Origin of the sequence: Arthrobacter sp. NPDC056691 (genome assembly GCF_042791415.1) — a bacterium.
GTDB lineage: Bacteria > Actinomycetota > Actinomycetes > Actinomycetales > Micrococcaceae > Arthrobacter.
In genome coordinates, this window is sequence record NZ_JBHTXX010000005.1 from 1 (window position 1) to 112,155 (window position 112,155).

General features: G+C 64.7%; 117 protein-coding genes, 1 tRNA gene and 1 pseudogene (1 of these 119 only partly in view). 70 read left to right on the forward strand and 49 right to left on the reverse strand.

Annotation, left to right across the window (positions count from 1 at the left end):
* Positions 1-446: 446 nt before the first annotated feature.
* From asd to ACFRAU_RS06075, 13 genes are all read right to left on the reverse strand, one after another.
* Positions 447-1,577 carry an aspartate-semialdehyde dehydrogenase gene (asd, locus tag ACFRAU_RS06015; RefSeq protein ID WP_377999194.1) on the reverse strand — a complete coding sequence of 377 codons (1,131 nt, stop codon included), beginning with the start codon at positions 1,575-1,577 and terminating at the stop codon, positions 447-449.
* Positions 1,578-1,653: 76 nt separating this feature from the next.
* Positions 1,654-1,983, reverse strand: a complete 330-nt coding sequence (locus ACFRAU_RS06020; protein WP_377999195.1) for a hypothetical protein — start codon at positions 1,981-1,983, stop codon at positions 1,654-1,656.
* A 58-nt stretch (positions 1,984-2,041) separates the two neighbouring features.
* On the reverse strand, positions 2,042-2,695 hold the full coding sequence (locus ACFRAU_RS06025) for a hypothetical protein (protein ID WP_377996639.1): 654 nt from the start codon (positions 2,693-2,695) through the stop codon (positions 2,042-2,044).
* Positions 2,696-2,704: 9 nt separating this feature from the next.
* Positions 2,705-3,784 (reverse strand): WXG100 family type VII secretion target, encoded by a 1,080-nt coding sequence (locus tag ACFRAU_RS06030; protein WP_377999196.1) that lies wholly within the window; start codon positions 3,782-3,784, stop codon positions 2,705-2,707.
* Between the two features lie 118 nt (positions 3,785-3,902).
* Complete coding sequence (locus ACFRAU_RS06035; RefSeq protein ID WP_377999197.1) at positions 3,903-4,121, reverse strand: NF038396 family protein; 219 nt, start codon at positions 4,119-4,121, stop codon at positions 3,903-3,905.
* Positions 4,122-4,124: 3 nt separating this feature from the next.
* Entirely contained in the window at positions 4,125-4,709 is a 585-nt protein-coding gene (locus ACFRAU_RS06040; protein WP_377996636.1) for a dihydrofolate reductase, read from the reverse strand.
* Positions 4,706-5,509 carry a thymidylate synthase gene (locus ACFRAU_RS06045; protein ID WP_377996635.1) on the reverse strand — a complete coding sequence of 268 codons (804 nt, stop codon included), beginning with the start codon at positions 5,507-5,509 and terminating at the stop codon, positions 4,706-4,708. Before ACFRAU_RS06045 ends, ACFRAU_RS06040 begins: the two co-directional genes overlap by 4 nt.
* Positions 5,510-5,518: 9 nt before the next feature.
* Complete coding sequence (locus ACFRAU_RS06050) at positions 5,519-5,953, reverse strand: GntR family transcriptional regulator (RefSeq protein WP_377999198.1); 435 nt, start codon at positions 5,951-5,953, stop codon at positions 5,519-5,521.
* Positions 5,950-7,614, reverse strand: coding sequence for a hypothetical protein (locus ACFRAU_RS06055; protein ID WP_377999199.1), 1,665 nt, complete (start codon positions 7,612-7,614; stop codon positions 5,950-5,952). The genes ACFRAU_RS06050 and ACFRAU_RS06055 overlap by 4 nt, the downstream gene beginning before the upstream one ends.
* 111 nt (positions 7,615-7,725) lie before the next feature.
* Complete coding sequence (locus tag ACFRAU_RS06060) at positions 7,726-8,697, reverse strand: NUDIX domain-containing protein (protein ID WP_377999200.1); 972 nt, start codon at positions 8,695-8,697, stop codon at positions 7,726-7,728.
* 11 nt (positions 8,698-8,708) lie between these two features.
* Positions 8,709-10,958, reverse strand: coding sequence for an RNA degradosome polyphosphate kinase (locus ACFRAU_RS06065; RefSeq protein WP_377996631.1), 2,250 nt, complete (start codon positions 10,956-10,958; stop codon positions 8,709-8,711).
* Between the two features lie 105 nt (positions 10,959-11,063).
* Positions 11,064-12,035, reverse strand: coding sequence for a mycothiol synthase (gene mshD, locus ACFRAU_RS06070; RefSeq protein ID WP_377999201.1), 972 nt, complete (start codon positions 12,033-12,035; stop codon positions 11,064-11,066).
* A 275-nt stretch (positions 12,036-12,310) separates the two neighbouring features.
* The gene (locus ACFRAU_RS06075) at positions 12,311-13,009 is read right to left on the reverse strand and encodes a winged-helix domain-containing protein (protein ID WP_377949382.1); all 699 of its coding nucleotides are present in this window, start codon (positions 13,007-13,009) and stop codon (positions 12,311-12,313) included.
* 221 nt (positions 13,010-13,230) lie between these two features.
* On the opposite strand from ACFRAU_RS06075, the gene ACFRAU_RS06080 reads away from it, so the two are divergent.
* From ACFRAU_RS06080 to ACFRAU_RS06105, 6 genes are all read left to right on the forward strand, one after another.
* On the forward strand, positions 13,231-14,022 hold the full coding sequence (locus tag ACFRAU_RS06080) for a permease (RefSeq protein WP_377999202.1): 792 nt from the start codon (positions 13,231-13,233) through the stop codon (positions 14,020-14,022).
* 165 nt (positions 14,023-14,187) lie between these two features.
* On the forward strand, positions 14,188-14,844 hold the full coding sequence (locus ACFRAU_RS06085; protein ID WP_377996628.1) for an FABP family protein: 657 nt from the start codon (positions 14,188-14,190) through the stop codon (positions 14,842-14,844).
* Positions 14,845-14,988: 144 nt separating this feature from the next.
* Complete coding sequence (locus ACFRAU_RS06090; RefSeq protein ID WP_377991543.1) at positions 14,989-15,711, forward strand: flavodoxin family protein; 723 nt, start codon at positions 14,989-14,991, stop codon at positions 15,709-15,711.
* 41 nt (positions 15,712-15,752) lie between these two features.
* Positions 15,753-16,838: a YgfZ/GcvT domain-containing protein gene (locus ACFRAU_RS06095; RefSeq protein ID WP_377996627.1), complete on the forward strand. Its 1,086-nt coding sequence runs from the start codon at positions 15,753-15,755 to the stop codon at positions 16,836-16,838.
* A complete protein-coding gene (locus ACFRAU_RS06100; protein ID WP_377999203.1) occupies positions 16,835-17,281 on the forward strand; it encodes an ankyrin repeat domain-containing protein in 447 nt (148 codons plus the stop codon). The genes ACFRAU_RS06095 and ACFRAU_RS06100 overlap by 4 nt, the downstream gene beginning before the upstream one ends.
* A 4-nt stretch (positions 17,282-17,285) precedes the next feature.
* Positions 17,286-18,803, forward strand: a complete 1,518-nt coding sequence (locus ACFRAU_RS06105; protein WP_377999204.1) for a DHA2 family efflux MFS transporter permease subunit — start codon at positions 17,286-17,288, stop codon at positions 18,801-18,803.
* Here ACFRAU_RS06105 and ACFRAU_RS06110 read toward each other — a convergent pair.
* The 5 genes from ACFRAU_RS06110 to ACFRAU_RS06130 all read right to left on the reverse strand — a co-directional run bounded on the left by ACFRAU_RS06110 (position 18,800) and on the right by ACFRAU_RS06130 (position 23,165).
* A complete protein-coding gene (locus ACFRAU_RS06110; protein WP_377996624.1) occupies positions 18,800-19,525 on the reverse strand; it encodes a GNAT family N-acetyltransferase in 726 nt (241 codons plus the stop codon). The genes ACFRAU_RS06105 and ACFRAU_RS06110 overlap by 4 nt on opposite strands.
* Before the next feature lie 201 nt (positions 19,526-19,726).
* Positions 19,727-20,752 (reverse strand): 6-phosphofructokinase, encoded by a 1,026-nt coding sequence (locus ACFRAU_RS06115; RefSeq protein ID WP_377996623.1) that lies wholly within the window; start codon positions 20,750-20,752, stop codon positions 19,727-19,729.
* A gap of 228 nt (positions 20,753-20,980) precedes the next feature.
* The gene (locus ACFRAU_RS06120) at positions 20,981-21,238 is read right to left on the reverse strand and encodes a PspC domain-containing protein (protein ID WP_377996622.1); all 258 of its coding nucleotides are present in this window, start codon (positions 21,236-21,238) and stop codon (positions 20,981-20,983) included.
* A 3-nt stretch (positions 21,239-21,241) separates the two neighbouring features.
* Positions 21,242-21,526 carry a hypothetical protein gene (locus ACFRAU_RS06125; RefSeq protein WP_377999205.1) on the reverse strand — a complete coding sequence of 95 codons (285 nt, stop codon included), beginning with the start codon at positions 21,524-21,526 and terminating at the stop codon, positions 21,242-21,244.
* A 1-nt stretch (position 21,527) separates the two neighbouring features.
* The gene (locus tag ACFRAU_RS06130; protein WP_377999206.1) at positions 21,528-23,165 is read right to left on the reverse strand and encodes a PspC domain-containing protein; all 1,638 of its coding nucleotides are present in this window, start codon (positions 23,163-23,165) and stop codon (positions 21,528-21,530) included.
* 125 nt (positions 23,166-23,290) lie between these two features.
* Between ACFRAU_RS06130 and ACFRAU_RS06135 the strand changes: the two genes are divergently transcribed.
* Together ACFRAU_RS06135 and ACFRAU_RS06140 are read left to right on the forward strand one after the other, a co-directional pair.
* On the forward strand, positions 23,291-24,691 hold the full coding sequence (locus ACFRAU_RS06135; protein ID WP_377999207.1) for a PspC domain-containing protein: 1,401 nt from the start codon (positions 23,291-23,293) through the stop codon (positions 24,689-24,691).
* Positions 24,688-25,365, forward strand: coding sequence for a LuxR C-terminal-related transcriptional regulator (locus ACFRAU_RS06140; protein ID WP_377996618.1), 678 nt, complete (start codon positions 24,688-24,690; stop codon positions 25,363-25,365). Before ACFRAU_RS06135 ends, ACFRAU_RS06140 begins: the two co-directional genes overlap by 4 nt.
* Before the next feature lie 274 nt (positions 25,366-25,639).
* On the opposite strand, the gene ACFRAU_RS06145 is transcribed toward ACFRAU_RS06140, so the two are convergent.
* Entirely contained in the window at positions 25,640-26,857 is a 1,218-nt protein-coding gene (locus ACFRAU_RS06145) for a pyridoxal phosphate-dependent aminotransferase (RefSeq protein WP_377999208.1), read from the reverse strand.
* A 272-nt stretch (positions 26,858-27,129) separates the two neighbouring features.
* Between ACFRAU_RS06145 and ACFRAU_RS06150 the strand changes: the two genes are divergently transcribed.
* The 9 genes from ACFRAU_RS06150 to rplL all read left to right on the forward strand — a co-directional run bounded on the left by ACFRAU_RS06150 (position 27,130) and on the right by rplL (position 33,822).
* Positions 27,130-27,202: transfer RNA gene (locus ACFRAU_RS06150), tRNA-Trp, on the forward strand.
* A gap of 82 nt (positions 27,203-27,284) precedes the next feature.
* Positions 27,285-27,569 (forward strand): preprotein translocase subunit SecE, encoded by a 285-nt coding sequence (secE, locus tag ACFRAU_RS06155; protein WP_377996616.1) that lies wholly within the window; start codon positions 27,285-27,287, stop codon positions 27,567-27,569.
* Positions 27,570-27,684: 115 nt separating this feature from the next.
* Complete coding sequence (gene nusG, locus ACFRAU_RS06160; protein ID WP_377999209.1) at positions 27,685-28,551, forward strand: transcription termination/antitermination protein NusG; 867 nt, start codon at positions 27,685-27,687, stop codon at positions 28,549-28,551.
* 132 nt (positions 28,552-28,683) lie between these two features.
* Entirely contained in the window at positions 28,684-29,115 is a 432-nt protein-coding gene (gene rplK / locus ACFRAU_RS06165) for a 50S ribosomal protein L11 (RefSeq protein WP_018773647.1), read from the forward strand.
* A gap of 190 nt (positions 29,116-29,305) precedes the next feature.
* The gene (gene rplA, locus ACFRAU_RS06170; RefSeq protein ID WP_331572376.1) at positions 29,306-30,013 is read left to right on the forward strand and encodes a 50S ribosomal protein L1; all 708 of its coding nucleotides are present in this window, start codon (positions 29,306-29,308) and stop codon (positions 30,011-30,013) included.
* Between the two features lie 191 nt (positions 30,014-30,204).
* On the forward strand, positions 30,205-31,296 hold the full coding sequence (locus ACFRAU_RS06175) for a GNAT family N-acetyltransferase (protein WP_377999210.1): 1,092 nt from the start codon (positions 30,205-30,207) through the stop codon (positions 31,294-31,296).
* Between the two features lie 81 nt (positions 31,297-31,377).
* Positions 31,378-32,487: a GNAT family N-acetyltransferase gene (locus ACFRAU_RS06180; protein ID WP_377999211.1), complete on the forward strand. Its 1,110-nt coding sequence runs from the start codon at positions 31,378-31,380 to the stop codon at positions 32,485-32,487.
* Positions 32,488-32,785: 298 nt separating this feature from the next.
* Positions 32,786-33,370, forward strand: a complete 585-nt coding sequence (rplJ, locus tag ACFRAU_RS06185) for a 50S ribosomal protein L10 (RefSeq protein ID WP_377999212.1) — start codon at positions 32,786-32,788, stop codon at positions 33,368-33,370.
* 74 nt (positions 33,371-33,444) lie between these two features.
* Positions 33,445-33,822, forward strand: a complete 378-nt coding sequence (gene rplL / locus ACFRAU_RS06190) for a 50S ribosomal protein L7/L12 (protein WP_003803837.1) — start codon at positions 33,445-33,447, stop codon at positions 33,820-33,822.
* A 113-nt stretch (positions 33,823-33,935) separates the two neighbouring features.
* Here the strand turns inward: rplL and ACFRAU_RS06195 are convergent, their stop codons facing one another.
* Complete coding sequence (locus ACFRAU_RS06195; protein WP_377999213.1) at positions 33,936-34,442, reverse strand: aminoacyl-tRNA deacylase; 507 nt, start codon at positions 34,440-34,442, stop codon at positions 33,936-33,938.
* A gap of 33 nt (positions 34,443-34,475) precedes the next feature.
* Positions 34,476-35,675: an acetyl-CoA C-acetyltransferase gene (locus ACFRAU_RS06200; protein WP_377999214.1), complete on the reverse strand. Its 1,200-nt coding sequence runs from the start codon at positions 35,673-35,675 to the stop codon at positions 34,476-34,478.
* 394 nt (positions 35,676-36,069) lie between these two features.
* Between ACFRAU_RS06200 and rpoB the strand changes: the two genes are divergently transcribed.
* From rpoB to ACFRAU_RS06235, 7 genes are all read left to right on the forward strand, one after another.
* Complete coding sequence (rpoB, locus tag ACFRAU_RS06205; protein WP_377996609.1) at positions 36,070-39,576, forward strand: DNA-directed RNA polymerase subunit beta; 3,507 nt, start codon at positions 36,070-36,072, stop codon at positions 39,574-39,576.
* 102 nt (positions 39,577-39,678) lie between these two features.
* Positions 39,679-43,578 (forward strand): DNA-directed RNA polymerase subunit beta', encoded by a 3,900-nt coding sequence (locus tag ACFRAU_RS06210; RefSeq protein ID WP_377997736.1) that lies wholly within the window; start codon positions 39,679-39,681, stop codon positions 43,576-43,578.
* A gap of 387 nt (positions 43,579-43,965) precedes the next feature.
* The gene (rpsL, locus tag ACFRAU_RS06215) at positions 43,966-44,340 is read left to right on the forward strand and encodes a 30S ribosomal protein S12 (RefSeq protein ID WP_003803830.1); all 375 of its coding nucleotides are present in this window, start codon (positions 43,966-43,968) and stop codon (positions 44,338-44,340) included.
* 1 nt (position 44,341) lies between these two features.
* Positions 44,342-44,812 (forward strand): 30S ribosomal protein S7, encoded by a 471-nt coding sequence (rpsG, locus tag ACFRAU_RS06220; RefSeq protein WP_003803829.1) that lies wholly within the window; start codon positions 44,342-44,344, stop codon positions 44,810-44,812.
* A 69-nt stretch (positions 44,813-44,881) separates the two neighbouring features.
* Positions 44,882-46,996 (forward strand): elongation factor G, encoded by a 2,115-nt coding sequence (gene fusA, locus ACFRAU_RS06225; protein ID WP_377997735.1) that lies wholly within the window; start codon positions 44,882-44,884, stop codon positions 46,994-46,996.
* A 255-nt stretch (positions 46,997-47,251) separates the two neighbouring features.
* A complete protein-coding gene (gene tuf, locus ACFRAU_RS06230) occupies positions 47,252-48,442 on the forward strand; it encodes an elongation factor Tu (RefSeq protein WP_102973690.1) in 1,191 nt (396 codons plus the stop codon).
* Between the two features lie 162 nt (positions 48,443-48,604).
* A complete protein-coding gene (locus ACFRAU_RS06235) occupies positions 48,605-48,730 on the forward strand; it encodes a hypothetical protein (RefSeq protein WP_262982871.1) in 126 nt (41 codons plus the stop codon).
* Between the two features lie 56 nt (positions 48,731-48,786).
* Here ACFRAU_RS06235 and ACFRAU_RS06240 read toward each other — a convergent pair whose 3' ends face one another.
* On the reverse strand, positions 48,787-50,247 hold the full coding sequence (locus ACFRAU_RS06240; protein ID WP_377999215.1) for a GH1 family beta-glucosidase: 1,461 nt from the start codon (positions 50,245-50,247) through the stop codon (positions 48,787-48,789).
* Positions 50,248-50,641: 394 nt separating this feature from the next.
* Between ACFRAU_RS06240 and rpsJ the strand changes: the two genes are divergently transcribed.
* From rpsJ to ACFRAU_RS06410, 34 genes are all read left to right on the forward strand, one after another.
* Positions 50,642-50,950 carry a 30S ribosomal protein S10 gene (rpsJ, locus tag ACFRAU_RS06245; RefSeq protein WP_003803825.1) on the forward strand — a complete coding sequence of 103 codons (309 nt, stop codon included), beginning with the start codon at positions 50,642-50,644 and terminating at the stop codon, positions 50,948-50,950.
* Positions 50,951-50,967: 17 nt separating this feature from the next.
* Entirely contained in the window at positions 50,968-51,618 is a 651-nt protein-coding gene (gene rplC / locus ACFRAU_RS06250; RefSeq protein ID WP_331572353.1) for a 50S ribosomal protein L3, read from the forward strand.
* A gap of 4 nt (positions 51,619-51,622) precedes the next feature.
* On the forward strand, positions 51,623-52,243 hold the full coding sequence (gene rplD, locus ACFRAU_RS06255) for a 50S ribosomal protein L4 (protein WP_377999216.1): 621 nt from the start codon (positions 51,623-51,625) through the stop codon (positions 52,241-52,243).
* A complete protein-coding gene (rplW, locus tag ACFRAU_RS06260) occupies positions 52,240-52,545 on the forward strand; it encodes a 50S ribosomal protein L23 (protein ID WP_011692807.1) in 306 nt (101 codons plus the stop codon). Before rplD ends, rplW begins: the two co-directional genes overlap by 4 nt.
* A gap of 29 nt (positions 52,546-52,574) precedes the next feature.
* Complete coding sequence (gene rplB, locus ACFRAU_RS06265; protein ID WP_003803804.1) at positions 52,575-53,414, forward strand: 50S ribosomal protein L2; 840 nt, start codon at positions 52,575-52,577, stop codon at positions 53,412-53,414.
* Positions 53,415-53,426: 12 nt separating this feature from the next.
* Positions 53,427-53,708 carry a 30S ribosomal protein S19 gene (rpsS, locus tag ACFRAU_RS06270; RefSeq protein WP_003803803.1) on the forward strand — a complete coding sequence of 94 codons (282 nt, stop codon included), beginning with the start codon at positions 53,427-53,429 and terminating at the stop codon, positions 53,706-53,708.
* Positions 53,709-53,746: 38 nt separating this feature from the next.
* On the forward strand, positions 53,747-54,112 hold the full coding sequence (gene rplV / locus ACFRAU_RS06275; RefSeq protein ID WP_003803798.1) for a 50S ribosomal protein L22: 366 nt from the start codon (positions 53,747-53,749) through the stop codon (positions 54,110-54,112).
* Positions 54,113-54,949 (forward strand): 30S ribosomal protein S3, encoded by an 837-nt coding sequence (gene rpsC / locus ACFRAU_RS06280; RefSeq protein ID WP_003803796.1) that lies wholly within the window; start codon positions 54,113-54,115, stop codon positions 54,947-54,949.
* Positions 54,950-55,366 (forward strand): 50S ribosomal protein L16, encoded by a 417-nt coding sequence (rplP, locus tag ACFRAU_RS06285; RefSeq protein WP_102973688.1) that lies wholly within the window; start codon positions 54,950-54,952, stop codon positions 55,364-55,366.
* Between the two features lie 2 nt (positions 55,367-55,368).
* Positions 55,369-55,698 carry a 50S ribosomal protein L29 gene (rpmC, locus tag ACFRAU_RS06290; RefSeq protein ID WP_377997731.1) on the forward strand — a complete coding sequence of 110 codons (330 nt, stop codon included), beginning with the start codon at positions 55,369-55,371 and terminating at the stop codon, positions 55,696-55,698.
* Positions 55,695-56,000 (forward strand): 30S ribosomal protein S17, encoded by a 306-nt coding sequence (gene rpsQ, locus ACFRAU_RS06295; protein ID WP_076801234.1) that lies wholly within the window; start codon positions 55,695-55,697, stop codon positions 55,998-56,000. Before rpmC ends, rpsQ begins: the two co-directional genes overlap by 4 nt.
* A gap of 478 nt (positions 56,001-56,478) precedes the next feature.
* A complete protein-coding gene (rplN, locus tag ACFRAU_RS06300; RefSeq protein WP_003803789.1) occupies positions 56,479-56,847 on the forward strand; it encodes a 50S ribosomal protein L14 in 369 nt (122 codons plus the stop codon).
* Between the two features lie 3 nt (positions 56,848-56,850).
* Positions 56,851-57,210 carry a 50S ribosomal protein L24 gene (gene rplX / locus ACFRAU_RS06305; RefSeq protein ID WP_003803770.1) on the forward strand — a complete coding sequence of 120 codons (360 nt, stop codon included), beginning with the start codon at positions 56,851-56,853 and terminating at the stop codon, positions 57,208-57,210.
* Complete coding sequence (rplE, locus tag ACFRAU_RS06310; protein ID WP_331572343.1) at positions 57,210-57,791, forward strand: 50S ribosomal protein L5; 582 nt, start codon at positions 57,210-57,212, stop codon at positions 57,789-57,791. Before rplX ends, rplE begins: the two co-directional genes overlap by 1 nt.
* An 82-nt stretch (positions 57,792-57,873) precedes the next feature.
* Complete coding sequence (gene rpsH, locus ACFRAU_RS06315) at positions 57,874-58,272, forward strand: 30S ribosomal protein S8 (protein ID WP_003803767.1); 399 nt, start codon at positions 57,874-57,876, stop codon at positions 58,270-58,272.
* A gap of 18 nt (positions 58,273-58,290) precedes the next feature.
* The gene (rplF, locus tag ACFRAU_RS06320) at positions 58,291-58,827 is read left to right on the forward strand and encodes a 50S ribosomal protein L6 (RefSeq protein ID WP_377997730.1); all 537 of its coding nucleotides are present in this window, start codon (positions 58,291-58,293) and stop codon (positions 58,825-58,827) included.
* 2 nt (positions 58,828-58,829) lie between these two features.
* The gene (gene rplR / locus ACFRAU_RS06325) at positions 58,830-59,213 is read left to right on the forward strand and encodes a 50S ribosomal protein L18 (RefSeq protein ID WP_003803763.1); all 384 of its coding nucleotides are present in this window, start codon (positions 58,830-58,832) and stop codon (positions 59,211-59,213) included.
* Complete coding sequence (rpsE, locus tag ACFRAU_RS06330; RefSeq protein ID WP_377999217.1) at positions 59,210-59,917, forward strand: 30S ribosomal protein S5; 708 nt, start codon at positions 59,210-59,212, stop codon at positions 59,915-59,917. The genes rplR and rpsE overlap by 4 nt, the downstream gene beginning before the upstream one ends.
* Before the next feature lie 3 nt (positions 59,918-59,920).
* Positions 59,921-60,127, forward strand: coding sequence for a 50S ribosomal protein L30 (gene rpmD, locus ACFRAU_RS06335; protein ID WP_377949446.1), 207 nt, complete (start codon positions 59,921-59,923; stop codon positions 60,125-60,127).
* On the forward strand, positions 60,127-60,612 hold the full coding sequence (gene rplO / locus ACFRAU_RS06340; RefSeq protein WP_377997729.1) for a 50S ribosomal protein L15: 486 nt from the start codon (positions 60,127-60,129) through the stop codon (positions 60,610-60,612). The genes rpmD and rplO overlap by 1 nt, the downstream gene beginning before the upstream one ends.
* Positions 60,613-60,808: 196 nt before the next feature.
* Positions 60,809-62,119: a preprotein translocase subunit SecY gene (secY, locus tag ACFRAU_RS06345; RefSeq protein ID WP_377997728.1), complete on the forward strand. Its 1,311-nt coding sequence runs from the start codon at positions 60,809-60,811 to the stop codon at positions 62,117-62,119.
* A gap of 5 nt (positions 62,120-62,124) precedes the next feature.
* Positions 62,125-62,694, forward strand: coding sequence for an adenylate kinase (locus tag ACFRAU_RS06350; RefSeq protein WP_175304999.1), 570 nt, complete (start codon positions 62,125-62,127; stop codon positions 62,692-62,694).
* A gap of 113 nt (positions 62,695-62,807) precedes the next feature.
* Complete coding sequence (map, locus tag ACFRAU_RS06355) at positions 62,808-63,635, forward strand: type I methionyl aminopeptidase (RefSeq protein ID WP_377999218.1); 828 nt, start codon at positions 62,808-62,810, stop codon at positions 63,633-63,635.
* 129 nt (positions 63,636-63,764) lie between these two features.
* The gene (locus ACFRAU_RS06360; RefSeq protein ID WP_377999219.1) at positions 63,765-64,718 is read left to right on the forward strand and encodes a P1 family peptidase; all 954 of its coding nucleotides are present in this window, start codon (positions 63,765-63,767) and stop codon (positions 64,716-64,718) included.
* Positions 64,719-64,887: 169 nt separating this feature from the next.
* The gene (gene infA / locus ACFRAU_RS06365; protein ID WP_011775571.1) at positions 64,888-65,109 is read left to right on the forward strand and encodes a translation initiation factor IF-1; all 222 of its coding nucleotides are present in this window, start codon (positions 64,888-64,890) and stop codon (positions 65,107-65,109) included.
* A 69-nt stretch (positions 65,110-65,178) separates the two neighbouring features.
* A complete protein-coding gene (gene rpmJ, locus ACFRAU_RS06370) occupies positions 65,179-65,292 on the forward strand; it encodes a 50S ribosomal protein L36 (protein ID WP_009358722.1) in 114 nt (37 codons plus the stop codon).
* A 181-nt stretch (positions 65,293-65,473) separates the two neighbouring features.
* Complete coding sequence (rpsM, locus tag ACFRAU_RS06375) at positions 65,474-65,848, forward strand: 30S ribosomal protein S13 (protein ID WP_003803743.1); 375 nt, start codon at positions 65,474-65,476, stop codon at positions 65,846-65,848.
* Positions 65,849-65,919: 71 nt separating this feature from the next.
* Entirely contained in the window at positions 65,920-66,321 is a 402-nt protein-coding gene (rpsK, locus tag ACFRAU_RS06380; RefSeq protein ID WP_003803734.1) for a 30S ribosomal protein S11, read from the forward strand.
* A gap of 130 nt (positions 66,322-66,451) precedes the next feature.
* On the forward strand, positions 66,452-67,462 hold the full coding sequence (locus ACFRAU_RS06385) for a DNA-directed RNA polymerase subunit alpha (protein ID WP_003803733.1): 1,011 nt from the start codon (positions 66,452-66,454) through the stop codon (positions 67,460-67,462).
* A 77-nt stretch (positions 67,463-67,539) separates the two neighbouring features.
* Entirely contained in the window at positions 67,540-68,124 is a 585-nt protein-coding gene (gene rplQ, locus ACFRAU_RS06390) for a 50S ribosomal protein L17 (protein WP_377999220.1), read from the forward strand.
* 31 nt (positions 68,125-68,155) lie between these two features.
* Entirely contained in the window at positions 68,156-69,046 is an 891-nt protein-coding gene (truA, locus tag ACFRAU_RS06395) for a tRNA pseudouridine(38-40) synthase TruA (protein WP_377999221.1), read from the forward strand.
* Positions 69,047-69,125: 79 nt separating this feature from the next.
* Positions 69,126-69,977, forward strand: coding sequence for a response regulator transcription factor (locus ACFRAU_RS06400; protein WP_377999222.1), 852 nt, complete (start codon positions 69,126-69,128; stop codon positions 69,975-69,977).
* A gap of 95 nt (positions 69,978-70,072) precedes the next feature.
* Positions 70,073-70,558 (forward strand): sensor histidine kinase, encoded by a 486-nt coding sequence (locus ACFRAU_RS06405; RefSeq protein WP_377999223.1) that lies wholly within the window; start codon positions 70,073-70,075, stop codon positions 70,556-70,558.
* Positions 70,559-70,769: 211 nt separating this feature from the next.
* On the forward strand, positions 70,770-72,209 hold the full coding sequence (locus ACFRAU_RS06410) for an ATP-binding protein (protein WP_377999224.1): 1,440 nt from the start codon (positions 70,770-70,772) through the stop codon (positions 72,207-72,209).
* Positions 72,210-72,236: 27 nt separating this feature from the next.
* Here the strand turns inward: ACFRAU_RS06410 and ACFRAU_RS06415 are convergent, their stop codons facing one another.
* Positions 72,237-72,923, reverse strand: coding sequence for a response regulator transcription factor (locus ACFRAU_RS06415; RefSeq protein ID WP_377994334.1), 687 nt, complete (start codon positions 72,921-72,923; stop codon positions 72,237-72,239).
* 219 nt (positions 72,924-73,142) lie between these two features.
* Between ACFRAU_RS06415 and ACFRAU_RS06420 the strand changes: the two genes are divergently transcribed.
* A complete protein-coding gene (locus tag ACFRAU_RS06420; protein ID WP_377994335.1) occupies positions 73,143-73,595 on the forward strand; it encodes a hypothetical protein in 453 nt (150 codons plus the stop codon).
* Here ACFRAU_RS06420 and ACFRAU_RS06425 read toward each other — a convergent pair.
* The 3 genes from ACFRAU_RS06425 to ACFRAU_RS06435 form a co-directional block, all read right to left on the reverse strand.
* Positions 73,568-74,890 carry a hypothetical protein gene (locus ACFRAU_RS06425; protein ID WP_377994336.1) on the reverse strand — a complete coding sequence of 441 codons (1,323 nt, stop codon included), beginning with the start codon at positions 74,888-74,890 and terminating at the stop codon, positions 73,568-73,570. The two genes, ACFRAU_RS06420 and ACFRAU_RS06425, sit on opposite strands and share 28 nt — an antisense overlap.
* Before the next feature lie 117 nt (positions 74,891-75,007).
* Positions 75,008-76,243, reverse strand: a complete 1,236-nt coding sequence (locus ACFRAU_RS06430; RefSeq protein ID WP_377999225.1) for an alkaline phosphatase family protein — start codon at positions 76,241-76,243, stop codon at positions 75,008-75,010.
* A gap of 216 nt (positions 76,244-76,459) precedes the next feature.
* Positions 76,460-78,115, reverse strand: coding sequence for a sensor histidine kinase (locus tag ACFRAU_RS06435; protein WP_377999226.1), 1,656 nt, complete (start codon positions 78,113-78,115; stop codon positions 76,460-76,462).
* A 264-nt stretch (positions 78,116-78,379) separates the two neighbouring features.
* Here ACFRAU_RS06435 and ACFRAU_RS06440 point away from each other — a divergent pair, with 264 nt between their 5' ends.
* Positions 78,380-79,156, forward strand: coding sequence for a response regulator transcription factor (locus ACFRAU_RS06440; protein ID WP_377999292.1), 777 nt, complete (start codon positions 78,380-78,382; stop codon positions 79,154-79,156).
* Positions 79,157-79,183: 27 nt separating this feature from the next.
* On the opposite strand, the gene ACFRAU_RS06445 is transcribed toward ACFRAU_RS06440, so the two are convergent.
* The 20 genes and pseudogenes from ACFRAU_RS06445 to ACFRAU_RS06540 all read right to left on the reverse strand — a co-directional run bounded on the left by ACFRAU_RS06445 (position 79,184) and on the right by ACFRAU_RS06540 (position 95,767).
* Complete coding sequence (locus ACFRAU_RS06445) at positions 79,184-79,645, reverse strand: Hpt domain-containing protein (protein WP_377999227.1); 462 nt, start codon at positions 79,643-79,645, stop codon at positions 79,184-79,186.
* Between the two features lie 106 nt (positions 79,646-79,751).
* Positions 79,752-80,636, reverse strand: a complete 885-nt coding sequence (locus ACFRAU_RS06450; protein ID WP_377999228.1) for a type II secretion system F family protein — start codon at positions 80,634-80,636, stop codon at positions 79,752-79,754.
* Between the two features lie 7 nt (positions 80,637-80,643).
* Positions 80,644-81,576, reverse strand: a complete 933-nt coding sequence (locus ACFRAU_RS06455; protein WP_377999229.1) for a type II secretion system F family protein — start codon at positions 81,574-81,576, stop codon at positions 80,644-80,646.
* A 4-nt stretch (positions 81,577-81,580) separates the two neighbouring features.
* Positions 81,581-82,870: a CpaF family protein gene (locus ACFRAU_RS06460; protein ID WP_377999293.1), complete on the reverse strand. Its 1,290-nt coding sequence runs from the start codon at positions 82,868-82,870 to the stop codon at positions 81,581-81,583.
* A 459-nt stretch (positions 82,871-83,329) separates the two neighbouring features.
* Complete coding sequence (locus ACFRAU_RS06465; protein ID WP_377999230.1) at positions 83,330-84,523, reverse strand: CpaE family protein; 1,194 nt, start codon at positions 84,521-84,523, stop codon at positions 83,330-83,332.
* A complete protein-coding gene (cpaB, locus tag ACFRAU_RS06470) occupies positions 84,520-85,296 on the reverse strand; it encodes a Flp pilus assembly protein CpaB (protein WP_377999231.1) in 777 nt (258 codons plus the stop codon). The genes ACFRAU_RS06465 and cpaB overlap by 4 nt, the downstream gene beginning before the upstream one ends.
* 55 nt (positions 85,297-85,351) lie before the next feature.
* Positions 85,352-86,371, reverse strand: a complete 1,020-nt coding sequence (locus ACFRAU_RS06475; protein WP_377999232.1) for a TadE/TadG family type IV pilus assembly protein — start codon at positions 86,369-86,371, stop codon at positions 85,352-85,354.
* Positions 86,359-86,580: a hypothetical protein gene (locus tag ACFRAU_RS06480; RefSeq protein ID WP_377999295.1), complete on the reverse strand. Its 222-nt coding sequence runs from the start codon at positions 86,578-86,580 to the stop codon at positions 86,359-86,361. The genes ACFRAU_RS06475 and ACFRAU_RS06480 overlap by 13 nt, the downstream gene beginning before the upstream one ends.
* 15 nt (positions 86,581-86,595) lie before the next feature.
* Positions 86,596-86,733, reverse strand: a pseudogene (locus tag ACFRAU_RS06485) (TadE/TadG family type IV pilus assembly protein); the annotation flags it as partial.
* A gap of 95 nt (positions 86,734-86,828) precedes the next feature.
* Entirely contained in the window at positions 86,829-87,080 is a 252-nt protein-coding gene (locus tag ACFRAU_RS06490) for a Flp family type IVb pilin (protein ID WP_377999233.1), read from the reverse strand.
* A 70-nt stretch (positions 87,081-87,150) separates the two neighbouring features.
* Entirely contained in the window at positions 87,151-87,369 is a 219-nt protein-coding gene (locus tag ACFRAU_RS06495) for a Flp family type IVb pilin (protein ID WP_377999234.1), read from the reverse strand.
* Positions 87,370-87,717: 348 nt separating this feature from the next.
* Positions 87,718-88,596, reverse strand: a complete 879-nt coding sequence (locus ACFRAU_RS06500; protein WP_377999235.1) for a type II secretion system F family protein — start codon at positions 88,594-88,596, stop codon at positions 87,718-87,720.
* A gap of 16 nt (positions 88,597-88,612) precedes the next feature.
* Positions 88,613-89,557, reverse strand: coding sequence for a type II secretion system F family protein (locus tag ACFRAU_RS06505; RefSeq protein WP_377999236.1), 945 nt, complete (start codon positions 89,555-89,557; stop codon positions 88,613-88,615).
* A 2-nt stretch (positions 89,558-89,559) separates the two neighbouring features.
* Positions 89,560-91,080 (reverse strand): CpaF family protein, encoded by a 1,521-nt coding sequence (locus ACFRAU_RS06510; RefSeq protein ID WP_377999237.1) that lies wholly within the window; start codon positions 91,078-91,080, stop codon positions 89,560-89,562.
* On the reverse strand, positions 91,077-92,282 hold the full coding sequence (locus ACFRAU_RS06515; RefSeq protein WP_377994352.1) for a CpaE family protein: 1,206 nt from the start codon (positions 92,280-92,282) through the stop codon (positions 91,077-91,079). Before ACFRAU_RS06515 ends, ACFRAU_RS06510 begins: the two co-directional genes overlap by 4 nt.
* Complete coding sequence (locus ACFRAU_RS06520) at positions 92,279-93,046, reverse strand: Flp pilus assembly protein CpaB (protein WP_377999238.1); 768 nt, start codon at positions 93,044-93,046, stop codon at positions 92,279-92,281. Before ACFRAU_RS06520 ends, ACFRAU_RS06515 begins: the two co-directional genes overlap by 4 nt.
* A 48-nt stretch (positions 93,047-93,094) precedes the next feature.
* The gene (locus ACFRAU_RS06525; protein WP_377994354.1) at positions 93,095-94,114 is read right to left on the reverse strand and encodes a pilus assembly protein TadG-related protein; all 1,020 of its coding nucleotides are present in this window, start codon (positions 94,112-94,114) and stop codon (positions 93,095-93,097) included.
* Positions 94,102-94,497, reverse strand: a complete 396-nt coding sequence (locus tag ACFRAU_RS06530; RefSeq protein WP_377994355.1) for a TadE/TadG family type IV pilus assembly protein — start codon at positions 94,495-94,497, stop codon at positions 94,102-94,104. Before ACFRAU_RS06530 ends, ACFRAU_RS06525 begins: the two co-directional genes overlap by 13 nt.
* Before the next feature lie 102 nt (positions 94,498-94,599).
* Complete coding sequence (locus ACFRAU_RS06535; RefSeq protein ID WP_377994356.1) at positions 94,600-94,806, reverse strand: Flp family type IVb pilin; 207 nt, start codon at positions 94,804-94,806, stop codon at positions 94,600-94,602.
* A gap of 280 nt (positions 94,807-95,086) precedes the next feature.
* Positions 95,087-95,767 carry a prepilin peptidase gene (locus tag ACFRAU_RS06540; protein WP_377999239.1) on the reverse strand — a complete coding sequence of 227 codons (681 nt, stop codon included), beginning with the start codon at positions 95,765-95,767 and terminating at the stop codon, positions 95,087-95,089.
* A gap of 304 nt (positions 95,768-96,071) precedes the next feature.
* Between ACFRAU_RS06540 and rplM the strand changes: the two genes are divergently transcribed.
* From rplM to glmM, 3 genes are all read left to right on the forward strand, one after another.
* Positions 96,072-96,515 carry a 50S ribosomal protein L13 gene (rplM, locus tag ACFRAU_RS06545; RefSeq protein WP_024817563.1) on the forward strand — a complete coding sequence of 148 codons (444 nt, stop codon included), beginning with the start codon at positions 96,072-96,074 and terminating at the stop codon, positions 96,513-96,515.
* Positions 96,516-96,551: 36 nt separating this feature from the next.
* A complete protein-coding gene (rpsI, locus tag ACFRAU_RS06550; RefSeq protein WP_003805350.1) occupies positions 96,552-97,058 on the forward strand; it encodes a 30S ribosomal protein S9 in 507 nt (168 codons plus the stop codon).
* A gap of 197 nt (positions 97,059-97,255) precedes the next feature.
* A complete protein-coding gene (gene glmM, locus ACFRAU_RS06555; RefSeq protein ID WP_377999240.1) occupies positions 97,256-98,614 on the forward strand; it encodes a phosphoglucosamine mutase in 1,359 nt (452 codons plus the stop codon).
* A gap of 79 nt (positions 98,615-98,693) precedes the next feature.
* Here the strand turns inward: glmM and mscL are convergent, their stop codons facing one another.
* From mscL to coaA, 3 genes are all read right to left on the reverse strand, one after another.
* Positions 98,694-99,101 carry a large conductance mechanosensitive channel protein MscL gene (gene mscL, locus ACFRAU_RS06560; protein ID WP_377999241.1) on the reverse strand — a complete coding sequence of 136 codons (408 nt, stop codon included), beginning with the start codon at positions 99,099-99,101 and terminating at the stop codon, positions 98,694-98,696.
* Between the two features lie 66 nt (positions 99,102-99,167).
* A complete protein-coding gene (locus ACFRAU_RS06565) occupies positions 99,168-100,163 on the reverse strand; it encodes a D-alanyl-D-alanine carboxypeptidase family protein (RefSeq protein WP_377999242.1) in 996 nt (331 codons plus the stop codon).
* A gap of 5 nt (positions 100,164-100,168) precedes the next feature.
* Entirely contained in the window at positions 100,169-101,134 is a 966-nt protein-coding gene (gene coaA, locus ACFRAU_RS06570) for a type I pantothenate kinase (RefSeq protein WP_377994361.1), read from the reverse strand.
* A gap of 147 nt (positions 101,135-101,281) precedes the next feature.
* Here coaA and ACFRAU_RS06575 point away from each other — a divergent pair, with 147 nt between their 5' ends.
* The 7 genes from ACFRAU_RS06575 to treZ all read left to right on the forward strand — a co-directional run.
* Positions 101,282-101,908 (forward strand): signal peptidase I, encoded by a 627-nt coding sequence (locus tag ACFRAU_RS06575; protein WP_377999243.1) that lies wholly within the window; start codon positions 101,282-101,284, stop codon positions 101,906-101,908.
* Positions 101,909-101,953: 45 nt separating this feature from the next.
* Positions 101,954-103,846 (forward strand): glutamine--fructose-6-phosphate transaminase (isomerizing), encoded by a 1,893-nt coding sequence (gene glmS, locus ACFRAU_RS06580; protein ID WP_377994363.1) that lies wholly within the window; start codon positions 101,954-101,956, stop codon positions 103,844-103,846.
* A 4-nt stretch (positions 103,847-103,850) separates the two neighbouring features.
* Positions 103,851-104,198: a holo-ACP synthase gene (locus ACFRAU_RS06585; protein WP_104136634.1), complete on the forward strand. Its 348-nt coding sequence runs from the start codon at positions 103,851-103,853 to the stop codon at positions 104,196-104,198.
* A 19-nt stretch (positions 104,199-104,217) separates the two neighbouring features.
* Entirely contained in the window at positions 104,218-105,777 is a 1,560-nt protein-coding gene (locus ACFRAU_RS06590; protein ID WP_377999244.1) for an NAD(P)H-hydrate epimerase, read from the forward strand.
* A 110-nt stretch (positions 105,778-105,887) separates the two neighbouring features.
* Positions 105,888-108,377: a glycogen debranching protein GlgX gene (gene glgX, locus ACFRAU_RS06595; protein ID WP_377999245.1), complete on the forward strand. Its 2,490-nt coding sequence runs from the start codon at positions 105,888-105,890 to the stop codon at positions 108,375-108,377.
* The gene (gene treY / locus ACFRAU_RS06600) at positions 108,374-110,716 is read left to right on the forward strand and encodes a malto-oligosyltrehalose synthase (RefSeq protein WP_377999246.1); all 2,343 of its coding nucleotides are present in this window, start codon (positions 108,374-108,376) and stop codon (positions 110,714-110,716) included. The genes glgX and treY overlap by 4 nt, the downstream gene beginning before the upstream one ends.
* A protein-coding gene (gene treZ / locus ACFRAU_RS06605) for a malto-oligosyltrehalose trehalohydrolase (protein ID WP_377999247.1) crosses the window boundary here: on the forward strand, positions 110,713-112,155 show its 5' portion. Its footprint extends 366 nt past the window's final position; the window shows 1,443 of its 1,809 coding nt (coding positions 1-1,443); the start codon lies at positions 110,713-110,715; its stop codon lies beyond the right edge, outside the window. Before treY ends, treZ begins: the two co-directional genes overlap by 4 nt.

Sequence of the window (112,155 nt, forward strand, 5' to 3'; positions counted from 1 at the left end):
TGAACGCCTTCCAGATCACCTTCGACGGACGCCTGTCCGCCAGCAGCAACTAGAACAAGAAACCACCCCAGTTACACCGAATAATTGACAGACCCGGTTTGGTCGCCTGATTTGGCACGCTTCCTCAGGTTTGGTCGCCTGATTTGGCACGCTTCCTCGTTCTTGGGAGCGTGAACGAGTGTCGCACCTGACGGGAAGTGAGGACGCGTTGGGAAAGACCCGGCGGGAGGTGAGGACGGGTTGGGAAAGACCCGGCGGGAGGTGAGGACGCGTTGGGAAAGACCCGGCGGGAGGTGAGGACGCGTCAGGAAAGACCCGGCGGGAGGTGAGGACGCGTTGGGCTCAAACCGACTGGGCGCCGACGCAAAACCGGCCCCGCTCCGCATGAGCGGCCCGGGGCGGGCCGGTCGTGCGGGGCAGGGCCGGTTGAGTAGGGCGAAGGCTGGTTACAGCGTGCCGGTGGCGATGTTGAGCATGCGGCGCAGCGGCTCGGCAGCGCCCCAGAGCAGCTGGTCGCCGACCGTGAACGCGCTGATGTACTGCGGGCCCATCTCGAGCTTGCGGATGCGTCCCACCGGAATGGTCAGCGTGCCCGAGGCAGCCACCGGGGTCAGATCGGCCATCGAGGCTTCCTTGGAGTTGGGCACCACCTTGGCCCACTCGTTGTCCTCGTCGAGCAGCTTCTCGATCTCGGCAACTGATAGGTCCTCGCGCAGCTTCAGCGTGAGCGCCTGGGAGTGGGAGCGCATGGCCCCGATCCGCACGCAGAGGCCATCCATGATCACGTGGTTTTCATCCGAGGTACCCAGGATCTTGTTGGTCTCGACGCCGGCCTTCCACTCTTCCTTGGACTGGCCGTTGCCGAGGTCAGCATCGATCCAGGGGATGAGGGAGCCGGCCAGCGGCACACCGAACTGGGTGGCGTCGACGCCGTTGCGCTGGTGGGCCAGCACCTTGCGGTCGATGTCCAGAATGGCCGACGCCGGGTCGTTCAGTTCCGTGCTGACCTCGGCGTTGAGGGTACCGAACTGGCTGAGTAGCTCGCGCATGTGGCGCGCGCCGCCGCCGGAGGCTGCCTGGTAGGTCATGGACGTGCCCCACTCGACGAGGCCGTTCTTGAAGAGCCCGCCGAGGCCCATGAGCATGCAGGAGACGGTGCAGTTGCCGCCAATGAAGTCCTTGACGCCGTTGGCGATTCCCTTGTCAATGACGTCGCGGTTGATCGGGTCAAGGACGATGATGGAGTCGTCGTTCATGCGGAGGGTAGAGGCAGCGTCGATCCAGAGGCCGTCCCAGCCGCGGCTGCGCAGCTCGCCGTGGACCTGCTTGGTGTAGTCGCCGCCCTGGGCGGTGACAATAATGGGCAGCTTCGCCAGGGTCTCGACGTCGAACGCGTCCTCGAGCTTGCCGGCGCCTTCGGCGAAGGAAGGCGCGGCACCTCCCGCGTTGGAGGTGGAGAAGAAGACCGGGTTGATGCTGGCGAAGTCGCCCTCGTCCTGCATGCGCTGCATCAGGACGGAGCCGACCATGCCGCGCCATCCGACCAGGCCGACGGAGGGGGTAGCTGCTGTAGTCATTTAGACAGTTTATCTTTGGATTTGGCAGGCCGCAGTCGGTTACGTCACTGCCGGAGGACGGTGGGTAGGCGGGGGTTCAGTCGACGGGCCGCGGGAGGTTCCGTGCTTTGCGCAGTTTCTCGGCGCGGCGCTCCTTGAGGTAGCCCGCCCACGCGGCCAGGAAAGGAAAGAGGCAGGCCGGGAAAACCCACCACACTTCGCCAAGAATGTGCCACTGATCGGTGAGCGCCACCTGGACCACGCCGTAAACAAAGCCTCCAAGGCAAGCGGTGAGGAGGATGGAAAGGAAGAGCAGGCCGCCGGAGCTGTTGACCGGCTTGACCAGGCCGTGGCCGTCATCCTTGCGGACCCCATACTCGGCCGGCGTGTAGCCGACCATCTCGCCGTTCTCAGCCTGCCGGTACATCAGCCGCTCCTCAGAAGGCCGGGAAGGCACATAGCCCGGGTCCTGCGGAACGTCCCTACTACGCCTCGCCACGGGCATCCTCGATCGCCGCCAGCAGCCCGGCGTCGTCCAGGCCTGCCGTTTCCGCCACCTCATCCTTGTCGAAATCCGGGGCGCCGGTGGTCCAGGAAGACTCCTCGCGGCGGATCAGCAGGTGCTGTTCGGAGCCCAAGGTCTTGAAAACGAGGTAGGCGGATCCGCCCTGGTTCTGCTCGACATGCTGGCGGACCACCCGGAGTGTCGCCTCGGCAGAGGAGATGGCGGGATCCTGGGCAAAGACGAACCAGGTGCCCAGCAGCCTGGGCTGGAGCATCAGGGAAACCCCGGGTGCTTCCAGCAGCGCAACGTTGTCCATCGCCTCGCCGGTCAGGAGCGAGATTTCCGTCCACCGGGTGGCCTTGCCCAGGGCGGTAGCGACGGCAGCCGCCACCCCTTTCACCCCCAGATCGCCGTCTTCGTCAACAGCGGCCAGGTCCCGCGCCAGCAGCGACGAGGCGCCGGCAGTGGACAGGGTAACGTCGTCGATCATCTCTTCGGCACGGAAGACGCTGACGGAACGGTCGCGGGCAGGGCCCTCGAAAACATTGAGCAGATAGGCAAACTCGCCCACGCCGAAGCCGATGACGTCGACGCCGAGGCGGGGTTCCTGTTGGGTTGGGTCCTGAACAGTCATGCTTGTCTCCTAATCGCCGAATCCAAAGAACTTGCCCACAGACTTGCCCGCGTCAACGAGCGTATCTTTCGTGTCGCTGACGAACTTTCCGGGGTCCTTCACGGCGTTAACCACTCCTTCGCCGATGTTTTTTCCAACGCTACTGATCGTGTCCCAGTTCTCATACACAGCTATGCCCACGCTGGCGACCTGGCAGACCGTCCCGGCCGGCGGCGGCAGGAAGCATCCCACCCCGAGGGCCGCCTTGCCGGCACCCATGAGCCCGCCCTTGATGTCGCCGTCGGAAAAGCTCTTGACGGAGTCGTAGGCGCTGAAACCGACGCCGGCCCAGCCAAGTCCCCGGGCCAGGCCCGACTTGCCGAGCCATTCCATCTTGGTCCCGGCACCAAGCCAGGGCTTCTCCTCGAGGACCGGGCCGAACTTGGACAGCACGCCGAGGTGCTTGTTCAGGTTCTTCAGCGAGGCAATATCGGTCGCCTTGTCGATCAGCCCGAGCCCGCGTTGGGCGGACGCGGACCCCTTCAGCAGGTCGTCCAGGGCCGAGTTGCCGAGGAGTCGGTGTGCAGCAAACCCGGGACCGCCAACACGGTGGCTTCCCTGCAGGAACGACTTGATGAAGTCTGCCCGCTGGTTTTTCAGTACCCAGCCGTACTGCCCGAGGTGCTTGGCCAGGGTGAGCGGGGCCTTGATGAACTTTTGCAGGGTCAGGCCCGCCTTGAGCGCCCCGACGCCCCCGAGCAGCACGCCGCCCAACGTTCCTGCCAGCGAGCCGCCGGGATCGCCAAGAGTGACGGGACCGCCGCCGGAGCCCGGGGCGGCGTCGCTGGCCTTCTCCTGCTCGTTGGCGTTGTCCAGCAGCTTCCGGGATTCATCCTTGAGGGCGCGTGCCGTCCGCTGGATGAGGGCCCGGTGGTTGCCGTTCCAGTCCGAGCGGAACTCGGTGGCGTCGTTGCCCCTCCACGAAGGGTTGTTGTTGATCTGGTTGGTCAGCTGCGATGACGTCTGCAGCAGGGTATCGGAGACCTTTCCGAACTGCTGCGCAAGTGTGCGAAGCTGCGCGACGTCGGCGCCCCACAAATTACCTGTCACTGCGGCATCATCCCCCAAATTCTGGCCGCCCCGAACGGAGACGGTTGCTGCTAAGTCCAGCCATCACTCTAGTTCGGGGCCATGGCCGCCGCGATGGGCAGCACTCCCCATGTGGACGCTACTGGTGGTCGGGCTCCTGCAGGAGGGCGTTCTTGCGGGCGCGCAGGGCAAAGAAGGAGCCGAAGGCAAAAACCTGCGTCACCACCACCAGGACGATGATGCCGGCGATCTTGTTGCCGCCCAGGATCATGGTCAGGCCAACAATCGCGGACAGCAGTGCCAGCAGCGGCAGCAGCATGTAGCCGAGCACAAAGAGGGTTTCGGGTTTACGCAGCATGTTCTAACCTTCCGGGCGGTTCCACTTGGTGAACCGGTAGCGGGTGCCGTTGGCCCCCGTCAGCCAGCCGTCGGCGGGTGCGGACGTGCCGGCCACCCAGCCGTCGCCGAGCTCCGGGGCGTACGTGTCGCCGTCGGCATCGACATCGATGGTGGTGACCACCGCGACGTTGGCCAGGCCCGTGGACTGCTTGAAAATTTCGCCGCCGCCGAGGATCCAGACTGCTTCGCAGCCCGGGGCGAACTGGGATTCCAGCAAGGCATCATCGAGGGATTTGACGACGACGGCGCCCTCCGCCTCGGGCGTGCTGCCCCAGTTTTCCTGCCGGGTGATGACGATGTTGGTCCGGTTGGGCAGCGGACGGTACTTTTCGGGGAAGGAGAGCCAGGTCTTGCGGCCCATGATGACGGGATGGCCGGTGGTGACCCTGGTGAAGTGCTTCAGGTCCTCGGGCAGGTTCCACGGCATGTCGCCGTCCTTGCCGATGACACCGGCAGGCGTCTGTGCCCACACGAGTCCGATCCCGGACATCCCCGCGGCGATGTCCTCACTGAAAGCCTGCCCGTCCATTGTGCCCTCCGTGCTCATACGGCGATCGGCGCCTTGATCGTGGGGTGGTGCCGGTAGCCCACCACTTCGAAGTCGTCAAGGCTGTAGTCGAAGATCGACGCCGGCTTGCGGGTGATCTTCAGCTGCGGGTACTCGTACGGTTCGCGGTCCAGTTGCTTCAGGACCTGGTCCATGTGGTTGTCGTAGATGTGCACGTCGCCGCCGGTCCAGACGAATTCACCCGGCTCGAGGCCCGTCTGCTGTGCCAGCATGCAGGTCAGCAGCGAGTAGGAGGCGATGTTGAACGGCACGCCCAGGAACATGTCCGCCGAACGCTGGTACAGCTGGCAGGAAAGCTTGCCGTCCGCAACGTAGAACTGGAAGAACGCGTGGCAGGGCGGCAGCGCCATGTCCTTGAGTTCACTCACGTTCCAGGCCGAGACGATGTGCCGGCGCGAGTCCGGGTTCGACTTCAGGCTCTCCACGAGCTCGGCGATCTGGTCGATGTGACCGCCGTCCGGGGTGGGCCAGCTCCGCCACTGGACGCCGTAGACCGGCCCGAGTTCGCCCTCGGCATCGGCCCACTCATTCCAGATGGTCACGCCCTGGTCCTGCATCCACTTCACGTTGGAGTCGCCGCGGAGGAACCAGAGCAGCTCGACGGCGACGGACTTGAAGTGCACCCGCTTGGTGGTGATCAGCGGGAAGCTGTCGCCCAGATCAAAGCGGATTTGGCGGCCGAAAACGCTGCTGGTTCCGGTGCCGGTGCGGTCTGATTTGTGCGTGCCGTTGGCCATGACGTCGCGCAGAAGGTCTTCATAGGGCGTTGGGGTGCTCACCCGTCCAGTCTAGTCGGAGCTGGATGAGGGGCTCGAAGCGCCGTGCCGCCGCTGGAGACTAGCACGCAGCAACGCCAGAAGCTCCTCATCGGACAGTCCAGCCTTGGCCGCCACTTGGATGAGATGTTCGACGGCGGCCCCCAGTTCCGCTGCCGCCTCACCGCCGCCGGACGGCCCGGAGTCCGTCTCCACGTACGCCGGAAGCCCGACGACGACGGTGCCGTTGCGGCGCCGGGTCTCGATCAGCCCGGACTGTTCAAGTTCCTTGTACGCCCTGGCGACCGTTCCGGCGGCAAGGCCCAGGTCTGCGGCGAGGCTGCGGACTGCCGGCAGCCGGGTCCCGGCCGTGAGGCCGCCAGCGGCGATCAGCGCACTGATCTGCAGCCGGATCTGCTCGTATGGGGGAGTGGGCGATCCAACGTCCACCGAAATGCCCGCAGTCATCGCGCAGGTTCCACCGGTGCACGCCGGGCAGCAGGCCCGCCCCTCGGGCCGAAAGCGTTCACGGGAATCACGGAAAGCACCACGGCGACGGCCACCAGCACTGACCCCGCGGCGACCGCCGTGGCTGCCCACATCTCAGCCGAAGCCGTCTGCGCTCCCACCAGGGCGCCCCACGCCCGGTTTGCCGAAATCAGCAGGCCGCCTGCCTGCGCCAGCAGGAATGCGGCCAGAATCCGCATGATCCTGTTGAGCGTGACGGCGCGGAGCGCCGCATCCAGCCCATCATCCGACGTGTCGATGCCGCGGCGGCGGCGCACGGCAAAGATGGCGGGCACAGCCGTGGCGGCGACGGCGGCCGTTGCCACCGCCGTCGGAACCCAGCCGGAAGGTCCCGGTGTCCCCTCAGCGCCAAGCGCCGCGTCCCCCAAGACGGTCATTACAACCACGGCTGCCAGGAGCAGCAAGGCGATTACGGCAGCGGTGAGGAGGGCAGGCGCCACCGGCTGGACGGGCCAGCCGCGCACGGCTGCGGAGGATGAGCCGTAGTTCCGCGCGAGGAGCAGTTCGCCCGCCAGAATGGCCAGCAATACGCACGCGGCCATCACAGCTGAGATGACGGTGGTGCGGACCGGATTCGCAGGCCCTGAGAGGAGCAGGACAGCAATTCCCGGCACCACCGCTGCCAGCCCGAGGAGGGCGCCGAGGGACACGGCGAGCACCGCGGCAGGATGCTTTTCGGTACGGAGGTCCCGGATGCTTTTCCGGCCGGAAGACTGGGCCGGACGGTTGCGCACCTTGCTGGCCAGAAGGCTGTCCAGCTGCGGCGGCTTCCACATCCACATCACGAACAGCACCGCGGCAGCGCCGAGAGCGGTGAGGTTGGTCCATGAGGTGGCAGTTGCGGGCTCCGGACGGGAGGCAAAGTTGCCGGCGATGGCCGCCAGCCCAGCGGCAACGGTGGACACGGTCCGCATCAGCCGGTTCATGGCAATCGCGCGGAGAAGGGCGTTGTCGCCGGCATCCAGTGCTTCCAGCTGACGGCGGCGGGCAATTAGCCACAGCACCAGTATGGTCCCTGCCGCCAGCAGCACCAGGGCGGCGCCAAGGCAGGCTGCCAGCTCCGTGCCGGGAATCCGTCCGTCTTGGAAGAAGGTGGGGCCGGTTGCACCGTCCGCGGGGGTAACGGGCGGCACTGGGCGGTACGCCGGTTGCGTTGCCGCCCACACAATGGTCCCGGCGGAGGCGGCGAAGATGCCGAGCGTGGTCCAGGCGAGCCCTCGGGGAAGAAAGTCCCGGACGCGCCGGACGGACAGTGTTGCCAGTCGCTGCGAACGGCGTGGACCCGGGTAGCTCAGTTGCCCCAGTGCGTGGACACCGAGGCAGCCAACCACCGGCCAGGCCAGCGCCTGCAGGATGTCGGCAGGCTGCTGCAGCGACGGCGTCTGCGGGCTCGAGGGGATGATGCCGGCGTTAGCCGCTCCCTGCAGGGTGCTGGCCAGCCAGCCGATGACGCCGACCCAAAGCGCGTGGTCCGAAACTGACTTCGGCGACGTGCCTCCGCCCGGCGCCCAGACCACCCAGCGCAACAGTACGTAAATGCCCACTGCTGCCAGCAGCGGGCCCAGCAGCGCCATGGGTGGCAGGTCAAACTGTAGTGGCATCAGATCCCCCAATGATCCCCGAAGCGCCCGTCCCCCGGCGCCATCTTTGTACCAAGTATTTGATACAAAGATGGCGGGGTCAAGGTGGGCGTCCGAACAGCCGCCAGGAACTCAGTCGTCGAAGGGCTTGAACTGCTCCACGGACACGATCCTGCTCGAGCTGCCATGCGCCACATGGCAGATGATCATTTCCCCCGGGGCGAGGTACGGGTCGGCCACCGGCAGCAGGCCCCTGAGCCGCGGGGTCATGTAGCCGGCAAGCTGGCCCAGCACGGTGGGGAGGGCCGGCCGGTGGGTGCACAGCACCACCGCGCGCTGCTTGTCGAACAAGGCGTGGACGGCGGCCGCTGTCTTTTTGGGGTTGCGGGCATGCCGGTGCTCCGTCAGCGCATCCACCAGTTTTACCTTGGCGTCCGATGACTTGGCGTAGGGGGCGATCGTCGCCACACAGCGCAGCCACGGGCTGGTGACCACCCGCAGCGGCTGCCACGACTTCAGCAGCCGGTGCACCGCCTGCGCCTGGCGGATACCGGTGGCGGCCAGGGGCCGTTCGCCCTCCGCCTTGGTCCACGACGAGCGCGGCTTGGCCTTGGCGTGGCGCACGACGACGAGCGGCCAGGTCCGCAGCTCTTTGCGGGCATGGGCTGCTGCCAGGTACTCCAGCGGCGCCCGGTCCGAGGGGTTGGACAGCAGCTCGGTGGCACGCTCCGGGGCGCACCACATAACGCTGTCCACCTCTTTGCCGTCGGGGCGCAGGGAATTGCCGGTCACCTCAACCGCCCAGTAGTGCACAACCTTCAGTCCGGCGGAGACGTGGTAGTGGATGGGCGGGAGCGGGATACCCAGGGGCGCCACGAGGCCGATCTCCTCCTCCACCTCGCGGACGGCGCACTCGGGCACCGTTTCGCCGGGGTCAAGCTTGCCCTTGGGCCAGGACCAGTCGTCGTACCGCGGCCGGTGGATCAGGAGGACCTCCAGCTGGTCCTTCTTGACGCGCCAAGGCAGGGCGCCGGCGGCCGTGACGGCGACCGGCTCGCCCGGATGATCGGTCTGATCCGCTATGGGTGAGTCGCTGCTCTTCAAAGGCCGGGTTCCTACCGCCGGACGACGGCGCGCTGCCGGGAGCGTGATGCCAGGAGCCAGGACTGGACGTCGTCAAGCTTGCTGCCGTCCTCGCCGATGTGGTGGCGGGTCCACTCGCCGTCGTTGTCCAGGTGCCAGCTGGACGTCTCGGGGTCCATGTACCGGCGCAGCAGGTCCAGGACGTAGGCGGTGTCCTCGCCGCCGGACAGCTGCACCAGCGCCTCCACCCGGCGGTCCAGGTTGCGGTGCATCATGTCCGCGGAGCCGATGTACACCACGGGGTCGCCGCCGTTGTCGAAGGCGAACACGCGCGAGTGCTCAAGGAAGCGGCCCAGGATGGAGCGGACTGTGATGTTCTCGCTCAGCCCGGGGATGCCGGGGCGCAGCGAGCAGATGCCGCGGACAATGACGTCCACCTGCACGCCGGCCTGCGAGGCGCGGTACAGGGAATCGATGATGGACTCGTCCACCATGGAGTTGACCTTGATCTGCACGCGCGCGGGAATCCCTGCGCGTGCGTTGCGGATTTCGGCCTCGATCCTGTCGATCAGTCCCGAACGCACTGAACGGGGCGCCACCAGGAGCCGCTTGAAGGTGGACTTGGGGGCGTACCCGGACAGCTGGTTGAACAGCTTGGTGAGGTCCTCGCCCACCTGCTCGTTGGCGGTCAGCAGTCCGAGGTCCTCGTAGTAGCGTGCGGTCCGCGGGTGGTAGTTGCCGGTGCCGATGTGGCAGTAGCGGCGGAGCCCGTCCACCTCCTGGCGGACCACCAGGGAGAGCTTGCAGTGGGTCTTCAGGCCCACGATGCCGTAGACCACGTGGACGCCGGCCTGCTCCAGCTTGCGTGCCCAGGAGATGTTGGCCTGCTCGTCGAAGCGGGCCTTGATCTCCACGAGGGCCAGCACCTGCTTGCCAGCCTCGGCGGCGTCGATGAGGGCGTCGACGATGGGGGAGTCGCCGGAAGTGCGGTACAGGGTCTGCTTGATGGCCTGCACCTTGGGGTCGGCGGCCGCCTGTTCCAGGAACGCCTGGACGGAGGTGGAGAACGAATCATAGGGGTGGTGCAGCAGGATGTCCCGGCGGCGCATGGCGGCGAAGACGTTCGCGGCCTTGGACGTCTCGGACTCGTTCAGGTAGCGGGACGTGTGGGGCACGTGCTTGGGGTAGTGCAGGTCCGCGCGGTCGATGCCGCCGATCACGGATAGGCCGCGCAGGTCCAGGGGGGCCGGGACGGAGTAGACCTCCGACTCGTCCACGCCGAGCTCACGGATCAGCAGTGCACGGATGTTCGGGTTGATGTCGTTGGTGACCTCCAGCCGGACGGGCGGGCCGAACCGGCGGCGCAGCAGTTCCTTCTCGAGCGCCTGCAGGAGGTTCTCGGCGTCGTCCTCTTCCACCTCGACGTCCTCGTTGCGGGTGACCCGGAAGGTGTGGTGCTCCAGGACCTCCATGCCGGCGAAGAGCTGGTCCAGGTGGACGGCGATGACTTCCTCGAGGGCTATGAACCGTGCCACGCGGCCGGGCACTGAACCTGCGCGCGGGCCGTCGATGGAAATCAGGCGGGGCAGCTGGTCCGGCACCTTGACGCGGGCGAAAAGCTCCTTGTCGCTGACCGGGTTCCGCACCACCACGGCCAGGTTCAGCGAAAGGCCCGAGATGTAGGGGAAGGGGTGGGCGGGGTCCACGGCCAGCGGGGTGAGGATGGGGAAGACCTTCTCCGCGAACATCGCGCTGAGCCGCTGCCGGGCTTCGTCGTCGAGCTCGTCCCAGTGCATGAGGTGGATGTGCTCGTACGCCAGGGCCGGCCGGATCTGTTCGGCGTAGACCTGGGCGTGCCGCTGCTGCAGGCGGTGGGCCGCCTCGCCGATCTGTTCCAGGACCTGGACCGGGCTCAGCCCGGCGGGGGAGGGGACTGCGAGTCCGGTGGCGATGCGGCGCTTCAGGCCGGCCACGCGGACCATGAAGAACTCGTCGAGGTTGGAGGCGAAGATCGACAGGAAGTTAACGCGTTCGAGCAGGTACAGGTCCGGGTCTTCGGCAAGCTCGAGGACCCGGGCGTTGAACGCGAGCCAGCTCAGTTCGCGGTCCAGGAACCGGTCGGGGCTGATCTCACCCTCAGGTTCCAGGATGGCTGCGAACTCGGGGATGTCGATCCGGTCCTGCGTGGCGCGGGAGGCCGGTACTTCGGAGGAGCCGAAGCGGGCGCGCACAGGGGCCGCCTTGATTTCGGTGGTGGCTGTTCCGGCGGATTCCGGTTGCATGCGCTCTCCTTGAGTACTGGCGGGTTTAGTTTCAACCTTACAAGCATTCATCCGTCAGGGACCCGAAGATTTCGAGGCTGGCGGCATGCGGGCAAGAGGGTGTGATCACGGTCCCTCAAGCGGCCCGTACATGACGTCCATATCCCAACGTGTGAAGCCCAGCCGCCGGTACAGCGAGACAGCCGGAGTGTTGTCGGCATCCGTGTACAGCATCACGGCGTGCAGGCCCTGCTGCTGGAGGTGCCGTATCCCGGCGATGGTCAGCGCCTTGCCCAGGCCCATGCCCTGGGCAGCCGGCGTCACGCCCACCACGTAGACCTCGCCGATGGCCGGGTGCGTTCCGTGCTGCGGATGCACCTTGGTCCAGTGGTAGCCGAGGAGCCGCCCGTCCCTGTCCTCGGCCAGCAGGAAGCCCGCGGGGTCGAACCAGGCTTCGTCCATCCGGGCCTGCAGGTCCGCCCTGGTGAGGGAGCCCTGCTCCGGGTGGTGCGCGAAAGCCAGACGGTTGGCCACGAGCCAGGCCTCCTCATCCTGGCCCGGCACAAAGGCGCGGATCGATACCCCGTCCGGAAGGCCGGCGTCGGGCAGGTCAGCGGCGGCGGTGGTGAGCCGCATCTTCCACAGCTCCCGAACCGGTCCGTAGCCGTACCGGGCTGCCAGGTCCGCTGCTGCCTCATGGTTGCCGTGCGACCAGGCCTTGAGGCCGTCCAGGCCGCGCGAGGACTTGAGCGTTCCGACGAGCCGGTCCGCCACGCCCTGGTTGCGGTAACTGGGGTGCACCGCGATTTCCACCACGCCTGTCCCGTCCGGCTCCTCGACGACCACGGCGAAGCCTGCCAGGTCCTGTGCCGTGGCGGGATCCGACTGCTCGTCGGGGGCGTACAGGGCCAGCGTCAACAGCGTGTGCGGGCCGGTGTCCGCCGCCCGCATGGTCACCAGGGTCTGTTCGGATATGGGGGGATTGCCGTCCGATTCCTCGGCGGCAGCCAGCAGGGCACGGACATCCCGCAGCAGCTCGTCATCCACCCCGCCCTTGATGACAAGGACGGGCCATTTCTCCGGGTGCGCAGGACTCATGCTGCAAGGCTATACGGACGCCGCCCGCGCCGGGCCGATTTGGAACGGGCCGTGGCGCCCCGTATAGTCGTTACCTCAGCCGGCAATCATGCAGGTTGTGAGGGGGATCCACCACTGGGGTGGCCTCGATACGTTCGACCCGTATGTCCTCCACTCGTAGTTTCGAAATGCAGAACGGCCCGGCTCTGGTGAGCCGGGCCGTTCTGCATTTGCTGTAGGTGGGGTGCCGGGCCGGCCGCCACCCCGGGCCGGCACCAAAGCGGGGGGCCTGAGGCCTACGCCTCGGTGAGTTCGTCCTCCTGCTGGCGTATCAGCGTGAGCCGGTAGCCCACGTTGCGCACCGTGCTGATGAGGTTCTCGTGGTCGGCGCCCAGTTTGGCGCGCAGCCGCCGGACGTGGACGTCCACGGTCCGGGTGCCGCCATAGTAGTCGTAGCCCCACACCTCGGTGAGGAGCTGCTGCCGGGTGAATACCCGGCCCGGGTGCTGCGCGAGATACTTCAGGAGCTCGAACTCCTTGAAGGTCAGGTTCAGTGCCGCGCCGTTGACGCGCGCCGTGTAGCTCGCCTCGTCAATAACGACCCCGGCGGCCCGGATTTCGGAGGGAGCCTCCTCCTGCTCCGGTACAGCACGGGCGACACAGAGACGGATCCGCGCCTCCACTTCGGCGGGGCCCGCCGAGTCGAGCACGATGTCATCGACAGCCCAGGCGGAGGAAACGGCCGCCATGCCGCCTTCGGTGAGGATCAGCACCAGCGGTGCGCTGAGGCCCGTGGCCTTCAGGAGCTGGGTCAGGGAGCGGGCGCCCACGAGGTCTTTGCGCGCGTCCAGGAGGACGATGTCGCAGGGGTCGGTCTCGAGCAACGCGGTGGGTTCCGCGGGCAGGATGTGCACCCGGTGGTTCAGGAGTTCCAAGGCAGGCAAAATGTCCACCGATGACCCGGTGCTGTTGGTCAGTAACAGGATGTGCGACATTATTCCTCCAAGGGGCTGTCCGCGCATCGTCGGGCGACTGAGCTGATGTCTGAGTATACCCAACGGCCCCCGGACGGACACTGATGGGCCGCACCCGCGTGCCTTGTTTACGACATATGGCGTTCACATAGGGCAGGATTGAAACCGTCAGGGGGCCGAGCCCTGCCCGTCAACGGCACAGCCAGGATGAGGTCGCAACAGATTTGAGTGCAGAGTCCGAGATGAGTACGCCACGGCCTGCCCCCGGGGTGAGTCCTCCGGCTGCTGCCGGCCGGCCGCTCCAGTCATGGAGCATCGGAGTCGTTGGCCTGGCGGGCCTCGCCACGCTGGTGGCCAGTGTCTTCCGGACTCCGGATGTCCTCCTCGCGGTGGCCGTGCTTTTCGCCCTGGGCATCGGCGTCGGCTGGCCGCACTACCTGGATATCCCCGCCAAGAAAACCCTCGCCGCGGTGATTGGGCTGTCAGGCGCCGGCGCGGCCATTGCGGCCACTTTCGCGGCTGCACCCGGCTACCTCAACTGGACGCCCGGCTTCATTGCCCTGGGTGTCACCGCCGTGTTCCTTGTCCAACTGGTGCGCGGCACCGGCCAGGCGCAGCGCCTCGAGTCGACGCTCGGCTGCAGCGTGGGGGTCCTGCTGTCCTGCCTGGGTTCCGGATGGATCGCCGGTGCCAGATTCAACGGGGTTAAGGAAATGGTGCTCGTGGCGGGGATCAGCGCCGCCGTCGCACTGCTCGCCGGCCTCATCCGCTGGCCCGACCGGATCATTGCGCCCCTGGGCATCACCCTGGCCGGACTGGCCGGCCCGCTGGCCGGGCTGGTGTTCTCCGACATCGCAGTCCTGCCCGCCGTTGTGTTCGGTGTGGTGGTCGGGGCGGTCCTGGTCAGCTTCCGCAGGCTGGTGACCCTCCGGGGCGCTCCGCTGAACTTTCCGGCTGCCCTGGGCATGGGTCTGGCACCGATTGCGGCGGTCGGTTCGCTCGCCTACTTCATAGACAAACTACTCATCTCCTGACGGGTTAGGATGGCAACATGTCCGTACTTGCATTTGAAATCTTCTTCCTTGTCCTGCTCGGCGTTGCCAGCCTGTCCATGGCCTGGTTTGCCGGTTTTGTTGTCTACCGGCTGTTCAAAGGACAGCGGTAAAACCCCTGCTTAGCGGTTTCGAGAGGTAGCGGCTGTGCCTATTGAAATTCCTACAGACCTGACCCCCGAACTGGTTCCCCTCTCCTGGCTCATCGGTGAGTGGGAGGGCCATGGCCGGCTCGGGGCCGGTGACGAAGGTTCAGAGCACTTCCTGCAGCATGTTTCCTTCACCCATAACGGTTTGCCGTACCTGCAGTACCGTGCGGAAAGCTGGCTGACCGACGAGGACGGCACCAGGCTCCGGCCGCTCACTGTTGAGACCGGTTTTTGGGCCCTGGAGCGCAAGCAGCTGGAGGCCGACAGCGGTCCCGGCCTGGTTCCCGGGGACATCGTCCCCGTGCTGAAAAGCGCCGACGAGGTGGAAGCCCTCCGCAACAAGGATGGCGGCTTCGACATCTCGGTCTCCATCAGCCACCCGGGCGGCATTTCGGAGCTGTACTACGGCCAGATCAAGGGGCCGCAGATCCAGCTCAGCACCGACATGGTGATGCGAGGGAGCCACTCCAAGGAATACACTGCCGCCACCCGGATCTTCGGGCTGGTGGACGGCAACCTGCTCTGGCGCTGGGACGTCGCCGCCGGCACGCCGTCGGCAACAAGTGCGGCAACCGGCGCGGCAACCCAACCGGCTGCCGAGGCTGGCAACGGCCTCGAGGCGCACGCCTCGGCGTTCCTTAAAAAGGTCACCTGACCCCAGCCGCCAGGCTGTTCCGCAACGCAACAACACCTGCCGCTCCACGCCCCTGTTCGCCGGCACTGTTCGCCAGCGCTCCCTTCGGCTACTTTGGCCTCAGGTCTTCAATCCTGAGTCCGCAGCAACCCGATGGAGTGTCCCATGGATGAGTCCCAGCCCCCGGCCGACTACAGCGACCTCAAGGCGGTGTACTTCAACGGCACGCTCAAGCGTTCGCCGGAGAAGAGCAACACCGAGGGCCTGATCACGGTGAGCCGGCTGATCATGGAGAAGCAGGGCGTGGCCACCCGGGTCATCCGTACCGTTGACCACGATATCGCCAGCGGTGTGTACCCGGACATGCGCGAGCACGGCTGGGCAACCGATGAATGGCCGGAGCTGTATCCGGCCGTCAAGGAGGCGGACATCGTCGTGGTGGCCGGGCCCATCTGGCTGGGGGACAATTCCTCGCAGACCAAAAAACTCATCGAGCGGCTCTACGCCCATTCCGGCCAGCTCAACGAGAAGGGCCAGTGGGCGTTTTATCCGAAGGTGGGCGGCTGCCTGATCACCGGCAACGAGGACGGCATCAAGCACTGTTCCATGAACGTCCTCTACAGCCTGCAGCACATCGGCTTCAGCATCCCACCGCAGGCCGACGCCGGCTGGATCGGACCCGTCGGGCCGGGACCCAGCTACCTGGATGAGGGGTCGGGTGGCCCGGAGAGCGACTTCACGAACCGGAACACCACGTTCATGACATGGAACCTCCTGCACCTGGCACGGACGCTCAAGGACGCCGGCGGAATTCCCGCCTATGGCAACCTTCCGGAAGAATGGAAGGCCGGAACCAAATTTGGTTTCGAAAACCCGGAATACCGCTAGGTGGCCGGAATACCCTCCCAGCCAAGGACGTTCCCCTTCATATGACTACCAAGAGCCCTCTGTTGTCGCGCCCTGGCGCCGTTGAAGCGGGCGGCGCCGACGCCGGCGTCGCATCCCACTACGGCGAACCCCTCCGGGAGCAGCGCGCGCTGGCGGCCGGAACCGCCGTCGTCGATCTTTCCCACCGCGGCGTGGTGACGGTCACCGGCCCGGACCGCCTGAGCTGGCTCAACACGCTGTCTTCCCAGCAGGTCACCAACCTCCAGCCCGGTGAATCCAGCGAGCTGCTGCTCCTGAGTGTGCAGGGACGCATTGAGTTCGACGCGCGCGTAGTGGACGACGGCGGGACCACCTGGCTGATCGTCGAGGCGGCCGAAGCGGGTCCCCTGGCAGAGTGGCTGACAAGGATGAAGTTCATGCTCCGCGTCGAGGTGGCGGACGTGTCGGCCGACTGGGCCGTGGTGGGATCAACCAAGGCCGTGCCCGAATGGTCCGGACTGCAGGTGTGGCAGGACCCCTGGCCCCACGTCGGTGCCGGCGGCTACTCCTACGCCGTGGTCACCGAGGACACCCACCCCGGCGCCGAACGCCCGTGGTTCGAATACCTTGTGCCGGCCGCCGAGCTGGAGCAGACGGTGGGGGACCGCACGCTCGCAGGCGTCCTCTCCGCCGAGGCCCTGCGCGTGGCCGCCTGGCGTCCGCGGCTCGGCGCCGAAACGGACGACAAGACCATCCCGCACGAACTGGACCTGCTCCGGACTGCCGTGCACCTGGCCAAGGGCTGCTACAAGGGCCAGGAGACCATCGCCCGCGTCCACAACCTGGGCCACCCGCCGCGGCGCCTCGTGTTCCTGCAGCTCGACGGTTCCCAGCACACCATGCCGGCCCCCGGCAGCGAGGTCCGGCTGGGGGAGCGCAAGGTGGGCTCCGTGACGTCCGTGGCGCAGCACTACGAGATGGGCCCCATCGCGCTGGCAGTCATCAAGCGTTCGGTCGCCCCGGATGAAATACTGACGGTTATGGACGGGGATGAACCGTACACAGCCGCGCAGGAAGTGATCGTGGCGCCCGACGCCGGACAGGTCGTCGGAAGGCAGACAGGATTCCTGAGGGGGACCCACAGATGACAGACTCCACCGCGCCCGGAGCCGACGCTTCGCAGCAGCCCGCTTCCCAGGGGCCGGCTTCCCAGGGGCCCGACGAGGAAACCCTCGCCCTGGCGCATACCCTCTTCGACGCCGCCCGGAACGGCGAAACCGAACTGCTGCGGAGCTACCTCAACGCCGGCGCCCCGGCCACGCTGACCAACTCCGCCGGCGACTCGCTGCTCATGCTCGCCGCCTACCACGGCCACGCCGAGACGGTGCAGCTCATCCTGCACCACGGCGGCGACGCCAACGCTGCCAACGACCGCGGACAGACCCCGCTGGCCGGAGCCGTCTTCAAGGGCTATTCGGATGTGGCCCGGGTGCTGCTTGACGCGGGAGCGGATCCCGACGCCGGCACCCCCTCTGCGCGTGCCGCCGCCCAGATGTTCGCCCGGGCCGACATCCTGGAACTGCTGGGCTGAGCCTTTGGAAAACGTCAACAGGCCCTGGCCTGCACTCTGGTCCCTCGTCATCGGGTTCTTCATGATCCTGATCGACACCACGATCGTTTCGGTGGCCAACCCGCGCATCATGGAGGGGCTGGATACGGACATCAACGCCGTCATCTGGGTCACCAGCGCCTATCTGCTGGCGTATGCCGTGCCGCTGCTGATCACCGGCAGGCTCGGCGACAGGTTCGGTCCCAAGCGGCTCTACCTGTCCGGCCTCGTGGTCTTCACCCTCGCGTCATTGTGGTGCGGCCTGTCCGGAACGGTCGCGATGCTTATCGCCGCCCGTGTCCTGCAGGGCCTCGGTGCAGCGCTGATGGCCCCGCAGACCATGGCCGTGATCACCAGGATCTTCCCGCCGGACGGGCGCGGCGCCGCCATGGGCCTGTGGGGTGCCACCGCCGGCGTGGCCACGCTGGTCGGTCCGATCCTGGGCGGCGTGCTCGTGGACGGCCTTGGCTGGCAGTGGATCTTCTTCATCAACGTCCCCATCGGAATAGTGGGCTTCATCCTTGCCTGGCACTTCGTTCCATCCCTCACCACCCACCCGCACAGGTTCGACATCCCCGGCGTGGTGCTCAGCGCCGTCGGGCTTTTCCTCCTGGTTTTCGGCATTCAGGAAGGCGAGACGTACGACTGGGGCACCATCACCGGGCCGGTCACGGTGTGGGGACTGATCATCAGCGGCCTCGTGGTGCTGGCGCTCTTTGTCGGCTGGCAGGCGGCCAACAAGGGTGAGCCGCTGCTTCCGCTGGCCCTCTTCCGGGACCGCAACTTCTCGCTGGCGAACATCGGGATCACCACCGTGGGCTTCGCAGTCACAGCTTTTGTGTTGCCGCTCATCTTCTACTACCAGATCGTCCGGGACATGACCCCCACACAGTCTGCCCTGATGATGGCGCCCATGGCGCTGATCTCCGGCGGGCTGGCGCCCCTGGTGGGCAAGATCATCGACCGGGTGAACCCCAAATACATCACGTCCACCGGCCTGCTGCTCATGGCGGTGGCGCTGTTCTGGAATTCAGCACTGATGCATCCGGACACCCCGGTGTGGCTGTTCCTGCTGCCGAGTGCCGTTCTCGGCTTCGCGAATGCCGGCATCTGGGCGCCGCTGAGTTCCACCGCGACCCGCAACCTGCCCATGCGGCAGGCCGGGGCCGGGGCGGGCGTCTACAACACAACCCGGCAAATCGGTGCTGTGCTCGGCAGTGCTGCCATCGCCGTCCTCATGCAGGCCCGGCTCGCCGCGGAACTTCCGGCGGCGCCCGGCGGGACGCCCAGGAGCGGCGGTGAGGCCGGCGGCTTCGGCGGCCAGTTGCCTCCGGCTCTCCACGACGGCTTCGCGACGGCGATGGGCCAGTCGATCATGCTGCCGGCGGCTGTGATCGTGCTCGGCGCCGCGGTGGCTCTGTTCTTCGCCCGCCCCAAGGCGGTCCAGGGCTGGGGCGGCCAGCGGCCCGCCGCTGGCCAGGACGCGGAGGCGACGACGCGCTAGCGTGCCTGGCCGAGCAGCACGCTCGTCTGGATGCCGCCGGTGGAAAAGCCCAGGCTCCGTGCCGTGGCCAGCGAGCCCTTGTTGCTGACGTCGGTGCGCCACTGCAGCGTCAGCCCCGAGGCCAGTGCTTCGTGGGCGGCTACCGAGGCTGCGAGCGATCCCAGGCCGCGGCGGCGCCACTCCGGGGCCACCAGTACGCCCATGTGGGCCAGGATGCCTTCCCACTCGGAGTAGGCGCCGCAGGCCACGGGCACCCGCTGCCCCTCGTCGTCGTGAATGATGGTGTAGCGGTTCTCGAGGTCGGACAGGCCCACCTCGTTCACGTCGTCGGGCGGGCAGAGGCCCTCGAGCTCGATGGCCTCCGGGTTGCCGTGCGACACCGTCAGCTCTTCGGCCGGCTGCAGCAGCGGCAGGTCGTCTGCGAAGAAGAGCGCGGCCGAGCCCTGGCCGTGGCCGCCGTGCCGGCGGGTGATGGTCAGCAGGGTGACGTGCTGGGCCATTTCCTCATCTGAAATGCCGGCCGCGGCGTCCAGCGCCCACTGCGGACCCACCAGGGCCGAGCTGCCGAACAGCCGCACGAACTCGACCGAGTGCGCGGCGTCGTCAACCCTGGTGATCCGCTCGCCGGTTTCCAGCGCGCGGGCAAAAGCGCCGTCGTCGAGCCCCAGGCGGCGCGACCAGGCAAGCTGGATGATGGCGGCGGATCCGGGGTCAAGACTCATGATCCCAGCCTACCGATCCCTGCCGCCCCCGAGCCTCAGCCCCATGTCTGTGCCGTCGGCCCGTGACGGGTCCGAGCCCGAACGTACAGTTGTGGCCCCTCCAGAAAGCGCGAACTGGCAGATAATGCCCTCAAAAAAGCAAAAACAGGGCATTATCTGCCAGTTCGCGCGGGTGCGAGGCAGGAGAGAGTGGGAGCAGGCTCAGCCGAAGAGGACCGCGGCCTCGTCGTAGCGGTGCTGCGGAACGGTCTTGAGCTTGCCCAGGGCGGCTTCGAAGCCCACGTGGTCAATGTCGGTGCCGTTCAGCGACACCATGGTGCCCCAGCGGCCCTCGACCACGGAGTCGATGGCGGCCATGCCAAGGCGGGTGGCCAGGACGCGGTCGAAGGCGGAGGGGACGCCGCCGCGCTGGATGTGGCCCAGGATGGTGGCGCGGGTCTCGATGCCGGTCCGGGCCTCGATTTCCGGCGCCAGCTGGTCGGCGATGCCGCCCAGCCGGGGACGGCCGAAGGTGTCGAGGCCGCGCTCGGAGTGAGGGCTTTCCATGTGCTCCGGAACAAACCCTTCGGCAACCACAACCAGCGGCGCGCGGCCACGGTCATGCGCCTCGGTCACCCATTTGGTGATCTGCTCGATGCTGATCTTCTGCTCCGGGATCAGGATGGCGTGGGCACCGGAGGCCATGCCGGCGTGCAGTGCGATCCAGCCAACATGGCGGCCCATGACTTCGGCGATCATGCAGCGGTGGTGGGACTCGCCTGTGGTCCGCAGCCGGTCGATGGCCTCGGTGGCGATCTGCACGGCGGTGTCGAAGCCGAAGGTGTAGTCCGTTGCGTCGAGGTCGTTGTCGACGGTCTTGGGGACGCCGACGATCTTCAGGCCGGCGTCGGTGAGGCGCTTGGCGGCCGCGAGGGTTCCTTCGCCGCCGATGGCGATGATGGCGTCGATGCCCAGCCGTTCCATGTGGGCTTTGATGACGTCCGGTCCGCCGCCGTTCTCGAACGGGTTGGTGCGCGATGTGCCGAGGATGGTGCCGCCCTGCTTGGCAATACCGCGGACGAGAGTACGGGGGATGGGGATGATGTCACCCTCCACCACGCCGCGCCAACCGTCGAGGAATCCCACGAATTCGTGGCCGTGGATGGCAATGCCTTTGAGGACGGCGCCGCGGATAACGGCGTTCAGTCCTGGGCAGTCGCCGCCGCTGGTGAGGATTCCGATTTTCATTTTCTTGGCTCAAATCCTGGTTCGAAGGGTTTACGGGCAGAGCGCCACGCTGAGCTCAATAAGAGATTCTAGTGCGGAGTGTGGGGTAGGACACAAACGATTACACCCCCGAGGGGCTCCGGACGCCGGGGCCGGAATGGTACTGAACACCACAGTGCCCCCGGTTCGGGGGAAACGGGGGCACTGCGTAAAAAGGACAAGCGGACGACGGCGGCTGCCCGCCGGCGGTCACTGGCGGCCCGTGCCGCGCTTCTCGAGGAAGGACTCAAGCGCGATCGAGTTGTTCTGGTCCGGCAGGATCAGCCATGCCGCCAGGTAGAACACGACGGCCGGGCCCGGCAGCAGGCAAAAGAGGAGAAAGGCGATGCGGACGAATGCCACGTCCACGTTCAGCTTCCCGGCGATTCCGCCACATACGCCGCCCAGCCACCGCTGCGGTCCGCGCTTCAGGCCAAGGCCCCTGACAATGCTGAAGAACTTTTCCATGGTTCAAGACTTCCCGTTTGTTGTGCCGTTGTCACGTTTTCGTGCGGCGAGCAGCCCGCCAGCCACCAATGCGGCCCCGGCTCCGATCATCAGGCCGATCAGCACATAGGTCCCGTTCAGGACCACAATCCCCAGTTGGGAGATGACGATCAGGACGGCCAGGGCGAGGACCACCAGCCCCCAGACGATGGTGCCTATGCGGGCCGGCGCCTCGGCGGGTTCGTCCTGGCCGCCAGCGGACGGTTTGGGTACGGGAGTTGTTTCCGGTGCGGGATCAAAACTGCTCATGTCAGTTTCCTTCCTGGATGGCGATGTTGCTCACGGTGCCGTCGATCTGGAGGATCAGGCGGGCGCCGGGCTTGTCCGAGTTGTAGCTGCTTTGCCGGGAGGTGATGCCGCCCCGGCTGTCCGTGCCCTCATTCAGGTTGCCCAGGGTCATGTCGGCCCGGACATCCACCGGCACGGTGCGCGGAATGATGACCGTCACGTTGCTTGCCGTGGCGTCGAGGGGGATCACGACGTCGGAGCCCAGGGGCGGGTTCAGGTTCAGGCCGGTCAGGTCCACAGTTCCGCGGCCTCCGGTGATCTGGAAGCCCTGGCGGGCCTGTTCGATGGTGACGGGGTTCCAGTCCGCGTTCTGGAAGCGGAACCGGTCACCGTTGGGTACGGCGCTGAAGATGCCGCCGACGATGAGCGCCACCACGGCGAAGAACCCGAGGACGCCCGACGTTCTGCCGCGCATTCCGGCCAGCAGGATGCCAAGGCCAAGGACCGCTGCACCGGCTGCCCAGACCACGGCGTTGGCTGAATCGCCGAGATCAACCAGGTTGCCGGCGTCGAGCGCTTTAAGCGTTCCGCCGGCCAGCAGCGCCAGTCCGGCGGTGATGGCTACGGCCGGCGCGCCGGGGCCGCTGGGCCGCGACTTGGGTGCCGGCGCTGGGACCGGAACCGGAGCCGGCCGGCGCGGCGGAAGTCCGCCGCCGTAGGGGGCTGTGGGCGCCGCGGAACCGTACGGGGTTGCGGCGCCGTACGACGGGATGGCGTCCGGGGTCGGCGGTACCGTGTAGGGCTGGGCAGGTGTGTGGCTGCCGGCGGCGAAGGAGGACGCCGGGAACGGCGGCTGTGTGGATCCCGCCGCGGCGGCCGCCGGCGGGTTGCCGGGGGTTGCGTAGCCGTAGGCCGCCCGGCCTCCGGTGGCGCTGCTCATCGGCGCTCCCCGGCGGTTCCTGTTGCGCTGGGTCAGGAAGTAGATGAGGTAGATGATGCCGCCGATCCAGAACAGCGCCCAGAAGAAACCGAAGCCGTCGTGGCCCCATCCCCAGAAGCCGCCGCCCATGCCGGTGAGGCCGACGATCGAGGTGATGAGGGCGCCAGTCATGCCGGTGCTCCAACGCCCGGCGCCCGCCTCCTGGGTGTGGATCCGGCCGTCGGGCTCGGGCAGCAGAGCCCAGCCGAGGCCATACAGGAGGACGCCGATGCCTGCGAACAGCGTCAGCACGATGAAGATGCCGCGCACGATCAGCGGATCGATGCCCATCCTCTCCGCGATGCCGCTGGAGACACCGCCGATCCAGCGGTCGCGTCCCCGGTGTATGCCGTGGCTGCGGATCCAGTCGAAGAAGTTCAGCGGCTGGGCGGTGCGGCCGTAGCCCGGAGCGCCATAGGCGGGAGAGCCGTATCCGGCTCCGGGGTGGGCTCCGGCGTGCGTTCCGGAAGGCGGGGTGGCTCCAGCGGAAGGGTTCGCCGGTTCGTCCGCGGCGGGAGGCGGCATCAGCGGCTCCGTGGGATTTTCCGACGCAGTGGATTCCGTGTTTTCCGGTTCCGTGTGTTCCCGCCCTGCGGGGTGCTCCGGTTCCCGGCCGGTGCTGCCCTCGGACGGGGTGCCCGGCTGCTGGCCTTCATTGGGGTTGGGGTTCTGCGAGTTCATACCTCGATCTTGCCGTTTGCGCTGGTCAGTCCTCTATTGGGGAACACCCTGAGCCGTCCCTGACTTACCCCGGGTTCACCCCCACAACGGGCCTGGGGAACCCTGATCCGTGTTTGGATTGATGCATGACCACAGCCCCTGTCCGCCCACCTCTGGTCCGCCGCAGCGACCGCGTGATCGCCGGCGTCTGCTCCGGCCTGGCGGTCCATCTTGGCTGGCCGGTGCGCATGGTCCGCATCGGCATGGTGGTGGCCGCCTTCGCCGGAGGCGCGGGGCTCGCGTTCTATGCGTGGCTGTGGATCATGGTTCCCACCGCGGACGAGAACGCCAAGCGCAATGCCCACCGGCCGGCGTCGCCCATTGCCCCCGCCGTGAGCCTGCCGCCCGTGGGCTTGCAGTCCGGCCCGGCCCCCGCCCCTTCACCGGGCACGGTTCCTTCAATCCCCCCAGTCCCCCCGCCTGCGGGGGAGTACGACGCCGGCACCCCCTCCCAGCCCCCGGGGTCCGCCGCTGCTCCCGGGCCCGGCACATGGTTCCGGATCCGGAGTATGCGCTATGGCAAGGAGATCCTGTTGGGCGCCGGGCTCCTGCTCGTGGCCGCGATCCTGATCGCCAGGCTGCTGGGCGCGGAGGTGCCCCTCGGCACGCTGATCCCGGCGGCGGCGATACTCGGCGGCGCGGCCATTGCCTGGATGCAGCTGGATGAAACGCGCCGGGCCGGGCTGGTGGATAAGACCAAGGCGGACCAGGCCGGTGGTTGGGCGCGACTGGCTGCGGGCCTCGCGCTGGTGGTGGCAGGCGTGCTGGTCATGGTGTCCGGGTCTGGCTCATGGCAACAGACCTGGCTGGCGCTCCTCGCCTCCGTGGCCGTCCTGGGCGGCGTGGCGCTGGTGCTGCTGCCCTGGGGCCTGAAGTTCTGGCGCGACCTGGAAACCGAGCGCGCCGGACGGGTGCGGGAGACCGAGCGGGCCGAGATCGCCGCCCACCTGCACGACTCCGTGCTCCAGACCCTTGCCCTGATCCAGCGCCGCGCCGGCAACGAGCACGACGTCGTCCGCCTGGCCAGGGCGCAGGAACGCGAGCTGCGGGGCTGGCTCTTCAAGGATCCCGCCCGCGACGCCGGCCAGCTCTCGGACCGGATCAAGGCCGCCGCCGCCGAGGTGGAAGACGGGCTCGGAAACGCTGTCGACGTCGTGACCGTGGGCGACACGGAGATGACCGAGCGCCACGAAGCGCTGGTCCAGGCCAGCCGTGAGGCCATGCTGAACGCAGCCCGCCACGGCGGCGGTTCCGTCTCGGTGTACCTCGAGGTGTCCGACGGCGGCGCGGAAGTTTTCGTCAAGGACCGAGGCCCGGGATTCGAACTGAACACCGTCCCGCACGACAGGCTGGGCGTGCGTGAATCAATCATTGGCCGGATGAAACGGCACGGCGGCAACGCCGCCATCAACAGCGGACCCGACGGCACGGAGGTGCGCCTCAGGCTGCCTGCGGACGTCGCGGACAACGGGGAAGGAAAATCATGAGTACACCGGCAGGGCCAGGCACCGCGGGAAGAACCGTGCGGGTGGTGATCGTGGACGACCACGCGATTTTCCGGTCCGGCCTGAAGGCTGACCTGGACCCGAGCGTGGTGGTGGTCGGAGAAGCCGGCACCGTGGAACAGGCCGTCGAGGTTATTGCCGCGGCACGGCCCGACGTCGTGCTGCTGGACGTGCACCTTCCCGGCGGCCGGGGCGGGGGAGGGCGGGAAGTCATCACGGGTTCCGCGGCCCTCCTGGGAACAACCCGGTTCCTGGCCCTGAGCGTCTCCGACGCGGCCGAGGACGTGGTGGCTGTCATCCGCGCCGGTGCCCGCGGCTATGTTACGAAGACCATTTCCGGTGCGGAGATCACCGACGCCGTGTTCCGGGTTGCCGGCGGCGACGCCGTGTTTTCCCCGCGACTGGCGGGCTTCGTCCTAGACGCCTTCGGCACTGCCCCGGCCGACATCGCCGACGACGAGTTGGACAAGCTGTCCGCCCGCGAACTCGAGGTGATGCGCCTGATTGCCCGCGGCTACAGCTACAAGGAGGTGGCCAAGGAGCTCTTCATCTCCATCAAGACCGTGGAAACCCACGTCTCGGCCGTGCTCCGCAAGCTGCAGCTATCGAGCCGGCACGAACTCACCAAGTGGGCAGCCGAGCGCCGCCTCCTCTAACCCCCACCCCCAAACCCTCCCTCATCTCCTGCCGCCTTTCCCCCGATCCTCCCTCAGGTCCTGCCGCCTTAACCCCGATCCTCCCTCACGTCCTGCCGCCGTAACCCCGATCCTCCCTCATCTCCTGCCGCTTTTTCGACGACGCGTCCTCACCTTTCGCCGCCCAAACGGAAACGCTTCCGCACCGAATTTTGGTGCGGAAGCGTTTGAGTTTTTCCTGCAGGAGGTGAGGGAGGGTCCGTGGTTTTCCTGCAGGATGTGAGAGAGCGTTGGGTTACTGCGCCTTGCCCAGGAAGTCCTGCAGGCGGCCGACGCCGGTGGCGAGGTCCTCGTCGCCCAGCGCGTAGGAGAGGCGCAGGAAGCCGGACGGGCCGAAAGCCTCACCGGGAACCACGGCGACCTCCACCTCATCCAGGATCAGTGCGGCCAGCGCGGCGGAGGTCTCCGGGCGGACCGTGCCGTTCGCCGTCGGGAATTCCTTGCCCAGCAGCGCACGGACGTCCGCGTACACGTAAAAGGCGCCCTTCGGCGTCGGGCATTCAACGCCCTCGATCGCGTTGAGCCCGGCCACGATGGCCTTCCGGCGGCGGTCGAAGGCGACCTTCATCTCGTCCACCGCGGTGAGCGGGCCGGAGACAGCTGCAAGGGCTGCGATCTGCGGGATGTTGGACACGTTGGAGGTGGCGTGCGACTGCAGGTTGGTGGCGGCCTTGATGACGTCGGCGGGTCCGATCATCCAACCCACGCGCCAGCCGGTCATCGCGTAAGTCTTGGCAACGCCGTTGAGGATCACTACCTTGTCGCCCAGTTCGGGGGCGGCCGTGGCGATGGAGGTGAAGGGGACGCCGTCGTACGTCAGGTGCTCGTAGATCTCGTCGGTGACCACCCACAGGCCCTTGGCCGCGGCCCACTTGCCGATTTCGGTCACCTGTTCGGGCGAGTAGACAGAGCCGGTGGGGTTCGACGGCGACACGAACAGCAGGATCTTCGTGCGGTCCGTGACGGCTGCTTCGAGCTGCCCCACTGTCACCAGGTAGTCCTGCTCCGGGCCGGCAAAGACCTCCACCGGAACACCGCCGGCGAGGCGGATGGCCTCAGGGTAGGTGGTCCAGAAGGGCGTGGGCACGATCACTTCGTCGCCCGGATCCAGGAGGGTGGCGAACGTGTTGTAGACGGCCTGCTTGCCGCCGTTGGTGACCAGCACCTGGGACGGATCGGTCTTGTAGCCGGAGTCCCGGAACGTCTTTTCGGCGATGGCTTTCTTCAGCTCCGGCAGCCCGCCGGCGGGGGAGTAGCGGTGGTACTTCGGCTGGCTGGCGGCGTCGATGGCGGCCTGGACAATGTAGTCCGGAGTGGGGAAGTCGGGCTCGCCTGCACCGAAGCCAATCACCGGCCGGCCGGCCGCCTTCAGCGCCTTGGCCTTGGCGTCGACAGCCAGGGTGGCGGATTCGGCAATGGCGGAAATGCGTTGGGAAACGCGGGCGGAAGACATGGCGGGTCCGTTCTTCGCTTGCAGCTGGTGAGCTGAATGGTGGATTTCGACGGAATCTACTCTATGCTGTTCACCGGATCGTTCGAGGTGGAACACGGATTTGTGACTGCGGTGCGGCACGGATCCAGAAGCTGAAAACGGTCCGAAACGAGGCTGGTTCGACGTAAGCGCAGTTCTTGCGTAGACTGGTTCTCCGGTGTTGAAAACACGGATGATGACGTGCGCCCCAGATTTCCCTGGGGAAGTGCGGCCTCCATCGGTTTTCGATCCATAGGGTAGTGGCGCAATTGGTAGCGCAGCGGTCTCCAAAACCGCAGGTTGCAGGTTCGAGTCCTGTCTGCCCTGCGCAGGCTGTTCCGGCGAAAAGCCGGAGCAAGCGCAGCAACCAAAGGTTCAGTTCAGAGCCGGGTAAATCCGACTTGCGAGGATGAGTGAGGAACAGGTGACCGAAACAGCTGCCAGCAGCTCCAAGGGCCGCCCCGCAAAGAAGGCCGCCAAGGCTGGCCTCTTCGCTCGCATCGCACTCTTCATCCGCCAGGTCATTGGCGAACTGAAGAAGGTCGTCGCCCCCACCCGCAAGGAACTGATCAACTACACGCTGGTGGTGCTCGTATTCGTCGTCATCATGATGGTGGTCGTCACCCTGCTGGACCTGGCGTTCGGCACCGCGGTGGGCTGGGTCTTCAGCGGTACGGGCGCCGCGGACCGCTAAGGCGATCGGTCCGCAGACTGCGTGGACTCCCGGCCGGAATCGGCGAGGAGCTGCGGGGTTTGCGGAATTGAGCCATTTAAATAGGCAATTAGGCAATGAGGAAGCAGGAGACCAAGTGTCTGAGCAGGAGCTCGAGGTAACTGAGACTGAGCTGGATGAAACCCAGAACCCCGCGGCTGAGTCCGCTGAGGGCTCCGAGGTTGAGTCTGCTGCGCCCGATTCCGAAGGCGACGCCGATTTTGAGGACGACGCCGATTTTGAAGACGACGCTGACGCCTCCGAAGGCGACGCTACCGACGCCGATGAGGACGACGCCGACGACGTGACCGAAGAGGACGCCGAGGAAGGCGCCGACGTCCTGGCCGCTGCTGCCGCCCAGGCCACCGATCCCGCCGAAGAGTTCAAGTCCAAGCTGCGCCGCCAGGAGGGTGACTGGTACGTCATCCACTCCTACGCCGGCTACGAAAACCGCGTCAAGGCCAACCTTGAGACCCGCATCCAGACCCTGGACATGGAAGATTACATCTTCGAGATCCAGGTTCCGATGGAAGAAGTCGTTGAGATCAAGAACGCTCAGCGCAAGGTGATCAACCGCGTCCGCATCCCCGGCTACGTGCTGGTCCGCATGGACCTCACCGACGCCTCGTGGGGCGCCGTCCGCCACACCCCGGGTGTCACCGGCTTCGTTGGCAACGCCCACAACCCCGTGCCGCTGCGCCTCGACGAGGTCTTCTCCATGCTCGCCCCGGTCTTCGAAGAGGAGCAGGCGGAGAAGGGCAAGCCCACCAAGCAGGCTGCCGCCCAGATCGACGTCGACTTCGAGGTTGGCGAGTCGGTCATCGTCAAGGAAGGCCCGTTCGAGACCCTTCCCGCCACGATCTCCGAAATCAAGGTGGACTCCCAGACCCTCGTGGTGCTGGTCTCCATCTTCGAACGCGAGACCCCGGTCACGCTGGCCTTCAACCAGGTCACCAAGATCTAGCTGATCACCACAGATTTCGTTCCGGAACGGCCCGCTTAGCAATTCCGGAACGGCCGACCGCCTCGCCATGGCGGTCAACCACCTGAGGCACGCTCCTGTGTCCCAGGACGCATTTGAGAGAAGGACCCTACATTGGCTCCCAAGAAGAAGGTCACCGGCCTCATCAAGCTGCAGATCCAGGCAGGTGCCGCTAACCCGGCCCCGCCGATCGGTCCTGCGCTTGGCCAGCACGGTGTCAACATCATGGAATTCTGCAAGGCGTACAACGCTGCGACGGAAGCCCAGCGCGGCAACGTTATTCCTGTTGAAATCACGGTCTACGAAGACCGTTCGTTCACGTTCATCACCAAGACCCCGCCGGCTGCAGAGCTCATCAAGAAGGCTGCAGGCGTCGCCAAGGGTTCGGCTACCCCGCACACCGTCAAGGTTGCCAAGCTGACCCAGGCCCAGGTTAACGAGATCGCCACCACCAAGATGGAAGACCTCAACGCCACCAGCCTCGAAGGCGCAGCGAAGATCATCGCCGGCACCGCCCGCTCCATGGGCATCACCGTCGAGGGTTAATTCCCTTACCGCTGACGCGGCGCCGGGTTCGGGAAACCGACGACGACGCCGGGCAGCACCGCCGGGAAACCGGCACCACTGAAACATTGAAATGTTGGAAATCTGGTCCGGATAAAACAGACGGATCAGCCAACTGTGGCAGGGCCCAGCGCGGTCCGCAGACCACAACTGCACAAGGAGAATAAGCAGCATGGCAAAGCGCAGCAAAGCATATGAGGCAGCCGCCGCCAAGATCGACGCGGAGAAGTTCTACGCGCCGTTCGAGGCAGTGACACTCGCCAAGGACACCAACCCGTCCAAGTTCGACGCCACCGTCGAGGTTGCGTTCCGTCTGGGCGTTGACCCCCGCAAGGCCGACCAGATGGTCCGCGGCACCGTCAACCTGCCCCACGGCACCGGTAAGACCGCCCGCGTCCTCGTGTTCGCCACGGGCGAGAAGGCCGAAGCAGCAATCGCTGCCGGCGCCGACTTCGTTGGTTCCGACGACCTAATCGAAAAGATCGCCGGCGGCTGGACCGACTTCGACGCAGCCGTTGCCACCCCTGACCTCATGGGCAAGGTTGGCCGCCTCGGTAAGGTCCTGGGCCCGCGTAACCTGATGCCGAACCCGAAGACCGGCACCGTCACCCCCGATGTCACCAAGGCTGTCAACGACATCAAGGGCGGCAAGATCGACTTCCGCGTCGACAAGCACTCCAACCTGCACTTCATCATCGGCAAGGTTTCGTTTGACGCCGTCAAGCTGGCCGAGAACTACGCCGCTGCCCTCGAAGAGGTGCTCCGCCTGAAGCCGTCCGCTTCCAAGGGCCGCTACATCCAGAAGGCAACGGTTGCCACCACGTTCGGTCCCGGCATCTCCGTTGACCCCAACGTCACCAAGGTTCTCATCGAGGCGTAACCCTCGCGAACCTGCGGCCGGATCCCCGGCCAGCATCAAAGGACCGTCCGGCATTTTGCCGGGCGGTCCTTTTGCATTGACGTGGCCCTTCTCGGTGCCCGGAAGTACGACGGCGGGACTCCAGTAAGCGCATCGGCTCGCTCTGGAAGGGGGCTCTGTCGGACCCAGGGTGTTGCGGCTAGGCTGATCCGGTGACGACGCCCTCGTACCGGATCGAACCGCTGTTCCTTCCTTCGTCGCTTGACGCGCCGGACGCCGCAGACTTCCTCGAGTTCAGCGACCTCAGCGATGCCGTGGTGCTGGAGACCTGGGGTAACCTGGACCGGGCCGCGCCTCGCAAGGCCAGGCTTGAGGCGTGGCGCGACGACGACTACGCGAAGCTGCGGCTCTTCTTCGTGCGGCAGGACGGCCGCATGGTGGCGAGGTCCTGGGTCAGGTTTACGCAAAAGGAAAACCTCGAGGACGCGTTCCTCAGGGTTGACGTCCTTAACGGGTTCAGCGGCCGCGGCATTGGCCAGGCTCTCCTGCGGCATGCCGAGGCGCTGGCGGCGGAGGACGGCCGCAGCACCCTGCAGAGCTTCACCGAGCACGCACCCGGGTTCGACCCGGATGGTGCGGGGATCCTGAAGCCCGGAACGGGCACGGGCGGCGTCCCGGCCGCGGCACGCGGCGTACGGTTCGCCGTGGCGGCCGGCTATACCCTCGAGCAGGTGACGCGATTCAGCGCATTGGACCTGCCGCCGTCGGACGGTGTCCTGGACGCACTGGAAGGGCAGGCAGCCGGCATCGCCGGCGACAAGTACTCGATCCTCGGCTGGACGGACCGCTGCCCGGATGAGTACGTCGACCAGATGGCCGTGCTCATGTCACGGATGAGCACCGATACTCCGGCAGGCGCGCTCCACTATGACGCCGAGGTGTGGGACGCCCGGCGTGTCCGGCACGTCGAGGACGAATGGAAGCGGACGGGCCTGGAATCGCTGGTGGCCGTGGCCCGGCATAAGGCGAGCGGCGAGCTGGCCGCCTATTCGGTGCTGCAGCACTCGGACGAGAAACCGTGGCTGGCTGAACAGGACGACACCCTCGTGGCCACGGCGCACCGCGGGCACCGGCTGGGGATGCTGGTGAAGGTGCTCAACCTCCGGCGCCTGCAGCAGGACCATCCCGAAGTGGAACGGGTCCTGACATTCAATGCCGCCGAGAATGACCACATGCTGGCCATCAACGTGGCCCTGGGATTCCGCCCGGCAGGGTACGACGGTGAGTGGCAGCGCCGGCGCTAACCGGCATATGCTGGCGACGGATACACCGCGTGGACTCAAGCCCGCAGCCTACTTGGCAAGCGGCGGAAACGGCTGGGGATAATGGCAATAGAGGTGCGGATCGAGCGGCTGTGGATTCCGGACTCCGTGGATGCTGCCGATGCGGCGGACTTCCTCGCCGCGGTGGAGGTGGGCCGCAAGGTCCGGATGGATACCTGGGGCAGCGACGACATCGCCTACACTCCGCTGGAAAAGCTCCTCGAGCTGGACGACCCGTACGAGCGCCAGGTGATCCTCGTGGCAAAGGTCGACGACGACATCGTGGGCACGGTGGACATCGCCCTTCCCCTCGCCGACAACCTGGACCTTGCCGAATTCACCCTGGACATCCTCCCCGAGTACCAGCGCCAGGGCGTGGGCAGGCAGCTGCTGGAGGCCGCCGAGCACTTCGCCCGGGACGAGGGGCGCACCATGATCCTGGTGGACACCAACCATCCCGGGGCCTCATTGCACGAGTTCGCGCCCGAGCAGCTGGTGCCCGGATCGGGGCAGGGCTACGTGCCGCTGGGCAGCCGCGAGGTGGAATTCGCCCAGCGCACCGGCTACACGCTCCAGCACATTGAGCAGTTCAGCTCGTGCGCGCTGCCGCTGGACAGCAAGCTTGTGGCCGAGCTCGAGGCGGAGGCCCAGGAAGCCAACAACGGCCGCTACCGCCTGCACCACTGGACCGACCGTTGCCCGGAGCGCTGGCTGGAGTCCGTGGCCGCCCTCGAAAACCAGGCCGGCGGTGACGCCGGACCGGTTGAGGGGACCGATGACATCGTGTTCGACGCGCGGATCCTGCGGGAAGCGGAGGAAGTCACTATCTCGCAGGGGCGGCGGACGGTGGTGACCGCCGTCGAGCATATCGCCACGGAGACGCTCGTCGGGCTGACCACCATCAGTGTCCTGGCGCAGCGGCAGGACGTCGTCTTCCAGGACGATACCGTGGTGCTGCAGGCTCACCGCGGCAACAAGCTCGGGCTGCTCATCAAGGTTGCCAACATGGAGCGCCTCACCGAGCAGTTCCCCGCCGCACGGGTGATCTACACCTGGAACGCACCCGAAAACCGGTATCTCCTCACGGTCAACCTCCAGCTCGGGTTTACGACGGCGGGAGTCACGGGGATCTGGCAGAAGGAACTCCCGGACCTGGGGCCCAGCCGGAGCTAGCCGCACCGATTTGGAGCTGGGGCGGGCCGTCCCGTAAGCTTGGACTACCAAAGACCGTCGGTTGTTGGAATCCCACTCTTTCGAGCTCAGCTCAACTCTGCAGTTGTGTGCGGAAGAACCAGTGGGTTTCCGGACGAAGGACCCTGAACATAGGGCGGCCGGCGCAGGTGAACGAAGCAAAGTTCCGCTGTTTGAAACAGCGTTGAGCCAAGCCCCGTGCATCTGCGCGGGGCGTTTTTAGTTTTAGCTCACCTGAGCGGGGACCCGGAATACCGGCACTATCCCCGGAAGGAGGGTTATGGCAACGCCTACCAAGGTTTCAGCAGTAGCTGAGATCACTAACGATTTCAAGGAATCGAACGCCGCTGTCCTGACCGAATACCGTGGGCTCACCGTTGCACAGCTCAAGCAGCTGCGTGTTTCTCTCGGCCAGGACACCAAGTTCGCGGTCGTCAAGAACACCCTGACCGCCATTGCAGCCAAGGAAGCTGGTGTCGAAGCATTCGACGGCCAGCTCGCCGGCCCCACTGCAATCGCGTTCATCAAGGGTGACGCTGTTGCAGCTGCCAAGAGCCTGACGGATTTTGCCAAGGCCAACAAGCAGCTGGTCATCAAGACCGGTTACTTCGAGGGCAAGGCACTGAACGCCAGCGAAGTTGCTGCCCTGGCAGCACTCGAGTCCCGCGAGCTGCAGCTCGCCAAGGTTGCAGGCATCCTCAAGGCCCCTGCTGCCGCTGCTGCACGCATCATCGACGCACTGCGCCTCAAGCTTGAAGAAGGGAACGGTGCTCCGGCTGAAGCCGAAGCTCCCGCCGCTGAAGAAGCTCCCGCAGAAGCTGACGCAGCTGAGGCTCCGGCCGAAGCCGCTGCCGAAGAGAACTAACTCTCTCCCAAAAAGACTCCGGTGGAACGGAAGGCATTCAGCCCCCGGCCACCTTTATAGGAAGGACGCCAACCATGGCGAAGCTCAGCAACGAAGAGCTCATTGAAGCTTTCAAGGAACTGACCATCATCGAGCTCTCCGAGTTCGTCAAGCTCTTCGAAGAGACCTTCGAAGTTACCGCAGCTGCTGTTGCTGTTGCCGGCCCCGCCGGTGGCGCTGCCGCTGAAGAAGCTGAAGAGAAGACTGACTTCGACGTCATCCTCGAAGCTGCTGGCGACAAGAAGATCGCAGTGATCAAGGAAGTTCGCGCCATCACCTCCCTCGGCCTCAAGGAAGCCAAGGACCTGGTTGACAGCGCGCCCAAGGCTGTTCTCGAAGGCGCCACCAAGGAAGCTGCCGAGAAGGCTAAGGCTCAGCTCGAAGAAGCTGGCGCCACCGTTACCCTCAAGTAACACTGCTTGTCCAGGAATCCCCGTCCACTCCGGTGGGCGGGGATTCCTGCGTTTAACCCAAGTAGGTCGCAGCTGAGGGCGTTCCCAGCGCTGGGAACGCCCTCAAGTGCGACCTAGTTGGGTTCGCTGATGTCCGCGAGCACCGCGCCGAGGGCGGAGACCAGGGCGTCGGCATCCACGAAGGCGCTGTAGCCGTGCTGGCCAGCCCCCATGGAAATCCGCTTGCCGGCGATGGCCCGGTCCGCATAGACGGGCCAGGCCGTGGTGCTGCCGAGCGGCGTGATGGTGCCGCGCTCGTAGCCTGTTGCCTCCAGCGCCACGTGGGCCGCAGGGAGCGAGAGCTTGTTGACGCCCACCAGGCTGCGCAGCTTCGGCCAGGAGATCTGCCGGTCGCCCGGGATGAGGGCAAAGAGGAAACTGCCGTCCTTGTGCTTCACCACGAGGGACTTCACGATGTCCGCCGGGCTGATGCCGAGGATCTCAGCTGCCTCCTCGAGGCTGTGGGCCGCCAGCCGCTCGACGATCTGGACGTCCAGGCCGCGCGCAGCCGCGTCGGCGAGGAAACGCTCCCTGCCGTTGCCGCCGGTCCCGTTAGTGCCCGACGCCGGAACGCCGCTCATCCGTCCCCGCCGCTCATCAGTTCCCGCCGCTCATCAGTCGCGGAACAGCAGGAGGGCCTCGCCCTGGCCGCCGCCTCCGCAGAGTGAAACTGCCGCCTTGCCCTGGCCGCGCCGCTTCAGCTCATGCGCCGCGTGGAGTGCCAGCCGTGCTCCGGAGGCGCCGATCGGGTGGCCCAGCGCGATGGCGCCGCCGTGGATGTTGCACTGCTCCAGCGGGTAGTCCAGGTCCTTGAGGGACTGCACGGCCACAGAACCGAACGCCTCGTTGATCTCGATGAAGTCCAGGTCCGCGGTGCTCCAGCCGGCCCGGTCCAGCGCGTTCCGGATGGCGTTGGAGGGCTGCGAGTGCAGGGAGTTGTCCGGCCCGGCCACCTGGCCGGGCTTGCCCACAACAGCAAGGTACTCCAGCCCGTTGTCCTCCGCGAACCTGCGGGAGGTCAGGACCAGGGCGGAGGCGCCGTCGGACAGGGGAGAGGAGTTGCCTGCAGTGATGGTGCCGTCGGTGACGAAGGCTGCACGCAGGCCGGCCAGGGACTCCACCGTGGTGTCCGGCCGGACGCCCTCGTCAGTGGAAACCACCACGGGTTCGCCCCTGCGCTGCTTGACGCTGATCGGCGAGATCTCGTCGTCGAAAACGCCGTTCTTCGACGCGATGGCGGCGCGCTGGTGCGAGTTGGCGGCGACGTTGTCCTGCGCGGTCCGGTCAATGCCCAGCGTCAGGTTCTTGGATTCGGTGGACAGGCCCATCGACTGGCCGTCGAACGCGTCGGTCAGGCCGTCGCGCGCCGCAACATCCAGCGCCTGTACGGTGCCGTAGTTCCAGCCCTGGCGGGAACCGGGGAGAACGTGCGGCGCCCGGGTCATCGACTCCTGGCCGCCGGCGACGACGACGGTGGCGTCGCCGGCACGGATCATCCGCGCCGCGTCGATCACGGCGGTGAGCCCGGACAGGCAGACCTTATTAATGGTCACCGTGGGGACGTTCCAGCCGATGCCCGCGCCGATGGCGCTTTGGCGGGCCGGGTTCTGGCCGGCCCCGGCCTGCAGGACCTGGCCCATGATGACGGCGTCCACCCGGTCGGCTTCCAGTCCGCTCGCCGCGATGGCCGCCTTGATGGCGTGCGCCCCGAGCTCGACGGCGGTGAAGCTCGCCAGTTGCCCGTTCAGCCGGCCCTGCGGGGTACGCGCGCCGGACAGGATGACAACGTCGCTGTTGTCCGCGGAATTGCTCATGGATGTTCGCTTCCGATCTTTTGGTCGATGATTGGCCTAAGGGTATCGTGAGCCCGGTCACCTATCCATTCAAACGCTGGGAAGGCGGGGTGCATTCCGGTTAGGTGCCCGCGGCAACGGTGCTTGCATTCTGCTGGCAAGTGGGGTAGACACGCGTGGGGTTTTGCCGTATCGTAGATATTTGCGTCTTCCCTGTTTACCTTCAGCCTTCATATAGCGGTGGGCTTAGCCTGTTAGCTGTTCCATCAATGTGCCGTGAACAACGTCACCAGCATGGGCAGAACCAGGTCCCGGGTCATATAGCGGAACCGGATGGTAGCACTGCGGAGTCACTCCGCAGGGTGAAAAGCGGGGGAGATCTGAAAACGCCTGAAGGTCTGTGGAAGGATCCCTCTTGGTCGCCTCGAGCACCTCTAATAACGAAACCGCTAACACGGCAAGCACCGATGGTGCGACTCGCCGGCTCTCATTCGCAAAGATTCACGAACCTCTTGACGTTCCGAATCTGCTTGCCCTGCAGACGGACAGCTTCGACTGGCTGGTCGGAAATGAACGCTGGCAGGCCCGCGTTGCGAAGGCCGTCGAAGAAGGCGACCTGAGCGTCGCCACCACCTCCGGTCTTTCCGACATCTTCGAAGAGATCTCCCCGATTGAGGACTTCCAGGGCACCATGTCCCTGAGCTTCTCCGATCCGGAGTTCGCTGACCCGAAGTACACCATGGCTGAATGCAAGGACCGGGACGCTACGTACTCGGCACCGCTGTACGTCAAGGCCGAATTCATGAACAACAACACGGGCGAAATCAAGCAGCAGACCGTGTTCATGGGTGACTTCCCGCTGATGACCGAGAAGGGCACCTTCGTCGTCAACGGCACCGAGCGTGTCGTCGTTTCCCAGCTGGTCCGTTCCCCGGGCGCCTACTTTGAGCGCGCCGCTGACAAGACCAGCGACAAGGACATCTTTACCGCAAAGATCATCCCGTCCCGCGGCGCCTGGTTCGAGCTCGAGATCGACAAGCGCGACCAGGTCGGCGTGCGCCTCGACCGCAAGCGCAAGCAGTCGGTCACGGTGCTGCTGAAGGCCCTCGGCTGGACCGAAGGCCAGATCCTCGAGGAGTTCGGCCAGTACGACTCCATGCGTGCAACGCTGGAGAAGGACGCCACCGAAACCCGCGAAGACGCCCTGCTGGACATCTACCGCAAGCTGCGTCCGGGCGAGCCGCCCACAGTCGAGGCTGCCCAGTCGCTGCTGGACAACCTGTACTTCAACTCCAAGCGCTACGATCTGGCCAAGGTTGGCCGCTACAAGATCAACCGCAAGCTTGGCATCGACCGCTCCCTTGGCGACAAGGAAGCCTCGGTCCTGCACGTTGAAGACATCGTGGCCATGATCAAGTTCCTCGTCGCGCTGCACGCCGGTGAGAAGACCCTCATGGGCAAGCGCGACGGCGAAGACCACGAGCTGCGCGTCGAGATCGACGACATCGACCACTTCGGCAACCGCCGCATCCGCGCCGTCGGCGAGCTCATCGAGAACCAGGTCCGCACCGGCCTGTCCCGCATGGAGCGCGTCGTCCGCGAACGCATGACCACGCAGGACGTCGAGGCCATCACGCCGCAGACCCTGATCAACATCCGTCCCGTGGTGGCAGCCATCAAGGAGTTCTTCGGAACCTCCCAGCTGTCGCAGTTCATGGACCAGAACAACCCGCTCTCGGGTCTAACCCACAAGCGCCGTCTCTCCGCGCTGGGCCCGGGCGGTCTGTCCCGTGACCGTGCAGGCATGGAAGTCCGAGACGTCCACCCGTCCCACTACGGACGTATGTGCCCCATCGAAACCCCTGAAGGCCCGAACATTGGTCTGATCGGTTCGCTGGCGTCCTACGGCCGCATCAACCCGTTCGGTTTCATCGAGACGCCGTACCGTCTGGTCAAGGACGGCGTCGTCTCCGACGACGTCCAGTACCTGACGGCCGACGACGAGGCCGAGGTCCTGATCGCACAGGCCAACGCTCCGCTCGACGAGAACAAGAGCTTCGCCGAGGAGACCGTCCTGGTCCGTGCCCGCGGTGGTGGAGGCGAGCCCGTGCTCGTTCCCGCCGCTGAGGTTCAGTTCATGGACGTTTCCCCGCGCCAGATGGTGTCCGTGGCAACCGCCCTGATCCCGTTCCTCGAGCACGACGACGCCAACCGCGCACTCATGGGTGCCAACATGCAGCGCCAGGCTGTGCCGCTGGTCCGTTCCGAGGCCCCGTTCGTGGGCACCGGCATGGAACGTGCTGCCGCCGTCGACGCCGGCGACGTCACCATCGCCAAGAAGGCCGGTGTGGTCACCGAGGTTTCCGCTGAGCTCGTCATCATGCTCAACGATGACGGTACGGAAACCAACTACCGCATCAACAAGTTCGCCCGCTCCAACCAGGGCAACTGCTACAACAACCGCGTTCTGGTGAACGAAGGCCAGCGCCTGGAAGTTGGCGGCATCATCGCCGACGGCCCGGCAACGGACCAGGGCGAGCTCGCCCTCGGTAAGAACCTGCTCGTGGCATTCATGTCATGGGAAGGCCACAACTTCGAGGATGCCATCATCCTGTCCCAGCGCATCGTGGCAGAGGACGTCCTTTCCTCCATCCACATCGAGGAGCACGAGATCGATGCCCGCGACACCAAGCTTGGTGCCGAGGAAATCACCCGTGACATCCCCAACGTGTCCGAGGAAGTCCTCGCAGGCCTGGACGAGCGCGGCATCATCCACATCGGTGCCGAGGTCGAAGCCGGCGACATCCTGGTCGGAAAGGTCACCCCGAAGGGTGAAACCGAACTGACCCCGGAAGAGCGCCTGCTGCGCGCCATCTTCGGCGAGAAGTCCCGCGAAGTCCGCGACACCTCCCTGAAGGTGCCGCACGGCGAGTCCGGCACCGTCATCGGCGTGCGCGTCTTCGACCGCGACAACGACGACGAGCTGCCGCCGGGCGTCAACCAGCTGGTCCGCGTCTACGTGGCTGCCAAGCGCAAGATCACCGACGGCGACAAGCTCGCCGGCCGCCACGGCAACAAGGGTGTTATCTCCAAGATCCTCCCGATCGAGGACATGCCCTTCCTTGCCGACGGTACCCCCGTTGACATCGTCCTGAACCCGCTGGGTGTTCCGGGCCGTATGAACGTCGGCCAGGTGCTGGAAACGCACCTCGGCTGGGTTGCCAAGACGGGCTGGAAGATCGAAGGCGAGCCGGAGTGGGCCAAGCAGCTGCCGAACCTGCCGCGCGAGAGTGGCCAGACCACTGTTGCAACGCCGGTCTTCGACGGCGCCCGCGAAGAGGAAATCACCGGGCTGCTGGACTCCACCAACCCGACCCGTGACGGCGAACGCCTGATCAACTCCTCGGGCAAGACGCGCCTGTTCGACGGCCGCTCCGGCGAGCCGTTCCCGGATCCGATCTCGGTCGGCTACATGTACATCCTGAAGCTCCACCACCTGGTGGACGACAAGATCCACGCCCGCTCCACCGGACCGTACTCCATGATCACGCAGCAGCCGCTGGGTGGTAAGGCACAGTTCGGTGGCCAGCGCTTCGGTGAAATGGAAGTGTGGGCGCTCGAAGCCTACGGCGCCGCCTACACGCTCCAGGAACTGCTCACGATCAAGTCCGATGACATTCACGGCCGTGTGAAGGTCTACGAGGCGATCGTCAAGGGCGAGAACATCCCTGAGCCGGGTGTTCCCGAATCCTTCAAGGTGTTGATCAAGGAAATGCAGTCGCTGTGCCTGAACGTGGAAGTGCTTTCCACCGACGGAACCACGATTGAAATGCGTGACTCTGATGACGCAGTCTTCACGGCTGCGGAAGAACTGGGCATCGATCTGTCTCGTGCAGAGCCCAGCTCCGTAGAAGAGGTGTAGCAGGGGTCCCGACGGCGGGTGGTGACCACCCGCCGTCGGCCCCCTCCCTCTCCCCGCAAACAAGACTTCAGAATTTAGAGAACAAGAGAGAACAGGGACCATATGTCCAGCGAATCCTCCTTCGGCCTCATGCAGATCGGCCTCGCCACCGCGGAAGACATCCGCGGCTGGTCGTACGGCGAGGTTAAGAAGCCGGAAACCATCAACTACCGCACGCTCAAGCCCGAGAAGGACGGCCTCTTCTGCGAGAAGATCTTCGGCCCGTCCCGTGACTGGGAATGCTACTGCGGCAAGTACAAGCGCGTGCGCTTCAAGGGCATCATCTGTGAGCGGTGTGGCGTTGAGGTCACCCGCGCGAAGGTGCGCCGTGAGCGCATGGGCCACATCGAACTGGCTGCTCCCGTTACCCACATCTGGTACTTCAAGGGTGTTCCGTCCCGCCTGGGCTACCTCCTTGACCTGGCTCCGAAGGACCTCGAAAAGGTCATCTACTTCGCTGCCTACATGATCACCAGCGTCGACGAAGAAAACCGCCACGCGGAACTTCCCAACCTGCAGGTTGAGCATGACGTCGAGAAGAAGCAGCTGATCGACAACCGCGACTCCGACATCGCTGCGATCGCCCGCGACCTTGAGAACGAGCTTGCCCGTCTCGAGGGCGAAGGCGCGAAGGCTGCCGACAAGAAGAAGGCACGCGACTCCGCTGACCGCCAGATGGCGAACGTCCGCAAGCGCGCCGACGCCGAGATCGAGCGCCTCGAGCAGGTCTGGGACCGCTTCAAGAACCTCAAGGTCGCCGACCTTGAAGGTGACGAGGGCCTGTACCGCGAACTGCGTGACCGCTACGGCATGTACTTCGAGGGCTCCATGGGTGCCGAGGCCATCAAGAAGCGCCTTGAGAACTTCGACATGCAGGCCGAGTCCGACAACCTGCGCGACATCATCGCCAACGGCAAGGGCCAGCGCAAGACCCGCGCCCTGAAGCGCCTGAAGGTGGTCAACGCATTCCTGACCACCAACAACAGCCCGCTCGGCATGGTGCTGGACGCTGTCCCGGTGATCCCGCCGGAACTGCGCCCGATGGTCCAGCTGGACGGTGGCCGCTTCGCGACCTCCGACCTCAACGACCTCTACCGCCGCGTGATCAACCGCAACAACCGACTCAAGCGACTGCTTGACCTGGGTGCCCCGGAGATCATCGTCAACAACGAGAAGCGCATGCTTCAGGAAGCTGTTGACAGCCTCTTCGACAACGGCCGCCGCGGCCGTCCCGTCACGGGTCCGGGCAACCGTCCGCTGAAGTCCCTGAGCGACATGCTCAAGGGCAAGCAGGGCCGTTTCCGCCAGAACCTGCTCGGCAAGCGCGTCGACTACTCCGGCCGTTCGGTCATCGTCGTCGGCCCGCAGCTGAAGCTGCACCAGTGTGGCCTGCCCAAGCAGATGGCACTGGAGCTCTTCAAGCCGTTCGTGATGAAGCGCCTGGTTGACCTCAACCACGCGCAGAACATCAAGTCGGCCAAGCGCATGGTCGAGCGCTACCGTCCGCAGGTCTGGGACGTGCTGGAAGAGATCATCACCGAGCACCCGGTGCTGCTCAACCGTGCACCTACCCTGCACCGCCTCGGCATCCAGGCATTCGAGCCGCAGCTTGTTGAAGGCAAGGCCATCCAGCTTCACCCGCTGGTTTGTGGCGCGTTCAACGCTGACTTCGACGGCGACCAGATGGCAGTCCACCTGCCGCTGAGCCCCGAAGCCCAGGCTGAGGCACGCATCCTGATGCTGTCGTCCAACAACATCCTGAAGCCGTCTGACGGCCGTCCGGTGACCCTGCCTTCGCAGGATATGATCATCGGCCTCTACCACCTGACCACCAAGCGTGTCGGTTCAGCTGGTGAGGGCCGGGTCTTCGGTTCGGTGTCCGAGGCCATTATGGCGTTCGACGCACACGAGCTGCACCTGAACTCCCAGGTCAAGATCCGTCTTGAGGGCTTTGTTCCTTACGCCGGCTGGGAAGCTCCGGAAGGCTGGGAGCAGGGTCAGCCCGCACTGGTGGACACCTCGCTGGGCCAGGTTCTCTTCAACGAGACCCTGCCCGAGGACTACCCCTGGGTTGAGGCTGTTGCCGACAAGGGCGAGCTGTCCCGGATCGTCAACGACCTCGCGGAGCGTTACCCGAAGGTTGTCACGGCCGCAACGCTGGACAACCTGAAGGACGCCGGTTTCTACTGGGCCACCCGCTCGGGCGTCACCGTCGCCATCTCCGACATCGAGGTTCCGGAGTCCAAGCCGGCCATCCTTGCCGGTTACGAGGAGCGCGCCGCCAAGATCCAGGGACAGTACGACAAGGGCCTGATCGACGACGACGAGCGTCGCCAGGAACTGATCGAGATCTGGAACAAGGCGACCAACGAGATCGCCCAGGCGATGCGTGACAGCCTGTCGCCGATGAACACCATCAACCGCATGGTGTCCTCCGGCGCACGTGGTAACTGGATGCAGGTGCGCCAGATCGCGGGTATCCGTGGCCTGGTGGCCAACCCGAAGGGTGAAATTATCCCGCGTCCGATCAAGTCCTCCTACCGTGAGGGCCTGTCGGTGCTGGAATACTTCATCGCGACGCACGGTGCGCGTAAGGGTCTTGCCGACACCGCGCTGCGTACCGCCAACTCGGGTTACCTGACCCGTCGTCTGGTGGACGTCTCGCAGGACGTCATTGTCCGTGAAGAGGACTGCGGTACCGAGCGCGGCCTCGTCACCCCGATCGCCGTGGCTGACGCCAACGGTGAGCTGAGCCTGGACGAGAACGTCGAGAACAGCGCCTACGCCCGTACGCTGGCCGTGGACGTCGTCGACTCCAAGGGCAACGTCCTGGCTCCGGCCGGCACCGACTGCGGCGACGTCGTGATCGCTGAGCTGTTCGCAGCCGGCATCACCGAGGTCAAGGTCCGCTCCGTGCTCACCTGTGAGTCCAGCGTCGGAACCTGTGCCCTGTGCTACGGCCGTTCGCTGGCCACCGGCAAGACCGTGGACATCGGCGAAGCCGTGGGCATCATCGCCGCGCAGTCCATCGGTGAACCCGGTACCCAGCTGACCATGCGTACGTTCCACACCGGTGGTGCTGTTTCCGCCAGCGGTGGCGACGACATCACCCAGGGTCTGCCCCGTATCCAGGAGCTCTTCGAAGCCCGTACCCCGAAGGGTGTGGCGCCGATTGCGGAAGCAGCCGGCCGCATCACCATCGAGGAATCCGAGCGCCAGATGCGCCTGGTGATCACTCCGGACGACGGTTCCGAAGAGATCGCCTACCCGGTCCTGCGCCGGTCGCGCCTCCTGATCGAGGACGGCCAGCACGTGACGGTGGGCCAGAAGCTCATCAACGGCCCGGTCGACCCGAAGCAGGTCCTGCGCATCATGGGCCCGCGTGCCGCACAGAAGTTCCTCGTGGACGAAGTGCAGGGCGTGTACCGCAGCCAGGGCATTGGCATCCACGACAAGCACGTGGAAGTCATCGTCCGCCAGATGCTGCGCCGCGTCACGGTCATCGAATCCGGCGACTCCGACCTGCTCCCCGGTGAGCTGGCAGAGCGCAGCCGGTTCGAGGACGCCAACCGCCGCGTTGTATCCGAGGGCAAGACGCCGGCTTCCGGCCGTCCCGAGCTCATGGGTATCACCAAGGCGTCGCTGGCCACCGAGTCCTGGCTGTCCGCAGCTTCCTTCCAGGAGACCACCCGCGTCCTGACGCAGGCGGCCATGGAAGGCAAGAGCGATCCGCTGCTCGGCCTCAAGGAGAACGTCATCATCGGTAAGCTGATCCCGGCCGGCACGGGCCTCCCGCGCTACACCGAGATCACGGTGGAGCCGACTGAAGAAGCAAAGGCCAACCTGTTCACCGGCCCGAGCGCGTTCAGCGACTTCTCCTACGACACGCTGGGCGGCGACGGAGCTCCCGAGTTCCACGCCATCCCGCTGGATGACTACGACCTCGGAAACGACTTCCGCTGACCGAAAGTCTGTAATCCAAGGAAGGACCCCGCACTCGGTGAGTGCGGGGTCCTTCCCGTTTTGGGGCGCGACGACGGCGGCCGGTACCCGCCGTCGTCGTCCGCCCCCTACACCCGATTCAGGCTCCAGATCAAGCCATGCTAGACTTTGTGTAATTGTTCTGTGTGGCAGTGGATGAAGGCCGCCGCAACATCATTTTGGTTTTGTTCTCATGATGTTGGGCGGAGCCTGTTTCCGGGTTGCGGGCTACGTGCGCAACGAATGCCGCACTTTTGCACGCCCACCTGGTTTCGTACCTAGGCCGCAAGGACAACGCCAAAGCTCTCACGCACAGACAGGCTGACGCCTGGCGCGGGGGCAGAGATCAAAAAAACGGAGAACACGAAAGTGCCTACGATTAACCAGCTGGTCCGCAAGGGCCGCACGCCGAAGGTCTCAAAGACCAAGGCTCCCGCGCTTAAGGGCAGCCCGATGCGCCGCGGTGTTTGCACCCGCGTCTACACCACCACCCCGAAGAAGCCGAACTCGGCTCTGCGTAAGGTTGCACGTGTGCGCCTCAACGGTGGTATTGAAGTTACCGCCTACATCCCCGGTGTTGGCCACAACCTCCAGGAGCACTCCATTGTGCTCGTTCGTGGTGGTCGTGTGAAGGACCTCCCCGGTGTCCGCTACAAGATCGTCCGCGGTGCCCTCGATACCCAGGGTGTCAAGAACCGTAAGCAGGCACGCAGCCGCTACGGCGCAAAGATGGAGAAGAAGTAATATGCCTCGCAAGGGTCCGGCCCCGAAGCGGCCGCTCGTATCAGATCCCGTCTACGGCTCCCCGCTGGTCACCCAGCTGATCAACAAGGTGCTGGTTGACGGTAAGAAGTCCACCGCAGAGCGCATCGTTTACGGTGCACTCGAAGGTGCCCGTGCGAAGTCCGGCGGCGATCCCGTTGCAGCCCTCAAGAAGGCCATGGACAACGTCAAGCCTTCCCTCGAGGTCCGCTCCCGCCGTGTCGGTGGCGCCACCTACCAGGTTCCGGTCGAGGTCAAGCCGGGCCGCTCCACCGCCCTCGCCCTGCGTTGGCTGGTCGGCTACTCCAAGGCCCGCCGCGAAAAGACGATGACCGAGCGCCTCCAGAACGAAATCCTGGATGCCTCGAACGGTCTCGGTGCCGCTGTGAAGCGTCGCGAAGACACCCACAAGATGGCCGAGTCCAACAAGGCCTTCGCCCACTACCGCTGGTAAAACTTCCCGGACGCCGCCGGCTCAGACGAGCCGGCGGCGAACGCGTAGTCCATCCGAAAGGGAGACACCGTGGCACAGGACGTGCTTACAGACCTTAGTAAGGTCCGCAACATCGGCATCATGGCCCACATCGATGCCGGCAAGACCACCACAACCGAGCGCATCCTGTTCTACACAGGTGTGAACCACAAGATTGGCGAAACGCACGACGGCGCTTCGACCACTGACTGGATGGAACAGGAAAAGGAACGCGGCATCACCATCACGTCTGCCGCCGTGACCTGCTTCTGGGAGAACAACCAGATCAACATCATCGACACCCCGGGCCACGTGGACTTCACGGTTGAGGTTGAGCGCTCCCTGCGCGTCCTCGACGGTGCAGTTGCCGTCTTCGATGGCAAGGAAGGCGTTGAGCCGCAGTCTGAGACCGTTTGGCGCCAGGCTGACAAGTACAACGTCCCGCGTATCTGCTTCGTCAACAAGATGGACAAGCTCGGCGCTGACTTCTACTTCACCGTAGACACCATCATCAGCCGCCTCGGTGCCAAGCCGCTGGTTATGCAGCTGCCGATCGGTGCCGAGAACGACTTCATCGGCGTCGTTGACCTGCTGTACATGCGTTCGCTCGTATGGCCTGGCGATGCCAAGGGTGACGTCACCATGGGCGCCAAGTACGAAATCCGCGAAATCCCGGAAGACCTCAAGGCCAAGGCCGAGGAATACCGCGCAAACCTCGTGGAAGCCGTCGCAGAGTCCTCTGAAGAACTCATGGAGAAGTACCTCGAAGGTGAAGAAATCACCATCGACGAACTCAAGGCCGGCATCCGCAAGATGACGATCAACTCCGAGATCTACCCGGTATTCTGTGGTTCCGCGTTCAAGAACCGTGGCGTTCAGCCGATGCTCGATGCTGTCGTCGACTACCTGCCGAACCCGCTCGACGTCCCGCCGATGATCGGTCACGATCCCCGCGACGAAGAGAAGGAACTGACCCGCAAGCCTTCTTCCGAAGAGCCGTTCTCTGCACTGGCGTTCAAGATCGCCGCGCACCCGTTCTTCGGCCAGCTCACCTTCGTTCGCGTGTACTCCGGTCACGTGGAAGCAGGCGCGCAGGTGGTTAACTCCACCAAGGGCAAGAAGGAGCGCATCGGCAAGCTGTTCCAGATGCACGCCAACAAGGAAATGCCGGTCGACGGCGCTACCGCGGGCCACATCTACGCAGCCATCGGTCTGAAGGACACCACCACGGGCGACACCCTGTGCGACTCCTCCAACCAGATCGTCCTCGAGTCCATGAGCTTCCCGGAGCCCGTGATCTCGGTTGCCATCGAGCCGAACACCAAGGGTGACCAGGAGAAGCTCTCCACGGCCATCCAGAAGCTCTCCGCTGAGGACCCGACCTTCCAGGTCTCCCTCAACGAAGACACCGGCCAGACCATCATCGCCGGCATGGGCGAGCTCCACCTGGACATCCTGGTGGACCGCATGCGCCGCGAATTCAAGGTCGAGGCAAACGTTGGTAAGCCGCAGGTTGCCTACCGCGAAACCATCAAGCGTGCTGTAGAGCGTCACGACTACACGCACAAGAAGCAGACCGGTGGTTCCGGCCAGTTCGCAAAGATCCAGATTGCGATCGAGCCGATGGACACCTCCGAAGGCGAGCTGTACGAGTTCGAGAACAAGGTCACCGGTGGCCGCGTTCCCCGCGAGTACATCCCGTCGGTCGACGCCGGTATCCAGGATGCGCTGAACGACGGCGTCCTGGCCGGCTACCCGGTTGTGGGCATCAAGGCAACGCTGATTGACGGCGCTTACCACGATGTTGACTCCTCGGAAATGGCGTTCAAGATCGCCGGCCGTATGGCTTTCAAGGAAGCCGCACGCAAGGCGAACCCTGTTCTGCTCGAACCGCTGATGGATGTCGAGGTCCGCACCCCTGAGGAATACATGGGTGAAGTTATCGGTGACCTCAACTCCCGCCGTGGCCAGATGCAGTCCATGGAAGATGCGCAGGGCGTCAAGGTTGTCCGCGCGCACGTTCCGCTGTCCGGCATGTTCGGCTACATCGGTGACCTGCGTTCCAAGACCCAGGGCCGCGCTGTGTACTCCATGACGTTCAACAGCTACGCCGAGGTCCCGAAGGCAGTTGCCGACGAGATCATCCAGAAGTCCCGCGGCGAATAGTCCCCAGGACTGTCCACGCGACAAGCTGCGAAAAACCAGGTGCGTTTCCTCTGCGGAACACACCTAGTGCGGATGGCCGGAACACTGGTTCCGGCCCGGTTCCGGCCATCAGCACGAACAGGCTTTAGGCACTAGTATTAGTTCCTGAATCTGCAATTTCACCAATCCAAAGCCCCCAAGTAGACTTACTGGAGTTTCTGCCGCGATAAGCGCGGTCGAAGGTAAGCCATTTGAAAAACGTTCTAGGAGGAACCTGTGGCAAAGGCAAAGTTCGAGCGGACTAAGCCGCACGTTAACATCGGTACCATCGGTCACGTTGACCACGGTAAGACGACGTTGACGGCCGCCATTTCCAAGGTGCTGTACGACAAGTACCCGACTCTCAACGAGAAGCGTGACTTCGCGTCGATCGACTCTGCTCCGGAAGAGCGTCAGCGCGGCATTACCATCAACATCTCCCACGTTGAGTACCAGACCGAGAAGCGCCACTACGCACACGTAGACGCTCCGGGTCACGCTGACTACATCAAGAACATGATCACCGGTGCTGCTCAGATGGACGGCGCAATCCTCGTGGTTGCCGCTACTGACGGCCCGATGGCTCAGACCCGCGAGCACGTTCTGCTCGCCCGCCAGGTTGGTGTTCCCTACCTGCTGGTCGCGCTGAACAAGGCAGACATGGTTGACGACGAGGAACTCCTCGACCTCGTCGAAATGGAAGTTCGTGAGCTCCTGAGCTCGCAGGGCTTCGATGGCGACGAAGCACCGGTTGTCCGCGTTTCCGGCCTGAAGGCCCTGGAAGGCGACCCCGAGTGGGTCAAGTCCGTTGAGGACCTGATGGCTGCTGTCGACGAGTCCGTTCCGGACCCCGTACGTGACCGCGACAAGCCGTTCCTGATGCCGATCGAAGACGTCTTCACCATCACCGGTCGTGGCACCGTTGTGACGGGTCGCGCCGAGCGCGGTACCCTCGCCATCAACTCTGAGGTCGAGATCGTCGGTATCCGCCCGGTCCAGAAGACCACGGTTACCGGTATCGAGATGTTCCACAAGCAGCTCGACGAAGCATGGGCCGGCGAGAACTGTGGCCTGCTGCTCCGCGGTCTGAAGCGCGACGACGTCGAGCGTGGCCAGGTTGTCGTCAAGCCGGGTTCCATCACCCCGCACACCGACTTCGAGGCCAACGTCTACATCCTGTCCAAGGACGAAGGCGGACGTCACAACCCGTTCTACTCGAACTACCGCCCGCAGTTCTACTTCCGTACCACGGACGTTACCGGCGTTATCACCCTGCCGGAAGGCACGGAAATGGTTATGCCCGGCGACAACACTGAGATGACCGTTGCGCTCATCCAGCCGATCGCTATGGAAGAGGGCCTCGGCTTCGCTATCCGTGAAGGCGGCCGCACCGTTGGTTCGGGACGTGTCACCAAGATCAACAAGTAACTCTTGCTGATCGCGGGCCGGTTACCGGCCTGATCTTCGAAAACAGCCCCGCTGCCCTTGGCAGCGGGGCTGTTTTTGTGTCTGCGGTTCCTGCCTGCGGACCGCGCCTGGTCCCTGATAGGGTTAGTGCTCGCGACAGATCAGCGACAACGAGGGAGCATCATGGGTTGGCTAATTTTCCTGCTGGTGGTTGCCGCCGTGGTGGTGGGCGTGGTTTGGGCGAAAAAGCATTTCCGCCACGAGATTGAGCGTGCCAAACGGATTAACCGGGCGAACAAGAACCAGTAGGCCAACAAGGACCAGTAGATCCGGCGGCCGGTTGCCAGGCGCGGGTTGCCTGGCCCTCAGGCCGTGCGCGACCGTGCCCGGTTCAGTGCCTGAAGCCAATAGAAGGACTTCTTGGGCGTCCGTTTCAGGGTATCGAAGTCCACATGTACGAGGCCGAAACGCTGTGAATACCCGGCGGCCCATTCGAAGTTGTCCATGAACGTCCAGACGAAGTAGCCGAGCAGTTGCACGTCCTGCGCGATGCCGCCGGGCCCAGTGGCGTTGACCGCCTGGTCCAGGTGGTGCGCCAGGTAGTCGATCCGCCCCGAGTCTGCGATAGGGCCGGTCACGTGTTCGGGTTCAGGAAAGCTCGCGCCGCTCTCGGTGATGTACACCGGCGGTAACGCCTCCCTGTATCTGTCCTTGAGCTCCCGTAGCAGGATGCCCAGGTGGTCCGGTGCCACCGGCCACCCGAAGCCCGTGGTGGCGTACTCGGGGAAGGCTGCAAAATGGAACGGCACCCGCGCCATGGCCGGCGCATTGCCTGCCGGGGTGTCCGCCGGTCCTTGGCCTGAGGCGACGCGCACGGGGTAGTAGTAGTTCACCCCGTAGAAGTCGAGCGGTTGGCTGATCAGGCGGAGGTCGTCGTCGGACGTCCGGGACAGAAACCTGAACCAGGGACGCGCGGCAAGCGGCGGGGCAGGATATCGTCCCAGCAGGATGGGATCGGCGTACACACGGTTGAGGACAAGGTCGCAGACCTTGGCCAGCAGCCTGTCCGCCAGCCGCCGGGTGGCAGGGCGTACGGGGGAGTGCAGGTTGGTGACGCCGACGGTCCCGGCCACGCCGGCGGCGCGCAGGGCCTGGACCGCGAGTCCGTGGCCGAGCAGCTGGTGGTGGACCGAAGGCAGCGCCTTGAACAGCAGGTCGCGGCCGGGTGCGTGGACGCCGAGTGCGTAGCCGTTCAGCGTGACGGACACGGGCTCGTTGAGCGTCACCCACTGCGCCACCCGGTCGCCGAGCCGTTTGCCGGCCGCCGCCGCGTATTCTGCGAAGCGTTCGGCCGTAGCGCGGTTCATCCATCCTCCATTGCGCTCAAGCGGAAGGGGAGTGTCCCAGTGGTAGAGCGTGGCCATGGGGGAAATGCCTGCCGCCAGCAGCAGGTCAACCAGCCGGTCATAGAAGTCCAGGCCCCGCGGGTTGGCTGCGCCGTGGCCCTCCGGATGGATCCTGGGCCATGAGATGGAGAAGCGGTAGGAGTCGATGCCGAGCTCGCGCATGAGGGCAACGTCTTCCGGCACGCGGTTATAGTGGTCACAGGCCACCTGCGGCGAGTGCCCGTTGAGGATGTTGCCCGGCGTGGCGGCAAAGGCGTCCCAGCCCGACGGCCCGCGCCCGTCCGCCGCGATGGCGCCTTCGATCTGGAAGGCCGCGGCAGCAACGCCCAGGGTGAAATCCGGGCGCAGGCGTCCGGCGAGGTTTTGAACTGAATCCGGGTTGGCTGCGTCGTTGCCGGCGTCGGCGTTCTGCACGGCCATTTACCCATCATCCATCCGATGATTGCCGGCGGCAATGAGCGTTTGGCCAGCGTGACCGGGCGGCTGAAGGGCCCGATTCGCTTACTCGGATAATTTCCGGCATACTAGATGAGTTGTTCAAGCGCTTTTTCGCGTCCCGATCCGGATAATGCCGGGTGTCAGGGTCCAGGTTGAAGCCCAAACATAACCCAACCCCCAAGGAACTGCGGGCTCGTGCGTTTTGCACAGCGCGACACGCCCGACCGCGGGGGTCGGGTGCGCCGGCAGGTTGAGGAACCCGGATTCATCCGGATTCAGCTTGTGCGGCGGGTGGTAGTTACGACTTCAATTGCTTCGGCAGCCACACAACACGCAAGTAAACAGAGCAGCACTTACTGAAAGAGAGTCAGGCGACATGGCGGGACAAAAAATCCGCATCCGGCTGAAGTCATACGACCACGAGGTCATTGACGTTTCAGCACGGAAGATCGTTGAGACGGTCACGCGCGCAGGCGCAACGGTAGTCGGCCCGGTGCCGCTGCCCACGGAGAAGAACGTGTACTGCGTTATCCGCTCTCCCCACAAGTACAAGGACAGCCGCGAGCACTTTGAAATGCGCACGCACAAGCGTCTGATCGACATCATCGACCCCACGCCCAAGGCTGTTGACTCGCTCATGCGTCTCGACCTGCCGGCCGACGTGAACATCGAAATCAAGCTGTAGGGAGGTGCTGAGAGACTATGACCGCAACCCGTAACGTAAAGGGCCTGCTGGGCACGAAGCTCGGCATGACCCAGGTCTGGGACGAGAACAACAAGCTCATCCCCGTCACTGTTGTCCAGGCTGACTCGAACGTCATCACCCAGCTGCGTAACGCAGAGACTGATGGCTACGTCGCCGTTCAGATCGGCTACGGCCAGATCGATCCCCGCAAGGTCACCAAGCCGCTGGCTGGTCACTTTGAAAAGGCAGGCGTCACGCCTCGCCGTCACGTCGTCGAACTCCGTACCGCAGATGCTGCCGAGTACGAGCTGGGCCAGGAGCTCTCCGTAGAGGTCTTCGAAGCCGGCCAGAAGATCGACGTCGTAGGCACCACCAAGGGTAAGGGCTTCGCCGGTGTTATGAAGCGTCACGGCTTCCACGGCGTTGGAGCTTCCCACGGTGCCCACAAGAACCACCGTAAGCCCGGTTCAATCGGTGGCGCATCCACCCCGAGCCGCGTCTTCAAGGGCATGAAAATGGCCGGCCGCATGGGCGCCGTTCGTCACACCACGCTGAACCTCACGGTCCACGCGGTTGACGTCGAGAAGTCGCTGCTCCTGATCAAGGGCGCCGTTCCCGGTGCCCGCGGCCAGGTCGTACTCGTACGCACCGCCGTGAAGGGAGCCTAGTTCAATGGCTAACACTGTCAAGGTTGACCTGCCTGCAGAGATCTTCGACGTTCAGACCAACGTGCCGCTGCTGCACCAGGTCGTCGTTGCCCAGCTCGCTGCTGCTCGCCAGGGTACCCACAAGACCAAGACCCGCGCCGAAGTTTCCGGTGCAGGCCGCAAGCCGTTCAAGCAGAAGGGTACCGGCCGCGCCCGTCAGGGTTCCATCCGTGCTCCTCACATGACCGGCGGTGGCGTTGTCCACGGTCCCACCCCGCGTGACTACAGCCAGCGGACCCCCAAGAAGATGATTGCTGCTGCCCTGCGCGGCGCACTCTCTGACCGTGCCCGTAACGGCCGCGTCCACGTCGTTTCTGAACTGGTTGCCGGCGACAAGCCGTCCTCCAAGGCAGCACTGGCAGCCCTGCGCGGCGTCTCCGAGCGCAAGAACCTGCTCGTCGTGATTGAGCGTTCCAACGATGTTGCTGCACTGTCCGTGCGCAACCTCCCGGAAGTTCACGTCCTGTACGTGGACCAGCTGAACACCTACGACGTGCTCGTCTCCGACGACGTAGTCTTCACCAAGGCTGCCTACGAAGCATTCGTTGCTGACAAGGCTGCAAAGAACGAGGAGGATGCCAAGTGAGCGCAGCCACCATCAAAGACCCGCGCGACGTTGTGCTTGCACCCGTCGTCTCGGAAAAGAGCTACGGCCTGATCGACGAGGGCAAGTACACCTTCCTGGTGGACCCCCGCTCGAACAAGACCGAGATCAAGCTGGCCGTGGAGAAGATCTTCTCCGTCAAGGTCGAATCGATCAACACCATCAACCGTGCCGGTAAGCGCAAGCGCACCAAATTCGGATGGGGTACCCGCAAGAACACCAAGCGTGCCATTGTGACCCTCAAAGAAGGCACTATCGACATCTTCGGCGGTCCGCTCGCGTAGCGGAGACCACTTTAACGAGGAAATAAATTATGGGAATCCGTAAATACAAGCCGACTACGCCGGGCCGCCGCGGCTCGAGCGTAGCTGACTTCACCGAAATCACGCGGTCGACGCCGGAAAAGTCGTTGGTACGTCCGCTGCCCAAGAAGGGCGGCCGTAACAACACCGGTAAGATCACCACCCGTCACAAGGGTGGTGGACACAAGCGCCAGTACCGTCTGATCGACTTCCGTCGCCACGACAAGGACGGCGTCAACGCCCGCGTTGCCGAAATCGAGTACGATCCGAACCGCACGGCTCGCATCGCCCTCCTGCACTACGTTGATGGCACCAAGCGTTACATCATCGCCCCGAACAAGCTCTCCCAGGGCGACTTCGTGGAAGCCGGCGCCAACGCTGACATCAAGCCTGGCAACAACCTGCCCCTGCGAAACATCCCCGTGGGTACTGTTATCCACGCGGTTGAGCTGCGTCCGGGCGGCGGTGCCAAGATGGCCCGTTCCGCCGGTGCTTCTGTTCAGCTCGTCGCCAAGGAAGGCCGTTTCGCCCAGCTGCGTCTGCCCTCCGGCGAAATCCGCAACGTTGACGTGCGCTGCCGCGCCACGATCGGCGAGGTCGGCAACGCCGAGCAGTCGAACATCAACTGGGGCAAGGCCGGCCGTATGCGGTGGAAGGGCGTTCGCCCGACCGTCCGTGGTGTCGCCATGAACCCGGTTGACCACCCGCACGGTGGTGGTGAAGGTAAGACCTCCGGTGGTCGTCACCCGGTCAACCCGAACGGTAAGCCTGAAGGCCGTACCCGCCGCCCCAACAAAGAGAGCGACAAGCTTATTGTTCGTCGCCGTCGTACTGGCAAGAACAAGCGATAGGAGCCTGGACACATGCCACGCAGCCTGAAAAAAGGTCCTTTCGTTGACCAGCACCTCTTTGTGAAGGTCGCAAGGGAAAACGAAAAGGGCACCAAGAACGTCATCAAGACCTGGTCCCGCCGTTCGATGATCATCCCCGACATGCTCGGGCACACGATCGCCGTGCACGACGGACGCAAGCACATCCCGGTGTTTGTCACCGAGTCGATGGTCGGGCATAAGCTCGGCGAATTCGCTCCCACGCGGACATTCCGCGGCCATGTCAAGGACGACCGTAAGGGCAAGCGCCGCTAGGCGCCTGCACTTACGTCAAAGACGAGAGAAGGAAAGCAATGGAAGCCAAGGCAATTGCGCGCCACATCCGCGTAACGCCTATGAAGGCCCGGCGCGTCGTCAACCTTGTTCGTGGTAAGCAAGCGAACGAGGCTCTGGCAATTCTGAAGTTTGCCCCCCAGGCAGCTTCGGAGCCGGTATTCAAGGTAGTTCAGTCGGCAATCTCCAACGCCCGGGTCCTCGCGGACCGCGACGGTGTTGCGTTTGACGAAGGTGACCTCATCATCAGCGAAGCGTTTGTTGATGAAGGCCCGACCATGAAGCGGTTCCAGCCGCGTGCTCAGGGTCGTGCATTTCAGATCAAGAAGCGCACGAGCCACATCACCGTGGTAGTCGCTACCCCGGAGAAAGAGGAGGCTCGCTAAGTGGGACAGAAAGTAAACCCGCACGGGTTCCGACTCGGCATCACCACCGATCACGTATCGCACTGGTTCGCTGACAGCACCAAGTCCGGCCAGCGGTACAAGGACTTCGTTCGCGAAGACATCCGTATCCGCCAGCTCATGTCCACGGGCATGGAGCGCGCCGGCATCGCCAAGGTTGAGATCGAGCGCACCCGCGACCGTGTCCGCGTGGACATCCACACGGCACGTCCGGGCATCGTCATCGGCCGCCGCGGCGCCGAGGCAGACCGCATCCGTGGCGAGCTCGAAAAGCTCACCGGCAAGCAGGTCCAGCTGAACATCCTCGAGGTCAAGAACCCCGAGATGGAAGCCCAGCTTGTTGCCCAGGGTGTTGCAGAGCAGCTGACTTCCCGCGTGGCATTCCGCCGTGCGATGAAGAAGGCCATGCAGTCCGCACAGCGTGCCGGTGCCAAGGGTATCCGTATCGCTTGCTCGGGCCGTCTGGGTGGCGCAGAAATGTCCCGCTCGGAGTTCTACCGCGAAGGCCGTGTGCCGCTGCACACCCTCCGCGCGAACATCGACTATGGCTTCTACGAAGCCAAGACCACCTTCGGCCGCATCGGCGTGAAGGTCTGGATCTACAAGGGCGACGTCACCTCCAAGGAACTGGCTCAGCAGGCAGCTGCTGCTCCGTCCCGCGGCCGCTCCGGCGACCGTCCGGGCCGCCCGGGTGGCGCTGACCGTGGTGACCGCCGTCGTCGTAACGACCGTCCGGCAGCCGACGCAGCACCTGCTGCTGCAGCTCCGGCAGCCGAGGCAGCAGCTCCGGCACAGGCAGCAGAAGGAGGACAGGCTTAAATGCTTATCCCACGTCGAGTCAAGCACCGTAAGCAGCACCACCCGGGTCGTTCCGGCGCTGCCACGGGCGGTACCAAGGTCTCCTTCGGTGAGTACGGCATCCAGGCCCTGAGCCCGGCATACGTCACGAACCGTCAGATCGAATCTGCCCGTATCGCGATGACCCGCCACATCAAGCGTGGCGGTAAGGTCTGGATCAACATCTACCCGGACCGTCCGCTGACCAAGAAGCCTGCCGAAACCCGCATGGGTTCCGGTAAGGGTTCGCCGGAATGGTGGGTCGCCAACGTCAAGCCGGGCCGGGTTCTCTTTGAACTCTCCGGTGTCAGTGATGAGGTAGCTCGCGAGGCCCTGCGCCTGGCGATCCACAAGCTCCCGTTGAAGGCACGCATTGTGCGTCGCGAAGGTGGTGAATAGAAATGGCAGTTGGGTCAAAGGATCTTGCACCCGCACAGCTGGACGGTTTCGACAACGAGCGTCTCGTTGAGGAACTCCGCAAGTCCAAGGAAGAGCTGTTCAACCTGCGTTTCCAGTCCGCCACCGGACAGCTGGAGAACCACGGTCGTCTGCGCGCGGTAAAGAAGGACATCGCACGCATCTACACCGTTCTCCGTGAGCGCGAGCTGGGCATTCGTGCCGAGGTTGCCGCACCGGTTGTGGAAGCCAAGGAAGAAAAGAAGTCCAAGAAGTCTGCAGCTAAGAAGGCGGAAACGCCGGCCGAGGCTGAGACTGAGGAGGACGCCAAGTGAGTGAAAAGGACGAGAACGTGACGGAAACTGCTACGGCAGCTACGGCTGAGCAGCGCGGTTACCGTAAGACGCGTCGCGGCTACGTGGTCTCTGACAAGATGGACAAGACCATCGTTGTTCAGGTTGAAGACCGCGTGAAGCACGCCCTGTACGGCAAGGTCATCCGCCGCACCTCCAAGGTCAAGGCACACGACGAGCAGAACACCGCCGGCATCGGCGACCTGGTTGTCATCGCCGAGACCCGGCCGCTGTCCGCCACCAAGAACTGGCGGCTCGTGGAAATCCTCGAAAAGGCCAAGTAACATCCGCAGCTTTGCTGCATGGAAACCCCCGTTCCCTTTGGGAGCGGGGGTTTCCCCATTAAGCGGGGGATCGTCCGTCACGCGGCGCAGGTTTTGGGGACGCGTACGACGGCGGCGGCCCGGGTTTGCGGGGGCGTGTCACCGCCGGTGGGCCAAAAGGCCGCCCTGCGTGACGCCGTCGTACGTTGCGGGGGAGTGGCCGCAGGTGATATGGAGCCTGGCCCAAACTATGCTAAGATTTTGAGTTTGTATGGCGCCTGTTGTGCGCCGACAGCAAACCTCGTAAACAATCGTGCCACGGCATAGTGCCCCCTTGCGCCTCCACGGGCTTGGGAAGCAACTGTTTGTGGCACGGGCGTTTAGGCCTGGTCTGGCAAAATCCAGTCAGGTCAAGAGACACCCCGATCAACCGTTCCGCAAGGCTCATTCCGTAGAAAGATTTTCGGTCTGAGAACCGGCGCGACGCAAGGAGTAAATAGTGATTCAGCAGGAGTCGCGACTCAAGGTCGCCGACAACACGGGTGCTAAGGAAATCCTTACCATTCGCGTTCTCGGTGGATCTGGCCGTCGCTACGCAGGCATTGGCGACGTAATCGTCGCAACCGTCAAGGATGCAATTCCGGGCGGCAACGTAAAGAAGGGCGACGTCGTCAAGGCTGTCATCGTCCGTACCAAGAAGGAACGCCGCCGTGCGGATGGTTCCTACATCAAGTTTGACGAGAACGCAGCCGTCATCCTGAAGAACGACGGCGACCCCCGCGGTACCCGTATCTTCGGACCGGTTGGTCGTGAACTCCGTGACAAGAAGTTCATGAAGATCGTTTCTCTGGCTCCGGAGGTGCTCTAGTCCATGGCTAAGATCAAGAAGGGTGACCTGGTTCAGGTCATCACTGGCGCCAAGGCTGAGCGCGGCGGCGACCGTGGCAAGCAGGGCAAGGTTCTGCGCGTGTTCCCGGACACCAACCGCGTGCTGGTTGAGGGTATCAACCGCGTAACCAAGCACACCAAGGTCGGCCAGTCGCAGCGCGGCACCAAGACCGGCGGCATCGAGGTTGTCGAGGCTCCGATCCACGTTTCCAACGTGGCTCTCGTTGACCCGTCCACCAAGAAGCCGACCCGCGTTGGTTTCCGCCTCGACACCGTTGAGAAGGACGGCGTCAAGAAGACCGTCCGCATCCGCGTGGCCAAGAGCTCCGGGAAGGACATCTAATGACTGAGACTCTCGAGACTCCGGCAACGAAGATCGTTCCTCGTCTGAAGACCAAGTACGCCGATTCCATCAAGAGCTCGCTTCTTGAGGAATTCAAGTACGAGAACGTGAACCAGGTTCCCCGTCTGGTCAAGGTTGTAGTGAACATGGGTGTTGGAGATGCCGCCAAGGACTCCAAACTGATCGACGGCGCTGTCCGCGACCTCACCCTGATCACCGGCCAGAAGCCGCAGGTCACCAAGGCCCGCAAGTCGATCGCCCAGTTCAAGCTGCGCGAAGGCATGCCCATTGGTGCACACGCAACCCTGCGCGGCGACCGCATGTGGGAATTCGTGGACCGTCTGGTCACGCTGGCCCTGCCCCGTATCCGCGACTTCCGCGGCCTCAGCGGCAAGCAGTTTGATGGCAACGGCAACTACACCTTCGGTCTGACCGAGCAGGTTATGTTCCACGAGATCGACCAGGACTCCATCGACCGCACCCGCGGTATGGACATCACGGTTGTGACCACCGCCAAGACCGACGACGAAGGCCGCGCGCTGCTCAAGGCGCTTGGTTTCCCGTTCAAAACCGAAGCTTAATTAACTACGTAAAAGGTCCGGCCGCTCTGGTTCCACTGGGACAGAACGGCGGAAACCGTTACGAGGAAGGGCAAGTGCCCAAATGACTATGACAGATCCTGTCGCAGATATGCTTACGCGCCTGCGTAACGCAAACTCGGCATACCACGATTCAGTCTCCATGCCTTACAGCAAGCTCAAGGCTCGTGTTGCTGACATCCTCAAGGCCGAAGGTTTTATCGCCGGCTGGAAGGAAGAGGACGCTGAAGTCGGCAAGAAGCTGACCATCGACCTCAAGTTCGGTCCGAACCGCGAGCGTTCAATCGCGGGTGTCCGTCGCATCTCCAAGCCGGGTCTCCGCGTTTACGCGAAGTCCACCAACCTGCCGCACGTGCTGGGTGGCCTGGGTATCGCAATTCTGTCCACCTCTTCCGGCCTCCTGACTGACAAGCAGGCCGGCAAGAAGGGCGTGGGCGGCGAAGTCCTCGCTTACGTCTGGTAACGGGAAAGGAAGAGAATAATGTCACGTATTGGACGTCTCCCCATCACCGTTCCTGCCGGCGTTGAGGTCAAGGTTGACGGCTCTGTCGTCAGCGTCAAGGGTTCCAAGGGCGAGCTGACCCACACTGTGGCCAGCCCGATCGAGGTTGCGCTGGAAGACAGCACCCTGACCGTCACCCGCCCGAACGACGAGCGGGCCTCCCGTTCGCTCCACGGCCTGACCCGCACCCTGATCGCCAACATGATCCAGGGCGTCACCGCAGGCTACGAGAAGAAGCTCGAAATCGTCGGTACCGGTTACCGCGTTCAGGCCAAGGGTTCTGACCTTGAGTTCGCTCTGGGCTACAGCCACCCGGTCAACGTTGCGGCTCCGGCTGGCATCACCTTTGCAGTAGAGGGTCCGACCAAGCTCTCTGTCTCAGGCATCAACAAGCAGCAGGTCGGCGAGGTTGCTGCCAACATTCGCAAGCTGCGCAAGCCTGACCCGTACAAGGGCAAGGGCATCCGCTACGCGGGCGAAGTCATCCGCCGCAAGGTCGGAAAGGCTGGTAAGTAACCATGGCCATCGCCATTAACAAGAAGCGTACGAACAAGAGCAAGTCTGCTTCGCGCAGCCGCCGCCAACTTCGTATCCGCAAGCGCATTTCCGGAACGGCTGTACGTCCTCGCCTGGTCGTCAACCGCTCCGCACGCCACGTATTTGTCCAGGTTGTCGACGACACCATTGGCCAGACCGTAGCGAGCGCGTCCACTCTGGAAGCTGACCTTCGTGCATTCGACGGTGACAAGACCGCCAAGGCCAAGCGCGTTGGCGAGCTCGTCGCCGAGCGTGCCAAGGCTGCCGGCGTCGAAGCCGTCGTTTTCGACCGTGGTGGTAACAAGTACCACGGCCGGATCGCCGCCGTCGCTGACGGTGCACGCGAAGGTGGGCTGTCACTGTGACCGAAGCAAACAAGGAAAAGGACACTGTGTCTGCAGAAGAGAAGGCGACCGAAGCCGCAGCTGCTGAGACCACTGCTCCCGCAACCGAGGACCGCCGTGGTGGCGCCCGTCGCGGCGAGCGTGGCCAGGGCCGCGGCGACCGCGGTGGCCGTGGCGGCCGCGATGGCGGACGTGAAGCCGAGAAGAACCAGTTCATCGAGCGCGTTGTAACCATCAACCGCGTTTCCAAGGTCGTCAAGGGTGGTCGTCGCTTCAGCTTCACCGCACTCGTCGTCGTTGGTGACGGTAACGGTCTGGTCGGCGTCGGTTACGGCAAGGCCAAGGAAGTTCCCGCGGCTATCGCCAAGGGCGTTGAAGAGGCCAAGAAGTCCTTCTTCCGCGTTCCCCGCGTTGGCAACTCCATCCCTCACCGCGTTCAGGGTGAAGCGGCTGCAGGCGTCGTAATGCTGCGTCCGGCTTCCGCCGGTACCGGTGTTATCGCCGGTGGTCCGGTCCGTGCAGTACTGGAGTGCGTGGGCATCCACGACATCCTCTCCAAGTCGCTCGGTTCCTCCAACGCCATCAACATCGTTCACGCGACCGTTGATGCCCTGAAGCGCCTCGAAGAGCCGGCAGCCGTGGCAGCACGCCGTGGCCTGCCGCTTGACGAGATCGCTCCGCCGGCACTGGTGAAGGCTCTGATGAACCAGAAGGCAGGGGTCTAAGTCATGGCTAAGAACCTGATTCCCTCCGACGCCAAGTTGGAGATCACCCAGATTAAGGGCGTCATTGGCGCCAAGCAGAACCAGCGCGACACCCTGCGGTCCCTCGGCCTGAAGCGGATCGGACACACCGTTGTCCGCACCGCCGACGCCGTGACCGTGGGAATGCTCAACACGGTTCCGCACCTCGTGAATGTTGAGGAGGCGAAGTAATGGCAGAGAAGAACACGTCCGAGACCGCAGCTGCTGAGAAGCAGAGCGCTCTGAAGGTTCACCACCTGCGTCCCGCCCCGGGTGCCAAGACCGCCAAGACCCGTGTTGGTCGTGGTGAAGGCTCCAAGGGTAAGACCGCCGGTCGCGGTACCAAGGGTACGAAGGCCCGCTACCAGGTAAAGGCTGGCTTTGCTGGCGGCCAGCTGCCGCTGCACATGCGCCTGCCGAAGCTGCGCGGCTTCAAGAACCCGTTCCGGGTTGAGTTCCAGGTTGTGAACCTGGAGAAGCTCAACGAGCTGTTCCCGGAAGGTGGCACCGTCACCGTGGAGAACCTGGTCGAAAAGGGTGCCGTTCGCAAGAACCAGCCCGTGAAGGTGCTTGGCACCGGCGACATCACCGTCAAGGTTGACGTCACCGTCCACGCATTCTCGGCCAGCGCCGCTGAAAAGATCGCTGCCGCCGGCGGAAGCACCACCGCGCTCTAAGGGATTCTGTCCCGGAGCCGGTGGGCATTAGCCTGCTGCGCAAACTCCCGGCACGGGGGCCGAGGCCCCTGTGCCGGGAGTTTTTTCATACCTATTGGGTCTTCCGGATTGTTCGCATGCCGCAAACACCGGTTAGACTCGGTTGTTGGGTTTATAGACCTGCATCACAAGACTTATTAACAACTGAGGAGGACGCTTGCTAAGCGCATTCGGCCGGGCGTTTCGGACGCCTGATCTGCGACGCAAGTTGTTGTTCACGCTGGGAATCATCACAATCTTCCGCTTGGGAGCCTTTATCCCCTCGCCCGGTGTGAGCTACCAGAATGTCCAGCAATGCTTGTCGAACGGGCAGACCCAGGGCGGGATCTACCAGCTCGTCAATCTTTTCAGCGGTGGTGCACTGCTGCAGGTCTCCATCTTCGCCCTGGGCATCATGCCGTACATTACGGCGAGCATCATTGTGCAGCTGCTGCGCGTGGTCATCCCGCGTTTCCAGCAGCTCTACGAAGAGGGCGCCTCCGGGCAGTCCAAGCTGACGCAGTACACGCGGTACCTGACCATCGCCCTTGGCCTGCTGAACGCCACGACGCTGGTGTCGCTGGCGCGCTCCGGCCAGCTGCTGCCGGGCTGTAACCTGCCCATCATCCCGGACCAGAGCGTCATCACCACGATCCTCATCGTCATCACGCTGACGGCCGGCACCGGCCTCATCATGTGGATGGGTGAGCTCGTGACCGAGAAGGGCGTCGGCAACGGCATGTCGCTGCTGATCTTCACGGCGATCGCTGCCGGCTTCCCCACCTCGCTGGGCGCCATCTGGACCGCACAGGGACCGGGCACGTTCTTCATTGTGCTGGCCATCGGGCTGCTCACGGTTGCCCTGGTGGTTTTCGTGGAGCAGTCCCAGCGCCGCATCCCGGTGCAGTACGCCAAGAGGATGATCGGGCGCCGCACTGTGGGCGGCACCAGTACCTACATCCCCATCAAGGTGAACATGGCCGGCGTCATTCCCGTCATCTTCGCTTCCTCGATGCTCTACCTGCCGGCGTTGATCTCGCAGTTCAACCAGCCGAAGGCGGGGGAGTCGATGCAGCCGTGGGTTGAGTGGATCAACAACAACCTGACCCGCGGTGACCACCCCATCTACATGGTGATGTACTTCGCCATGATTGTGTTCTTTACCTACTTCTATGTCGCGATCACCTTCAACCCTGAAGAGGTCAGCGACAACATGAAGAAATACGGCGGCTTCATTCCGGGTATCCGTGCCGGCAAGCCGACCGCGGATTACCTGCAGTACGTCCTGTCGCGCATCACGCTGCCCGGAGCCTTCTACCTTGGCTTCGTGGCACTGATCCCGCTGGTGGCGCTCGTGCTGATCAACGCAAACCAGAACTTCCCGTTCGGTGGCACCTCGATCCTGATCATGGTGGGCGTTGGCCTGGAAACCGTCAAGCAAATTGACGCGCAGCTACAGCAGCGTCACTACGAAGGGCTATTGCGATGACCAGAATGTTGATTATCGGACCACCGGGTTCGGGCAAGGGCACGCAGGCGGAACGCATCTCAGAACGCCTCGGCGTCGTTGCGATCTCCACCGGCGACATCTTCCGCGCCAACGTGAAGGGCGAGACGCCGCTCGGCGTTGAGGCCAAGAAGTACATGGACAACGGCGACTTCGTCCCGGACAGCGTGACCAACAAGATGGTCCGCGACCGTCTCAGCGAAGGCGACGTCGAGGACGGCTTCCTGCTGGACGGCTACCCCCGCACCACCGCCCAGGTTGACTACCTGGACCAGATCCTGGCCGACGGCGACCAGAAGCTGGACGTCGTCCTGCAGCTCACCGCCGATGACGAGGAACTCGTGTCCCGCCTGCTGGGCCGCGCGAAGGAAACCGGACGCAGTGACGACAACGAGGCCGTCATCCGCCACCGCCTGGACCTGTACCACGAGCAGACCGAGGCCGTTGTGGCCAAGTATGCCGAGCGTGGCATCCTGACCCAGGTGGACGGTATCGGCCAGATCGACGAGGTCACCGACCGCGTCATGCAGGCCATCAAAGAGGCGCAGGCCGCCTGAAATTAGTTCCAACGCTGCGAGGCTCCTCCCGGACCATGGGGAGGGGCCTCCGGCATTTAGCCCCGGGCCAGGAAACTTACCGGGCAGGGGCACACTGAGAGGAAACACCGCTGATGGCATTCGGCCAGCCACGCATTGAATACAAGACCAACGCCCAGATGCGCACCATGCATGAGGCCGGGCTCGTCCTGAGCCGCGCCCTGGATGCTGCCGTGGCCGCGGCAGCCCCGGGCGTCACCACCCGCCAGCTGGACGAGGTCTTCGCTGCGGTGCTGCTGGAAGCGGGCGCCAAGTCCAACTTCCTGGGCTACCACGGCTTCCCCGCCACGATCTGCACGTCCGTCAACGAGGAAGTGGTCCACGGCATCCCCGGCGACAAGGTTCTTCAGGACGGCGACATCATCTCGATCGACGGCGGCGCGATCGTCAACGGCTGGCATTCCGACTCGGCCCGGACCGTCATCGTGGGAACGCCGGACCCGGAGGACCAGCGGCTCTCCGACGTCACCGAGACGGCCATGTGGCACGGGATCGCCGCCCTGGCCAAGGGCAAGTTCGTGGGCGACATCGGCGCCGCAGTGGACGACTATGTCTCCTCGGTGCCGGGCAAACCTCTGGGCATCCTCGAGGACTATGTGGGTCACGGCATTGGCTCGGAGATGCACATGGCCCCTGACGTGCTGAACTACCGCACCAGCCACCGGGGCCCGAAGATCCGTCCCGGCCTGTGCCTGGCCATCGAACCGATGCTGGTGCGCGGCGGCATCGAGACGGCCGTGCTGGAGGACGACTGGACCGTGGTCACCACCGACGGCAAGCGTTCGTGCCAGTGGGAGCATTCAGTGGCTGTCCATGAGAAGGGTATCTGGGTGCTGTCGGCGCCCGACGGCGGCGCAGCCCGGCTCGCACCCCTCGGCGTGGTGCCGGTCCCGATCCCCTGAGGGACACGCACCTAGCTGTGCGACGTGCAAAATCCCTGGCGACACCGGAATTCCGGTATCGCCAGGGATTTTGCGCGTCATGGGGAAGTATCTGCGTCGCCATGTCAGCTCCCGGGGCAGAATGGGCGCATGGAACCTCGCGGAAAGATCACCGATGTGCCGGGCGTGCGTGTGGGGCACCAGCAGAAGTCCGACGGCGGGTGGCTGAGCGGGGTGACGGTGGTCCTGCCCCCTGCGGGGACAGTCGGTTCGGTGGACGTCCGCGGGGGAGGACCAGGAACCCATGAGACCGATGCGATGGACCCCACCACGCTGGTGCGCACCGTGGACGCCGTCGTGCTCACCGGCGGCAGTGCCTACGGCCTGGTCACCGCGCATGGTGCGCAGCGCTGGTGTGAGGAGCAGGGCCGCGGCTTCGCCGTGGCGGGCGGAGTAGTGCCGATCGTTCCGGCCGCCGCCATCTTCGACCTCGGCCGCGGCGGCGACTTCACTGCCCGCCCGGACGAGGCCATGGGCTACGCTGCAGCCGCTGCCGCCGGCGCGCAGACGGAAGGGCACGACGTCGAACGCGGCAACGTGGGTGCCGGCACCGGAGCCGTCATCGGGCGCGGGAAATACAAGGGGGGAGTGGGCACAGCGTCGGTCACGCTTGAGAGCGGCGTGGTAGTCGGTGCCCTGGCAGTGGTGAACGCGCTGGGCCTGCCGTTCGGCGAAGCTGTTGGTGACCCTGGCACAGAACCGGACCCCGGCACCCAGCTCAACACCACGCTCGTTGTCGTCGCCACTAATGCAGCGCTGGATGTGGCCGAGTGCAAGCGGACGGCGTCGGCCGCCCATGCGGGGCTGGCACGGGCGCTGAATCCGAGCCACACGCTGGCCGACGGGGACACCGTGTTCTGCCTCGCCACCGGTGGCCAGGAGCTCGACAGGAGTACGGAAGCTGCCCGGCAGATTAGTCTCATAACGCTGCAGAGCGCGGCAGCCGACGTCGTACGTTTGGCCATCCTGGACGGGGTCAGCAGCGCCCGGCCGGTGACAACTCCTGCCGGCGAATTTGGTGCATACCCGGGCAATGTGCGCTAACATGGCTGGATTTAACTTTCCGGTCCTAATGCCGTAGAGTTGCATGTTGGTTGTCTGCCCTGCCACGCCCATTTGCGGCCGGAGGGCGACGGTCAATCAAATCAAAAACGTCCGCAGTCATGCCCGGCGCCAGCCGGAGGTCTGTGGCAAACAACAGTTAGCGGAGGATATGGCCAAGAAGGACGGGGTCATTGAGATCGAGGGCGTAGTGACTGAGGCGCTGCCCAACGCGATGTTTCGCGTTGAGCTCACCAACAAGCACGTGGTCCTCGCACACATCTCTGGGAAGATGCGCCAGCACTACATCAGGATTCTTCCTGAGGACCGCGTAGTGGTGGAGCTGAGCCCTTATGACCTGACACGTGGTCGTATCGTCTACCGCTACAAGTAAACGTTGGGCGGTCAGGCAATTGCCTACGGCCGCTCCAACGGCCCAACTGCTATCACGCAAAGGAACGCCATGAAGGTCAAGCCGAGCGTCAAGCAGATCTGCGAAAAGTGCAAAGTGATCCGCCGTAACGGCCGGGTCATGGTGATCTGCGAGAACCCGCGCCACAAGCAGCGCCAGGGCTAATTCCCGTCAGGGAATCCCTGGGTTGCTAACCCACGCAAGTAAATAAAGGCAGCACAAGCTGAACTGGGACATTGAGCTAGAAAGAGTCCGGACAGCTGACCCCCGGTCGGAGGCTGGGGCCGCACTGAAAGTGCGGGTGTACTGCCTACGACCTCCGGTTTATTCAAGGAGTACCGCCACTATGGCTCGTCTCGCTGGCGTAGACATTCCCCGCGAAAAGCGGCTGGAAATTGCGCTTACTTACATCTACGGCGTGGGCAAGACCCGTGCACACGAAACCCTGGCTGCCACCGGCATCAGCGCTGACGTTCGGGTCAAGGACCTGACGGACGCGCAGCTGGTAGAGCTGCGTGACTACATTGAAGGCAACTACAAGGTTGAGGGTGACCTTCGCCGCGAAGTAGCAGCAGATATCCGCCGCAAGGTTGAAATCGGCAGCTACGAAGGCCTGCGTCACCGCAAGGGCCTGCCCGTACGCGGTCAGCGTACGAAGACCAACGCTCGTACCCGCAAGGGCCCGAAGCGTACCGTCGCCGGCAAGAAGAAGGCCCGCTAAACCGCATTTGCCTGAGGCAAAATGTGGGATCAGCACGGCCTTCCCCCAAATAACTTTCTGTAGGAGAAGAAATGCCCCCGAAGACTCGTGGCGCGGTTCGCAAGCCGCGTAAGAAGGACAAGAAGAATATCGCGCTTGGCCAGGCGCACATCAAGAGCACGTTCAACAACACCATCGTGTCCATCACGGACCCGACCGGTGCTGTGATCAGCTGGGCTTCCGCCGGTGAGGTTGGATTCAAGGGCTCGCGTAAGTCCACCCCGTTCGCTGCGCAGATGGCTGCCGAAGCCGCCGCCAAGCGTGCACAGGAGCACGGCCTGAAGAAGGTTGACGTGTTCGTCAAGGGACCGGGTTCCGGACGCGAAACCGCCATCCGTTCGCTGCAGGCTGCCGGCCTCGAGGTTGGCTCCATCCAGGACGTCACCCCCGCCGCGCACAACGGCTGCCGTCCGCCGAAGCGCCGCCGCGTCTAAGTACTTTCCGCAGCCGGAGCTTGCCCGGACCCGTTTCGGGTCCGGGCAAGCCCAGCGCGTTAAGTCTCAGACCGATTTTCCACCACCTGTGTTGCGTCATATAGCGGATGCTCGCCGAAAGGAAACCTAAGTGCTCATTGCACAGCGCCCCACCCTCTCCGAAGAGGTCGTCTCCGAAAACCGCTCCCGTTTCATCATTGAACCGCTGGAGCCGGGCTTCGGTTACACCCTCGGAAACTCCCTCCGCCGTACCCTGCTGTCCTCCATCCCCGGTGCCGCTGTAACCAGCATCCGGATCGATGGCGTGCTGCACGAGTTCACGACGGTTCCGGGTGTCAAGGAAGATGTCACCGAGATCATCCTCAACATCAAGAACCTGTCCGTGTCCTCCGAGCACGACGAGCCGGTTGTTGCTTACCTGCGCAAGCAGGGCCCCGGAGTCGTCACCGCCGCGGACATCGCTCCGCCGGCCGGCGTCGAGTTCCACAACCCGGATCTGCACATTGCCACGCTGAACTCGAAGGGCAAGTTCGAACTCGAACTGACCATCGAGCGCGGCCGCGGCTACGTTTCGGCAGCTCAGAACAAGTCCGGCGACGCAGAGATCGGCCGTATTCCGGTTGACTCCATCTACTCGCCGGTGCTGAAGGTTACTTTCCGCGTGGAAGCCACCCGTGTTGAGCAGCGCACCGACTTCGACAAGCTCATTGTCGACGTCGAGACCAAGCAGGCCATCGCCCCGCGCGATGCCGTTGCTTCCGCAGGCACCACCCTGGTGGAACTGTTCGGTCTGGCCCGCGAGCTGAACACCGCAGCTGAGGGTATCGAGATTGGCCCGTCGCCGACGGATGCTGCCCTGGCAGCAGACATGGCTCTGCCGATCGAGGATCTGGACCTCACGGTCCGTTCCTACAACTGCCTCAAGCGTGAGGGCATCCACACCGTGGGTGAACTCGTTGCCCGCTCCGAGGCTGACCTGATGGACATCCGTAACTTCGGTGCGAAGTCCATTGATGAGGTCAAGGCAAAGCTGGTTGAACTGGGTCTGTCCCTGAAGGACTCGCCTCCCGGTTTCGACCTGGCAGCCCGCGCCGCAGCCATCGAAGAGGACGACGCCGCGTTCAGCGACGACGAGCTCTAACAAGCAGATCTTGGCCGAGGGGCTGGCCCGCACCGCGTTGTGCGCAGCCCCCGGCTTCCATATGAGGAGAAACAATTATGCCTACCCCCACTAAGGGTCCGCGCCTCGGAGGCGGCCCGGCTCACGAGCGTCTCATGCTCGCGAACCTGGCTGCCGCACTGTTCGAGCACAAGCGGATCACCACCACGGTCACCAAGGCCAAGCGCCTGAAGCCGTACGCAGAGCGCCTGGTCACGTTCGCCAAGCGTGGCGACCTCGCTTCCCGCCGCCGCGTTCTCGGCCTGATCAGCAACAAGGGCGTCGTCCACGAGCTGTTCACCGACATCGCCCAGGCTGTGGAGAACCGCAACGGCGGCTACACCCGCATCACCAAGATCGGCAACCGCAAGGGCGACAACGCTCCCATGGCTGTCATCGAGCTGGTTCTGGATCCGGTTTCCGCCAAGCAGGCTGTTGTAGCCGAGGCTACCCAGGCTGCCGCTGCTGCTGCTCCGGCCGCTGAGGAAGCTCCTGAAGCAGAGGTCGTTGAGACCGAAGCTGCAACCGAAGAGGCTCCGGCCGCTGAGGAAGCTGCCGCTGAGGAAGCTCCGGCTGAAGAAGCTGCTGCTGACGAGGCTCCGGCCGAGGAAGCTGCTGCTGCCGACGAGAAGGACGCGAAGTAATTCGCTAAATCCTTCGCATAGACTTAAGTCTATGAACCACCAAAAACCCGCGGCCCCCGTTTTGGGGGGCGGCGGGTTTTTGCGTATCCGGATCGATTTGGCGTACGACGGCGGCCCGTTCAGCGGGTGGGCAGTGCAGCCCGGCCGGCGTACCGTTCAGGGAGTTCTGGAGGGGGCGCTGGAGCTGCTGCTCCGCCGCCCCGTGCGCGTGACCGTCGCCGGGCGTACAGATGCGGGCGTGCATGCCCGCGGCCAGGTGGTACACCTCGACCTGACGGAAGCCGAGTGGCTGGGACTGAACCGCGGCGCGGATGTTGATCCCGCCGTCGCCCTCCTCCGGCGCCTCCGCGGGGCGCTCAGCCGGGGACTGGGGGACCAGACCGGCGCTATTATGGTGCACCACGCCGCCGTTGCCCCTGAAGGCTTTGACGCCCGGTTCTCGGCACTGTGGCGCCGCTACAGCTACCGGATCGCGGACGGCCCGGAGAAATGGGATCCGCTCAGCCGGTACGACACGCTCTGGCACAAGACGCCCCTCGACGTGGACCTGCTGAACGAAGGCGCGGCGAAGCTGCTGGGCCTGCACAACTTCCTCGCTTTCTGTAAGCCACGCGAGGGTTCCACCACCGTCCGGGAGCTGCAGCGGTTCGAGTTTTCCCGCGGGCAGGACGGCGTCATCGTCGCTACCGTCCAGGCCGACGCCTTCTGCCACAACATGGTGCGCGCCCTGGTGGGCTCGGCGCTGTACGTGGGGGAGGGCCAAGAGCCCCCGGAATGGCTGCACGAGCGGCTGCTCGCACGGAAGCGGGACGCACGATCCGTCCTGGCCGCGCCGCACCCTCTGGTGTTCGAGGAAGTGGCCTACCCCTCCGACGGCGAACTGCTCGCCCGGGCAGAGCTCACGCGGGCACTGCGGGAGTAATACCCTGCCGGGGTTTTCGCCCCGTGGCTAGTAGGCTGAGAAGCAGTCTTAGTAATTCGGTCCTTACAGGGGGTAAGGGATGGATGATCGTCGCGTCGTTGTGGTCATCGAGAGGGATGAGGAAGTCCGGTCCCTCTTGCGTGCGACCCTCGCGGAAGCCGGTTTTGACGTGCATTGCGCTGCCACCGGTGAGTCCGGGCTTGCGTTGGTGCAGGCCAGGCACCCGGACACCGTCACACTGGACCTGGTGCTTCCTGACATGGACGGCTACGAGGTGCTTCAGCGCATCCGCGAATTCAGCGACACCTACATCCTGATCGTCACAGCTCGAAGCGCCCTTCGCGCCACTTTGAAGGCCTTCGACGCCGGGGCCGACGACTACATGGTCAAGCCCATTCGGCCACGGGAGCTCCGGGCGCGCGTTGACGGCATGCTGCGCCGGCCCCGTCAACTGACTGTCCCGCGAATCGTGACGCCCCGGGAAGCGCCGCTGGTGTCACCGCGGCTGCGGGCCTCTGTCGCGCCGGTGCGCAGCCTGCGGCCGGCCGAAACACGCGCGGTGGCGCAGGGCCCGCCAGCCGCCCCGCCACTCGCCGCAGCCCGCGGCTACGAGCACAAGGGGCTGGAGCTCGACAGCGCAACGCGGGCGGCCACCCTCGGAGGGCGCGCCCTGCAGCTGACCCGCACCGAGTTCGACCTCCTGCACATCCTGCTGCAGCGTGGCAGCGGTGTGGTCACCAAGACGGAACTCGTCGGGCTGCTGGGCCTCGTGAAGTGGGAGGCAGGCCCGGGAGGCCGCACAGCCGGCACGCGAGACCCCGGCCGGATCATCGAAACCCACATCGGCAACCTGCGCCGGAAGCTGGGGGACGACGCGAGGAAACCACGCTGGCTGAAGACGGTCCGCGGATCCGGCTACACCCTCGCGTAGCGGCAGGAGCGCACACCCCTGATGCGCCCCTGCAAACGGGGGACACGCCGAAAAGTTACAAGAAAATAACAAGGCGCCAGGCGCACAGTTGGAACATGAAATCACTAACAAGCGACGACGTTGTCGCAGTCCGTGGCGTTCTCACCGATACGCATCCGGTTGATTTCTATGCGCTTGGCGTCGCGGGGGCGATTGACCGTTTGGCCCTCCCGCTGCGCGAGCGTGGGATCACCGTGCACCTTGAGGCGCCCCACCATGGAATGGAAGTGGACAGGAAGTCCGCCACGCTGCTCTACCGGGCGGCGCAGGAGCTCCTGAGCAACATCCATAAATATGCCGACGCGTCGTCCGTGACCGTCCGGCTGTGCTGCGTCTGCCGCTCCGGGGACAACCATGCCATTCAGCTCCGCGTAACCGACGACGGCGGCGGCTTCGATGTTGACGCCGCCACCCACGGCAGGCACTCAGGAATGGGCCTGCGGCTCATGCGCCTGGCTGTGACTTCCGCGGGCGGCCAGATGGCGGTCACGTCGTCAGCCTCGACGGGAACGTCCGTCACGGTGACCCTCCCGCTGGATTAGGTCCCGTTGCGCAGCAGTTGGCCGTACTCAGGTGCAGGCAAACCTGTCCTTGGAGCCTTTGGTGCTTATGGTCAAAGTCTGAGCGGCCGGTTCACGGTGTCCTTTCGGCGGTGCCAGTTTGGTCCTTTATGGGGCAGCATCTGCTGAGGAGTAGCTGAGAAGGCGGAGCCGGGCTTTGTTTCTATCCGCTGGTGGCGGCATCCTAAGAGGCATGGATACCGTCCGGATGCCTGGTGCGCGGGCCCTGCCCCGGACCCGCTGGGGTGTGCGGAAGCGCGCAACGGCCACGGCAGTCGTGGTGGTGGCTGCGGGGCTGCTCGTTGGGGGGCTGATCCTGCTGGTGCTGCTGCAGACCTCGCTCGTCGCCGCTGCGGAGGCCGCCGCGCGGGGCGAGGCCGAGGAGGTCGCCGGTCAGGTGTCCGCTCACGGGGTCGATGAGGGGCGCCGCTTCATTGAGTCCGCTGCGCACTCGGGCCAGTACGTCCAGATCCTGGATCCGCAGGGATCCGTCCTGGCATCCTCGGTGCCGGCCGTTGCTGCAACTTCGCTGACGGGACTACGGCCGGAGGCCGGTCAAACCCTGACCCAGGACGTGCCCGGGCTGCCCAGCATCGGCGATGATGACGAGTTCCTGATTGTGGCGCTCGGAGTCCGGGACAAGGGGGTCCTTCATACCGTGGCCGTGGCAGCCACGATCCAGGTTGAGGCCGACACCCTCGCCACCGTGGCATGGTTTGCGCTCGGGGCAATGCCGCTGCTCTTGGTGCTGGTCGGTGCCGCCGTCTGGACGCTGGTGGGCAGGTCACTGCGCCAGGTGGACACAATCCGGGGCCAGGTGGCCATGATCAGTGCCCGCCGGCTGGACGGGCGGGTCGAAGTCCCTCCCACAGCCGATGAGATTCAAGCGCTGGCGCAGACCATGAACCAAATGCTGGACCGGCTTGAGGCCGCAGATGTTGAACAGCGGCGCTTCATATCCGACGCCAGCCATGAGCTCCGCAGCCCGCTCACCACACTGAGTGCAGGACTGGAAATCGCGGCAGCCGATCCGACCGGCCGTACGTGGGAGGAAATGAAACCGGTTCTAGCCGGCGAAACGGCCAGGATGCGGTATCTCGTTGAGGATCTCCTCACCCTGGCCAAGACCAACGACGGAGCGCTTCACCTCAAGATGACTGACGTGGACCTGGACGACGTCCTCCATGACGAAATCACCCGCCTTCGCTCCACGAGCCGGCACCGGATTGAGGCCCGGCTGGAACCGGCCCGGGTGACCGGTGATGCGCACCGGCTTGCCCAGGTCATCCGGAATGTCCTTGACAACGCGGACCGGCACGCGGAGTCGCGTATCACCGTCCAGGTTCAAAGTTCCGAGGTTCAGGCCACGATAAGCATCGATAACGACGGGCCGCCGGTTCCGGTTCTTGACCGGAAGCGGATTTTCGAACGGTTTGTCCGGCTCGATGAGAGCCGTTCCCGTGAACGCGGCGGAACCGGCCTGGGCCTGGCCATCGCTGCGGCGCTCATGGCAGCCCACCATGGATCGATCGGGGCATCAGTAGCGCCGGACGGTGGCTGCCGTTTCGAACTGGTTTTTCGTCGTGCCGCGAATGCGGTCCGGACGCCGACTGGCAAGGACATCGCACGCTAACTCCATCCCGTGCGTTCCCCGCCGGAGCTACTTCGTGATCTTCCTGTCGGCAGTCAGCTGGTAGCCCATGCCCCGGACTGTCACCAAGGTCTGCACCCCGAAGGGGGCATCGATTTTCCGGCGGAGATAACCAACGTAAACCTCCACAACGTTCTCGCCACCAGCAAAGGCCGAATCCCACACGTTATCCAGAATCTCAGCCTTGGAAACTACCTGACCGGGCCGGCGCATCAGATACTGCAGCAGGGCGTACTCCTTGGCGGTTAGCACGACTGACTCCTCCCCGCGCCGCACCTGACGGCTCGCCGGGTCAAGGCTCAACGACCCCAACTCCATGACTGGCGGCCGCTCCGGCGCACCGCGGCGCACCAGCGCCCGGATCCGGGCAACCAGGACAACGAAACTGAATGGTTTCGTCAGGTAGTCATCGGCGCCCAGATCGAACGCGTCGGCCTGGTCGTACTCGCCGTCCTTCGCCGTCAGCATCAGAATGGGCGTCCAGATCCTGCGGCCACGGATGTCCTTGAGAACGTCATAGCCGTTCTTCAACGGCAGCATCAGATCCAGAAGAATCACATCGTAAGGATTTTCAGTGGCTGCCCACACCGCAGCCACCCCGTCGTGGACGACGTCCACCACAAATCCTTCACCGGAAAGCCCGCGGCGGACGGTGTCGGCCAGCAGCCTCTCATCCTCCACTATCAAAATTCTCATGCCGGCACCACACCCATAGTCGAAGTATCCCTGGCCCCACAGCAAACCGCCCGGAGCGCCGCAGTGCTTCTCAGCTTCCTCTCAGTTCGGCTGCACGATCCTGAAGAGGAGCCCACAGCAGCATGACACGAAAGAGTTTCCGGACGGCACCGAGGCGACCCGGCACCGGAGACCATACATCAGGAACCGAAGCGGCATAACCCGAGGAAGAGAACATCAGTGGCAAACGTACGATGGCACCGTGTTCCGAACCAGGAGTGGGTGCGGCTGTATAGACGGGGCCTCACCCGCGGGCAAATTTCGGCCCGGACCGGGGCGCCCATTTCAACGGTGGGCTACCATCTGGCTGCCGCGCGGGCCACAGATCCCACGCTTCGCGGGCAGCACTTCGCCGCCGGCAACGGCAACCCCGCCAAGGCGACCCGACGAAGCGTCCGACGCATGAACGACCTCGTTACGATGGTGCAGCAGACAGGACGTTACCCCGCAGCGAACGCTTCCGATCCGTCTGAGCGCAACCTTGCCGCCTGGCTGCGGCGCCGCCGCCGGGATGCTGCCGCGGGATCCCTCATCCGCATCCTCGACGAGGGCCTAAGCGTCCTGCCGGACTGGCAGACCCGTAAAGAGCGCCGAATGGAGTCGGGTCAGCAGTTGGGTGAGTCGAATTCGTAGGCGCCTGAATCGGCGTCTGCCGTTCCTCGGCAGTCCCCGTTCTGGGGGACCGCGCTTCCGTCGAGGTCTGTCAGTGAGCTGCTGACGCCGGCGCGGTCAATTGCGGGGCTGGTGGCGGTCAGATGCAAGTCCGTGGGGGCGTTGACGAAGCCTGCGGAGGCGGTTGTGGATGTGCTGTTCGGTGTGAAGTTCCTGGGTCCGTTGAGGACGTTCTGGCGTTCGGTCCAGCCAGAGCCGTTGATCCACAGTGAGTTCTTGACGCCGACCAGGATATTGCCGCGGATCACAGTGGAGGCCGGGCACGAGGCGTGGCAGACCATGGCTTGGGAGTCCGGGCCGTTCAGGTAGACGGTGTTGTACTCAAAGACTGTGCCGTTGGTGGGTCCAAACGATGTGGTGGCCCCGCGGGCGATGAAGCCTTTGGCCTGTGCGCAGTTGGTGCCGCACGTGGATCGGACGAGGTTGTAGCGGTAGGTGTTGTTGTCCGCGGTTCCCGCCGAGGAGCGGCCCAGTTCGGAAAACGTGTTGTTATCCACGGCAATGTTGTGGTGAATGCTATTACGGTTGCCGTTGAAGATTTCGATGGCCCCGCCGTCGAGCTTGAAGTCGAACGATGCCGCCGCGGAACCGGAAATAGTATTGCCGGAGATTTCATTGTCGTTGCCGTTGATCAGGATGCCAAAGGCGCCGGAATCGTCGCTGCAGTTAACCGCTTGCGGAGTTCCACAGTTGGTGCCGGGGGTGTTCACATTCTCAATGTTGTTGTTCGTCAGGGAGTTGCCTGTGTAGGTGCCGAAATCGGAGCCGGTGCTGATTTTCAGTCCCGCCGCGTTGCTGGACGCGCTGGAATTCCGGACACTGTCGTGGTCACCGACGACGCTGAAGCCTGCATAGCCGCAGGAGACCGCACGCAGGCCGTCCACAATGGTGAAGTCGCCGTTGATGCGGAAACAGTTGCCGGATTTGCCGCCGGTCACCGCCGCCGGGTTCCCGGTGCCGTAGTTGTTCAGTGTGATCGGCGACGCCGACGTGCCGCTTTGGGCGGTTACGACGCCTCCGGTAAACGTGTCTCCGCGGCGCAAGCTGACTGTGTCTCCGGGCTTAAGGATGGCTTGGTTGAGCTTCGTGAGGGACTTCCACGGGGTTGCCGCGGATGTTCCTGTGTTGGTGTCGCTTCCGGCGGCGCTGACGAAGTAGGTGGTGCCGGCGGCGGAGGCCGGTGAGGCTGCGGCGATCATTCCGCTGGCCAGGAGGGAGGTCATGAGTACGGCTGCGTACAGGGGATTGGCTTTCATGTGACACCTAGTGGATTTTGGGCCTGGGCTCCCGCGCCGTCGCCAATGACGCACGCGGGGAACCTTCTCAGCGTTGGATGTGCGGACGTGGGGTTGGGGCGGGTAGCGGGACACCTCCTAGGGGCGGGCGTTCAGAACGGCGGCGAGGAAGCTGTCCAGTCCGGGCGCGGCGGCGTAACCCAGCCGTGGCAGGGCGAACAGGTCCTCGATGCTGGCCAGAAGGCTGAAGTGGTTGAAGACGGTGTCCGAGGCGGTGCCGGCCTTGGTGAAGGGCGAGAGGACCAGCGCGCCTACTCTGCCGCCGTCGGTTCCCCCGGGGATCTGTCCGGGGCCTGTCGAATCGCCGTCGGCCTCGTCGAAAGTGATGACCAGCAGGCCGTCTTTCCTGAAGGCTGGGGAGTCAAGGATGGGCGGTATCTGTTTTTGGAGCCAGGAGTCTGCGCTTGCCAGGCCGCCGGGCTGGCCGTCCACGCAGGGGCTGTCATGGCCGTCGTTGCAGAGATTGGGGGTGATGTAGGACAGGTTCGGTGTTGTTCCGACGGATCTGAGATCTTCGTGGAGGCGGCTGAAGTCCACCACCCGGGCGGCGCAGTCCGGCGAGGAAGTGATGGACTGGAAGTACACGAATGGGTTGTGGCGCGTCGCGTACTGGTCGCCGTCCTTGGCTTTTTGGTCCCTGTCCTCTTCCCCGAGTGCTGGGTGGCGGCAGGGTTTTCCCATGTCTTCCATGTAGCCCTTCCATGTCTTTCCGGCCGCCTGGAGTTGGCCGGGCAGGGTCGGAACGGATGCCGGATAAACGCAGCCGGAACCCAGGATCTGGCCCGGATCCGCTGTTCCCTCGAGTTTCAGTGGCTCGTACGTCGGGCAATCGTCCCTGTTTGCCGGGTTGGAGGCCTGCCCGGAAATTTGGGCGATGTAATCAGGGGCGGAATGGTGCGCCGTTCCGTAGTACTGGGTCAGCAAGAGCCCCTGACCCCGAAGCGTTCCGGACAAGTACGGTGCTTCCGAACCGGGTCCCCATACAGCGTCGTAATCTTTGTTTTCCAGGTTGATGACGAACACATGCTGCGGCTTGGTGGACGACGGGTGGCCGTGGCTCCCAGTTCCGGGTGCGGCGGCTGAATCCTGAGGGGTTCCCGGTGTGGAGGGCGTCGATGAGGGCACAGTACTTGGCCGCGGGGGCTCGACAGTAGCGGGAGGGCTAAGACCGCTTTGTTGTGCGCCAGGGATGGACGGAGCAGCCTGGCAGCCGGCGAGGCCGGAGGCGGCGGCAACGAAAAGGGTCAAGGCCACTCGGGGCACAAGAGTCCGCAGGGTGGTCCCGCCAGTGCGTGCCCGTACGTAGGTGTCCATGGCCAACGCCTTCCGCGTGGGTGGCAGTGGCCGCTGCCCCGAGCCTGCCGCAACGCCGCGTGCTCTCGGAAGACATCCTGCCCTTGTTGTAGCGTCCGTGGACTAAAACAAGCACCTTCCCGCCCAGGTGGTCAACGCACAGGGGCGGGGCGCTTCTCAGCTCATTCTCAGGCAGGCACCCCGCTTTGGCTCGGCACGTCGAGGCCGCCGTCTGGCCTAGACGGTCGAAGCGCCCTCGGCCGGCAGCGTGAGGGTGAAGGTGGTGCCGGCGCCGGGCTTGCTGTCGCAGGAGATGGTACCGCCATGCCGCTCCACGATGGTCTTGGTGATGGACAGTCCAAGTCCCACGCCGGGAATGGCCGCCTGGCGTGCGGCCTGGCTGCGGAAGAACCGGGTGAAGACGCGCGAAGTTTCCTCTTCGCTGATGCCCATGCCCGTGTCCTGGACCTTCAGCTGTACCCAGGAGTCGCTGCGCCGCGCACTCACGGTGACTGTGCCGCCGTCGGGAGAGTATTTGATGGCGTTGGAGACAAGATTGTCCAGGGCCTGGCCGATGCGCAGCGGGTCGGCGTGCGCCCACAGCGGCGCCGGGACGTCGGTGGTGAGGGAGACGTTGCTGGCGTCCGCCTGGGCCTGGACGGAGCCGATGCTGTTCTCGATCAGGCCCGCGAGGTCCGTCCGGCGGGGATGCACAGCGAGGACGGCGGACGCCGACACCAGCAGCTCCGAGACCAGGGAGAGCAGGCGTTCGGCATTGCGCTGCACAACCTCCAGGCGGTGCACTGAGCCGGGCGACAGGCCGTCCGCTTCATCCAGCACCAGGTCCACGTTGCCCACGACAGACATGAGCGGGCTGCGGAATTCATGGGAGACGTTGGAGATCAGCTCCTCCTTGGCAGAGAGCGCCTCAACCAGCCCCGTGACGTCACTGTAGACGATGACCGCGCCGCTGAACCCGCCGTCGTCGTTCTTGATGATCCGCGCACCAGTGGCGACCGCCCGCTGCGCGGGCCCCTCGCCCAGCCAGACCAAGTAGTCGGCGAACGTCTCGCCGGCAACGGCGCGGCGGATGGGGCGCTTGTCCAGCGGAAGCGGGGTCACCCGATCCTGACCGAACATAAGCTGCTCGGCTTCCAGCGGCTGCTCCATGCCGGCAGGGGCTGCCGCCTGCCTGAAGGTTTTCTGCTGGTCGTTGACCAGCACCTTCTCGCCGCCGGCATCCACGGCCACAATGCCCACATCCGTGGTGTCCAGAATCGTTTTGAGCAGCCGTTCGCGGTTCCTGCTCTCCACGAGCAGTTCGCGGAGCTCGGCGTCCTTCTTCTGCAGCCTCTGGCGCTGCAGACGCACATTGGCGCCGGCGAACCTGATGGCCACCGAGACGGCCACCATCATGAGCGGCAGCAGAATTGCCGTGGCAATGTCCGAAGGTGAAATGTTGGGAAACTTTTTCACGAGAGACGGAATGCCGATGAGGAGCGGGCCGAAAAAGCTCAGGAATACAGTGGTGCGCGGGAAGTCTTCGGAGCTGGAAAGCCAGATCACCGGAAATATCGCCAAAACTCCAAGCCCGGCCACGGCGGGGACGGCACCGTTGCGGGCCAGCCCGATGACCACCATGTCGAGTATCGGAATTAGCAGGTAGGCGTTGGGCGGCAGCCGTTCCCAGGGAACCAGAAAGCACCCAATAAACGTGGTCACCATCATGATGATGGCGGCGATAAATACGCCGCTCTCGATCAGCGTGGGCCACACCGCGGGGGCGGCGATCGCCAGCGCGGCGAGGAGAACCGTTACTGGGAGCTGGCAGAGCGCCACCTGGACGCGGGGCCGCAGCCGGCGGAAGAATCGGTCCGTGTCGAGGACCAGCACCTGCTCACCCAATGCGGCTGCGCCCGGTACTCGCCTGCTCTGCCGAATTTCCGGGCCACTGGTGGTTAAACGAAGACATGAAGCCCATTATGCACACCTATTCTTCGGTAATTGGAGGGGGAAGCGCTACAACCGGGTGGTGCGGCTAAAACATATGGGCAATTTAGGGTCTTTCGGCCTGTCTACGTTGTAGCGTAGGTAATCTGGTAGCGCTTACCGCATTGCGCTGGGCTGTGCGGTGGTTTTACCTGGATTGAGGTAGTGGTGGGCGATCTTGGTGTTGCCGTTGTTATCGAGGATGACGTTGATGTCAGGAACCTCCTTGACGCGGTTTTGCAGCAGGCTGGTTTTGAGGTGCACTCCGCGGGGAACGGCCGTGACGGGGTTGACGTGGCGAGGCAGCGCCAGGCAAATGTCATAACGCTCGACGTCGGTCTGCCGGACATTGATGGTTTCGAGGTCCTTCGCCGCATCCGGCAGTTCAGCGACGCCTATATCGTGATGCTCACCGGCCGCGGGGAAGAGCTGGACACCATCACGGCACTTCAGGGCGGCGCGGACGACTACATCGTCAAGCCCTTCCGGCCGCGCGAGCTGCGGGCCCGCATCACGGCCATGCTGCGCCGGCCCAGGGTTGCGTCCGGTGCTTCCGACCAAGCCGACGCAACTTCCACTGCTGGGGCAGGTGCGTCCGGTTCACGCCGCGGCACTGTCTTGCAGCACAACGGGCTGGCACTCGATACCGAAACCCGGACCGTGGCCCTGCGCGGCACGCCCCTGGGACTGACCCGGAGCGAATTCGACCTGCTGCACGAGCTGCTGAAGGGAACGGGCGCGGTGCGCACCCGGTCTGATCTGGTGCGCGTGGTGCGGGGCGAGTACTACGGCGAGGACACCTACATCAGTGAAGCCGATGAGCGGGCCGTGGAGGTCCATATCGGCAACCTGCGCCGCAAGCTGCGGGAGGACCCGCAGGATCCGCGGTGGCTGGTCACCGTGCGGGGCGTCGGTTACCGGCTGGCGCCGAAGAGGGCGGAGTAGGTTCGCGTAACCTGGCCTACCGCGGGCTCAGGACTCCGGGGGAAGGTAGCCCAGCCTGAGGCCGCTGACGGTCTCGTCGCCGGTGAGCGCTACGCAGGGCAGCAGCTCCCGAGCTGCTGACAGGTCACCGCGCTTGACGAGCCGCTCCAGGTCCACGGCCAGCTGCGCCAGCCGCGCGGCCCCCACCATGGTGGCGGAATTCTTCACACTGAGCACGGCGTCCATCGCTGCCTCGGTGTCGTTGTCCTCCACGGACTTTTCGAGGTAGCTCCGGCGCTTATTCCAGATGCTGATGTAATCCCTGGCGAAGTTCTGCGCCACACTTGTGCTGCCCATGTCTTCTTCAAGTTCGTGAAGTACATCCAGGTCGAGGACGGGCAAAGTGGCACTCTCCGATTCATTGTGAGCCCTGCCATTCGGGACGCCGGACACCGGGACGCAGACGCCGTTGGCGCTGCTGTCGGGTGCTCCGGAACCTGAAATGGACATGACTTAAGGCTACTTTCTGAGGTTGGGAAAACCCTGATTGAGCTTGGATCCTGTGGAAACCCTGCGGGTACCTTGTGGTGGGGAAAATCCTGCGGAAGTCCCCACCTTACTGGTTGGCGAAGGTCTCGATGGTGTTGATGACGGCCGGGCCCAAGATGGCAATGAAGAGGACCGGGAAGATGAAGAAAAGCAACGGAAACAGGATCATGACCGGCAGCTTCATGGCCTTCTCCTCCGCACGCTGGCGGCGCTTCACCCGCATCACCTTGGCCTGCACGCGCAGAACGCGGCTGATGGCGATGCCGTACGTGTCCGCCTGTACCACAGCCTGCACGAAGCTGCGCAGCTCCGGAATGTTTGTGCGTTCGGCCAGCGCTATGTACGACTCGCGACGACTCCGGCCCACCTGCATGTCCTGCAGAGTCCGGACCAGTTCGTCGGCCAGCGGACCCTTGCCGTTTTCGCCGGCCCGAGCCATAGCGCCCTCGAAGCCGAGGCCAGCCTCAACCGAAATCAGCATCTGGTCCAGGGTGTTGGCCAGCTCCAACTGCATGGCCTTCTGCCGTTCCTGACCCTTGCTGTAAAGCATCAGGTCCGGGATGAAGTACCCCAGAAACAGGACGAAGATCCCCACGAGCTTCATGATGGGTGTAGATCCGATGGAGCTGATGTACAACCCCAGAAGACCACCTATCAAGCCGAGCGTCGGCTTGGCGGCCAAGACACGGCCTAAGGGCATGGACGCCGGGCGCCCGGCAAGGGCAAGCAGCCGGTCGAGCTTTTGCACATAGCCCCCGGGGGTGAGACGAAAGCCGATCTTATCGACCAGACCGTTGTTGGGCTTCTTCTCGGCTTCGGTCCGATGGACGCCCCTGGACAGTAGGGCACGGGCTTTCACCAGCCCCTTCCGGTCGACGGATAGCAGGGTCCACACCAGGTAGGCGAGCGGCAGGCAGATCAGGAGCAGTGCAAGGAGAATCAAAGGTTCCATGTCTGCCTCAGAACTTCAGGTCGATGATCTTGCGCATCCACAGGCCGCCGACGGTCATGAGGATGATAGAGGCCACAATCATGATCCATCCCAGCGGGTTGGTAAACATCTTGTTCATGTACCCGGGATTTACCGTCGCGAGCATCACCACAATACCTATAGGAAGCGCCATGAGGATGTAGGCGGAGAACTTGCCTTCCGCGGCTAGGGCTTTGATGTGGCCTTTGATCTCGCTACGCTCGCGAATGGTCTCATTCACCTGGTCCAGAACTTCCGCCAGATTTCCACCCACTTCCCGGTTGATTTGGATGGCCTGGGATATCCATACAAAGTCCTCGTTCTTCATGCGGTCGGCGGTGTCGTTGAGGGACACGAGCAGGTCGCGTCCCAGGCTGGTCTCGGAGACGATGCGGCGCATTTCTTCCGACGTTGGGGCTTGGGATTCGTTGGCGGCGGCATCGATCGCCCGCAGAATGCTGTGGCCTGCCCGCAGACTTCCGGACAGCAGCTGGAGCGTGTCGCCCAGTTGCTCATCGAATTTAGAGCGCCTCTTGCCGGCGAGGAAGCCAAGCACCAAGCGTCCGACAAAGGGGGCCGCGATTACGAGGAGGATCGCCAGCAGGGGTCCGGCGACCACAAGCCCGATAAGGGCGCCTACGAACCCGCCCACCAGGATCAGCAGGATGAACTCGGCTTGGCTGAGCCGGAGGCCGGCGTTCTCAAGGCTTTCACGGTTGAAGTAGCGGACGTTCCTCCTGGCGAAGACGCGGTCGATGGACTGGACGGCGCTGCCGGCGAACCTGGTGAGTTGAGAGTCCGCCTCAGCACGGAAAGGCCGACGACGTTCAAGCGGTACTGTAGGCGTGCGCGGGATGAGCACCGCCACGCCGCCCAGCAGTGCCGAAGCGATCACGAGGACGACACCGAGTGTGACGATCATGAAGTCAGTGCCTTTCCGGAGAGACTATGGGCGCTCCGAAGACCCCGGCGGATACATGAATTCCGAGGTCCTCAAAGCGGTCGATAAAGCGCGGGCGGATGCCCGTGGGTACAGGCTTGCCGAGGAACTTGCCGTGCTGGTCCACCCCGGCGGAGTAGTCGAAGACGAAGGCGTCCTGAAGCGTGACGATATCGCCTTCCATCCCCTGCACCTCCGTCACATGCGTAATGCGCCGGGAGCCGTCGCGGAGGCGTGAGATCTGGACTATGAGGTTAACCGCGGAAGCGATCTGCTCGCGGATCGCCCGCAGCGGTAGGTCCATGCCCGCCATGAGGACCAGTGTCTCCAGACGGGCGATGGCATCACGTGGTGAGTTGGAGTGCACCGTTGACAGCGACCCGTCGTGACCAGTGTTCATGGCCTGGAGCATGTCCAAGGATTCTCCGCCACGGACCTCACCCACCACAATCCGGTCCGGACGCATACGAAGGGAGTTCCGGAGCAGTTCGCGGATGGTAACTTCGCCCTTACCTTCTGTATTCGGCGGGCGGCTTTCCAACCGGACCACGTGCTCCTGCTGGATCTGGAGTTCCACCGCGTCCTCGATGGTCACGATGCGCTCATCGGCCGGGAGGAAAGAGGACAGGACGTTGAGCAAGGTGGTCTTGCCTGTACCCGTACCGCCGGAAACGATGATGTTGAGTTTGGCCTTGACGCACGCGTTCAGAAGCTCCGCCATTTCCGGGGTGAGGGTCCCGAAATCGATGAGGTTCTGGACAGTAAGGGGCACCTTGCTGAACTTACGGATGGTTAGCGAGGAACCGCCGACGGCCAGGGGAGGGATCACCGCATTAACGCGGGAACCGTCCTCCAAGCGTGCGTCCACCAGCGGCGAGGATTCGTCGATGCGCCGGCCCACCTTGGACACGATGCGCTCAATGACCTTCCGCAGATGCTCTTCCGAGCTGAATCGTGAATCCGTGAGAGTCAGATTTCCCTTGCGCTCCACATAGATCTGGTCCATCCGGTTCACCATGATTTCGGTGACGGCATCATCATCCAAAAGCCGTTGCAGTGGCCCGTAGCCGAGCACGTCATCAGCTACGTCTGCCACCAGACGCGTCCGCTCGTCCGAAGTCAGCGGCACCTGCTCGGCATCGATGATACGGATGAGCTCTTCGCGGGCGGTCCGGCGAAGTTCCTGCTCCGTGAGGGTTGAATCGTTGAATCGCGCCCCCATGCGTTCAAACAGTGCCGTTGCGGCACGCTGCTTGAGGGCAGCAAAAACATCCACCGGCTGCTGGGTCTTCGGCTTGAAGGACTCGGCCTGCGCTGCGACGGGCGGCTTTACCGCTGCCGATGCAGCCGCCGCTTGCCGGCGGCCCAGGATCGACGGCGGGGGAGTCGTAGGTGCCGACCGAACATGTTCCGCCCCAGTGACAGGAGCCGGCTCGGTAGTAGCCACAGGCGAAGCTGCGGGAGACTGGGCGGCTTGCGCCTCTGCAGCCGCAGCCTCTGCCTCTGCTGCGCGCCGCGCCGCACGCGTCTGGTACGTGGACACACCAGAAATCAGCCTTGGTGCAGTGTTCACGGACGATGCGATTGCTGGCTGAATCTGCACTGGGGCAGGAGGCAGCGGCGAAGTATGCATCACGGCAGCCGGAGAATGCTGCGGTGTAGGCGAGACGTGCAGTGGGGCACCCGGAACCTCGGACTTGTGCTGCGCTGCCTGGATGCGTTCCGAAAGCTTCACCTAGACCACGACCCGTCGGTGGGCGCTCCGCTGCCCCTTAGCACCGGAGGTTGGGCTCAAGCGGTCCACTAGCTGAGCGAGGCCTTTGGCGGCTGGGTCCTTCTTGGCATCCAGAAGGACAGGCATGCCGCGGTTGGTCGACAAAGCCACGACCCTGGAACGGGGGACGCTGACATCCACAGGAGCTCCAATGGTCGATTCGATGTCCTGCACGGTGAGACCGCACTTTGAGTCGGCCATGTTCAGGACCACATGCCGCCCTTCTGGCAAGATCTCCAACTGACGCAGGATGTCCATGCCAGAACGGAGCCCGCGGACGCTCGGTATGTCCATCGCGCTGACCCACACCACATCGGTGCAGGCTTCCATGGCGGCCAGACCGATTTCGGGCAGGCCGGGCGCAGTATCAACCACGACGTACTGGAACTCTTCTGCCAGCTGTTCGAGGAGACGTGTGATCTGCTCCGGCGTGATGTAGTCAGCCTCCACAGGGCTGAGGGGCGCACACAATGCATAGATGCTGGCAGGGTGAACGGTGAGGAAGGCCTTGAGCACCAGGGTGTCCTGGGCCGCGGCGGGCGAGACCGCGTCCGTGACAGTGTGCTCCGGATTTAGATAGAGGCCAGAGGCGACGTCGCCGAACTGCAGATCAAGGTCTACGAGCACTACACTCATGGGCGTCAGCTTGCCCAGCCCGACAGCGAGGTTGGTGGCAATAGTCGTCTTACCTACGCCGCCCTTGGGTGAGAAGACCCCGATAACTGTGCCCCTATGATGTTCGGCCGGGCCTTGGTGCTCGGTCCGGTGCCGGTTGGCGAAGGACTGGCAGGCGCGTTCCAGAAGCACCCTTAGCAGAGCGGGATCGGCAGAGGGGCTCAGAACGTCCCGAACGCCGGCTCGCATGGCCTGCAGGACCAGCGTAGGGTCCGGTTCACTGACCAGGAGCACCATCAGGTTTGGAACCTGCACGTCGAGCACCATGGCCAGGCGAAGTGCCTCTTCGACGGGCAGATCCGGGCCGAGGATAAGAACCTCCGGCTGTTCCTGGTTCAGCTGGGCGAACAGGTCATAAGGGCCAGCAGGCAGGATGTTCGTGAGGAAGGTCTGCACGCCGCCCTGGAGGCCACCGGCCACGGCTTGCCGCAGGCGGCCGTCAAAGTCTGCGTTGGGTGTGATCAGGACGAAGCGGCTCACTTGTACACCTCACTTCGCTGGATGATCCGGGGGCCGCTGTCCTTGGCGTTGGTGGGCTCCTTGCTGAGCCAGATTTTTCCAAACTCGGCGGCGAAAACGATCTTGGCCGCGTCAACGTCGCTGACGGCGACGGTGAGCATGAGGGAACCGGTAGGGAGCATGGTGTCCTGAGGGTCGGCCGCGTTGGGATCCGCGCTCGCGGACGGGGTGGGTTGGGCTGTGGCGGCCGGCTCAGGCGCGCGCTGGACAGCTGTCACCAGCGCCTTGCGAACGGTCAGTTTGGTGGTTTCAGCATCAGTCTTTTGCTCTAGGCCGCCGTTCTCAAGGTTGACGAAGACGCCCACGTGGTCGCCGGGGGCGAGTCGTCCCCCGACCACCCGGTCCGGCTCGAGCTTGAAAGAGACCTCTTGGAGCCCAACCGGGATCTGTACGGATCCGGTCGCCTTGACATCTTCGGGAGCCACGAGACGCTCGGAAACCAGCTGCTCGCCGGGAACCAGGTCCACAGCCGCGACCTTGCCTTTAGAAGAATCCAGCGACTTCAGCGATGATTCAGTTACGGCCGATGCCGGCAACTGTTGTGTGGCTACAGAAGCAGTCATGGATTCAACAGGTGTGCCGGCAGGAATAGCAGCTTTGACGACGAGCACGTCAACAGGCTCAAGGTTCTTGACGGCACGCTGGTCGGCCCCTTGGGCGTATGAGATAACCAGCATGGCGCCCACGAGGGCAAGGACTACTGCTGCCGCTCCTGCCAACAACCGAGACTTCACGAACTGCTCCTGAGACTTGTATCAACGAACTGCAGAACTGCTGCGCTGCAGAGGACTAACTGGTCAGTTCGACGACGGTGGCGCCATCAGGGCTGACCGGCCCCAGCTTGTATCCGTCGGCCAGAGAGACGTACTTGACGAACGAGCCGATGATTCCGCGGCAGTTGCCCTGGCATTTCAGGCTCGCAGTTGACGAGTTGTTGTAGACCAAGGGCAGCTTGTCCGACCCGCTGAAAGCCCAGCCCTTAACACTGAAGGCAGCAAAACTGTTCAGGTGGTAGCTGGCCCCCGAACCCGTCCCGGTCACGTCGTCGTAGACCGGCAACAAGACGATGACCGGGCGTCCGGCGGCAATTTCACTGGCCCAGCCGTTCAAGATGCCATCACAGTTGGATGGGCCATCGTTGCCGGTGGCGCTGCCACTCTGGTTGATGGCCAGGTTGACCAGGCCACCGCATTGGCCTGTGTTTTGGGAGGTCCAGCCGAACCCCCCGGGGACGGTCTTGCCGGCTGGTCCAAGCGGACAGTCAGCGTTCGCATCAGCCGAATGGTTCTGAAGCAGTTGCGCGGCGCCATCGACCATGCCCGAGACCTGGCAGATGGAGAAAGCCAATGGAAAGACTATGGTGCCTTCCACCGGGCTGCCCCACCTCACACTGGAACTGGCATTTACTTCAGCATTAGGAATCCCCAGAACGTTCGCGAAGAAGAGGGACACCTGGTTGGGTGCACCTCCGGCTTCCTTGGCCCCAGCAGTTACCGTCACGGTGCGATTGGTTTTGTCCAAGGCGATGGATTTTACGTTGCTCAATCCGTCGATGGCGTTTTTGTTGACGAGGTCCGCAGCCAAGGGAGAAGTAGCAGAGCATTCGGTGTCGGTGTCATTCTTGGCGCATTTTTGGGCCATCATGAGTGCGGCGGCGTCGGAACCGTTCTGCAGCTGCGACCGTTCTGCGTATAGTTTGGCAACGTCGATGGCTAGCGCGGCAAACCCGAGCATCACCACCATGAGAAAAGCGACTATTACCGCAATTGCTCCGCGCTCTCCGCTGGAAGTAACCTTTAGCCGCCGCACAGCATGGTTCCTTTTCCTGTCATGGCAAACGGGCCGGCGATACCGGTCAATGTGCTTAGGTTGTAGCTCACGGTGACTGTCATCTGCGTACCGACCGTGCAATCGGTGGCGCTGAATGTGATATTGGCGTCAGCCAAGGCTGGGCTCAGTTGAGTTGCGGCGTTTTTGGCCGCAGTTCTTGCGCTAGTCTGGCTGTTGTTGATGGCCATGGACCGGACGCTTTCGCGGGCGGCGTTAGTCAGCGTGGTCTGCACGTTGTAAGCGCGGCCGAATTCCGTGATTCCCAGTAGAATCATGACCAGGACGGGTGCCAGGATTGCGAACTCGACGGCAACGGCCCCGCGCTCGGATTTCCTGGACAATTCTGGTCACCCCTCCGTGTGGCATGATTTGTAAGTCGGCAGGGACGGGTCGGGCGGCGACGCAAGTAGCACCGCCGCCCGTACCTCACGCGCGGCTACTTGGTGCAGGATTCTGCAACCGCGGCAGTGCCAGCAGCAGCGTCGGCGGCTTTGGCCGCGGTGTAGGCGCCGCCCTTTACGTTGCACGCGACACTGCTGAATGTAGTCGTCAGATTGCCGCCAATCAGTCCCACGGCGACGATGATGACAACTGCGATGAGGGCGACCATGATGCCGTATTCGACGGCGGTAGCGCCCTTTTCGTCATGGCGGACGCGGGCTGTAGCGTTGGAGAAAATAGCGATCACTTGATAACTCCTGACCGAGCGCAGGGCAGTAGCCCTACATGCGAATGGTTGGGTTTTCGCGAAGCGCGAGCTACTTGGAGCAAACGGGCGTCGCGGCGGTGGACATCGTGCCACCCTTGGCGGCGCAAGCGACGCTGTTAAAGGTGGTGGTCAGGTTGCCACCGATAAGCCCAACGGCGACGATGATGACAACGGCGATGAGAGCGACCATGATGCCGTATTCAACGGCGGTAGCGCCCTTTTCGTCGCGACGGACACGGGCAGCAGCGTTAGAGAAGAAAGCAAGCATTTTGAACTCCTGAGCGAGTGTTGGAAAGCTGGTCCATCACCAGCTCTATAAAAAAGCTAGCAACGGAAATTCGCCTCAACTAGGTTCTTTGCGAACTCCTGAGCCAACCTTTAGCGGCCTGCGCATTTCCTGCGCTTGCCTTGCGCAAACCTTGAATCTTGAAGCTTCTCGATGCCGGAAACCGGGAGGGCGCTGCCGGATCTCGGCACATGGAAGGACCCCTCGGAAGGGGGGGTAATCCGAGGGGTCCAGTCCTAAGGGGCGGTGTTGGCGCAAAAGCCGGGAACCGCCGTCGTTCATTCAGTTGTCGCATTCAATAAAGCCAGCCAGCAGACCCAGCCAAAGAACCTACCCCGTGAACAGCGAGATGATGCTCATCACCGTCGGCCCCAGGACCACGATGAACAGGGTGGGCAGGATGAAGAAAATCAGCGGGAACAGCATTTTCACCGGAATCTTCATGGCGTGCTCCTCGGCGCGCTGCTTCCGTTTGATCCGCATGTCCTCCGCCTGCGTTTTCAGTACGCCGGCAATGGCCACGCCGTAAGCGTCGGCCTGGACCACTGCCCGGATGAAGCTGCGCACATCGGGTACGTCCACTCGCTCCGCCATGGCGAGGTAGGCCTCCTTCCGCGACCGGCCCACCTGGATGTCCTGAAGCGTGCGGATCAGCTCCTCGGCCATGGGACCGTGGCCGTTGGTGCCGGCGCGACCCATAGCCGCTTCGAAGCCGAGGCCGGCTTGGACGGAGATCAGCATGTGGTCCAGGGCAACAGGCAGTTCCAGCCGAATGGCTCCCCGCCGCTTTTGCGCACGGTTGCGCACCAGCAGGTCGGGCGTGAAGTAGCAGAGCGCCGTAAGCCCCACCATGATAAGGAAACGCTGGGCCGACGGGCTGCCCGCAAAGAACAGGTACCCGGCAACCGCGCCAAAGAAGGCGAGCAGCGGCTTGACCATGATGAGCCGGGCCAGCGGCCAGTCCTTGGGCCGGCCCGCGCCTGCGAGCTGCCGGTCCAGCCAGCCGGCGTAGCCCTTCGGCATGATGCGCTGGCTGGCCAGCATGAGCTTCTCGTTGACGCTGAGCGCCGGGCCCTTGGTCTTGGCGACCCGGCCCAGATTCGCCTGGATATTCCGGAGCCCCGCCCGGTCGCCGGTGAAGACGAACCACGTCATGACCGTCACGGGTGCGATCACTGCCAGGATCGCCGCATAAGCCACAGGTTGCATGATGACCACCTTCTTCCTAGAACTTGGGTTTGACGATCCGGCTGAGCCAGAAGCCGCCGGCGGTGAGCAGGACGACTGCCGCGGCGATCATGAGGTAGCCGGGCAGGGTGCTGGTGAAGGTGCGGGCGTACATCTCGTTGAAGAACGTCAGTCCGATGAACATCAGCACCGGCAGGGCCATGAGGACGATCGCCGACATCCGGCCCTCTGCGCTCAGGGCCCGGATCTGCCCGCGCACCTGGTTGCGGTCCCGGACGGTGTCGCCCAGGTGGTCCAGCACCTCCGCCAGGTCACCGCCCACCTCGCGGTGGATCTCGATGGCCTGCGAGATGGAGAGGAAATCCTCGCTCTGGGTCCGCCTGGCCACGTCCGCCAGGGCTTCGCCGAGGTCCCGGCCGATCCTGGTCTCGTTGACAATCCGACCCAGCTCCTCGGACATCGGCGGCTGGCTTTCCTGTCCCGCCGCGTCCACGGCGCGGAGCAGGCTGTGGCCGGCCCGCAGGCCGCCGGAGAACATCTGCAGCGTGTCCGGCACCTGCTGGTCAAACTGCCGACGGCGGCGCGCGGCCAGGATGTTCAGCAGCACATGCAGTCCCAGCGGGGCCAGGAGGGCCAGAAGGATAGCGGCGAAGAGGCCGGCCAGGAAAAACCCGACGACGGCGGCGGTCAGGGTGATCACGCCCGCCATGATCAGGTAGTCGCCCGGTTCCTTCTTGAGCCCGCACTCATCCAGCCGGTCCTGGGTAAGCAGGCCCGTTCCGCGCTTCCTGAGGCCCTTGTTGAGCGCGCCCACGGCCTGGTCGGTCAGCCGGGTCAGCGGCGAGGACTGGGTGGGGACATCGGGCCGGCGGCGGGACATTGGAAGACCTGAATTTGGCCTAAGGGCCACGCCGAAGACCAGGAAGATTGCGAGGTACAGCAGCACCAGTGCCAGCACGAAGACGCCGGAGTCGCCGGTCATGGTCACCGCCCCCTTGGCGCGGCTGCATTGGACGAAGACAGGCCGGCCGGCGCCATACCAATCAGAGATGCCCCGAACACTGCCGGCGAGACCTCGATGCCGAGTTCGGCGAAGCGCTCGGTGAACCTCGGCCTGACGCCCGTAGGCACCGGCTTCCCGAGGAAACGGCCGTTGGCGTCCATGCCGGCCGAGTAGTCAAACACGAAGGCGTCCTGGAGAGTGACGATATCGCCCTCCATGCCCTGCACCTCGGTGATGTGCGTGACCCGGCGCGAGCCGTCCCGCATCCTGGTGATGTGCACGATCAGGTTCACGGCCGAGGCCAACTGTTCGCGGACTGCCCGGAGCGGAATGTCCATTCCTGCCATCAGCACCAGCGTCTCGAGCCGGGCGATGGCGTCCCGCGGCGAATTGGCGTGCACCGTGGAGATGGATCCGTCGTGACCGGTGTTCATGGCCTGCAGCATGTCGAGGCATTCGCCGCCGCGGACCTCACCCACCACAATCCGGTCCGGCCGCATTCGGAGCGAGTTCCGGACCAGGTCCCGGATGGAGACCTCACCTCTGCCCTCGATGTTCTGCGGACGGCTTTCGAGTCGGATGACGTGCTCCTGCTGGAGTTGGAGTTCGACGGCGTCCTCGATGGTTACGATCCTGTCTTCCTGCGGGATGAACCCTGACAGCACATTCAGAAGGGTGGTCTTGCCGGTACCCGTGCCGCCGGAAACGATGATGTTCATCCGGGCCACGACGCAGGCGTGCAGGAGTTCCGCCATCTCGGGGGAGAGGCTGCCCAAGGTGACGAGGTCATGGACCGTCAGGGCTTCCCGGCCGAACTTCCTGATGGTCAGCGCAGGCCCGTTAACGGCCAGCGGGGGAATGATGGCGTTCACGCGCGAGCCATCCGCGAGCCGGGCGTCCACCAGCGGGGAGGACTCATCGATCCGGCGGCCCACCTTGGACACGATCCGGTCGATCACCCGGCGCAGCGCGTCATCGGAGCTGAACTTTGTGTCGGTGGGGAAGATGCGGCCCTGCCGTTCCACGTAGACCTGGTCGAAGCGGTTCACCATGACCTCGGTGATGGACGGGTCATCGAGGAAGCGCTGGATGGGACCGTGGCCCAGGACGTCGTCAATGATGTCCCGGATCAGCCGCTGCCGCTCGGGGGCGGACAGCGGGACCTGCTCCTCATCGACGACGATCTTCAGTTCGTCCCGGACGAACTGGTGCAGTTCCTCGTCGTCGAGGGTGGAGTCTGTGAGCCGCGAGCCCAGCCGTTCATAGAGGGTCTGGGTGGCCCGTTCCTTCAGGGCATTCAGTGCCTCGCTGGCCACTGAAGCGACGGCGGGCGTCTCCAGTGCTGCCGTGGCGCTCGCCGCGGAGCCCGCCGCCTGCTCCTCATGCTTCTTGCCAAGGGTGGCGGCAGCCGGTTTGGGTTTGAAGACGTCAGCCGGCTGTGGCTTTTCGGGGTTAGGCTTGGGCTCGCCCCGGAGGTTCTGGAACCGGTCTGTGAGGTTCACTGGACTACCGCCCTTCTGTGCAGCTTCTTGTGGGGTCTTTCTTCCCAGTTCGGTTTGAACCGCTCCACCAGCTGGCGGAGCCCCTTTGCGGCGGAGTCCCGGCTGCCGTCCTGCAGAATGGGCACTCCCTTGTTCGTGGAATACGGCAGCGTTTTGGAGCGGGGGAGCGCAACGTCAACGGGGGAGCCGATGGTGGCTTCGATGTCCTGCAGCGTGAGGCCTGCCCGGCGGTCCGTCATGTTCAGCACCACGTGCCGTTTTTCCGGGACGAGGCCGAGTTCGGCGAGGATCTGGAAGCCCGTCCTGAGGCCCCTGATGCTGGGAATGTCCATGCCGCAGATCCAGACGGCATCAGTGGCCTGCTCCAGCGTGGCCAGGACGTGTTCGCCCAGACCGGGTGCCGTGTCCACCACGATGTAGTGGAACTCCTCGCGCAGCTGGCTGAGGAGCCGGCTCACCTGCTCGCCGGAAATCCTGTCCATCTCGACAGGGTTTCGCGGCGCGCAGAGGGCATAGATCCCGGCGGGGTGGACGGTGAGGTACGCCTTGAGAACCATGGAGTCCTGGCTCGCGGCGCCCACCACGGCGTCCGTGATGGTGTGTTCCGGGTCCAGCATCAGGCCGCTGGCAACATCGCCGAACTGCAGGTCCAGGTCCACCACCACCACACTCATGGGGGCAGCCTTCCCAAGCCCGACGGCGAGATTGGTTGCCACCGTGGTCTTGCCCACCCCGCCTTTGGGGGACATGACGGCGATGACCCGGCCGCCTTCGCCGTGGTCGGCGTGCTCGGAGGCGCCGGGGGCCAAACCACGACGGCGGCCCGCGGCCGCGAGGCTGGCCCGCTCCAGCAGGACGCGGATGGAGTCCGGATCCGCGGCCGGGTCGAGCAGGTCCCGGACGCCCGAACGCATTGCCTGGAGGACTACTTCCTTGGTTTCAGGCACCACCAGGACAACGCTTATTTCCGGGTACTGCAGGTCCATGACCGACGCCAGTTTCAATGAGCCGTCAACAGGGAGGCCCGGTCCGAGGATCAGCACCTCGGGCGGCTCGCCTACGAGCTGCCGGAGGAAGTCCTGCGGGCTTTCCGGCAAATAGTCCGCCTGGAACACCCGTAGCGAACCGTGCATGCCCGAGGCGGCCAGCTGGATGCGCCGTTCGAAGTCGGCGTTGGGGGTGATGAGGACGAAGCGGCTCATCGGAACAGCCTTCCGGTGTTCACGACGCCGGACGTACCTTCCACTGCGTTGGCCGGCTCCTTGGAGAGATAGACGGTTCCGAACTCGGTGGCGAAGATGATCCTTTCAGCATCGGCGGAGTTGCGGGCCAAGGTGATGAGGTAGGTGTCATTCGAAGCAGCCGCCTTCTTCGAGTTCAGGGCCCCCTTCGAGGTGTCCTCCGCCGCCACCGCCTCCGGCGACTTCGCGATACTGCCGTCACTGAACTGTGCCGCCGTGACCAGGACCTTGTGGAAGGTCAGCTGCGTGTTGCCCGTCTTCGCCGTGGAGTCCTCCACGGAGAGGAAGACGCCAACGGTGTCGCCCGCCGCGAGGGTGCCGCCCACCACGCGTTCGATGGGAAGTTTGAGGGTGATCTCCTGCATTCCGGTGGGAACCTGGACGCGGGAGGGTCCGAGGATGGCGTCGGCGTCCACCATGCGGGTGGTGAGGAGCTGCTCACCCGGCATCAGGTCTACGGCGGCCACCTTCTGTCCAACCTGGTTCAGGTCCGTCACGGCGCCGGCAGCAACTGCCAGTTTTGGTACTTCTTTAAGAACGACGGCGCCTGCCACCTTGTCTATTCCCGTACCGGCTGTGACGGTCTTTTCTACGACGTACACGGACTCGGTTTCCGTGTCAGCCATGGCACGCTTGTCAGCGTTTTGCACGTACGAGACCAGCAACACGGTTCCGATGATTGCCACAAGCAGCGCGGCAATGCCTCCCAGTAGGCGAGTTTTCACTGTTTTCCCCTTAAGAATTTTTGTTGTTGTTTATTTATGTGCGAGCCCTTAGTCGATGAGCTTGATAATTACCGTTCCCAAATTCGCCCCTCCGCCCGACCCTCCGGTAAAGGAGTCAATCGACTCGAATTTGATGAATTGGCCAATGACACAGCGATTATTGCCTCCGGAGCAGGCGAGGGCGCTGGTCATTCCCGGAGAGGTGGAAGTATTGCGAAATTCGTAAACACCGTTGTTGCCGAACTTCCAACCCCAGATCTTGAATGTCGCATAACCAATAATGTGGAACTGGCCGTTTTGTCCCTGGTTGGTGGCATTGTCGAAGATGGGAAAGGCTACATTGACGTCCCCGCCGGCAAGGATGGTTGCCTTCCATCCGGCAAGGATGTTTTGGCAGTCAGTAGGAGGATTGTTTCCCGGGTCCGAGCCGATCTGGTTGTTGCCGTTTTGGGTGGTGGCCACGCACGGAGAGCTGCGGTCCAGCCAGCCCCAACCGCCTGGAATTGCGTGGCCTGAGGGGTTGGTGCATGTTCCACCCGGTTTGTAGGAGATTTTCTGGACCTCTCCGGTGGCAAGCGCTGCGGAGAGGTTGTAACAGTGGTTTGAAATCGCCAGGGGAAATCCCGAACCGCGGGTGGGGAACTCCAGGGCAGCGGTTGCGTGGGCTCCCACGGCTGCCGGCGGCGCATTGACGGCTGAACTGAACATCTGCCGCAGGAAGCCCGCCCCGCTTGTACCGTCACGGGTAGTTGTTCTGACGGTGACCTGGTTGGCTACCGACATATCTACCTGGAGCACTTTGGACGAAGCGTCGTTTGAATTGCTGTTGGCCAAGTCCTGGGCGATGGCTTCCGCCTGGGACTGGGTACACCCCGTTGCATGGCAAGCCTGGGCGATGGCGATCGCGCCGGCATCCGCAGCGTTTTGCAGTTGCGCCCGTTCGGCGTAGATCTGGCCGACGTCCACTGCCAGTGCGCCAGCGCCCATGAGCACCAGCATCAGGATGGCCACCAGGACAGCCGCCGCGCCACGTTCCTGTTCCTTCCGGGCATTCTTTAGCCGCCGCATCGCATGGCTCCCACTCCGGTGACTGTGACAGTGCTGCCGAAGATGCCCGTCAGGGTGGCGGCAGGGTAGGTGATGGTGACAGTCATGTTCTGGCCTGCGGTGCAGGCCCCGGGGGAGAAGGCATACTGAAAAGCTGCACCATTGAGTCCGGGTGCACCGGCGGTGGCGGCCTGGGCCGCTGCGCCCTGATCGTCCTCGATGGCCATTTCCCTGGCTGCCTCCCGGGCGGCCTGGGTGACCGAAATCTGCAGGTTGTAGGCGTGCGAGAACTCGACGATGCCTGCCACCAGTGCCAGAAGGACGGGCGCGACCAAGGCGAACTCGACGGCGACTGCGCCCCGGTCTCTCCGGGCGCGCTTCCCCCTGATGGAGCGTGAATTCATGCGATTCACTGGACCCTCCGCGAGTAGGTACAGCTGAAGTGGGACGGTGCGCCGCGGCCGGCTCAGCGAACGCGGCGCACCGGTGTGGGAGGTGTTAGCGCCTTAGTTCGACCAGCCGGCCACTGTGGTGCCGAGGTCCTTAAACCAGCCGTTGAGGCCGGTGCCAAAGGCTGTGACGCCGACGATGATGCCGAAGGCGATGAACGCCACGAGCAGCGAGTACTCGGTTGCGGTGGCGCCCTTTTCGGATTCCAGCCGATCCTTGATTCCGGACACGAAAGCAAGAACCGAGACCATGAGAGCAGTCATTGTAATTTCCTTAAATTCGATGGAATAAATGCGATCGAATTCCAGCCTCCCCCATACCGCGAAAGGGCTGGTGCTTCGATAGCAAAAGAATCCACCCGGGGCGCCGCCGGCAACAATGCGTAGTTCTACTCGACTTTTTGAGGGGGCCCATAAGTACTCCTGCAAAGGAGTACTCACATCAGGAAATCATAGGTTTTGGACTACTTGGTTTGCTCAAGAATGGATCAAGAAAGCATGTGTGCAGAAAGCCTGCATCTAACGTTTCACCAGAAATCGGTCTTTAGGATGCCAGTAATGTCGTGCCCAAGGCTGCGGCCAGCATTGAGGGGCCAAAAGCTATTTCGGAGCTCAAATTGGCGCGTTTTAGCCTAATCAAAACGGCGGACAAAATCCCGCCCAGCACGAAGCCGAGTGCTCCGCCGTAGAACAGCTGGCTCCACCCCAAGTAACCCAGGTAAAGGCCCACCGGGGCGGCAAGTTTGACGTCCCCCATGCCGATGCCGTTTGGCGAGATCAGGGCCAAAACCAGGAAAACAACGAACAGGATGGCAGCCCCGGCCGCCGCGCGGAGCAGTTCGGCCCACTCTGCCGCGGCGGAGCTGCCCAGGACGAGGAGTGCCAGGCCGGCCACCAGCAGCGTCAGCACGAGTGGATTCGGCAGCAAATGATGGGCCAGGTCAACGCGCCCCAACTGCACGCCGAGGATGGCCAACAGCAGAAAGGCCGGCAGGGACCACTCCGTACCGAACCGCAGCGCAAGGGCTGCGCACAGCAGGCCGGTGAGTGCCGCCGTCGTAATTCTTGTCCGTGCGCCCGGCAGTCCGCCCAGGCGGGGGAGGGTGCGTGCGATGAGGAGTTCAGCAAGCGGGCTCAGTAAAATACCAAGGAGTCCCATGGCCACTGCAAAAGGGGCCGCGGCAAAGAGCGGCCCGGCGCTGGCGGCGATACCTGCTGACGGCACGTGGACTCCTGGATGGTAGGGCCCGGCGCTGGCGCAGGACTCCAAGCCCCCGCCACCGGATACCCCATTTTGACCCGGGCCTCCGGTTGGCGCTATTCTTGGTAGTCGTTGTGCGTGTCCTTTCTCGATGATGCGTGCCCGCTAGGGGATCCAGTTGCAGGGTCGCTACCCGACGGGCATTTTCGGGACTAGGGGATAACTGGTCCATAGAGCCCTCACCTCTGTTCCGGTCGCGCATAGATAGTAGGCGCACCCCGTGTGACGCCTAAAACAAGAACGCCAGAACAAGAACGAGGCAAACACCGTGCGTACGTACACCCCGAAGCCCGGCGATATCAACCGCCAGTGGCACGTCATTGACGCCACCGACGTTGTCCTGGGTCGTCTTGCCAGCCAGACCGCAACACTGCTGCGCGGAAAGCACAAGCCGACCTTTGCGTCCCACATGGACATGGGCGACTTCGTCATCATCATCAACGCTGAAAAGGTTGCCCTCACCGGCGCCAAGCTGGAGCAGAAGCGCGCATACCGCCACTCCGGTTACCCGGGCGGCCTGACCTCCGTCAACTACGCGGAACTCCTGGAGTCCAACCCGGTCCGCGCCGTTGAGAAGGCCATCAAGGGCATGCTCCCCAAGAACTCCCTCGCTGCCCAGCAGCTGGGCAAGCTGAAGGTCTACCGTGGCGCCGAGCACCCCCACGCAGCCCAGCAGCCCAAGACTTTCGAAATCACCCAGGTCGCCCAGTAGTCCTGGCCACCAACACTTTTATCTACAAGGAGAACCGTGGCTCAGAACGATGAACTGACCACCGAAGCCGTTGAGGCTGAGGAAAACCTGACCAGCTACACCTCGGAAAGCGGCGCTGCTGAAGCTGCCCCGAAGAAGGAGCGCCCGGCACTGACCGTTGCCGGCGCAGCTGTTGGCCGCCGCAAGGAAGCCGTTGCACGCGTTCGCGTTGTGCCGGGCTCCGGCAAGTGGACCATCAACGGCCGCGAGCTGGATAACTACTTCCCGAACAAGCTGCACCAGCAGGACGTCAACGAGCCCTTCAAGATCCTAGATCTCGAAGGCGCCTACGACGTCATCGCCCGCATCCACGGCGGTGGCCCCTCCGGCCAGGCCGGTGCACTGCGCCTCGGCATCGCCCGTTCGCTGAACGAGATCGACGTCGAGAACAACCGCGCCACCCTGAAGAAGGCCGGCTACCTCACCCGTGACGCCCGCGTCATCGAGCGTAAGAAGGCCGGTCTCAAGAAGGCACGCAAGGCCCAGCAGTACTCCAAGCGCTAAATCCGCTTGCTGGGCGCCGTCAGGCGCTCCCTCAGAAGCCCGTTCCGCCATTTGGCGGGGCGGGCTTCTGCCGTTAACCCCGGTTACCCGGCTGGCAACGCGGTGAGCAGGGGAAACGTCCGTAACGCCCTTCATGGACGCCGTGCAGCGCGGGTTCAGGGCGGGGACGGGCACCTGAATCGTCTAAACTTGACCCGATGTCTACATTATTTGGAACAGACGGTGTCCGGGGCCTGGCGAATGGCCTGCTGACTGCCGAGCTCGCATTGCAGCTGGCCCAGGCCGCCGCCGTCGTGCTTGGCCATGAACGCACCAGCGAAGGTGCGCGGCCGCGCGCCGTGGTGGCGAGGGATCCCCGCGCAAGCGGTGAGTTCATCGCAGCGGCGGTGGAAGCCGGGCTTTCCAGCTCCGGGATCGACGTGTACGACGCCGGCGTCCTGCCCACCCCCGCCGCCGCCTACCTCGTGGCAGACCTGAACGCTGACTTCGGCGTCATGATCTCCGCCTCGCACAATCCGGCCCCGGACAACGGGATCAAGTTCTTCGCCCGCGGCGGGCAGAAACTCCCCGACGAGGTGGAGGACGCCATCGAGGCCCAGATGGGCAAGGAGCCCTTCCGCCCGGTGGGTGGCGAGGTTGGCCGCATCCAGCGCTTCTCCGACGCCGAGGACCGCTACATCGTCCACCTCCTGGGCACCCTGCCGCACAACCTCGACGGCCTCAAGGTGGTCCTCGACTGCGCGCACGGCGCCGCCAGCGGCTGTTCCCCCCAGGTCTTCAAGGACGCCGGCGCTGACGTAGTTGTCATCGGCGCCGAACCGGACGGCCTGAACATCAACGAGGGCGTGGGCTCCACCCACCTCGGCCCGCTCAAGGCGGCCGTGGTGCAGCACGGCGCCGACCTCGGCATTGCCCACGACGGCGACGCCGACCGCTGCCTTGCCGTGGACCACGAGGGCAACGAGGTGGACGGCGACCAGATCATGGCGATCATTGCCGTCGCCCTCAAGAAGGCCGGCAAGCTCACCGACAACGTCCTCGTCGCCACCGTGATGAGCAACCTCGGCCTCAAGATCGCCCTCCGCGACGCAGGAATCTCCATCCGCGAGACGGGCGTGGGGGACCGGTACGTCCTCGAGGAAATGCGCGACGGCGGCTACAACCTGGGCGGCGAACAGTCCGGCCACGTGATCCTCGCCGACTACGCCACCACCGGCGACGGCGTGCTGACCGGCCTGCAGCTGGCGGCCCAGGTGGCCCTGACCGGCCGGCCGCTCAAGGAGCTCGCAACGATCATGACCAAGCTGCCCCAGGTTCTCATCAACGTGAAGGACGTGGACCGGAGCCGCGTCGGCGGGGACGAGACCCTGGCCGCAGCCGTCACGGCAGCCGAAGCCGAACTGGGCGACACCGGCCGGGTGCTCCTGCGCCCCTCCGGCACGGAGCCCGTGGTGCGCGTCATGGTGGAGGCCGCAGACCAGCAGACCGCCCAGGCGATTGCCGAACGCCTCGCCCAGGTTGTGAAGACCCAGCTGGCGCTGGAACTCGTCGACTGAGTTTCGCCTTAAAGGCATAAAGCAGCCCGCATCCTGACTGACTGGTTCAGGCGGAGGCGGGCTGCTTTTTTGTATTCAGTTACTTGGCGGCCTGGTTCTGGTTCTGGGTCTGCAGGGCGTCGCGGATCTCCTTCAACAGCGCGATCTGCGGATCCTCGGCTGCTTCCTGCTTGGTGTCCTGCCCGATTCCGAGCTTGCGGTTGCGGTGTTCGATCAGCTTGTTCATCGGGGCGACGATGACGAAGTAGAGCGCTGAGGCGACCAGCAGGAAGTTGACCACAGCGGTCAGCAGCACGCCGAACCGCACGTCCCCGAATGCCAGGAAATTATCAAAGTTTGGCTCGCCGACCAGCAGCGAGATCAGTGGCATCAGGACGCTCTTGACCAGTGCATCGACCACGGCGCTGAAGGCTGATCCGATGACCACCGCCACGGCCAGGTCGATGACGTTTCCCTTGAGAATGAACTTCTTGAATCCACTAAGCATGCCAACCAAACTACCGCACCCCGTTTACGGGGCCGTTACCGGGACCTTGCTGGGAGGAGCCGGGCGTCAGCGGTAGCCGGGTGCGGCGTCCAGGCCGAAATACTGCTCCAGGGTGGCGATGCCGCGCCTCTGCATGTCCGTGGCCGCCTCCACGCCGATGTACCGCAGGTGCCACGATTCGTAGAAGTACCCGGTGATGGCGTGCTGCATCCACGGGTACCGCACCACGAAGCCGAAGCGGTGCGCGTTGGCCTTGGCCCAAACGGCGGCCGGCTGCTCGGCGAAGCACGGCTGGAAGCTGCAGGCGCCGCCGCCGTCGCCAATGTCGAACGACCAGCCTGTCTGGTGCTCGGAATAACCCGGCCGCGCCGAGGCGGTGTCCGCCGCGGCCCGCCCCTGCGAGCTCACCCAGCCGTTGTATGTGACGGTCTGCGTCGCGTAGGAGCGGTAGCCGCTGGCCAGCGTCATGGTCACGCCGTCCGCCGCAGCCGCGGCGAACATCCGTTCTGCGGCAGCCGCCGTCGTGCTGTTCAGCTGCGCCGCCTCGCCGGCGACGGCAAGGGCCACGCTCGGCTGGACCAGATCGGCCGGAACGTAGTTGGCCGGCTTGAGTGGGCGGTGCTTGTTAACGATCACCCAGGGGCTGGCGGGGGCAGTCAGCGAGTACTGCCTGGGCAGCCGTGAAGCGGCCGACGGCGGGGCTGCCGCCGCCGTCGTTGTTGGTGCGGTTGCGGACGGCGACTTTGCGGCCGGGGATAAGGCTGACGCTGCGGGGGAAGCGGTGACGGACGCCGTGGCAGAGCCGCCGGCCGACGCGGTGGCGGACCCCGACGGGACCGGCGACGTCTTGCCGGAAGCGCCGAGGGATGCCGTGCCCGAGGCCGTCGAAGTGGTTCCTGAAGCCTCCGGTGCAGGGCCGGGGGTGCAGGCGGCGAGGGCCGACAGGCCGGCACCCGTCATCAGCAGCCGGGCCACCGCGCGGCGGGTGGGGCGTGATCCGGGCTGGGACCCGGGGGAGGGCTCTTTGCCGGCGGAAGGATCTGGGGAGCAGTTGCAGCACATCCGTGCTAGACCTTCCTCAGCAGCATCCTGCGGACGGAATGGTCCGCTTCCTTGGTCAGCACCAGCTGCGCCCGCCCCCGGGTGGGCAGCACGTTCTCTTCCAGGTTCGGTTCGTTGATGCGCTTCCAGATGTCGCGGGCCGTCGCTTCGGCCTCGGTATCGGACAGCGTGGCATAGCGGTGGAAGTACGACTCCGGCTGCGCGAAGGCGGTGGAACGGAGTTTGCGGAACCGGTCCACGTACCACTCCTCGATGTGCGACGTCTTGGCATCCACGTAGATGGAAAAGTCGAAGAAGTCGCTCAGCGCCAGCCCCTGGCGGCCGTCGTGCCGCGGCCGGGCGGGGGCCAGCACGTTCAGGCCCTCGACAATGAGTACGTCCGGGCGGCGGACCACCACTTCCTTGCCGGGGACGATGTCATAGGTGACGTGCGAGTACCAGGGGGCCCGCACCTCCTCGGCGCCGCCCTTGATCTCGCTCACAAACCGCAGCAGCGCGCGGCGGTCGTAGGACTCCGGGAATCCCTTGCGGTCCAGCAGCTGCCGGCGCTTGAGTTCAGCCAGCGGATACAGGAAGCCGTCGGTGGTGATGAGCTCGACGTTTGGTGTGCCCGGCCAGCGCCTCAGCATCTCGCGGAGAACACGCGCGATGGTGGACTTGCCCACAGCCACGGAGCCGGCGACGCCGATCACGAACGGGGTGCGCTGGGTCTGTTCACCGAGGAAGGTTGTGGTGGCCGCGTGCAGCTGGCCGGCCGCTTCGACATACAGGTGCAGCAGCCGTGACAGCGGCAGATAGACCTCGCGCACCTCGCTGATGTCCAGGGGGTCACCGAGACCGCGAAGGCGCAGCACGTCCTCTTCATTAAGGGGCTGCTCCATCTGGGCCGAGAGCCGGGACCACGTCTGCCGGTCCAGCTCCACGAACGGGGAAACACCCTCCCCGTTCGCTTCGTTGCGTTGCAAAGTCACCCTAGAGATTCTGCCCCTCCCGGCGCCGAGAGCGAAATGCAGCCATTCTTGAGTGAATCTTGACCCTATGCGTTACCCATTCCTGAGCCTGCCGCGGGACTGTTCAGTGAATAGGGAGAACCGACGCAGAATTTGAAGGGTCTCAACATGGGAAAGGCAGTCACGCCGAAGGAACCGCCGCAGCGGACAGGCCGCGACTTTGGCGGCAGGCGCGGCGGTGGAGCGGCCACCCGGATCTTCGAAATCCGCCGCCGGAAGCGGTTCGCCGAGGCGGCGCGCATGGCCAACTTTGCTGTCCTCATGGTCCTCCTCTTTGGCGTCCTGGGACTCGTCGTCATTCCCCAAGCCACCGGGTCACAGACCTACACAGTGCCCACAAACTCCATGGCGCCCACGTATTCCGCCGGCACGTTCCTCGTGGTGAAACCCGCCGCCTTGAGCCAGTTGAAGTACGGGGACGTGGTCACCTACCAGCCCGCCCCTGACAGCCCTGAAGTGCTGACTCACCGGGTCGTGGGCTTTGGGGCCCTGCAGGACGGCGAGAGAACCCTGGTCACAAAGGGTGACAGCGCCAACGCCAACGATCCGGAGCCCGTCCGCGCCCGGCAGATAAAAGGGAAGCCCCTTTATGCGATCCCGCTGGTTGGCTATCTCACCAGCGCCGTCGGCGACGCTGACCGCGAGCTTTGGATGAAGCTGGCGGTGGCTGGACTTATCGGCCAGTGCCTGCTGCTCATCGTGCTGGGCGTCCGCCGCCGGCGACGGGGAGGATGACGTAGCGGGCGGGAGTTCTTCGCAAAGCCAGATAGGCTTATACCCATGTGTGGAATCGTGGGTTATGTTGGCCGTTCGTCGGGCCGGGCTGATGCCGGGCACGGTGCGTTGGATGTTGTTCTTGAGGGGTTGCGCCGTCTGGAGTACCGCGGATATGACTCCGCCGGTGTTGCGGTAGTGGCTGACGGGGAGATTTCCTCGCGGAAGAAGTCCGGGAAGCTGAGCAACCTGCTGGCCGAGCTGGAGGAACGGCCGCTGCCGGAGTCGCTGACCGGTATCGGTCACACGCGCTGGGCCACGCATGGTGGCCCGACGGATCAGAACGCGCACCCGCATCTGTCTGATGGCGGGAAGCTCGCGGTGATCCACAACGGCATCATTGAAAACTTTGCTGAGCTGAAGCAGGAGCTGCTGGCCAAGGGTGTTGTCTTCAAGTCGGAGACCGACACCGAGGTGGCCGCGGCGCTGCTGGGCGACATTTTCCGGAACAAACTGGGCGGGGACGTCTCCGACGGCGGCCTGACCCGGGCCATGGAACTGGCCTGCCAGCGGCTCGAGGGCGCGTTCACGCTGCTCGCGGTGCACGCCGACCAGCCTGACGTCGTCGTCGCGGCGCGCCGGAACTCCCCGCTGGTGGTGGGTTTGGGCGAGGGCGAGAACTTCCTGGGTTCGGACGTGTCCGGGTTCATCGACTACACCCGGCGTGCGGTGGAGCTGGGCCAGGACCAGATCGTGACGATCACCGCGGACACCGTTGAGATCACCGACTTCTTCGGCGCCCCGGCAGAGGGCAAGGAATACCACGTTGACTGGGACCCCGCGTCCGCGGAAAAGGGTGGCTTCAACTCCTTCATGGAGAAGGAAATCCACGACCAGCCCGACGCCGTGGCGCAGACCCTGCTGGGCCGTTCGGACCTGAACGGCAAGCTGACCCTGGATGAGCTGCGCATCGATCCGCAGCTGCTCAAGCAGGTGGACAAGATCATCGTGCTGGCTTGCGGCACGGCCGCGTACGCGGGCCTGGTGGCGAAGTACGCCATCGAGAACTGGTGCCGGATCCCCACCGAGGTGGAGCTCGCCCACGAGTTCCGCTACCGGGACCCGATCGTTGACGCCAACACCCTGGTTGTCTCCATCAGCCAGTCCGGCGAGACGATGGATACGCTGATGGCGGTCCGCTACGCCCGCGAGCAGGGCGCCAAGACCATCTCCATCTGCAACACCAACGGCTCCACGATTCCGCGTGAATCCGACGCCGTGCTGTACACGCACGCCGGCCCGGAAATCGCCGTCGCGTCCACGAAGGCGTTCCTGGCGCAGATCACGGCCGCCTACCTGCTGGGCCTGTACCTGGCGCAGCTGCGCGGGAACATCTTCACCGGCCAGATCAAGGACGTCCTCGCCGACCTGGGCAAGATCCCGGCGAAGATCCAGAAGATCCTGGACTCGGCAGAGGAACTGCGCGAGCTGGCCCGGAGCATGAAGGACGAGAAGTCCGTACTGTTCCTGGGCCGTCACGTGGGCTTCCCCGTTGCCCTGGAAGGTGCGTTGAAGCTCAAGGAAATCGCGTACATCCACGCCGAGGGCTTCGCTGCCGGCGAGCTCAAGCACGGCCCGATCGCGCTGATCGACGACGGCCAGCCGGTCTTCGTGGTGGTGCCGTCCCCGCGCGGGCGGGACTCGCTGCACTCCAAGGTGGTGTCCAACATCCAGGAAGTCCGCGCCCGCGGTGCCCGCACCCTGGTGATCGCCGAGGAAGGCGACGAATCGGTCAAGGACTACGCCGAGCACGTCTTCTACGTCCCGGAAACCCCGACCCTGCTGATGCCGCTGCTCACCACGGTTCCGCTGCAGATTTTTGCTGCCGAACTGGCCGGCGCAAAGGGCTACGACGTGGACCAGCCGCGCAACCTCGCCAAGAGCGTCACAGTAGAGTAAGCCCATGATTGTTGGCATCGGCGTAGACGTAGTGGACATCGAGCGCTTCGGACGGCAACTGGAGCGCACCCCCGGACTCCGGGACCGGCTGTTTGTGCCGGCCGAACGGGAACTGAACACCCGCTCCCTGGCGGCGCGGTTCGCCGCCAAGGAGGCCGTGGCCAAGGTCCTGGGCGCGCCGGCCGGCATGAACTGGCAGGACTGCTGGATCGGCCTCGACCAGAACGGCCCCACCATCCAGGTCAAGGGAACAGTGCTCGCCGTGGCCGACGCCAAGGGCGTCAAACGGTGGCACCTCTCCATGAGCCACGATGGCGGCATCGCCACTGCCACCGTCCTGGCCGAGGGCTGACCCCGGACGGACTGACCACATGATCAGCGCCTATACCGGAACCCAGATCAGGGAAGCTGAAAAGCCCCTGCTGGATTCGGGTTTGGGCGCTGTTCTCATGCAGCGGGCAGCCCGCGGCATGGCAGCCGCCGCCATTGCCGAGCTGCGCCGCCGCGGGCGCCGGCTGTACGGCGCCAGCGCCACTGTCCTGGCCGGCAAGGGCAACAACGGCGGGGACGGCCTCTTCGCCGCCGCGCACCTTGCCGGACGGGGAATGCGGACGACGGCGGTGCTCGCCTCCGCCACTGCCCACCCGGACGGACTGGCCGCCTTCCGGCGCGCCGGCGGCCGGGTGCTGACGCTGACTGACGCGAACGCCGGTGAGCTGGCAGCGCTGGCCGGCAGGGCCGACGTCGTCATTGATGCGCTGCTCGGAACCGGCGCCCAGGGCGGACTCCGGGGAGCCTCGGCGGAACTCGTTTCGCAGCTTGCCGGATCGCGGCTCGCCGGACCGCAGGCCGTTGCGGGGTCCCGTGGCCTCGTGGTGGCATGCGACGTGCCCAGCGGCGTGGACGCCGACACCGGCGAGGCCGCCGGACCCGTGCTGCCCGCCGACATCACCGTCACCTTCGGCGGGGCCAAAGCCGGCCTGCTGACGGACCCCGGAGCAGACTTCGCCGGCCGCGTGGTTGTGGTCCCGATCGGCATAGAAGACTCGCTCCCATGGCCTGCCCTGCGCCGTCTGGAGGCCGCCGACCTGGCCGCCCTGCTCCCGCACCCCGCCAGGCGCGCCCACAAGTACTCGCGGGGCGTCCTCGGCGTGGTGGCCGGATCCCCGGCCTACCCCGGCGCCGCCGTACTCGCCTGCCGCGGGGCACTCTCCGCGGGCGTCGGGATGGTCCGCTACGTCGGGCCGCCGGAGGTGGCCGACCTCATCCGCCACAGCTGCCCCGAGGTGGTCTGCAGTACCGGCACCGTGGCAGAGACCCACGTCCAGGCCTGGCTGGTGGGCTCCGGGATGGACGGATCGGACGAGGAAGAGATGCAGCGTGTCCGCGACGCCGTCGACTCAGGCCTGCCCACCGTGGCCGACGCCGGCGCCCTGCCTGTGCTGCCGGACGTGCTGGCCCCGCAGGTGGTGCTGACGCCGCACGCCGGGGAGCTTGCCACCCTGCTGCAGCGCCTCGGCGCCGACCTGGACCGCGAGGCCGTCGAGGCCTCCACCCTCGCCGCGGTGCGCCGCGCCGCCGGCCTGACCGAGGCCACCGTGCTGCTGAAAGGCGCCAGCACGCTGGTGGCGTCGCCCTACCAGGATTTCTACAGCCAGGCCGAGGGAACGCCCTGGCTGGCCACGGCCGGCAGCGGTGATGTGCTGGCCGGAATCATTGGTGCCCTGCTCGCCCAGGTGGGGGCCGACGTCGGACGGTTCCGGGCGGCAGGCATCGATCCGGACGAACGCTGGGCGGCCATTGGCGCCATGGGGGCGAGCCTGCACGGCCTCGCCGGAGCCGCAGCGGCGGCGGGCGGCCCGCTGACGGCGGGGCGGATATCCGACGCCTTACCCGGTATATGGGGTAAAGTCAGCACGCTTAGTAAGTAGCTGTGGGTCACGTAATAGTCACACCCACCCGCTACGGTAAGACCAAGTTCCGTGCAGGTAGTGCGTGAAGACCTGCCGGACGCAGTGTTGGACGAGGTATAGGAGCACGAATGGAAATCTGGCCCGGATCGGCTTACCCGCTGGGAGCCACGTTTGACGGCACCGGAACCAACTTCGCATTGTTCAGCGAGCACGCAGACAAAGTCGAGCTGTGCCTTTTCGACGACGAGGGGACCGAAACCCGGGTCACGCTCCGCGAGGTCGACGGCTACGTGTGGCACTGCTACCTGCCGCAGATCCAGCCCGGACAGAAGTACGGCTACCGCGTGCACGGCACCTACGACCCCGCCAACGGCCAGCGCTTCAACGCCAACAAGCTGCTGCTTGACCCGTACGCCAAGGCAGTCTCCGGCCAGATCGACTGGGACCCCGCGCTGTTCTCCTACAACATGGGGGACCCGTCATCGATGAACAACGCCGACTCCGCGCCGCACATGATGATGGGCGTGGTCATCAACCCGTTCTTCGACTGGGACAACGACCAGAACCTGCGCATCCCGTACCACAAGTCGGTCATCTACGAGGCGCACGTCCGCGGGCTCACCGAGCTGCACCCGGAAATTCCCGACGAGCAGCGCGGCACGTACGCCGGCGTGGCGCACCCTGCCGTGATCTCGCACCTGCAGAAGCTGGGCGTCACAGCAATCGAGCTCATGCCCGTGCACCAGTTCGTTAACGACGGCACCCTGCAGGAGAAGGGCCTCAGCAACTACTGGGGCTACAACACCATCGGCTTCTTCGCGCCGCAGAACACCTACAGCTCCACCGGCGACACCGGCCAGCAGGTCCAGGACTTCAAGGCGATGGTCCGTTCGCTGCACCGGGCCGGCATCGAGGTCATCCTCGACGTCGTCTACAACCACACCGCAGAGGGCAACCACCTCGGACCCACCTTGAGCTTCAAGGGCATCGACAACGAGGCCTACTACCGCCTGGTGGAAGACGACAAGCAGTACTACATGGACTACACGGGCACCGGCAACACCCTGAACGTCCGCCAGCCGCACTCCCTGCAGCTGCTCATGGACTCGCTGCGCTACTGGGTCACCGAGATGCACGTGGACGGCTTCCGGTTTGACCTCGCCGCCGCGCTGGCTCGCGAGTTTTACGACGTCGACCGGCTCTCCACGTTCTTCGAACTCATCCAGCAGGATCCCGTGGTGTCCCAGGTGAAGCTGATCGCGGAGCCGTGGGACGTCGGGCCCGGCGGGTACCAGGTGGGTAACTTCCCGCCGCAGTGGACCGAGTGGAACGGCAAGTACCGCGACACCGTGCGCGACTTCTGGCGCGGCGAGCCGGCCACGCTGGGCGAGTTCGCCTCGCGCATTACCGGATCCGCTGATCTCTACGAGCACTCCGGCCGCCGCCCGGTCGCCTCGATCAACTTTGTCACCGCACATGACGGCTTCACCCTGCGGGACCTGGTGTCCTACAACGAGAAGCACAACGACGCCAACGGCGAGGACAACAAGGACGGCGAGTCGCACAACCGGTCCTGGAACTGCGGGGCAGAGGGCCCCTCGGACGACCCCAAGGTCCTGGGGCTCCGGGCCCGGCAGCAGCGCAACTTCATAGCCACCATGCTGCTCTCGCAGGGTGTGCCGATGATCCTTCATGGCGACGAGCTCGGCCGCACCCAGCAGGGCAATAACAACGGGTACTGCCAGGACTCCGAGCTGACCTGGGTGAACTGGGACAGCGTGGACCAGCCGCTCATCGAATTCACCGCCGCCGTCAACTCGCTGCGGGCCAAGCACCCCACCTTCCGGCGCAGCCGCTTCTTCGACGGCAGGCCCGTCCGGCGTGGCGAAGGCGAGCGGCTGCCGGACATCGTATGGCTGGATCCCGACGGCAACCTCATGTCGCCGGAGGACTGGGACAGCGGCTTCGGCCGGTCGGTGGGCATGTTCCTCAACGGCGACGGCATCCAGGGCCACGACGACCGTGGACGGCGGATCACCGACGTGAACTTCCTGCTGTACTTCAACGCGCACGACGGCGATGTTGAGTTCACGCTGCCGCCGGACGAGTACGCACCCGCCTGGGACGTCATCATCGACACCGCCGGCGGAGGGGCCGACTCCGATCCGGCGAACGCGGGCAGCATGCTGTCCGTGGCGGCAAAGTCGCTCGTGGTGCTGCGCGCGCACAGTGCACCGGAGGAGGAGCCGGACCATTCCGTTGCTGCTTCGCTGGCCGCACTCACGCAGACCGCCACTGCTGAGACCGCTGCCCTCACCGCGCCCGCCATTCCCGATCCGGCCAAGACAAAGAAGCCGGCAATTGAGCGAGCGAAGGCCGCCTGGGAGCAGCCAGCAGCCGAGCCTGCCGTTGCGCCGGCTGCTGAGCCGGACACTGACCCGGTCCCGGAGCCGGCTGCTGAGCCGGAGCCGGAGCCGGTCCCGGAGCCGGCTGCTGAGCCGGAGCCGGAGCCGGCTGCTGAGCCGGAGCCGGAGCCGGCTGCCAAGACGACACGAAACTCGGCGGGAAAGCGGAACGGGAACTCGAAGGCAGGCAAGCCGGCAGGGGAGGGCGCATGAAAACTCCCGTCTCCACGTACCGGCTGCAGATCAGGAAGGGCTTCACGCTGTTCGACGCAGCCGAAACCGTGCCGTACCTGCACTCGCTCGGTGTCGACTGGGTCTACCTTTCGCCTGTCCTGACTGCCGAGCAGGGGTCCGACCACGGGTACGACGTCACCGATCCCTCCGCCGTCGACCCCGAGCGCGGCGGACCGGAGGGCCTGGCGGCCGTTTCCAAGGCGGCCCGCGCCGCGGGCATGGGCGTGCTGATCGACATTGTGCCCAACCACGTCGGCGTCGCCACGCCGGTGCAGAACCCGTGGTGGTGGTCGCTGCTCAAGGAGGGGCGCCAGTCCCGTTACGCCGAAGCGTTCGACGTCGACTGGGACCTTGCCGGGGGACGCATCCGGCTCCCGGTCCTCGGCAGCGACGATGACCTGGACCAGCTCGAAATCAAGGACGGGGAGCTGCGGTACTACGACCACCGCTTCCCGCTGGCCGACGGCAGCTACACCGAGGGCGAGTCCCCGCGCGACGTCCACGCCCGGCAGCACTACGAACTCATGGGCTGGCGGCGCGCGGACAACGAGCTGAACTACCGCCGCTTCTTCGCGGTAAACACGCTGGCCGGCGTCCGCGTGGAGATCCCCGCCGTTTTCGACGAGGCACACCAGGAAGTGGTGCGCTGGTTCCGGGAGGGGCTCGCGGACGGCCTGCGGATTGACCACCCGGACGGCCTGGCCGACCCCGAGGGGTACCTGAGGCGGCTCCGTCAGGTGACGGGCGGCGCCTACCTGCTGATCGAAAAGATCCTCGAGCCGGGGGAGCAGCTGCCCGCCGGTTTCGACTGCGAGGGCACCACGGGCTACGACGCCCTCGCCGATGTGGACCGGGTTCTCGTGGACCCCACCGGCCAGGAGGCCCTGGACCGGCTGGACGCCTCGCTGCGCGGAGGCCGGCCCGCCGACTATCAGGACATGATCCGGGGAACCAAGCGCCGGATCACCGACGGCATCCTCCATTCGGAGATCCTGCGGCTGGCCCGGCTGGTGCCGGGCGGTGCCGGCCTCCCCGGGGATGCCGCGGCCGACGCGATCGCCGAAATCATCGCCGCCTTCCCGGTCTACCGGACATACCTGCCGGAGGGCGCGGAGGTCCTGAAGGAGGCGTGCGAGCTTGCCGCCCGCCGGCGGCCGGAACTCGACCAGGCCATCCTGGCCTTGCAGCCGCTGCTGCTGGATACGGACCTGGAGCTGGCCCGGCGTTTCCAGCAGACCTCCGGAATGGTGATGGCCAAGGGCGTGGAGGACACCGCGTTCTTCCGCTATAACCGGCTGGGCACGCTCACCGAGGTGGGCGCCGACCCCACCGAGTTCGCCGTGGAGCCGGACGAATTCCATGCCCGGATGGCCCGCCGGCAGGCAGAGCTACCGCTGTCCATGACGACGCTCAGCACGCACGACACCAAACGCAGCGAGGACACCCGGGCACGGATCTCGGTCATCTCCGAGGCGGCCGGCGAATGGGAGAAGGCCCTGGGCCGGCTGCGCTCACTGGCTCCGCTGCCGGACGGCCCGCTGTCCGCGCTGCTGTGGCAGGCCGTTGCCGGCGCCTGGCCCGCCAGCCGGGAACGCCTGCAGTACTACGCGCTGAAGGCTGCACGCGAAGCCGGGAACTCCACCAACTGGACCGATCCGGATCCGGCGTTCGAGGAGAAGCTGGCCGCCGCCGTCGACGCGGTGTTCAGCAACCCTGCGGTCCAGGCCGAGGTGGAGGCCCTCGTGGCACTCCTGGAGCCGCATGGCGCCTCAAACTCTCTCGCGGCCAAGCTCGTGCAGCTGACCATGCCCGGCGTCCCGGACGTGTACCAGGGCACCGAGTTCTGGGACCGGTCGCTGACCGACCCGGACAACCGGCGCCCGTTCAGCTTCGATAACCGCCGCGCCGCGCTGGAGCAGCTGGACGCCGGCGAGCTGCCGCCGTCATTTACGGATGAGCGGACCAAGCTGCTGGTCACCTCGCGCGCGCTGCGGGTGCGTCGTGACCGGCCGGAGCTGTTCACGGGTTACCGACCCGTCAAGGCCAGCGGCCCTGCCGCCGGACACCTGATCGCTTTCGACCGCGGCACCCCGGCAGTGCCGGGTGCATTGACGTTCGCCACCCGGCTCCCCTACGGGCTGGAACAGTCGGGCGGGTGGCGGGACACCGCCGTCGAACTTAATTCCGCCACGAAGGACGAGCTGACCGGTGCCGGCTTCGGGCCGGGGACCGTGAAGATCGCCGACATCTTCCGGACCTACCCCGTGGCGCTGCTGGTGCCGGAGACAGAACTGACGCAGACAGGAGGAGAGTCATGACGCACACAGGCGAGGCGACCTACCCCCTCGAAGCCGCGAAACCCGTGCAGGGCCCGGCGCGCTTCGACGTCTGGGCACCCAAAGCCGAATCCGTGACGCTGCTCGCCGGCGGGGAACGCTACGCCATGCAGCGCCGGCCCGGCGCCGGGCCCGAGGACAAGGGCTGGTGGACCGCCGCCGACGCACCCGCGGACGGTGACCTGGACTACGGGTATCTCCTGGACGGCGACGAAACACCGCTTCCGGATCCGCGGACCCGGCGCCAGCCGAACGGAGTCCACTCCCTCTCGCGTACCTTCGACCCTTCCGCCCACAGCTGGCGGGAGGACGGCTGGCAGGGCAGGGAACTGCAGGGCGCAGTCATCTACGAGCTCCACCTCGGAACGTTTACGCCCGAAGGGACGCTGGACGCGGCCGCCGGCAGGCTGGACTACCTCGCCGGCCTGGGCGTGGACTTCATCGAACTGCTGCCTGTGAACGCGTTCAACGGCACGCACAACTGGGGCTACGACGGCGTGCAGTGGTTCGCCGTCCACGAGGCATACGGCGGCCCGGAAGCGTACCAGCGGTTCGTCGACGCCGCCCACGCGGCAGGCCTCGGCGTGATCCAGGACGTGGTCTACAACCACCTCGGCCCCAGCGGCAACTACCTGCCGCGGTTCGGGCCGTACCTCAAGCAGGGCGAGGGAAACACGTGGGGCGACTCGGTGAACCTGGACGGGCCCGGCTCCGACCATGTGCGCCGGTTCATCCTGGACAACCTGGCCATGTGGCTGCGTGACTACCGCGTTGACGGCCTGCGGCTGGACGCCGTCCACGCCCTGAAGGACGAGCGGGCGGTCCACATCCTCGAGGACTTCGGGGCGCTGGCCGATCAGATCTCCGCTGAGGTGGGACGGCCGCTGACGCTCATCGCCGAGTCCGACCTCAACAACCCGCGGCTGCTGTATCCGCGGGACGTCAACGGGTACGGGCTGGCAGGGCAGTGGAGCGATGACTTCCACCACGCCGTCCACGTCAACGTCACCGGCGAGACCACCGGCTACTACGGCGACTTCGACTCGCTCGCGGCCCTCGCCAAGGTGCTCCGGGACGGATTCTTCCACGACGGCAGCTACTCCAGCTTCCGGGAACGCCACCACGGCCGGCCGATCAGTTTCAGCGCGGTCCACCCGGCCGCCCTGGTGGTCTGCTCGCAGAACCACGACCAGATCGGCAACCGCGCCACCGGGGACAGGCTCTCCCAGACGCTGCCGTACGGAAGCCTGGCGCTGGCCGCCGTGCTCACCCTGACGGGACCTTTCACGCCCATGCTGTTCATGGGCGAGGAGTACGGCGCCACCACGCCGTGGCAGTTCTTCACCTCGCACCCGGAACCCGAGCTCGGCAAGGCCACCGCGGAAGGCAGGATCAGGGAGTTCGAACGCATGGGGTGGGAT

Excerpts from the sequence above, each read along its gene's own strand:
- asd (WP_377999194.1), bottom strand. The coding sequence starts at position 1,577 with ATGACTACAGCAGCTACCCCCTCCGTCGGCCTGGTCGGATGGCGCGGC.
- ACFRAU_RS06020 (WP_377999195.1), bottom strand. The coding sequence starts at position 1,983 with ATGTACCGGCAGGCTGAGAACGGCGAGATGGTCGGCTACACGCCGGCC.
- ACFRAU_RS06025 (WP_377996639.1), bottom strand. The coding sequence starts at position 2,695 with ATGACTGTTCAGGACCCAACCCAACAGGAACCCCGCCTCGGCGTCGAC.
- ACFRAU_RS06035 (WP_377999197.1), bottom strand. The coding sequence starts at position 4,121 with ATGCTGCGTAAACCCGAAACCCTCTTTGTGCTCGGCTACATGCTGCTG.
- ACFRAU_RS06040 (WP_377996636.1), bottom strand. The coding sequence starts at position 4,709 with ATGAGCACGGAGGGCACAATGGACGGGCAGGCTTTCAGTGAGGACATC.
- ACFRAU_RS06050 (WP_377999198.1), bottom strand. The coding sequence starts at position 5,953 with ATGACTGCGGGCATTTCGGTGGACGTTGGATCGCCCACTCCCCCATAC.
- ACFRAU_RS06055 (WP_377999199.1), bottom strand. The coding sequence starts at position 7,614 with ATGCCACTACAGTTTGACCTGCCACCCATGGCGCTGCTGGGCCCGCTG.
- ACFRAU_RS06065 (WP_377996631.1), bottom strand. The coding sequence starts at position 10,958 with ATGCAACCGGAATCCGCCGGAACAGCCACCACCGAAATCAAGGCGGCC.
- mshD (WP_377999201.1), bottom strand. The coding sequence starts at position 12,035 with ATGAGTCCTGCGCACCCGGAGAAATGGCCCGTCCTTGTCATCAAGGGC.
- ACFRAU_RS06075 (WP_377949382.1), bottom strand. The coding sequence starts at position 13,009 with ATGTCGCACATCCTGTTACTGACCAACAGCACCGGGTCATCGGTGGAC.
- ACFRAU_RS06080 (WP_377999202.1), top strand. The coding sequence starts at position 13,231 with ATGAGTACGCCACGGCCTGCCCCCGGGGTGAGTCCTCCGGCTGCTGCC.
- ACFRAU_RS06090 (WP_377991543.1), top strand. The coding sequence starts at position 14,989 with ATGGATGAGTCCCAGCCCCCGGCCGACTACAGCGACCTCAAGGCGGTG.
- ACFRAU_RS06095 (WP_377996627.1), top strand. The coding sequence starts at position 15,753 with ATGACTACCAAGAGCCCTCTGTTGTCGCGCCCTGGCGCCGTTGAAGCG.
- ACFRAU_RS06100 (WP_377999203.1), top strand. The coding sequence starts at position 16,835 with ATGACAGACTCCACCGCGCCCGGAGCCGACGCTTCGCAGCAGCCCGCT.
- ACFRAU_RS06110 (WP_377996624.1), bottom strand. The coding sequence starts at position 19,525 with ATGAGTCTTGACCCCGGATCCGCCGCCATCATCCAGCTTGCCTGGTCG.
- ACFRAU_RS06115 (WP_377996623.1), bottom strand. The coding sequence starts at position 20,752 with ATGAAAATCGGAATCCTCACCAGCGGCGGCGACTGCCCAGGACTGAAC.
- ACFRAU_RS06120 (WP_377996622.1), bottom strand. The coding sequence starts at position 21,238 with ATGGAAAAGTTCTTCAGCATTGTCAGGGGCCTTGGCCTGAAGCGCGGA.
- ACFRAU_RS06125 (WP_377999205.1), bottom strand. The coding sequence starts at position 21,526 with ATGAGCAGTTTTGATCCCGCACCGGAAACAACTCCCGTACCCAAACCG.
- ACFRAU_RS06130 (WP_377999206.1), bottom strand. The coding sequence starts at position 23,165 with ATGAACTCGCAGAACCCCAACCCCAATGAAGGCCAGCAGCCGGGCACC.
- ACFRAU_RS06135 (WP_377999207.1), top strand. The coding sequence starts at position 23,291 with ATGACCACAGCCCCTGTCCGCCCACCTCTGGTCCGCCGCAGCGACCGC.
- ACFRAU_RS06140 (WP_377996618.1), top strand. The coding sequence starts at position 24,688 with ATGAGTACACCGGCAGGGCCAGGCACCGCGGGAAGAACCGTGCGGGTG.
- ACFRAU_RS06145 (WP_377999208.1), bottom strand. The coding sequence starts at position 26,857 with ATGTCTTCCGCCCGCGTTTCCCAACGCATTTCCGCCATTGCCGAATCC.
- secE (WP_377996616.1), top strand. The coding sequence starts at position 27,285 with ATGAGTGAGGAACAGGTGACCGAAACAGCTGCCAGCAGCTCCAAGGGC.
- rplA (WP_331572376.1), top strand. The coding sequence starts at position 29,306 with ATGGCAAAGCGCAGCAAAGCATATGAGGCAGCCGCCGCCAAGATCGAC.
- ACFRAU_RS06180 (WP_377999211.1), top strand. The coding sequence starts at position 31,378 with ATGGCAATAGAGGTGCGGATCGAGCGGCTGTGGATTCCGGACTCCGTG.
- rplJ (WP_377999212.1), top strand. The coding sequence starts at position 32,786 with ATGGCAACGCCTACCAAGGTTTCAGCAGTAGCTGAGATCACTAACGAT.
- rplL (WP_003803837.1), top strand. The coding sequence starts at position 33,445 with ATGGCGAAGCTCAGCAACGAAGAGCTCATTGAAGCTTTCAAGGAACTG.
- ACFRAU_RS06195 (WP_377999213.1), bottom strand. The coding sequence starts at position 34,442 with ATGAGCGGCGTTCCGGCGTCGGGCACTAACGGGACCGGCGGCAACGGC.
- ACFRAU_RS06200 (WP_377999214.1), bottom strand. The coding sequence starts at position 35,675 with ATGAGCAATTCCGCGGACAACAGCGACGTTGTCATCCTGTCCGGCGCG.
- ACFRAU_RS06210 (WP_377997736.1), top strand. The coding sequence starts at position 39,679 with ATGTCCAGCGAATCCTCCTTCGGCCTCATGCAGATCGGCCTCGCCACC.
- rpsG (WP_003803829.1), top strand. The coding sequence starts at position 44,342 with ATGCCTCGCAAGGGTCCGGCCCCGAAGCGGCCGCTCGTATCAGATCCC.
- ACFRAU_RS06235 (WP_262982871.1), top strand. The coding sequence starts at position 48,605 with ATGGGTTGGCTAATTTTCCTGCTGGTGGTTGCCGCCGTGGTGGTGGGC.
- ACFRAU_RS06240 (WP_377999215.1), bottom strand. The coding sequence starts at position 50,247 with ATGGCCGTGCAGAACGCCGACGCCGGCAACGACGCAGCCAACCCGGAT.
- rpsJ (WP_003803825.1), top strand. The coding sequence starts at position 50,642 with ATGGCGGGACAAAAAATCCGCATCCGGCTGAAGTCATACGACCACGAG.
- rplC (WP_331572353.1), top strand. The coding sequence starts at position 50,968 with ATGACCGCAACCCGTAACGTAAAGGGCCTGCTGGGCACGAAGCTCGGC.
- rplD (WP_377999216.1), top strand. The coding sequence starts at position 51,623 with ATGGCTAACACTGTCAAGGTTGACCTGCCTGCAGAGATCTTCGACGTT.
- rplB (WP_003803804.1), top strand. The coding sequence starts at position 52,575 with ATGGGAATCCGTAAATACAAGCCGACTACGCCGGGCCGCCGCGGCTCG.
- rpsS (WP_003803803.1), top strand. The coding sequence starts at position 53,427 with ATGCCACGCAGCCTGAAAAAAGGTCCTTTCGTTGACCAGCACCTCTTT.
- rplV (WP_003803798.1), top strand. The coding sequence starts at position 53,747 with ATGGAAGCCAAGGCAATTGCGCGCCACATCCGCGTAACGCCTATGAAG.
- rplP (WP_102973688.1), top strand. The coding sequence starts at position 54,950 with ATGCTTATCCCACGTCGAGTCAAGCACCGTAAGCAGCACCACCCGGGT.
- rpmC (WP_377997731.1), top strand. The coding sequence starts at position 55,369 with ATGGCAGTTGGGTCAAAGGATCTTGCACCCGCACAGCTGGACGGTTTC.
- rplX (WP_003803770.1), top strand. The coding sequence starts at position 56,851 with ATGGCTAAGATCAAGAAGGGTGACCTGGTTCAGGTCATCACTGGCGCC.
- rplE (WP_331572343.1), top strand. The coding sequence starts at position 57,210 with ATGACTGAGACTCTCGAGACTCCGGCAACGAAGATCGTTCCTCGTCTG.
- rpsH (WP_003803767.1), top strand. The coding sequence starts at position 57,874 with ATGACTATGACAGATCCTGTCGCAGATATGCTTACGCGCCTGCGTAAC.
- rplF (WP_377997730.1), top strand. The coding sequence starts at position 58,291 with ATGTCACGTATTGGACGTCTCCCCATCACCGTTCCTGCCGGCGTTGAG.
- rplR (WP_003803763.1), top strand. The coding sequence starts at position 58,830 with ATGGCCATCGCCATTAACAAGAAGCGTACGAACAAGAGCAAGTCTGCT.
- rpmD (WP_377949446.1), top strand. The coding sequence starts at position 59,921 with ATGGCTAAGAACCTGATTCCCTCCGACGCCAAGTTGGAGATCACCCAG.
- rplO (WP_377997729.1), top strand. The coding sequence starts at position 60,127 with ATGGCAGAGAAGAACACGTCCGAGACCGCAGCTGCTGAGAAGCAGAGC.
- ACFRAU_RS06350 (WP_175304999.1), top strand. The coding sequence starts at position 62,125 with ATGTTGATTATCGGACCACCGGGTTCGGGCAAGGGCACGCAGGCGGAA.
- map (WP_377999218.1), top strand. The coding sequence starts at position 62,808 with ATGGCATTCGGCCAGCCACGCATTGAATACAAGACCAACGCCCAGATG.
- ACFRAU_RS06360 (WP_377999219.1), top strand. The coding sequence starts at position 63,765 with ATGGAACCTCGCGGAAAGATCACCGATGTGCCGGGCGTGCGTGTGGGG.
- infA (WP_011775571.1), top strand. The coding sequence starts at position 64,888 with ATGGCCAAGAAGGACGGGGTCATTGAGATCGAGGGCGTAGTGACTGAG.
- rpmJ (WP_009358722.1), top strand. The coding sequence starts at position 65,179 with ATGAAGGTCAAGCCGAGCGTCAAGCAGATCTGCGAAAAGTGCAAAGTG.
- rpsM (WP_003803743.1), top strand. The coding sequence starts at position 65,474 with ATGGCTCGTCTCGCTGGCGTAGACATTCCCCGCGAAAAGCGGCTGGAA.
- rpsK (WP_003803734.1), top strand. The coding sequence starts at position 65,920 with ATGCCCCCGAAGACTCGTGGCGCGGTTCGCAAGCCGCGTAAGAAGGAC.
- rplQ (WP_377999220.1), top strand. The coding sequence starts at position 67,540 with ATGCCTACCCCCACTAAGGGTCCGCGCCTCGGAGGCGGCCCGGCTCAC.
- truA (WP_377999221.1), top strand. The coding sequence starts at position 68,156 with ATGAACCACCAAAAACCCGCGGCCCCCGTTTTGGGGGGCGGCGGGTTT.
- ACFRAU_RS06400 (WP_377999222.1), top strand. The coding sequence starts at position 69,126 with ATGGATGATCGTCGCGTCGTTGTGGTCATCGAGAGGGATGAGGAAGTC.
- ACFRAU_RS06405 (WP_377999223.1), top strand. The coding sequence starts at position 70,073 with ATGAAATCACTAACAAGCGACGACGTTGTCGCAGTCCGTGGCGTTCTC.
- ACFRAU_RS06410 (WP_377999224.1), top strand. The coding sequence starts at position 70,770 with ATGGATACCGTCCGGATGCCTGGTGCGCGGGCCCTGCCCCGGACCCGC.
- ACFRAU_RS06415 (WP_377994334.1), bottom strand. The coding sequence starts at position 72,923 with ATGAGAATTTTGATAGTGGAGGATGAGAGGCTGCTGGCCGACACCGTC.
- ACFRAU_RS06425 (WP_377994336.1), bottom strand. The coding sequence starts at position 74,890 with ATGAAAGCCAATCCCCTGTACGCAGCCGTACTCATGACCTCCCTCCTG.
- ACFRAU_RS06430 (WP_377999225.1), bottom strand. The coding sequence starts at position 76,243 with ATGGACACCTACGTACGGGCACGCACTGGCGGGACCACCCTGCGGACT.
- ACFRAU_RS06445 (WP_377999227.1), bottom strand. The coding sequence starts at position 79,645 with ATGTCCATTTCAGGTTCCGGAGCACCCGACAGCAGCGCCAACGGCGTC.
- ACFRAU_RS06450 (WP_377999228.1), bottom strand. The coding sequence starts at position 80,636 with ATGGAACCTTTGATTCTCCTTGCACTGCTCCTGATCTGCCTGCCGCTC.
- ACFRAU_RS06455 (WP_377999229.1), bottom strand. The coding sequence starts at position 81,576 with ATGATCGTCACACTCGGTGTCGTCCTCGTGATCGCTTCGGCACTGCTG.
- ACFRAU_RS06480 (WP_377999295.1), bottom strand. The coding sequence starts at position 86,580 with ATGGCCATCAACAACAGCCAGACTAGCGCAAGAACTGCGGCCAAAAAC.
- ACFRAU_RS06495 (WP_377999234.1), bottom strand. The coding sequence starts at position 87,369 with ATGCTTGCTTTCTTCTCTAACGCTGCTGCCCGTGTCCGTCGCGACGAA.
- ACFRAU_RS06500 (WP_377999235.1), bottom strand. The coding sequence starts at position 88,596 with ATGCAACCTGTGGCTTATGCGGCGATCCTGGCAGTGATCGCACCCGTG.
- ACFRAU_RS06505 (WP_377999236.1), bottom strand. The coding sequence starts at position 89,557 with ATGACCGGCGACTCCGGCGTCTTCGTGCTGGCACTGGTGCTGCTGTAC.
- ACFRAU_RS06515 (WP_377994352.1), bottom strand. The coding sequence starts at position 92,282 with ATGAGCCGCTTCGTCCTCATCACCCCCAACGCCGACTTCGAACGGCGC.
- ACFRAU_RS06525 (WP_377994354.1), bottom strand. The coding sequence starts at position 94,114 with ATGCGGCGGCTAAAGAATGCCCGGAAGGAACAGGAACGTGGCGCGGCG.
- ACFRAU_RS06530 (WP_377994355.1), bottom strand. The coding sequence starts at position 94,497 with ATGAATTCACGCTCCATCAGGGGGAAGCGCGCCCGGAGAGACCGGGGC.
- ACFRAU_RS06535 (WP_377994356.1), bottom strand. The coding sequence starts at position 94,806 with ATGACTGCTCTCATGGTCTCGGTTCTTGCTTTCGTGTCCGGAATCAAG.
- glmM (WP_377999240.1), top strand. The coding sequence starts at position 97,256 with ATGTCTACATTATTTGGAACAGACGGTGTCCGGGGCCTGGCGAATGGC.
- mscL (WP_377999241.1), bottom strand. The coding sequence starts at position 99,101 with ATGCTTAGTGGATTCAAGAAGTTCATTCTCAAGGGAAACGTCATCGAC.
- ACFRAU_RS06565 (WP_377999242.1), bottom strand. The coding sequence starts at position 100,163 with ATGTGCTGCAACTGCTCCCCAGATCCTTCCGCCGGCAAAGAGCCCTCC.
- ACFRAU_RS06575 (WP_377999243.1), top strand. The coding sequence starts at position 101,282 with ATGGGAAAGGCAGTCACGCCGAAGGAACCGCCGCAGCGGACAGGCCGC.
- glmS (WP_377994363.1), top strand. The coding sequence starts at position 101,954 with ATGTGTGGAATCGTGGGTTATGTTGGCCGTTCGTCGGGCCGGGCTGAT.
- ACFRAU_RS06585 (WP_104136634.1), top strand. The coding sequence starts at position 103,851 with ATGATTGTTGGCATCGGCGTAGACGTAGTGGACATCGAGCGCTTCGGA.
- ACFRAU_RS06590 (WP_377999244.1), top strand. The coding sequence starts at position 104,218 with ATGATCAGCGCCTATACCGGAACCCAGATCAGGGAAGCTGAAAAGCCC.
- glgX (WP_377999245.1), top strand. The coding sequence starts at position 105,888 with ATGGAAATCTGGCCCGGATCGGCTTACCCGCTGGGAGCCACGTTTGAC.
- treY (WP_377999246.1), top strand. The coding sequence starts at position 108,374 with ATGAAAACTCCCGTCTCCACGTACCGGCTGCAGATCAGGAAGGGCTTC.